This is a genomic window from Actinopolyspora xinjiangensis, assembly GCF_900104475.1.
GTDB lineage: Bacteria > Actinomycetota > Actinomycetes > Mycobacteriales > Pseudonocardiaceae > Actinopolyspora > Actinopolyspora xinjiangensis.
This window is the reverse complement of sequence record NZ_FNJR01000006.1, coordinates 54,060-168,087: the sequence shown is the minus strand read 5'-3', so window position 1 is coordinate 168,087 and position 114,028 is coordinate 54,060. Positions and strand designations below refer to the sequence as shown.

Annotated in this window: 107 protein-coding genes, 2 tRNA genes and 1 riboswitch (2 of these 110 only partly in view); of the genes, 40 read left to right on the top strand and 69 right to left on the bottom strand. The window is 68.6% G+C overall.

Features of this window, described 5'->3' with window-relative positions; translation table 11 throughout:
- The 8 genes from BLQ75_RS11245 to hemW all read right to left on the bottom strand — a co-directional run.
- Nucleotides 1-709: the 5' portion of a hemolysin family protein gene (locus BLQ75_RS11245; protein ID WP_092601388.1), read on the bottom strand. It extends 614 nt beyond the left edge of the window; the window shows 709 of its 1,323 coding nt (coding positions 1-709); its start codon is at nt 707-709; the stop codon falls past the left edge of the window.
- Nucleotides 710-723: 14 nt separating this feature from the next.
- Nucleotides 724-1,287: an rRNA maturation RNase YbeY gene (gene ybeY, locus BLQ75_RS11240; RefSeq protein ID WP_092601386.1), complete on the bottom strand. Its 564-nt coding sequence runs from the start codon at nt 1,285-1,287 to the stop codon at nt 724-726.
- Entirely contained in the window at nt 1,284-2,363 is a 1,080-nt protein-coding gene (locus tag BLQ75_RS11235) for a PhoH family protein (RefSeq protein WP_092601384.1), read from the bottom strand. Before BLQ75_RS11235 ends, ybeY begins: the two co-directional genes overlap by 4 nt.
- A gap of 141 nt (nt 2,364-2,504) precedes the next feature.
- The gene (locus BLQ75_RS11230; protein WP_092601382.1) at nt 2,505-2,855 is read right to left on the bottom strand and encodes a histidine triad nucleotide-binding protein; all 351 of its coding nucleotides are present in this window, start codon (nt 2,853-2,855) and stop codon (nt 2,505-2,507) included.
- A 55-nt stretch (nt 2,856-2,910) separates the two neighbouring features.
- Nucleotides 2,911-3,651, bottom strand: a complete 741-nt coding sequence (locus BLQ75_RS11225) for a 16S rRNA (uracil(1498)-N(3))-methyltransferase (protein WP_092601380.1) — start codon at nt 3,649-3,651, stop codon at nt 2,911-2,913.
- Between the two features lie 101 nt (nt 3,652-3,752).
- Nucleotides 3,753-4,931, bottom strand: a complete 1,179-nt coding sequence (gene dnaJ, locus BLQ75_RS11220) for a molecular chaperone DnaJ (RefSeq protein ID WP_092601378.1) — start codon at nt 4,929-4,931, stop codon at nt 3,753-3,755.
- Nucleotides 4,932-5,021: 90 nt separating this feature from the next.
- A complete protein-coding gene (gene hrcA, locus BLQ75_RS11215; protein WP_043577733.1) occupies nt 5,022-6,047 on the bottom strand; it encodes a heat-inducible transcriptional repressor HrcA in 1,026 nt (341 codons plus the stop codon).
- A gap of 312 nt (nt 6,048-6,359) precedes the next feature.
- Nucleotides 6,360-7,589, bottom strand: a complete 1,230-nt coding sequence (gene hemW, locus BLQ75_RS11210; protein WP_092601376.1) for a radical SAM family heme chaperone HemW — start codon at nt 7,587-7,589, stop codon at nt 6,360-6,362.
- Nucleotides 7,590-7,873: 284 nt separating this feature from the next.
- Here hemW and BLQ75_RS24570 point away from each other — a divergent pair, with 284 nt between their 5' ends.
- From BLQ75_RS24570 to BLQ75_RS11180, 7 genes are all read left to right on the top strand, one after another.
- Nucleotides 7,874-7,966 (top strand): putative leader peptide, encoded by a 93-nt coding sequence (locus BLQ75_RS24570; protein WP_342028299.1) that lies wholly within the window; start codon nt 7,874-7,876, stop codon nt 7,964-7,966.
- Nucleotides 7,967-8,086: 120 nt separating this feature from the next.
- The gene (locus tag BLQ75_RS11205; RefSeq protein WP_092601374.1) at nt 8,087-9,799 is read left to right on the top strand and encodes a nitrite/sulfite reductase; all 1,713 of its coding nucleotides are present in this window, start codon (nt 8,087-8,089) and stop codon (nt 9,797-9,799) included.
- Complete coding sequence (locus BLQ75_RS11200; protein WP_043577334.1) at nt 9,796-9,987, top strand: eL43 family ribosomal protein; 192 nt, start codon at nt 9,796-9,798, stop codon at nt 9,985-9,987. The genes BLQ75_RS11205 and BLQ75_RS11200 overlap by 4 nt, the downstream gene beginning before the upstream one ends.
- The gene (locus tag BLQ75_RS11195; protein ID WP_092601372.1) at nt 9,984-10,709 is read left to right on the top strand and encodes a phosphoadenylyl-sulfate reductase; all 726 of its coding nucleotides are present in this window, start codon (nt 9,984-9,986) and stop codon (nt 10,707-10,709) included. The genes BLQ75_RS11200 and BLQ75_RS11195 overlap by 4 nt, the downstream gene beginning before the upstream one ends.
- A 112-nt stretch (nt 10,710-10,821) precedes the next feature.
- Nucleotides 10,822-11,766 (top strand): sulfate adenylyltransferase subunit CysD, encoded by a 945-nt coding sequence (gene cysD, locus BLQ75_RS11190; protein WP_170837446.1) that lies wholly within the window; start codon nt 10,822-10,824, stop codon nt 11,764-11,766.
- Nucleotides 11,766-13,121 carry a sulfate adenylyltransferase subunit 1 gene (locus BLQ75_RS11185; protein ID WP_211481310.1) on the top strand — a complete coding sequence of 452 codons (1,356 nt, stop codon included), beginning with the start codon at nt 11,766-11,768 and terminating at the stop codon, nt 13,119-13,121. Before cysD ends, BLQ75_RS11185 begins: the two co-directional genes overlap by 1 nt.
- Before the next feature lie 16 nt (nt 13,122-13,137).
- On the top strand, nt 13,138-13,896 hold the full coding sequence (locus BLQ75_RS11180) for a sirohydrochlorin chelatase (protein WP_092601368.1): 759 nt from the start codon (nt 13,138-13,140) through the stop codon (nt 13,894-13,896).
- Nucleotides 13,897-14,236: 340 nt separating this feature from the next.
- Here the strand turns inward: BLQ75_RS11180 and BLQ75_RS11175 are convergent, their stop codons facing one another.
- Nucleotides 14,237-15,172 carry a DUF5818 domain-containing protein gene (locus BLQ75_RS11175; RefSeq protein ID WP_092601366.1) on the bottom strand — a complete coding sequence of 312 codons (936 nt, stop codon included), beginning with the start codon at nt 15,170-15,172 and terminating at the stop codon, nt 14,237-14,239.
- Nucleotides 15,173-15,839: 667 nt separating this feature from the next.
- Between BLQ75_RS11175 and BLQ75_RS11170 the strand changes: the two genes are divergently transcribed.
- The 3 genes from BLQ75_RS11170 to BLQ75_RS11160 all read left to right on the top strand — a co-directional run bounded on the left by BLQ75_RS11170 (nt 15,840) and on the right by BLQ75_RS11160 (nt 23,966).
- Nucleotides 15,840-20,957, top strand: a complete 5,118-nt coding sequence (locus BLQ75_RS11170) for a type VII secretion system-associated protein (protein WP_139182958.1) — start codon at nt 15,840-15,842, stop codon at nt 20,955-20,957.
- Between the two features lie 233 nt (nt 20,958-21,190).
- Nucleotides 21,191-23,602 (top strand): ADP-ribosylglycohydrolase family protein, encoded by a 2,412-nt coding sequence (locus BLQ75_RS11165; protein WP_244515464.1) that lies wholly within the window; start codon nt 21,191-21,193, stop codon nt 23,600-23,602.
- Between the two features lie 127 nt (nt 23,603-23,729).
- Entirely contained in the window at nt 23,730-23,966 is a 237-nt protein-coding gene (locus BLQ75_RS11160) for a hypothetical protein (RefSeq protein ID WP_092601364.1), read from the top strand.
- A gap of 32 nt (nt 23,967-23,998) precedes the next feature.
- Here BLQ75_RS11160 and BLQ75_RS23035 read toward each other — a convergent pair whose 3' ends face one another.
- The 4 genes from BLQ75_RS23035 to BLQ75_RS11145 all read right to left on the bottom strand — a co-directional run bounded on the left by BLQ75_RS23035 (nt 23,999) and on the right by BLQ75_RS11145 (nt 27,703).
- A complete protein-coding gene (locus tag BLQ75_RS23035; protein ID WP_139182957.1) occupies nt 23,999-24,247 on the bottom strand; it encodes a hypothetical protein in 249 nt (82 codons plus the stop codon).
- 175 nt (nt 24,248-24,422) lie between these two features.
- Nucleotides 24,423-25,760, bottom strand: a complete 1,338-nt coding sequence (locus BLQ75_RS11155; RefSeq protein WP_092601362.1) for an RHS repeat-associated core domain-containing protein — start codon at nt 25,758-25,760, stop codon at nt 24,423-24,425.
- Nucleotides 25,761-26,288: 528 nt separating this feature from the next.
- Nucleotides 26,289-27,068 (bottom strand): nucleotidyl transferase AbiEii/AbiGii toxin family protein, encoded by a 780-nt coding sequence (locus BLQ75_RS11150; protein WP_092601360.1) that lies wholly within the window; start codon nt 27,066-27,068, stop codon nt 26,289-26,291.
- A 2-nt stretch (nt 27,069-27,070) separates the two neighbouring features.
- Complete coding sequence (locus tag BLQ75_RS11145; protein ID WP_244515443.1) at nt 27,071-27,703, bottom strand: type IV toxin-antitoxin system AbiEi family antitoxin domain-containing protein; 633 nt, start codon at nt 27,701-27,703, stop codon at nt 27,071-27,073.
- A 90-nt stretch (nt 27,704-27,793) separates the two neighbouring features.
- On the opposite strand from BLQ75_RS11145, the gene BLQ75_RS23430 reads away from it, so the two are divergent.
- Nucleotides 27,794-27,967 carry a hypothetical protein gene (locus BLQ75_RS23430; protein WP_170837437.1) on the top strand — a complete coding sequence of 58 codons (174 nt, stop codon included), beginning with the start codon at nt 27,794-27,796 and terminating at the stop codon, nt 27,965-27,967.
- A 181-nt stretch (nt 27,968-28,148) separates the two neighbouring features.
- Nucleotides 28,149-28,925: an enoyl-CoA hydratase-related protein gene (locus BLQ75_RS11140; protein WP_092601358.1), complete on the top strand. Its 777-nt coding sequence runs from the start codon at nt 28,149-28,151 to the stop codon at nt 28,923-28,925.
- Between the two features lie 320 nt (nt 28,926-29,245).
- Here BLQ75_RS11140 and BLQ75_RS11135 read toward each other — a convergent pair whose 3' ends face one another.
- The 6 genes from BLQ75_RS11135 to BLQ75_RS11105 all read right to left on the bottom strand — a co-directional run bounded on the left by BLQ75_RS11135 (nt 29,246) and on the right by BLQ75_RS11105 (nt 35,391).
- A complete protein-coding gene (locus tag BLQ75_RS11135) occupies nt 29,246-29,584 on the bottom strand; it encodes a barstar family protein (protein WP_092601576.1) in 339 nt (112 codons plus the stop codon).
- Nucleotides 29,585-29,834: 250 nt separating this feature from the next.
- The gene (locus BLQ75_RS11130) at nt 29,835-30,110 is read right to left on the bottom strand and encodes a hypothetical protein (protein ID WP_092601356.1); all 276 of its coding nucleotides are present in this window, start codon (nt 30,108-30,110) and stop codon (nt 29,835-29,837) included.
- Between the two features lie 434 nt (nt 30,111-30,544).
- Nucleotides 30,545-31,432 (bottom strand): 3-hydroxyisobutyrate dehydrogenase, encoded by an 888-nt coding sequence (gene mmsB, locus BLQ75_RS11120; RefSeq protein ID WP_092601352.1) that lies wholly within the window; start codon nt 31,430-31,432, stop codon nt 30,545-30,547.
- A gap of 56 nt (nt 31,433-31,488) precedes the next feature.
- Nucleotides 31,489-32,547 (bottom strand): enoyl-CoA hydratase/isomerase family protein, encoded by a 1,059-nt coding sequence (locus BLQ75_RS11115; RefSeq protein ID WP_092601350.1) that lies wholly within the window; start codon nt 32,545-32,547, stop codon nt 31,489-31,491.
- Nucleotides 32,544-33,725: an acyl-CoA dehydrogenase family protein gene (locus BLQ75_RS11110; RefSeq protein ID WP_092601348.1), complete on the bottom strand. Its 1,182-nt coding sequence runs from the start codon at nt 33,723-33,725 to the stop codon at nt 32,544-32,546. The genes BLQ75_RS11115 and BLQ75_RS11110 overlap by 4 nt, the downstream gene beginning before the upstream one ends.
- A 166-nt stretch (nt 33,726-33,891) precedes the next feature.
- Nucleotides 33,892-35,391, bottom strand: a complete 1,500-nt coding sequence (locus BLQ75_RS11105; protein ID WP_092601346.1) for a CoA-acylating methylmalonate-semialdehyde dehydrogenase — start codon at nt 35,389-35,391, stop codon at nt 33,892-33,894.
- 408 nt (nt 35,392-35,799) lie between these two features.
- Here BLQ75_RS11105 and BLQ75_RS11100 point away from each other — a divergent pair, with 408 nt between their 5' ends.
- The gene (locus BLQ75_RS11100) at nt 35,800-36,153 is read left to right on the top strand and encodes a type II toxin-antitoxin system PemK/MazF family toxin (protein ID WP_170837435.1); all 354 of its coding nucleotides are present in this window, start codon (nt 35,800-35,802) and stop codon (nt 36,151-36,153) included.
- Nucleotides 36,154-36,174: 21 nt separating this feature from the next.
- Here BLQ75_RS11100 and BLQ75_RS11095 read toward each other — a convergent pair whose 3' ends face one another.
- A complete protein-coding gene (locus BLQ75_RS11095) occupies nt 36,175-36,792 on the bottom strand; it encodes an MOSC domain-containing protein (protein WP_092601342.1) in 618 nt (205 codons plus the stop codon).
- 416 nt (nt 36,793-37,208) lie between these two features.
- Entirely contained in the window at nt 37,209-38,531 is a 1,323-nt protein-coding gene (gene aceA / locus BLQ75_RS11090) for an isocitrate lyase (RefSeq protein WP_092601340.1), read from the bottom strand.
- Nucleotides 38,532-38,647: 116 nt separating this feature from the next.
- On the opposite strand from aceA, the gene BLQ75_RS11085 reads away from it, so the two are divergent.
- Nucleotides 38,648-40,120, top strand: coding sequence for an XRE family transcriptional regulator (locus BLQ75_RS11085; RefSeq protein ID WP_092601338.1), 1,473 nt, complete (start codon nt 38,648-38,650; stop codon nt 40,118-40,120).
- 125 nt (nt 40,121-40,245) lie between these two features.
- Here BLQ75_RS11085 and lepA read toward each other — a convergent pair whose 3' ends face one another.
- The 3 genes from lepA to BLQ75_RS11070 form a co-directional block, all read right to left on the bottom strand.
- The gene (lepA, locus tag BLQ75_RS11080) at nt 40,246-42,108 is read right to left on the bottom strand and encodes a translation elongation factor 4 (protein WP_092601336.1); all 1,863 of its coding nucleotides are present in this window, start codon (nt 42,106-42,108) and stop codon (nt 40,246-40,248) included.
- A gap of 190 nt (nt 42,109-42,298) precedes the next feature.
- The gene (locus tag BLQ75_RS11075; protein WP_092601334.1) at nt 42,299-42,682 is read right to left on the bottom strand and encodes a VOC family protein; all 384 of its coding nucleotides are present in this window, start codon (nt 42,680-42,682) and stop codon (nt 42,299-42,301) included.
- Nucleotides 42,683-42,844: 162 nt separating this feature from the next.
- Nucleotides 42,845-43,132, bottom strand: coding sequence for an EamA family transporter (locus tag BLQ75_RS11070; protein WP_211481307.1), 288 nt, complete (start codon nt 43,130-43,132; stop codon nt 42,845-42,847).
- A gap of 17 nt (nt 43,133-43,149) precedes the next feature.
- Here BLQ75_RS11070 and BLQ75_RS11065 point away from each other — a divergent pair, with 17 nt between their 5' ends.
- Both BLQ75_RS11065 and BLQ75_RS11060 read left to right on the top strand, forming a co-directional pair.
- Nucleotides 43,150-43,629: a helix-turn-helix domain-containing protein gene (locus BLQ75_RS11065; RefSeq protein WP_092601332.1), complete on the top strand. Its 480-nt coding sequence runs from the start codon at nt 43,150-43,152 to the stop codon at nt 43,627-43,629.
- Between the two features lie 8 nt (nt 43,630-43,637).
- Nucleotides 43,638-44,186, top strand: coding sequence for a PIN domain-containing protein (locus tag BLQ75_RS11060; RefSeq protein ID WP_092601330.1), 549 nt, complete (start codon nt 43,638-43,640; stop codon nt 44,184-44,186).
- 22 nt (nt 44,187-44,208) lie between these two features.
- Here BLQ75_RS11060 and BLQ75_RS11055 read toward each other — a convergent pair whose 3' ends face one another.
- The gene (locus BLQ75_RS11055; protein ID WP_092601328.1) at nt 44,209-45,075 is read right to left on the bottom strand and encodes an EamA family transporter; all 867 of its coding nucleotides are present in this window, start codon (nt 45,073-45,075) and stop codon (nt 44,209-44,211) included.
- A gap of 229 nt (nt 45,076-45,304) precedes the next feature.
- Here BLQ75_RS11055 and BLQ75_RS11050 point away from each other — a divergent pair, with 229 nt between their 5' ends.
- The 3 genes from BLQ75_RS11050 to rpsT all read left to right on the top strand — a co-directional run bounded on the left by BLQ75_RS11050 (nt 45,305) and on the right by rpsT (nt 46,914).
- Nucleotides 45,305-46,222, top strand: a complete 918-nt coding sequence (locus BLQ75_RS11050; protein ID WP_092601326.1) for an SPFH domain-containing protein — start codon at nt 45,305-45,307, stop codon at nt 46,220-46,222.
- A gap of 9 nt (nt 46,223-46,231) precedes the next feature.
- Nucleotides 46,232-46,453 carry a type II toxin-antitoxin system antitoxin gene (locus BLQ75_RS11045; RefSeq protein WP_092601324.1) on the top strand — a complete coding sequence of 74 codons (222 nt, stop codon included), beginning with the start codon at nt 46,232-46,234 and terminating at the stop codon, nt 46,451-46,453.
- Nucleotides 46,454-46,653: 200 nt separating this feature from the next.
- A complete protein-coding gene (rpsT, locus tag BLQ75_RS11040; RefSeq protein ID WP_092601322.1) occupies nt 46,654-46,914 on the top strand; it encodes a 30S ribosomal protein S20 in 261 nt (86 codons plus the stop codon).
- 156 nt (nt 46,915-47,070) lie between these two features.
- Here rpsT and holA read toward each other — a convergent pair whose 3' ends face one another.
- The gene (gene holA, locus BLQ75_RS11035; protein WP_425286448.1) at nt 47,071-48,060 is read right to left on the bottom strand and encodes a DNA polymerase III subunit delta; all 990 of its coding nucleotides are present in this window, start codon (nt 48,058-48,060) and stop codon (nt 47,071-47,073) included.
- Between the two features lie 98 nt (nt 48,061-48,158).
- Nucleotides 48,159-48,289: riboswitch (SAM riboswitch) on the top strand.
- 13 nt (nt 48,290-48,302) lie between these two features.
- Here holA and thrC point away from each other — a divergent pair.
- Nucleotides 48,303-49,574, top strand: a complete 1,272-nt coding sequence (gene thrC / locus BLQ75_RS11030; protein WP_092601318.1) for a threonine synthase — start codon at nt 48,303-48,305, stop codon at nt 49,572-49,574.
- 294 nt (nt 49,575-49,868) lie between these two features.
- On the opposite strand, the gene BLQ75_RS11025 is transcribed toward thrC, so the two are convergent.
- From BLQ75_RS11025 to BLQ75_RS10985, 9 genes are all read right to left on the bottom strand, one after another.
- Entirely contained in the window at nt 49,869-52,247 is a 2,379-nt protein-coding gene (locus BLQ75_RS11025) for a ComEC/Rec2 family competence protein (RefSeq protein ID WP_092601316.1), read from the bottom strand.
- A 6-nt stretch (nt 52,248-52,253) separates the two neighbouring features.
- Entirely contained in the window at nt 52,254-53,054 is an 801-nt protein-coding gene (locus BLQ75_RS11020; protein ID WP_170837434.1) for a ComEA family DNA-binding protein, read from the bottom strand.
- Between the two features lie 153 nt (nt 53,055-53,207).
- The gene (locus BLQ75_RS11015) at nt 53,208-54,128 is read right to left on the bottom strand and encodes a DegV family protein (RefSeq protein WP_092601572.1); all 921 of its coding nucleotides are present in this window, start codon (nt 54,126-54,128) and stop codon (nt 53,208-53,210) included.
- A gap of 88 nt (nt 54,129-54,216) precedes the next feature.
- Complete coding sequence (locus BLQ75_RS11010) at nt 54,217-54,831, bottom strand: histidine phosphatase family protein (protein WP_092601314.1); 615 nt, start codon at nt 54,829-54,831, stop codon at nt 54,217-54,219.
- Nucleotides 54,828-55,241 carry a ribosome silencing factor gene (gene rsfS / locus BLQ75_RS11005; RefSeq protein ID WP_092601312.1) on the bottom strand — a complete coding sequence of 138 codons (414 nt, stop codon included), beginning with the start codon at nt 55,239-55,241 and terminating at the stop codon, nt 54,828-54,830. Before rsfS ends, BLQ75_RS11010 begins: the two co-directional genes overlap by 4 nt.
- A 317-nt stretch (nt 55,242-55,558) precedes the next feature.
- Complete coding sequence (gene nadD, locus BLQ75_RS11000) at nt 55,559-56,182, bottom strand: nicotinate-nucleotide adenylyltransferase (RefSeq protein ID WP_092601310.1); 624 nt, start codon at nt 56,180-56,182, stop codon at nt 55,559-55,561.
- Nucleotides 56,183-56,346: 164 nt separating this feature from the next.
- Entirely contained in the window at nt 56,347-56,568 is a 222-nt protein-coding gene (locus BLQ75_RS10995; protein WP_092601570.1) for a ferredoxin, read from the bottom strand.
- A gap of 110 nt (nt 56,569-56,678) precedes the next feature.
- Nucleotides 56,679-57,878 (bottom strand): cytochrome P450, encoded by a 1,200-nt coding sequence (locus tag BLQ75_RS10990; protein WP_092601568.1) that lies wholly within the window; start codon nt 57,876-57,878, stop codon nt 56,679-56,681.
- Nucleotides 57,879-58,067: 189 nt separating this feature from the next.
- Complete coding sequence (locus BLQ75_RS10985) at nt 58,068-58,664, bottom strand: TetR/AcrR family transcriptional regulator (RefSeq protein ID WP_092601308.1); 597 nt, start codon at nt 58,662-58,664, stop codon at nt 58,068-58,070.
- Between the two features lie 512 nt (nt 58,665-59,176).
- Here BLQ75_RS10985 and BLQ75_RS10980 point away from each other — a divergent pair.
- Complete coding sequence (locus tag BLQ75_RS10980) at nt 59,177-61,291, top strand: RecQ family ATP-dependent DNA helicase (protein ID WP_244515440.1); 2,115 nt, start codon at nt 59,177-59,179, stop codon at nt 61,289-61,291.
- A gap of 343 nt (nt 61,292-61,634) precedes the next feature.
- Here BLQ75_RS10980 and proB read toward each other — a convergent pair whose 3' ends face one another.
- From proB to ndk, 12 genes are all read right to left on the bottom strand, one after another.
- Nucleotides 61,635-62,771, bottom strand: coding sequence for a glutamate 5-kinase (gene proB, locus BLQ75_RS10975; protein WP_092601304.1), 1,137 nt, complete (start codon nt 62,769-62,771; stop codon nt 61,635-61,637).
- The gene (gene obgE, locus BLQ75_RS10970; RefSeq protein ID WP_092601566.1) at nt 62,768-64,270 is read right to left on the bottom strand and encodes a GTPase ObgE; all 1,503 of its coding nucleotides are present in this window, start codon (nt 64,268-64,270) and stop codon (nt 62,768-62,770) included. The genes proB and obgE overlap by 4 nt, the downstream gene beginning before the upstream one ends.
- A 173-nt stretch (nt 64,271-64,443) precedes the next feature.
- Complete coding sequence (rpmA, locus tag BLQ75_RS10965) at nt 64,444-64,701, bottom strand: 50S ribosomal protein L27 (RefSeq protein ID WP_043577246.1); 258 nt, start codon at nt 64,699-64,701, stop codon at nt 64,444-64,446.
- Between the two features lie 14 nt (nt 64,702-64,715).
- Nucleotides 64,716-65,024, bottom strand: coding sequence for a 50S ribosomal protein L21 (gene rplU / locus BLQ75_RS10960; RefSeq protein ID WP_043577244.1), 309 nt, complete (start codon nt 65,022-65,024; stop codon nt 64,716-64,718).
- A gap of 277 nt (nt 65,025-65,301) precedes the next feature.
- Nucleotides 65,302-66,045, bottom strand: coding sequence for a hypothetical protein (locus tag BLQ75_RS23875; RefSeq protein ID WP_211481305.1), 744 nt, complete (start codon nt 66,043-66,045; stop codon nt 65,302-65,304).
- Nucleotides 66,046-66,116: 71 nt separating this feature from the next.
- Nucleotides 66,117-66,674 carry a DUF6114 domain-containing protein gene (locus BLQ75_RS10950; protein WP_092601562.1) on the bottom strand — a complete coding sequence of 186 codons (558 nt, stop codon included), beginning with the start codon at nt 66,672-66,674 and terminating at the stop codon, nt 66,117-66,119.
- 82 nt (nt 66,675-66,756) lie between these two features.
- On the bottom strand, nt 66,757-67,389 hold the full coding sequence (locus BLQ75_RS10945; protein WP_092601301.1) for a DUF6230 family protein: 633 nt from the start codon (nt 67,387-67,389) through the stop codon (nt 66,757-66,759).
- A gap of 748 nt (nt 67,390-68,137) precedes the next feature.
- Nucleotides 68,138-71,392, bottom strand: a complete 3,255-nt coding sequence (locus BLQ75_RS10940) for a translation initiation factor IF-2 N-terminal domain-containing protein (RefSeq protein ID WP_092601299.1) — start codon at nt 71,390-71,392, stop codon at nt 68,138-68,140.
- 167 nt (nt 71,393-71,559) lie between these two features.
- Complete coding sequence (locus tag BLQ75_RS10935; protein WP_092601297.1) at nt 71,560-72,372, bottom strand: TIGR03936 family radical SAM-associated protein; 813 nt, start codon at nt 72,370-72,372, stop codon at nt 71,560-71,562.
- A 97-nt stretch (nt 72,373-72,469) separates the two neighbouring features.
- On the bottom strand, nt 72,470-74,443 hold the full coding sequence (locus tag BLQ75_RS10930; protein ID WP_092601561.1) for a TIGR03960 family B12-binding radical SAM protein: 1,974 nt from the start codon (nt 74,441-74,443) through the stop codon (nt 72,470-72,472).
- Nucleotides 74,444-74,671: 228 nt separating this feature from the next.
- On the bottom strand, nt 74,672-75,208 hold the full coding sequence (locus BLQ75_RS10925; protein ID WP_092601295.1) for a GNAT family N-acetyltransferase: 537 nt from the start codon (nt 75,206-75,208) through the stop codon (nt 74,672-74,674).
- Nucleotides 75,205-75,621 (bottom strand): nucleoside-diphosphate kinase, encoded by a 417-nt coding sequence (ndk, locus tag BLQ75_RS10920; protein WP_043577233.1) that lies wholly within the window; start codon nt 75,619-75,621, stop codon nt 75,205-75,207. The genes BLQ75_RS10925 and ndk overlap by 4 nt, the downstream gene beginning before the upstream one ends.
- A gap of 209 nt (nt 75,622-75,830) precedes the next feature.
- Here ndk and BLQ75_RS10915 point away from each other — a divergent pair, with 209 nt between their 5' ends.
- On the top strand, nt 75,831-76,928 hold the full coding sequence (locus BLQ75_RS10915; protein WP_092601293.1) for a zinc-binding dehydrogenase: 1,098 nt from the start codon (nt 75,831-75,833) through the stop codon (nt 76,926-76,928).
- A gap of 165 nt (nt 76,929-77,093) precedes the next feature.
- On the opposite strand, the gene BLQ75_RS10910 is transcribed toward BLQ75_RS10915, so the two are convergent.
- The 5 genes from BLQ75_RS10910 to BLQ75_RS10890 form a co-directional block, all read right to left on the bottom strand.
- The gene (locus tag BLQ75_RS10910) at nt 77,094-77,444 is read right to left on the bottom strand and encodes a type II toxin-antitoxin system VapC family toxin (protein WP_092601291.1); all 351 of its coding nucleotides are present in this window, start codon (nt 77,442-77,444) and stop codon (nt 77,094-77,096) included.
- A gap of 59 nt (nt 77,445-77,503) precedes the next feature.
- Nucleotides 77,504-77,776, bottom strand: coding sequence for a hypothetical protein (locus tag BLQ75_RS10905; RefSeq protein WP_092601289.1), 273 nt, complete (start codon nt 77,774-77,776; stop codon nt 77,504-77,506).
- A 105-nt stretch (nt 77,777-77,881) separates the two neighbouring features.
- On the bottom strand, nt 77,882-78,346 hold the full coding sequence (locus BLQ75_RS10900; RefSeq protein ID WP_092601287.1) for a DUF4233 domain-containing protein: 465 nt from the start codon (nt 78,344-78,346) through the stop codon (nt 77,882-77,884).
- Entirely contained in the window at nt 78,343-79,710 is a 1,368-nt protein-coding gene (gene folC / locus BLQ75_RS10895; RefSeq protein ID WP_092601285.1) for a bifunctional tetrahydrofolate synthase/dihydrofolate synthase, read from the bottom strand. The genes BLQ75_RS10900 and folC overlap by 4 nt, the downstream gene beginning before the upstream one ends.
- Nucleotides 79,711-79,765: 55 nt before the next feature.
- Nucleotides 79,766-82,414, bottom strand: a complete 2,649-nt coding sequence (locus BLQ75_RS10890; RefSeq protein WP_092601283.1) for a valine--tRNA ligase — start codon at nt 82,412-82,414, stop codon at nt 79,766-79,768.
- A gap of 88 nt (nt 82,415-82,502) precedes the next feature.
- On the opposite strand from BLQ75_RS10890, the gene BLQ75_RS10885 reads away from it, so the two are divergent.
- On the top strand, nt 82,503-83,180 hold the full coding sequence (locus tag BLQ75_RS10885) for a maleylpyruvate isomerase family mycothiol-dependent enzyme (RefSeq protein ID WP_092601281.1): 678 nt from the start codon (nt 82,503-82,505) through the stop codon (nt 83,178-83,180).
- Between the two features lie 105 nt (nt 83,181-83,285).
- On the opposite strand, the gene BLQ75_RS10880 is transcribed toward BLQ75_RS10885, so the two are convergent.
- On the bottom strand, nt 83,286-83,684 hold the full coding sequence (locus BLQ75_RS10880) for a type II toxin-antitoxin system VapC family toxin (protein ID WP_092601279.1): 399 nt from the start codon (nt 83,682-83,684) through the stop codon (nt 83,286-83,288).
- Nucleotides 83,684-83,956 (bottom strand): type II toxin-antitoxin system Phd/YefM family antitoxin, encoded by a 273-nt coding sequence (locus BLQ75_RS10875; protein ID WP_092601277.1) that lies wholly within the window; start codon nt 83,954-83,956, stop codon nt 83,684-83,686. Before BLQ75_RS10875 ends, BLQ75_RS10880 begins: the two co-directional genes overlap by 1 nt.
- On the opposite strand from BLQ75_RS10875, the gene BLQ75_RS10870 reads away from it, so the two are divergent.
- The 3 genes from BLQ75_RS10870 to BLQ75_RS10860 are packed head-to-tail and all read left to right on the top strand — an operon-like array spanning nt 83,955 to nt 85,010.
- Nucleotides 83,955-84,176: a hypothetical protein gene (locus BLQ75_RS10870; protein ID WP_092601275.1), complete on the top strand. Its 222-nt coding sequence runs from the start codon at nt 83,955-83,957 to the stop codon at nt 84,174-84,176. The genes BLQ75_RS10875 and BLQ75_RS10870 overlap by 2 nt on opposite strands.
- A gap of 19 nt (nt 84,177-84,195) precedes the next feature.
- On the top strand, nt 84,196-84,657 hold the full coding sequence (locus tag BLQ75_RS10865; RefSeq protein WP_092601274.1) for a DUF6247 family protein: 462 nt from the start codon (nt 84,196-84,198) through the stop codon (nt 84,655-84,657).
- Nucleotides 84,657-85,010 carry a hypothetical protein gene (locus BLQ75_RS10860; protein ID WP_092601272.1) on the top strand — a complete coding sequence of 118 codons (354 nt, stop codon included), beginning with the start codon at nt 84,657-84,659 and terminating at the stop codon, nt 85,008-85,010. Before BLQ75_RS10865 ends, BLQ75_RS10860 begins: the two co-directional genes overlap by 1 nt.
- 270 nt (nt 85,011-85,280) lie before the next feature.
- Here BLQ75_RS10860 and BLQ75_RS10855 read toward each other — a convergent pair whose 3' ends face one another.
- Together BLQ75_RS10855 and BLQ75_RS10850 are read right to left on the bottom strand one after the other, a co-directional pair.
- Nucleotides 85,281-85,496 carry a DUF397 domain-containing protein gene (locus BLQ75_RS10855; protein WP_092601270.1) on the bottom strand — a complete coding sequence of 72 codons (216 nt, stop codon included), beginning with the start codon at nt 85,494-85,496 and terminating at the stop codon, nt 85,281-85,283.
- Between the two features lie 18 nt (nt 85,497-85,514).
- Complete coding sequence (locus BLQ75_RS10850; RefSeq protein WP_092601559.1) at nt 85,515-86,399, bottom strand: helix-turn-helix domain-containing protein; 885 nt, start codon at nt 86,397-86,399, stop codon at nt 85,515-85,517.
- 146 nt (nt 86,400-86,545) lie between these two features.
- Here BLQ75_RS10850 and BLQ75_RS23030 point away from each other — a divergent pair, with 146 nt between their 5' ends.
- Together BLQ75_RS23030 and BLQ75_RS24485 are read left to right on the top strand one after the other, a co-directional pair.
- Entirely contained in the window at nt 86,546-86,872 is a 327-nt protein-coding gene (locus BLQ75_RS23030) for a hypothetical protein (protein ID WP_139182956.1), read from the top strand.
- A gap of 418 nt (nt 86,873-87,290) precedes the next feature.
- Complete coding sequence (locus tag BLQ75_RS24485) at nt 87,291-87,620, top strand: peptidoglycan-binding domain-containing protein (RefSeq protein ID WP_139182955.1); 330 nt, start codon at nt 87,291-87,293, stop codon at nt 87,618-87,620.
- A 452-nt stretch (nt 87,621-88,072) separates the two neighbouring features.
- Here the strand turns inward: BLQ75_RS24485 and BLQ75_RS10835 are convergent, their stop codons facing one another.
- Nucleotides 88,073-88,651 (bottom strand): AMIN-like domain-containing (lipo)protein, encoded by a 579-nt coding sequence (locus BLQ75_RS10835; RefSeq protein ID WP_139182954.1) that lies wholly within the window; start codon nt 88,649-88,651, stop codon nt 88,073-88,075.
- 311 nt (nt 88,652-88,962) lie between these two features.
- On the opposite strand from BLQ75_RS10835, the gene fdhD reads away from it, so the two are divergent.
- Nucleotides 88,963-89,805, top strand: a complete 843-nt coding sequence (gene fdhD, locus BLQ75_RS10830; RefSeq protein ID WP_092601264.1) for a formate dehydrogenase accessory sulfurtransferase FdhD — start codon at nt 88,963-88,965, stop codon at nt 89,803-89,805.
- 12 nt (nt 89,806-89,817) lie between these two features.
- Here the strand turns inward: fdhD and BLQ75_RS10825 are convergent, their stop codons facing one another.
- From BLQ75_RS10825 to tig, 5 genes are all read right to left on the bottom strand, one after another.
- Nucleotides 89,818-90,447, bottom strand: a complete 630-nt coding sequence (locus BLQ75_RS10825) for an RBBP9/YdeN family alpha/beta hydrolase (protein WP_043577219.1) — start codon at nt 90,445-90,447, stop codon at nt 89,818-89,820.
- A 402-nt stretch (nt 90,448-90,849) separates the two neighbouring features.
- Complete coding sequence (clpX, locus tag BLQ75_RS10820; protein ID WP_092601262.1) at nt 90,850-92,136, bottom strand: ATP-dependent Clp protease ATP-binding subunit ClpX; 1,287 nt, start codon at nt 92,134-92,136, stop codon at nt 90,850-90,852.
- 398 nt (nt 92,137-92,534) lie between these two features.
- Entirely contained in the window at nt 92,535-93,167 is a 633-nt protein-coding gene (locus BLQ75_RS10815; protein ID WP_092601260.1) for an ATP-dependent Clp protease proteolytic subunit, read from the bottom strand.
- A 52-nt stretch (nt 93,168-93,219) separates the two neighbouring features.
- Complete coding sequence (locus BLQ75_RS10810) at nt 93,220-93,846, bottom strand: ATP-dependent Clp protease proteolytic subunit (RefSeq protein WP_084134289.1); 627 nt, start codon at nt 93,844-93,846, stop codon at nt 93,220-93,222.
- A 466-nt stretch (nt 93,847-94,312) separates the two neighbouring features.
- A complete protein-coding gene (tig, locus tag BLQ75_RS10805) occupies nt 94,313-95,719 on the bottom strand; it encodes a trigger factor (RefSeq protein WP_092601258.1) in 1,407 nt (468 codons plus the stop codon).
- 191 nt (nt 95,720-95,910) lie between these two features.
- Between tig and BLQ75_RS10800 the strand changes: the two genes are divergently transcribed.
- Nucleotides 95,911-96,843 carry a sucrase ferredoxin gene (locus tag BLQ75_RS10800; protein ID WP_092601256.1) on the top strand — a complete coding sequence of 311 codons (933 nt, stop codon included), beginning with the start codon at nt 95,911-95,913 and terminating at the stop codon, nt 96,841-96,843.
- 78 nt (nt 96,844-96,921) lie between these two features.
- Here BLQ75_RS10800 and BLQ75_RS10795 read toward each other — a convergent pair.
- Nucleotides 96,922-96,995: transfer RNA gene (locus BLQ75_RS10795), tRNA-Pro, on the bottom strand.
- 145 nt (nt 96,996-97,140) lie between these two features.
- On the opposite strand from BLQ75_RS10795, the gene BLQ75_RS10790 reads away from it, so the two are divergent.
- The 3 genes from BLQ75_RS10790 (at nt 97,141) to BLQ75_RS10780 (ending at nt 99,702) form a co-directional block, all read left to right on the top strand.
- Nucleotides 97,141-97,212 (top strand) — tRNA-Gly (locus tag BLQ75_RS10790).
- A 299-nt stretch (nt 97,213-97,511) separates the two neighbouring features.
- Complete coding sequence (locus BLQ75_RS10785; RefSeq protein ID WP_092601254.1) at nt 97,512-98,966, top strand: MDR family MFS transporter; 1,455 nt, start codon at nt 97,512-97,514, stop codon at nt 98,964-98,966.
- Between the two features lie 112 nt (nt 98,967-99,078).
- Nucleotides 99,079-99,702, top strand: coding sequence for a 2'-5' RNA ligase family protein (locus BLQ75_RS10780; protein WP_092601252.1), 624 nt, complete (start codon nt 99,079-99,081; stop codon nt 99,700-99,702).
- A 192-nt stretch (nt 99,703-99,894) separates the two neighbouring features.
- On the opposite strand, the gene BLQ75_RS10775 is transcribed toward BLQ75_RS10780, so the two are convergent.
- Both BLQ75_RS10775 and BLQ75_RS10770 read right to left on the bottom strand, forming a co-directional pair.
- A complete protein-coding gene (locus BLQ75_RS10775) occupies nt 99,895-100,701 on the bottom strand; it encodes an Fpg/Nei family DNA glycosylase (protein ID WP_092601250.1) in 807 nt (268 codons plus the stop codon).
- A gap of 121 nt (nt 100,702-100,822) precedes the next feature.
- Nucleotides 100,823-101,293, bottom strand: a complete 471-nt coding sequence (locus tag BLQ75_RS10770) for a ribose-5-phosphate isomerase (protein ID WP_092601248.1) — start codon at nt 101,291-101,293, stop codon at nt 100,823-100,825.
- Nucleotides 101,294-101,349: 56 nt separating this feature from the next.
- Here BLQ75_RS10770 and BLQ75_RS10765 point away from each other — a divergent pair, with 56 nt between their 5' ends.
- The gene (locus tag BLQ75_RS10765; protein WP_092601555.1) at nt 101,350-102,099 is read left to right on the top strand and encodes a 2-phosphosulfolactate phosphatase; all 750 of its coding nucleotides are present in this window, start codon (nt 101,350-101,352) and stop codon (nt 102,097-102,099) included.
- 104 nt (nt 102,100-102,203) lie between these two features.
- On the opposite strand, the gene BLQ75_RS10760 is transcribed toward BLQ75_RS10765, so the two are convergent.
- Nucleotides 102,204-102,827: a mycothiol-dependent nitroreductase Rv2466c family protein gene (locus BLQ75_RS10760; protein WP_092601246.1), complete on the bottom strand. Its 624-nt coding sequence runs from the start codon at nt 102,825-102,827 to the stop codon at nt 102,204-102,206.
- Nucleotides 102,828-103,190: 363 nt separating this feature from the next.
- Between BLQ75_RS10760 and pepN the strand changes: the two genes are divergently transcribed.
- Both pepN and BLQ75_RS10750 read left to right on the top strand, forming a co-directional pair.
- Nucleotides 103,191-105,764 carry an aminopeptidase N gene (gene pepN, locus BLQ75_RS10755; RefSeq protein WP_092601244.1) on the top strand — a complete coding sequence of 858 codons (2,574 nt, stop codon included), beginning with the start codon at nt 103,191-103,193 and terminating at the stop codon, nt 105,762-105,764.
- 273 nt (nt 105,765-106,037) lie between these two features.
- A complete protein-coding gene (locus BLQ75_RS10750) occupies nt 106,038-106,787 on the top strand; it encodes a response regulator (RefSeq protein ID WP_092601242.1) in 750 nt (249 codons plus the stop codon).
- A 130-nt stretch (nt 106,788-106,917) separates the two neighbouring features.
- Here the strand turns inward: BLQ75_RS10750 and BLQ75_RS10745 are convergent, their stop codons facing one another.
- The 3 genes from BLQ75_RS10745 to BLQ75_RS10730 all read right to left on the bottom strand — a co-directional run bounded on the left by BLQ75_RS10745 (nt 106,918) and on the right by BLQ75_RS10730 (nt 109,067).
- Nucleotides 106,918-107,424 (bottom strand): DUF5130 family protein, encoded by a 507-nt coding sequence (locus BLQ75_RS10745; protein ID WP_092601240.1) that lies wholly within the window; start codon nt 107,422-107,424, stop codon nt 106,918-106,920.
- Nucleotides 107,411-107,659: an aa3-type cytochrome oxidase subunit CtaJ gene (gene ctaJ, locus BLQ75_RS10740; protein ID WP_092601238.1), complete on the bottom strand. Its 249-nt coding sequence runs from the start codon at nt 107,657-107,659 to the stop codon at nt 107,411-107,413. Before ctaJ ends, BLQ75_RS10745 begins: the two co-directional genes overlap by 14 nt.
- 757 nt (nt 107,660-108,416) lie before the next feature.
- Nucleotides 108,417-109,067: an HNH endonuclease gene (locus tag BLQ75_RS10730; RefSeq protein ID WP_425286447.1), complete on the bottom strand. Its 651-nt coding sequence runs from the start codon at nt 109,065-109,067 to the stop codon at nt 108,417-108,419.
- 249 nt (nt 109,068-109,316) lie between these two features.
- Here BLQ75_RS10730 and BLQ75_RS10725 point away from each other — a divergent pair, with 249 nt between their 5' ends.
- The 4 genes from BLQ75_RS10725 to BLQ75_RS10710 form a co-directional block, all read left to right on the top strand.
- Nucleotides 109,317-111,434, top strand: coding sequence for a prolyl oligopeptidase family serine peptidase (locus tag BLQ75_RS10725; protein ID WP_244515432.1), 2,118 nt, complete (start codon nt 109,317-109,319; stop codon nt 111,432-111,434).
- A 189-nt stretch (nt 111,435-111,623) separates the two neighbouring features.
- Nucleotides 111,624-112,604, top strand: coding sequence for a mechanosensitive ion channel family protein (locus tag BLQ75_RS10720; RefSeq protein WP_092601232.1), 981 nt, complete (start codon nt 111,624-111,626; stop codon nt 112,602-112,604).
- Between the two features lie 25 nt (nt 112,605-112,629).
- Nucleotides 112,630-113,013, top strand: a complete 384-nt coding sequence (locus tag BLQ75_RS10715) for a globin (RefSeq protein WP_092601230.1) — start codon at nt 112,630-112,632, stop codon at nt 113,011-113,013.
- Between the two features lie 464 nt (nt 113,014-113,477).
- Nucleotides 113,478-114,028, top strand: the beginning of a protein-coding gene (locus tag BLQ75_RS10710) for an alpha-amylase family glycosyl hydrolase (protein ID WP_244515430.1). The gene runs 742 nt beyond the window's last position; the window shows 551 of its 1,293 coding nt (coding positions 1-551); its start codon is at nt 113,478-113,480; the stop codon falls past the right edge of the window.

Here is a 114,028-nt window from a genome sequence, read left to right as displayed (position 1 = left end):
TGCGGGAGAAGCCGGAACGCAACGCCAGAGCCAGCGCCTGTCTGGGGGACTTCACGCGTTCGATCCAGATCATCTCGGTGCGCGGGACCATCACCTCGCGTGCGGTGGTGTCGCCGAGTTCGAAGACCGAGTGGATCATCTCGCGTTCCCCCGCGGCGACCACGCCGCGCTCCCCGGCCAGGTCAACGAGCTCGCGCAACTCCACCTCCGAGGAGAACGGCCCCTCCCGGAAGCCGCGCCCCGGCGTGATGGCGTTGCCGACGAGTATCAGCAGCCGCGTGAGCGGGTTGAGCAGCCGCGCGAGCACGGCCACGGGTCCCGCGACCACGAGCCCCACCCCGTACGGGTGCTGCCGACCCACGGTGCGCGGCCCCACGCCGACCAGTACGTAGGAAACCACCAGCATGATCAGCACCGCGAACAGCACCGACCAGCCGGACGAGGAACCCACTTCGAGCACCACCACGGTGACCAGCACCGTCGCCGTCAGCTCACAGGTCAGCCGCAGCAACAACAGCAGATTGACGTGCCTGGGGCGGTCGGCCAGCACGCGGGCGAACTGCCGCGCTCCGCCGCGCCCCTGCCGCAACAGCTCCTCGACGCGGGCGCTCGAAGCCGTACCGATCGCCGCGTCGGCAGCGGCGAAGACCCCGGCGGCGAGCACCAACAGCACAGCCCACGCCAGCAGCGCGGTGGTACCGGTGAACACGATGAGAACGTCCGTTACCGCTCGGATTCGCCGTCGCCGCTCCGCTGGGAGTCGTCCAGCCCGACCACCCCGAGCACCCGTGAGTCGGCGTCGCGTTGCTGCGCGGCGCGATCGGCCTCCGTCTTGGCTTCCCGGAACTCGCTCAGCAACCGGTTCTGCAACGCGAACATCTCGCGTTCCTCCTCGGGCTCGGCGTGGTCGTACCCGAGCAGGTGCAGCACGCCGTGCACCGTGAGCAGGTAGAGCTCGTCCTCCATCCCGTGCCCGGCCTTGCGCGCCTGGTCCCTGGCGAACTCGGGACACAGCACGATGTCACCGAGCAGCCCCGGGCTGGCCTCGGTGGACTCGGGTCCGCGCGGCGCCTCGTACTCCTCCATCGGGAATGCCATCACGTCGGTCGGACCGGACAGGTCCATCCAACGTTCGTGCAGGTCGGCCATGACGTCGAGTTCCACCAGCACGATGGACAGCTCGGCCAACTGACTCACGCCCATGCGGTCCAGCGCGAAACGGGCGACGGAGACGATGGTGGTCTCCGGAACCCGGACAACGGACTCGTTGGCTATCTCGATGCTCATGCCTGCTCGTGCGCCCGCCCCTCGGGAAATCGTGTCTTTCGGGCGGGATCGCCGCCCTCACCGTCCTGGTGCGCCTGCCAGCGGTCGTAGGCGTTCACGATCTCACCGACCAGGCGGTGACGCACCACGTCCTGGCTGTCCAGGGCCGAGAAGCAGATGTCGTCGATCCCCTCCAGGATCTCGCGCACCACTTTGAGACCGCTGCGCTGCCCGCCGGGCAGGTCGATCTGGGTCACGTCGCCGGTGACCACGATCTTGGAGCCGAACCCCAGCCTGGTCAGGAACATCTTCATCTGCTCGGGGGTGGTGTTCTGCGCCTCGTCGAGGATGATGAACGCGTCGTTGAGGGTACGTCCGCGCATGTAGGCCAGCGGAGCGACCTCGATGGTCCCGGCCTGGGTCAGGCGGGGAACCGACTCGGGGTCGATCATGTCGTACAGCGCGTCGTAGAGCGGCCGCAGGTACGGATCGATCTTCTCGTAGAGGCTGCCGGGCAGATAGCCCAACCGCTCCCCCGCCTCCACGGCCGGCCGGATGAGGATGATCCGGTTGACCTCCTTGGCCTGCAGGGCCTGCACGGCCTTGGCCATGGCCAGGTAGGTCTTGCCGGTCCCGGCGGGGCCGATCCCGAAGACGACCGTGTTCTCGTCGATGGCATCGACGTAGCGCTTCTGGTTGGCGGTCTTCGGTCGGATGCTGCGCCCACGACGTGACAGCACGTCCATGGTCAGCACGTCGTTGGGCGAGTCCCCGTCGCTGGCGGAAAGCATCGTCACGCTGCGGCGCACGACGTCGGGGGTGAGCTGGTTGCCCTTGGAAACCAGTTCGATGAGCTCGTCGAACACCCGCTCGGCGAACGCCACCTCGGAGGGTTCGCCGGAGATGCTGACCTCGTTGCCCCGCACGTGCAAGTCCGCGTCGAGTACGTCCTCGGCGGTTCGAAGGTTCTCGTCCTTCGAGCCGAGCAGAGCGAGCACCGCCGTGTCGGGCACGGTACGGGTGGACTGTGCCTTCTGGGGCTGGGACGACTGATTCCCCGATCGGGCCGCTGCCCCATCCGCTGCGGTTCCGGCCACGCTGTTACCGGCCTGCTTCCTGCGCCGAAGCGCGATTTCGGTACTGGATCCTGTCACTGTCAATGGTAGAGCAACCGGCAACTGGACCGCCCCGCAGTCGGGCCCACCCGACGGCGGGCGCCCCCTTACCGCTCATGCGGGTCAGGCCAGCGGTCCCAGCTCCCGCCCGCCGAGCAGGTGCAGGTGCACGTGGAAGATGGTCTGCCCGGCGTCGGCGTTGGTGTTGAACAGCAGGCGGTAACCGGACTCGGCGACCCCCTCGCTCTCGGCGATCCGAGCCGCCACCCGGAAGAGCTCGGCCAGCAGCTCCGGATCCGCCGCGGCCAGCTCGGCGGCGTTGCGGTACCGCTCACGGGGGACGACCAGCACGTGAACCGGTGCCTGCGGGCTGATGTCGCGGATCGCGATGGTGCGCTCGTCGCTGTGCACGAAGTCGGCGGGAATCTCCCCCGCGATCATCCGTTCGAACAGGGAGGGATCGCTCTCGGTCATGCCCGTGAGACTATCCACCGCTGATCACTGCGCGACAGGTGCTCCGCCCGGCCGGTCACCGCCATCGGGGGGTCAGGACCCCCAGTGCCCCGAGGAGCACGGCGCCGGCCGTGGAGGCGCGCAGCACCTCGTGCCCCAGGCGCATCGGACGCGCCCCCATCGAGGCCAGACTCGACAACTCCCCCTCGGTGACACCGCCCTCCGGGCCGACCACCACGGCGATCTCACCGGCGGCGGGAAGCTCGACGTCGGTCAGACCGGCGTCGGCGGACTCGTGCAGCACGAACGCGGCGTCGGCGTCCGCGAGCACCTCGGCCAGCCCGGAGGTGGAGTACGGCTCGGTCACCGTGGGGGTCCATGCCCTGCGGGCCTGCTTGGCGGCCTGCAGGGCCGAGTTGCGCCACCGCGCCAGCGCCTTGGCACCGCGAGGGCCCTCCTCCCAGCGAGCCACGCAGCGTTCGGCCCGCCAAGGGGTGACCACGTCCACACCCGCCTCCGTGGCCAGCTCGACCGCGAGCTCACCGCGATCACCCTTGACCAGCGCCTGCACCAGCCTGACCCGGGGCTCGGAGGCCGGAATCCGTTCCCGCCGCAGCACCTCCAGGTCGAGAGCGTCCCTGGCGACGTCGGTCACCCGGCACTCGGCCAGACCACCGCGACCGTCGGACAGCATCAGCTGAGCGCCGGAGCGCATCCGGCGCACCGTGGCGGCGTGCTTGCCCTCGGGACCGTCGAGTCTGGCGAACCGGCCCACTGGCAGGTCGTCGACAGAGAAGACCGGCAGGGTGGATGGCATCGCGCTACCTTCTCCGGGAGACGAATCGGGACGGGGCGAACGAATCCGCCACGTCGGAAACCGTGTTCCGACCGGGCCCCGCCACCGCGGGGCCCGCGGAGTCAGCGGTGGCCGAAGCCCCGGAAGCGGGAGAAGATGCCGTTGCGGTGCCCGTTGCCGCTCGCGCTCACGCTGGGCTCGGGCTGTTCCTCCTCACGCGCCGTGGCCAGCTGGCGCAGCAGGTCGGCCTGCTCGCCGTCCAGCTTCGTCGGCACCCGCACGTCCAGGTGAACGTGCAGGTCGCCGTGGCCGCTGACCCGCCCGTTCGAACGCAGCTTGGGTAGTCCCCGACCGTTGAGCACGTACTCGGTGCCCGGCTGCGTGCCCGGTTCGACCGTCAGCTCCTCCTCGTCGTCGAGGGTCTGGATGTTGACCACGGTGCCGAGCGCGGCCGCCGTCATGGGGACCTGCACGTGGCAGTGCAGATCGGCACCGTCACGGACGAACCGCTCGTGCTGGAGCTCCTCGACCTCGACGAAGAGGTCGCCCGCGGGACCGCCGCCGGGGCCGACCTCGCCCTCACCGGCGAGGCGGACGCGCATACCGTCACCCACACCGGCGGGAATCTTGACCGTGATGGACCGCCTGGAACGCACGCGGCCGTCACCGCCGCACTGCTGACACGGATCGGTGATGACCTCACCGAAGCCACGGCACACCGGGCAGGGACGCGAGGTCATGACCTGCCCGAGGAAGGAGCGCTGCACCGACTGGATCTCGCCGCGGCCCTCGCAGGTGTCACAGGTGGCGGGAGCACTGCCCGCACTGGAGCCACCACCCTGGCAGGTGTCGCACACGACCGCCGTGTCGACGGTGACGTCGCGGTTCACGCCCTGGGCACACTCCTCGAGGGTCAGTTCCAGCCGCAGCAGGGCGTCGGAACCCTGCTGTACGCGACTGCGCGGCCCGCGCGTGGAACCGCCGCCCGCTCCACCGCCGAAGAAGGCGTCCATGATGTCGCCGAGGCCGCCGAACCCGGCGAAGGGGTCACCACCGGCACGTCCGCCCGCGGCGCCTCCCCCACTGTCCATCGGATCGCCGCCCAGGTCGACCATCTGACGCTTCTGCGGATCCGAAAGAACTTCGTAAGCAGTGCTCACCTCTCGGAAGCGCTCCTGCGCTCCCTCCTCCTTGTTGACGTCGGGGTGGAGTTCCCGCGCAAGCTTGCGGTAAGCCCGCTTGATCTGATCCTGGGTCGCGTCCTTGGATACCCCGAGGATCCCGTAGTAGTCCTTGGCCACCTTGTGCGCTCTTCCTCTGCTCGTCTAGCGGGTACATGCCGAAGAGTTCCGAAGGGCCGGTCGTGGCGCGCCACACGTGCCACACGGACGTCACCGCCCCGCCAGGATCTCTCCCACGTAGGACGCAACGGCACGAACCGCTGCCATCGTTCCCGGATAGTCCATCCGAGTGGGGCCGACCACGCCCATACCCCCCAGTACCGTCCCATGCGAACCGTAACCGGTGGAAACGACCGAGGTGGTCTGCATCTCCTCGGCCTCGTTCTCCATCCCGATACGAACCGTCACGCCCTCGGAGTCCCGTGCCGCGGCCAACAACCGCAGCACGACCACCTGTTCCTCGAGCGCTTCCAGGACCTGACGCAGTGAACCGGGGAAATCGGCCACGTTGCGGGTCAGATTGGGCGTGCCGCCGAGCACCATTCGCTCGTCGGGGTGTTCCACCAACGTCTCGATGAGCACCGCACAGACCCGGGACATGGTCTCCCGCAGTTCGGGCGGGGCCTGCTCGGGAAGTTCTGCCACCGAGGCCGAGGCGTCGGCGAGCCGCTTCTCCGCCATCGCCGAGTTGAGCACGGTGCGCAGCCGTGAGACGTCCTCCTCGCCGATGACGTCGCCCAGGTCGACCATACGCTGGTCGACACGGCCGGTATCGGTGATCAGCACCAGCATGAGGCGCGCCGGGGTGATGGTCACCACTTCGACGTGCCGCACGGTCGACTGGGTCAGCGTGGGGTACTGCACCACGGCGACCTGCTGGGTGAGCTGGGCCAGCAGCCGGACGCTCCGCCGCATCACGTCGTCGAGATCCAACGCCCCCTCCAGGAAGGCGTGAATGGCGCGACGCTCCGGCGAGGTCAGCGGCTTGATCTCGTGCAACCGGTCGACGAAGGTACGGTACCCGTGGTCGGTGGGGATCCGTCCCGCGCTGGTGTGCGGCTGCGCGATGAGTCCCTCCTCCTCGAGCACGGCCATGTCGTTGCGTACCGTGGCACTCGACACACCCAGGTTGTGCTGCTCGACGAGCGTCTTCGAACCGACCGGCTCATTGGTGGAAACGTAGTCGGCAACGATCGCGCGCAGCACCTCGAAGCGGCGCTCGTCCGCGTTCACCAGCGTCACCTCCTCGTTCGGCGCGCCCCGTGATGGACACGTCCGCCCCTGCGGGCACGTCCTGCGCCCGCGGTCCACCGTCCGAGTTTACGGTGTTTCGACCGTTGAGCCGAGGCCCACGAGGGGGGTGGCAGGTACGCGGCGGACGCGAGCACGTCCGGAGGCCGCTCCGAGCGCCGTTCCCCGAGGGGTGAGCGGCCCCGTGGACCACCGGAGCACGTGACGCGCCTCGCCCGGGCTGCGCCGTCCATCGGGGACGCCGAGGGTACTCCCGCCGAGAGAGCACCGGGCCCCGTTCCCGTAAGGGGCTCGGGTTCACGCGATGAGCCTGCGAACCACACCGTCGGCCAACAGCCTTCCCCGGTCGGTGAGCACGCAGCGACCCGCGCGCAGCGCGTCGGCCCGCAACAGACCGTCGGCGACGGCGCGCCACGCCTCCGCCACCCCGGCTTCGTCGAGCGCCTCCACCGCGAGCCCCTCGCTCAGCCGCAGCTCCAGCATGACGCGTTCGACGCGCTGGTCCTCCGCACCGAGCACCTCCCGCCCGACGGCGGGAGACAGCCCCTCGCTCAGGGCGGCCGCGTAGCGGGCCGGATATTTGAGGTTCCACCATCGCACCCCGCCGACGTGGCTGTGCGCCCCCGGCCCCGCGCCCCACCAGTCACCACCTCGCCAGTACCCGAGGTTGTGCCCGCAACGGGCCGCCTCCCCGCGGGCCCAGTTGGAGACCTCGTACCAGTCGAATCCGGCCTTCGAGAGCACGGAGTCGACCAACTCGTAGTCGGCGGCCAGCACGTCCTCGTCCGGCATCGGCAGCTCGCCGCGACGGACCCGCCGGGCCATGGCCGTACCGTCCTCGACGATCAGGGAGTAGGCCGAGACGTGGTCCACGCCCGCGTCCAGCACAGCCTCCAGCGAAGTCCGCAGATCGTCGGTGCTCTCCCCGGGAGTGCCGTAGATGAGGTCGAGGCTGACGTGCTCGAACCCCTCCGACATCGCCTCACGGGCGGCCGCCACGGCACGGCCGGGGGTGTGCCTGCGGTCCAGTACCCGCAGCACGTGCTCGGCCGCGGACTGCATACCCAGTGAGATCCGGGTGTAACCGGCCTCCAGCGCCGAGGCGAACAGCTCGGGGGAGGTGGACTCCGGGTTCGCCTCCGTGGTGACCTCGGCTCCCGGCCTCAGCCCGAAGGAGGAACGCACCGCGTCGAGTACCTCGGCGAGCCCGGACCCTCCCAGCAGCGAGGGGGTCCCGCCACCGACGAACACGGTGTCGGCCCGGGGGACCGGCCCGCCGTGCTCGCCCAGCACCCGCACCCCCAGGTCCAGTTCGGCCCTGAGGGCATCCAGCCAGCCGCGGAAACTGCCGCCACCGGCGAGTTCGTCGGCGGTGTAGGTGTTGAAGTCGCAGTAGCCGCACCTGGTCGCGCAGAACGGCACGTGCACGTATATCCCGAACGGCCGCTGTCCCACTCCCGCGAGTGCGGTGGTGGGCAGCGTCCCCCGTTCCGGTGGCTGTTCGCCGGTCGGTGGAAGTGCGCTCACGCCCCCATTCTCCCAGCGGCTCCCGATCACCTCACCGCCCGAGCGGGAAGGAACGGTCGCGGCACGGATCCACCGGGCCCGCCCCGCTCCGATGGCGGCCCGCCCGGCGGGGTGGGTGTGAGCTTCCTCCCACCGGAAGCGACCGGAGCCCCGGCGGCGGGGCCGCGAACGGCCTCACGGGAGCCGAGCGCTGGTGGACACGCGCTCCGGCGGTCCCGTGCGAGCCCGTCCCAGCATGCGGATGATCCTGGACCACCCGGTGAGCGCGTGGCACGCTGACGACCATGGACGCGACCCCCACCGAGCTGCTGCTGGTCGCCCGCCGTTACCTGGATCTACGACGGGTCTCCAGCGCGCTGTGCCGTAACACGGACTAGTTCCCGTCGCGTTTCGCGTCTTCCCGCCGATCCGGTGACTCGGCAACCGGATCGTGAGCACTCTTTCCCGGAAAAATTCTCGCGGCGTAATCACGCCACGTCATCGCGGAGGTCGGACGAATGGTCCCCCCGACGGAAGCACCGAGCCCGGCACAACGCCGCGCACCCGCACGCAAGGGCAAGGGCCGCGCGGAGGGCCAGTGGGCGCTCGGTTACCGCGAACCCCTCAACGGCAACGAGCAGTCCAAGAAGGACGACAACCCGCTCAACGTCCGCAGTCGCATCGAGAACATCTACGCGCTGCGTGGTTTCGACTCCATCGATCCCTCCGACCTGCGGGGCCGGTTCCGCTGGTGGGGCCTGTACACCCAACGCGCCCCGGGCATCCCCGGCGCGCGGACGGGAACCATCGAGCCGGAGGAGCTCGACGACTCGTACTTCATGCTGCGCATCAGGGTGGACGGCGGCGCGCTGACCACCGAGCAGCTGCGGGTGATCGGCGAGATCTCACAGACCTACGCCCGCGACACCGCCGACGTGACCGACCGGCAGAACGTCCAGCTGCACTGGATCCGGGTGGAGGACATGCCCGCCATCTGGGAGAAGCTGGAGTCGGTGGGACTGTACACCACGGAGGCCTGCGGCGACTGCCCGCGCGTCGTGCTCGGTTCCCCGGTGGCGGGCATCGCCGCCGACGAGGTCGTGGACGGCACCCCCGCCATCAGGGAGATCACCGAGCGCTACATCGGTGACAAGTCGCTTTCGAACCTGCCCCGCAAGTTCAAGACGGCCATATCGGGCTCCCCGCGCCAGGACGTGGTCCACGAGACCAACGACGTCTCGTTCATCGGGGCGCACCACCCCGAGCACGGCCCGGGTTTCGACCTCTGGGTCGGTGGTGGGCTGTCCACCAATCCCAAACTTGCGGTGCGGCTCGGCACCTGGGTGCCGGTGGAGGAGGTGGCCGAGGTCTGGAACGCCGTGGTGCAGATATTCCGCGACTACGGCTACCGGCGGCTGCGCAACCGGGCCCGGATGAAGTTCCTGGTCTCGGACTGGGGAGCCGAGAAATTCCGCGAGGTGTTGGAGAACGAGTACCTCGGCCGCGCGCTGACCGACGGCCCCGCTCCCCCGCTGCCGGACGGACCGCGTGACCACGTCGGCGTTCACGAACAGGTCGACGGCAACTACTACGTCGGAGTGACCTCGGTGGCGGGCCGCGTCAACGGGTCCAAGCTGATCGAGGTCGCCAAGGCCGCCGAACGGGTGGGCTCGCGCCGCATCCGCACCACCGTGGAGCAGAACCTGCTGGTGCTCGACGTGCCCGGCTCGGAGGTGGAGAACCTCGTCACGGACCTGGACCGGCTCGACCTGCGGGCGCGGCCGTCCTCCTGGCGACGCGGCATCATGGCCTGCACCGGGATCGAGTTCTGCAAGCTGGCGATCGTCGAGACCAAGAACCGGGCGATGGAGCTGGTCGAGGACCTGGAGCGCAGGCTCGATGACGTGCAGCGCGACCTCGAGAAACCCGTCACGATCAACCTGAACGGCTGCCCGAACGCCTGCGCGCGCACCCAGGTCGCCGACATCGGGCTCAAGGGCCAGCTGGTGCAGGACGACGAGGGCAACCAGGTGGAGGGATTCCAGGTGCACCTGGGTGGTGGCCTGGGACGGGACGCGGGGTTCGGCCGCAAGATCCGGGGGCACAAGGTGACCTCCGCGGAGGTAGGGGACTACGTGGAACGCCTGGTGCGCCGTTACGCCGACCAGCGCGGTGCGGACGAGACCTTCGCCCAGTGGGCGAACCGCGTCGGTGACGAGGAGCTAACGTGAGTGGGGGGCAATCGGCGGAGGCGGGTCCCGAGGGCAGGGCTGTTCCGTTCTACTGCCCGTACTGCGGTGACGAGGAACTCACACCGGAGGCTGAACCCGTGGGCGCGTGGAAATGCCAGGCGTGCCGCCGTGTGTTCACGGTACGACTGGCCGGGCTGGCGCTGACCGAGGAGGACGAAGAACCATGACCGTCGACAACACCTCCCACATCGGCATTCGACGTGGTGACGACGAGCTCCGTGCCCTCGCGGAGGAGGCCTCCGAGCAGCTGGCCGAGGCCGGCACCTCGGAGGTACTCGACTGGGCCGTGCGCACGTTCGGCGAGAACCTGATCGTCGCCTCCAACATGGAGGACGCTTCGCTGATAGACCTCGTCTCGAAGGTCAGGCCGGGTGTGGACGTGCTGTTCCTGGAGACCGGCTACCACTTCGCCGAGACGCTCGGCACCAGGGACGCGGTCTCGCAGACCTACGACGTCAACATCATCAACGCGACGCCCGATCAGACCGTCGAACAGCAGGACGCCACCGAGGGTCCCCGGCTCTACGAACGGGACCCGGGACGGTGCTGCCACCTGCGCAAGGTCGTTCCGCTCCGTAACACGCTGGCCCGGTACGAGGCGTGGATCACCGGGCTACGTCGGGTGGACTCCCCGAGCAGGGCCGACACTCCCCTCGTGACCTGGGACGAACGCAACAACCTCGTCAAGGTGAATCCGCTCGCTGCCTGGACCGACGAGGACATGGACAATTACATCGCCGAGCACAATGTGCTGGTGAATCCGCTGGTCCCCGCCGGGTATCCCTCGATCGGGTGCCAGCCGTGCACCGCCAAGCCGGCTCCGGGCGCCGACCGGCGCAGCGGCCGCTGGGCGGGCAGCACGAAGACGGAATGCGGACTGCACGCTTAGTCCGCACGCTGGGGAACTCCGGGGAACGCCGGGCGGGACCGACACCAGGACATCACCCGATGGGATGAACTGGTAACTGTGTAAGGGCACGCTGATGACGACGGAAGCGATCATGGATCAAAATCTCGACCTGCCGGAGGATCCGGCGACATCCGAGGCACCGCCACAAGTGGACAACCTCGATGCGCTGGAGTCCGAGGCGATCCACATCTTCCGGGAGGTCGCTGGGGAGTTCGATCGCCCGGTGATCCTGTTCTCGGGGGGCAAGGATTCCACGGTGCTGCTGCACCTGGCACTGAAGGCGTTCCGTCCCGCTCCCGTGCCGTTCCCCCTGCTGCACGTGGACACCGGCCACAACTTCGAGGAAGTCCTGCAGTTCCGCGACGAGCTGGTCAGCCGCCACGACCTGAGGCTCGTGGTGGCCAGGGTCCAGGACTGGATCGACGACGGCAGGCTCAGCGAACGCCCGGACGGCACGCGCAACCCGCTGCAGACGCAGCCCCTGCTGGAAGCGATCGAGCAGAACCGTTTCGACGCCGTCTTCGGCGGCGGCAGGCGTGACGAGGAACGCGCCCGCGCCAAGGAGCGCGTCTTCAGCCTGCGGGACTCCTTCGGTCAGTGGGACCCGCGCAGGCAGCGGCCCGAGCTGTGGAACCTGTACAACGGCAAGCACCGGGCGGGCGAGCACATGCGGGTCTTCCCGCTGTCCAACTGGACCGAGCTGGACGTGTGGCGCTACATCCAGCGCGAGAAGATCGAACTCGCCAAGCTTTACTACGCCCACCGCAGGGAGGTCTTCCACCGCGACGGGATGTGGCTCACCTCCGGCCCGTGGGGCGGGCCACGCGAGGACGAGGAGGTCCACGAGAAGACGGTTCGTTACCGCACCGTCGGGGACGGCTCGTGCACGGGCGCGGTGGAGTCCGAGGCGTACACGGTGGACGACGTGATCGCCGAGGTCGCGGCCAGCCATCTGACCGAACGAGGGGCGACCCGAGCCGACGACAGGATGTCCGAGGCAGCCATGGAGGACCGTAAGCGAGAGGGCTACTTCTGATGAGCGACGAGACCGAAACCCTCACCAGGTTCGCCCCGGACAGCGGAACGGAAGTGGCACTTCCGGTGCACACCGACCTGCTGCGACTGGCCACGGCGGGCTCGGTGGACGACGGCAAGAGCACGCTGGTGGGACGGCTGCTGCACGACACGAAGTCGGTGCTGGCCGACCAGCTGGACGCGGTGCACCGCGCCAGCGCCGACCGCGGACTCAGCACGCCGGACCTGTCGCTGCTGGTGGACGGGCTGCGCGCCGAGCGCGAGCAGGGCATCACCATCGATGTCGCCTATCGCTACTTCGCCACTGGCAAGCGCACTTTCGTGCTGGCCGACACCCCCGGTCACGTGCAGTACACCAGGAACACCGTCACCGGTGCCTCCACCGCGCAGCTCGCGGTGCTGCTGGTCGACGCCCGCAAGGGCGTGGTGGAGCAGACCAGGAGGCACGCCGCGGTGCTGGCGCTGCTGGGAGTGCCCCGCCTGGTGCTGGCGGTCAACAAGATCGACATGGTCGACTTCGACGAGTCGGTGCACACCGCCATCGCCCAGGAGTTCGCGCGGCACGCCAGGGCTCTCGGCTACTCCGACGAGGACGTGGTGACGGTCCCGGTCTCCGCGCTGCACGGTGACAACGTCGTCGAGCGTTCCGAACGCACCCCCTGGTACGAGGGACCAGCGCTGCTGGAGCACCTGGAGACCGTCCCGGTCGCTCCGGACCCGCACGACGTTCCGTTCCGGCTGCCGGTGCAGTACGTGATCCGGCCGCGCACCGCCGAGTACCCGGACTACCGTGGTTACGCGGGCCAGGTGGCCGCCGGGGTCGTCAACGAGGGTGACGAAGTGGTGGTGCTCCCCGGTGGAGCACGCAGCAGGGTTTCCATGGTGGACACTCCGGACGGACCGGCACAGAGCGCCGCGGCCGGACGTTCGATCACGGTGCTGCTCGAGGACGACCTGGACATCGCGCGGGGCGACGTCATCGTCTCCGCGGACAACCAGCCCTCGGTGACCGACGAGTTCGACGCCACGGTCTGCTGGCTCGCCGAGAAGCCACTCTCACCGCGTGCCAAGGTGCTGATCAAGCACGGCACTCGGACGGTGCAGGCGATGGCCACCGAACTGGCCACCCGGTTCGACGAGCAGGAACTGTCGAGTGTGGATGCCCCGGAGCGACTGGAGCTCAACGAGATCGGCAAGGTCCGGTTCCGGACCTCGGAGTCGTTGCCGATCGACGCGTACGCCGACAGCAGGCGCACCGGTTCGTTCATCGTGCTCGACCCCTCCGACGGTTCCACGCTCGCCGCGGGGCTGATCGGTGTTCCGCTGGACCCGCTGGCCTCGGCAGTGACTCGATGACGACCGGAGTTCGCGGATGAACGCACCGCTGGTCGCGGTGGCGCACGGCAGTCGTGACCCACGTTCGGCGGCCACGATCCGGGAGCTGCTGGACGTGGTCCGCTCCGTTCGCCCCGAACTGGACGTACGGACCGCTTTCCTGGAACTGTCCGCTCCCGGGCTCGGCGACGTGCTGGACGCCCTGCACGCCGAGGGGAGCGGGCAGGCGGTGATCGTCCCGTTGCTGCTCGGCCACGCCTACCACGCGAGCGTGGACATCCCGAACGCGGCCCGCGAGGCCGAACGCCGCAATCCACTGCTGCGGCTACGGATCGCCGAGGTGCTGGGCCCGGACCGCAGGCTACGACAGGCGGCGTGGCGGCGGTTGCTCGAGGGTGGTGCCGATCCGGGTGATCCGGAACTCGGCGTCGTGCTGGCCGGTGCCGGTTCGGCGCACGAGTCCGCCAACCGGCTGGTCTCCGAGGTGGCCGAGGTCTGGCAACGACACAGCCGTTGGGCGGGGGCCGTGGCGGCGTTCGCCGCCGCTGCCGAGCCGGACGTCCCCGCCGCACTGGAGCGACTGCGCGCGTGGGGGGCGCGGCGGTTCGCCGTCGGCTCGTGGTTCCTGGCTCCCGGCAGGCTGCCCGACCGGGTACTCGAACGGGCCGCCGAACACGTCGAGCGTCCCGTGCTGGCGGACACGATGGGAGCGGCACCGGAACTGGCCGAGCTGGTCATCGAGCGCTACGAGGCGGCGCTGGCCGCGAGGCCCGGGTTGTTGGCTCACGCCACCTAGGAGACGGTCCCACGGCACTCACCGGTTCCCGCGCGGCCGTCGTGTCTCCGGGACGGGTACGGCGCTTCTCCGTCGCACGGTGTCTCCGCTACCTCCGGGCCACGCTCCGTCGGGCGCGTTCGAACCTTCCCGACGCGCTAGCTCTTTCTCCACGCGAACAGCTCCACCAGAAGCGAGCCAGCGCGGCGAGAGATCACGGTTCGTCGCCGCCGACCTCGGACCGGGCACGTACCGAGCACCGTCGGTCCGAGATCCGGTTGACCGCCACGGCACACAACGAGAGTTCGGCCGGCCCGGAAGCCCGCGCCGGCCGAACTCCGATCACCGGTCACACACCGGTTCAGGAGGCGGAGAAGGTGATCTCGCGCTCCTCGTCACGGCAGGTGTAGTCGTAGCCACCGAGCTGGCCGCCCGCCTCGGTCGCCGAGCACTCGAAATCGTGGCTGCGGTAGTCCCGCCCGATTCGGTTCTCGGCATCGGCCGCCACGTCGCGAGCGGTGTCGCAGTCCACTCCGTTCGTCTTGATGCCGAAGGCACCGTGGTCCGAGTTCGGGGTGAAGGGCACGTCACCGCAGAAACGCGTGGGGGTGTACTCGGTGGAGACGGTGGTGTCACCGTCCAGTACCACGGTGTTGTCCCGCTGGACGACACTGCGCGGATGGATCACCTCCCTCGGCCCCACGACGCTGTTGCCCATGGCGATGCGTGCGACGACACGTTGCCCGGCGCGCAGGCCGATCGGAGCGGAGTAGACACCGTCACCGTCGTCGTCGCGCAGCGCGACCGCGCCCAGCTCCTCGATGTCGGCGACCTCGCCGCGCGGATCGGGCCCGGGCGTGCCGAACAACCCGTAGAACGTGGTACTGCCGCTGATGACACCGTCGGTGCTCACCCGAAAGTTCAGTCGCGTGGTGCCGCGCCGCGGCAACGATTCGCCGCGCGCGACCGGCTCCACCGTTCTGACGGCGAGCCGCTCGGTTTCCGAGTCCCGCCCGGGCTCGCTTCCGGTCACCTTGACCCGATCGCCCGCGTAGGGCAGCAGCATTCCCGGTGCCCCGGTGAGCCGATAGCTCGTGCCGTCGTCCGTTGCCTCCAGGGCATAGCCCTGGTCGTCACGCACCAGGATTCCGGTGGCGCTGGTGAACAGCCCCTCCTGGCTCTGGTGGCCACCCCGGGGTGACTGCGCTTCGGAGCCGGACCTCTCCACTGCGGCGGCGCTGCCCAGGCCGCCGAGCATGGTCAGCATCGCCGCCGCTATCGCGAAAGTCTTGCGCATCCTTGTCGAGCCACCTTTCGTTCGGGATCGCTCGATGATCCTTTCGCCTCGGGAGACGCCGCGGCGGAGTTCGGGTTGTCCCGAAACGGGTCACCGATTCGTATCGAGTCGTACGTCCCCGCCTGCCCGGCACGGACCAGAGCCGACGGGTCTCGAGGAGGACGAGACGGCGTCCGCCGTGCCCTGCGCGACGGAGCACCCTCGCTCGGTGGTGTAGCTACCCACCTTCGAGACCTCCCACACCACCATTTTCGAAATGAATTCACACCTGATCGGAGCACCACGACGAACTCCCCCGCGCGTTTCGGAACGATCCCGGCGATACACCCGGCTCTCGGAACGAGAAGCACGAGCCCCGCTGGAAGGCGGCTCCGACCCACTAACGAACACCGTCGTCCGTGGAACGCACGTGGGCTCCCACCCAGGGAACCGAACACCGAACAGGAACAACACATCACGGCTGGTAAACAGGAGATACCGAAATTCACTCCATGAGGTCATGAGACAGTAACGATCGTACGGAGAGACCTCGGAACCGATCGCCCGACGCGTCGCGTCCGATCGTCACAACCTGCCGAGTGCTTGTTCCGGCGGATAACCGACCACCGGGAAGCCGCAGGGCGAACCCTGTGAAACCACGAGCCGGAAACGGGGAGCAACGGGGGAGATGAACAGCCAGCAACCTAGCCGACCGGTGATCACACCCGCGATGCGGGAACAGGCCGCGCAACAGCCGAACAGCTGGCTGTACGTGGTGGACCCGATCTTCACCGACCCCAACGCGGAAGTGCCCCCGTGGGGTTTCATCGGCGGATTCCGCGTCGACGAGCACGGGGAAATCACCTCGGACTTCTCCCCGAACCCCAACTACCGCCCCTCCCCCGTGGCACTGCGGCTGCCCGCTCCCACCAACGACGTGGAACGAGCGCTGCAACTGACCACTACCGGCTACGCGCCCTCGCAAACCCTGCTCGGCGCGCTGCTGGAGGCCGAACTCATCCTGTTCGCCCAACCCCAGGGCGAAGGGCTGTTCACCTTCGAGCACCAGTCGGGGCGCAACCAGCTGCAGGTGTTCACCTCCGAGGGGCACCTACCGCACAACTGGACCAGCTGGCAGCGCATGTCCGGCAGGACCCTGGCGGAGCTGCGACCGGTCGGCACCGATCTACAGGTGAACCCGCTCAGCCCCGCCAAGGCACGCGTTCCCTGCGAGGACCTGATCCGGGCGGCCGGAATCCCGCTCCAGACCCACGCGAACGCACCGCGCAACGGTGCGGAAGCGACCACCGTGCTCACCGACGTCGGGACCCACCAGCGATCACCCCAACCGGCCCCCACTCCTCCACCCGCCACTCCGGCGAGATCGACGGCCGCACAGCCACCCTCCGAAACTTCCCCGACGCCCCCACCTCCTACTCCCGCCGGGAACACCACGGCCCAGGTGGCGGACTCCACGGGGGAGCTCACCGGGGAAGCCGAACCAGACGAGTGGGGAGGGCGCCTGCTCGGCAGCCTGCTCACCGCCGCGGCGGGTGACGCGCTCGGAGCCCCGGTGGAGTTCTACCCGGTGGAGCAGATCCGCAACCGCTACGGCGCGGCAGGGGTGACCGACTACGACCGCGACGGACAGCAGCAGGGCTCGTTCACCGACGACAGCCAGCTGATGCTGTTCGCGTTGGAAGGGTTCCTCCGCGGTCACATCGCGGTGCGCCATGGGGTCGCGGAAACACCACTGCCGGCGGTGCAGCTGGCGCTGCAACGCTGGCTGCACAGCCAGGGGTACTCCTGGGCGCGTGTAGCGGGCCCGTTCGCGACGACCCACCCCGAACCGGACGGCTGGCTCGTGGAACGGCCGGAGCTGTTCGCGGTGCGTTCGCCGGCCAGCAGCTCGATCAGCGCGCTGCGCGAGTTCGCCTCCTCGGGAGTGCCGGGCACCATCGAGCGACCGCTCTACCACTCCGGCACCCACGGTGCGGTGCTGCGCGGGGTCGGGGCGGCACTGTGGTCGGACGACGCCGACGAGGTGTTCGAACTGGCCGCCTGCGCCGCCGCGCTCACCCACGGCGAGCCGGACGGCTACCTGCCCGCCGGGACCTTCGCGGTGCTGCTGCGCGAACTGCTGCACGGGACCACGCCGTACGAGGCGCTGGCCGAGGCCAGGCGCGTGCTGTCCGAACACGTGGCCGAGTCCGCCACCGAGCAGGCGCTCGCGGCGGCGGTGAACCTCGCCGAACACGGTCGCCCCACCCCGGAGCGGATCAAGGACGCTCTGGGCGGCGGGTGGAGCGGGCCGGAGGCGTTGTCCATCGCCGTCTGCGCGCTGCTGAGCACCGAAAGCCTCGCGGACGCGGTACTGCTGGCCGTCAACCACTCCGGGGACAGCGACTCCACGGGAGCGATCTGCGGCGCTCTGGCGGGGGCCCGGTACGGCGGGAAGGCCCTGCCGGGGACCTGGCTCCGCGACCTGCGAGGGCGCGAGACGATCGAGAGCCTCGCTCGGGACGCGATGCTGGAGTTCACCGCAGAGCCACCGGACGATCCCACGTGGCGGCAGCGGTACCCGGGACGGCGGGACACCTCCGAACTGCCGTTCAGCACCGGCTTCCCCGCGGTGCTCGCGGCGAGCGCCGAGGATCACGCCGCGCCGGACGAGAAGACGGACTCCCCCGACGAACCGTCCGAAGAGACCGGAGGAGTGGACCAACCCGCCGGGACACCCCCGGAGAACGGAGCGGAGACGGAGACACCGTCCACAACGGGCAGCGAGGTGTCCGCCGGGCACGACCGCGCCACGACCGGTGCGGCACGCGAACCCGTGCTCGGCTGCCTGCTGGGCGGAGCGGTCGGTGACGCGCTGGGCTACGCGGTGGAGTTCGAGTCGATGCGCACGATCCGGGAGCGATTCGGCCCCGAGGGGATCACCGGCTTCGAGCGGACCGACGCCCCGGCCCGGATCAGCGACGACACCCAGATGACGCTGTTCACGATGGAGGGGCTCGTCCGGGCCGGTCACAGCCTCCGTCGCGGCCTCGCCACCGATCCGGTCGAGCTGGTCCAGCACGCCTACCAGCGCTGGCTGTACACGCAGGGCTTCGACGGCGAGCAGGTCACCGGCCCCGGCTGCCCCGAGCCCGACGGCTGGCTGCTCTCCCAGCAGGAACTGTTCAACAGGCGCGCTCCGGGAACCACCTGCGTGAAGGCGCTGCACGGCTTCGCGGCGGGCAGGGCTCCCGGCTCGATGGACAACCCGCTGAACGACTCCAAGGGGTGTGGCGCGGTCATGCGTGCCGCCCCCGCCGCGCTGTGGTCGGCCGACCCCGCCGAGGTCTTCCGCATCGGAGCGGAGACCGGTGTGCTGACCCACGGTCACCCCAGCGGTTACCTGCCCGCCGGAACCCTGGCCGTGCTGGTCCGAAGGCTGCTGGAGGGGGACACACTGCGGCAGGCCCTCGACACCGCGATGTCCCACCTGTCGAACTGGGACGGGCACGAGGAGACCACCGACTGCCTGTTGCGGGCGCGCGAGCTGGTCTCACTGGGCGCACCGGGCCCAGAAGTGATCGAACAGCAGCTCGGCGGCGGCTGGGTGGGTGAGGAAGCCCTGGCCATAGCGGTCTACGCGGCGCTGAGCCATCCGGATTCGTTCGCCGACGCCGTCCGGCTGGCGGCCAACCACTCCGGCGACAGCGACTCCACGGCCGCCGTCTGCGGCAACATCATGGGCAGCGCCCTGTCCGCCGAACGGATTCCGGCGGAGTGGCTGGCGGCGCTGGAACTGCGCGAAGTGATCGAACGGCTCGCGCGGGACGCCGAACTGGAGTTCGGCACCGGTACACCCCCCGAATCGGAGTGGCAGCGGCGCTACCCCGTCCCGAATCGGGGGAGCGCCTCGGCTACATCGCCGAGGTGGCCGCTGCGGGCGGGAGCGCTGGCCGAGGCGTCGGGAGACCACGACGCCGAAGAGCCGTCCGCTCTCCCCGAAGCGGGTGAGGAACAGCTCGAACCAGTCCGGGAGGGAACGGAAGAAACGAGCACGGCGGAGGCCGAGCCCGAGGCCGGGGAGACCGGGCGGTCCGAGCACCACGAGGACGAACGACGGGACACCTCCCTCGAAACCGCGCCGGACGGGAGCGAGACCCCGTCCGGGATCACCGCGCCCGAGGGGAGTTCCCGGTCGGCGACCGAGTTCGCGACGGCGGCGGACTTCGCGGCGACGGACATCTCCTCGTTCGAGGACACCGACCCCCAGACCGATGCGGACGAACCGGTCAGCACCGTGGCCGAGGAGGACCGCCGCACCACCGAGCGTTCGGCGAACACCGGCGAGGAGCGCGAAACCGGCATGAGCGAGCGGCGGGAGGAGGGGGCCACCACCGAGGAAGAGGACGGTGCCGAGACCACCCCGGCGGAAGAGGACCGCGGGGAAACCCCCTCCCCGACGGTCCCGCCGACTCGGGGAACGGACGGAGCCCCGGAGGAGTCCGAAGACGCCGACGACGCACTCCCCGAAGAGGACCTCTCCGAGGAGGAGACGCGGCTGCTCACGGCGTGGCGGAAGCTGCGGGACTCCCCCGAGGAGGTTCCGGCGGAGCTCGCCGGGGAACTGCGCGAGCTCACGGTGCGGGCCTTCGGCGCGGAACGGGCAGCACTGCTGTTCGGTGAGCGGTCCGAGGAGACCGCCGGGTCCGAGGTGCTGGTGCGGGAGACCCCGCTGCGGCTGGAGTTCGACGAGAGGCTCGCGGGCTGCGTGCTGGGAGCGGCCTGCGGTGACGCGTTCGCCGCTCCCTGGATACTCGGCCGGGCCGACCGGCTGGAACGGGCCGAATCGATCGAGCTCGCAGAGGCGTTCGGCGGCAGGGGGCGCGGCACCGCGATCACCCAGCAGCTGGCCTTCGTGCTGGCGGGAACGATCCGCGCCGAGGTGCTCGAACGGCGTCACGCGGCGGAGACCACCCACGTGGCGAGCGTGCACGAGGCGCTGCGCCACTGGCTCAGCACGCAGGGGGTGGCCGTGGAGCCACCGGCCACGACCGACTGGCTCTCACGGTGCTCCGAGCTCAACGCCCAGCGCTTTCCGGACCACGCGGGTACCGCCGCCCTGGCCGAGGCGCACACCCGGGAAAGCGTCCCGAGCCCGTCGGATCCGCCCAACGACGACGCCGGGTTCCTGGCCACGGCGCGGGCGGCTCCGCTGGGACTGTTCGCCCCCGATGTCGGAACGGCCTTCACCCTCGGCGCGGAAACGGCCGCGCTCACCCACGGCTCTCCGGACGGCTACCTGCCCGCCGGGGCGCTGGCGGCGCTGAGCAACGCGCTGCTGCGGGGCGAACCGCTGGCGGACGCGGTGGGGACGGTCCTTGCCGAGCTGGACAAGTACGCGGGCGCCGAGAACACGGGCGAGGCACTGCGCTCGGCCGTGCGACTGGCCCGGCGGGGAACGCCGACCCCGGAAACGCTGCGTTCGCTGGGAACGGGGTGGTACGGCCCCGGCGCGCTCGGCATCGGCGTGCTGGCCGCACTGTCCTACCCGGACTCATGGCGGCGCGCCGTCGTGCTGGCGGCAGGACACGCGGGCAACAGCGCAGCCACCGCCGCGATCTGCGGTGCCGTGCTCGGTGTCTCACGCGGGAGCGGCGCCCTGCCCGCGAAGTGGCTGGACCGGCTGGAGGTGCGCGAGATCCTGGACAGACTGCTCGCCGACCGGCGGAACGTTCCGGCCATCACCCCGGAGGGCAAGCTCCCCTCCTGGGCGCGCGCCTACGTCGCCGACGACGAGCGAAGCTGAGTGCCGGGCACCTCGGCCGCCCGCCGGGTTCCGGCGGTCCCGGAGAACCGCGAGAGGATGGTGTAACGATTCCGAGGTCCTCCCCGAACAGTCCCGAGAGGACTTCGGAATCGGGTTCGACTCGTGCCCGTGGTGGCCGGGCGAACCGGCTCGCGAGGATTCGAGCGCTTTCCACCCCGCTGTGGTGACCGGTCGAACGCGAGCAGACTACGATCACGGGTGCCGTGGACGATATGGAAGACGACGAGAAGCGGTTACTGACCGCTCTCCGGGAGCGCGAGGCCTCGCGCTCCCGGAGAGCCGAATCGGAGATGACGGCCGCCCCCTCGTCGTGGCTGGTGCGGCGGTGGCGGGAACTCGTGGCCGAGTCCGCGAGCACTCCTCTCTGGGCCACCGGGCTGCGCCACCGGCTCGCGGACGGCACCGCACCGACCGGGAGACCGGCTTCCGGGATGTCCGGCGGGCTGTTCGACGCGGACGGCTTCGTCGCCCGCTCCCCCGGACGACTGCTGGGGATGCTCCACGGCGCCGCGATCGGGGAGACCACCGCGCGGCACGACATGCGGGGCACGGAGCGCACCGCCGCGCTGCTGTGCGCGCTGGACGGCTTGACCGACGCCCACGCCGAGCTGCGGGTACGAGGGCGGGCCGATCCGGCGCGGGCGGTGCTGGCCGGTCAGCGGCGGTGGCTGCGCAGCCGGGGGGTTCCGGTCGATGCCCCCGTCGAGCGCTCCGGGTCCGAACCGTCCCGCGATCGGCTGCCGAACGATCCGAGGCTGGTGGGTTCCGGCGGTGGTGATCCCGTGATGCTCGCGGAACTGGCGCGGCTCGACGTGGGCAGGGCACCGGGGACTCCGGAGCACCCCGGCAACGGTGTCGAGGCGGCCGCAGCCGTGCCGCTGGGTGCGGTCGCCGCGCTCTGGGCCGAGGACGACCGGAGCGCTTTCCGGCTCGGCAGCGAGATCGCGGCCACCACGCACGGTGGGCCGAGGGGCCACCTGCCCGCCGGAGTGCTCGCCGTGCTGGTGTCCCGGCTGCTGCGCGGCGCGGGGCTGGCGGAAGCAGCGGAGCGCGCGATCGAGCAGTGCTCCCACGCGGAGATCTCGGGGGAGCTCTTCGAAGCGGTGCGACTGGCCCGCTTCCATCCTGCGAACACGCTGCCCACCGGTGGGAACCTGGTGGCGGCCGCCGACGGCGGCACCGGCAGCGGCGTGCTCGCGATCGCGCTGCGCGCGGCGCTGTCGGCCTCCGGCGACCCGGCGACGGCGATCCGCCTCGCCGCGAGCCACGACGGCGACGTCGTCACCGCCGCGACGCTGTGCGGCCAGCTGCTCGGCGCGCTGCGCGGTCCGGAGGAGGTGACCGGTTCCGCGCCCGGAACGCCGGAGATAGCTCCGCTGCTGGAACGGGTGGCCGAGGCCGCGATCGCCGAGTTCGGACCGGATCCGGTTGGGCTCCCCGCCGCCGGTGAGGAGCACTCCGCCGAGCTCTCCGGCTGGGAGGAGGACGATGCCGGTGGGAGCGGCGAGAGCGCTGCCGGTCTCGCCGGTTCGGCGTGGGCACCGCGTTTCGCGCGGGCCGTGCTGGGGTGCGCCGTCGGGGAGGCACTGGGCGGGGCCGTCACCGGGGACAGCTGGCGCGAGATCAGGGACCGCTACGGCGAGGAGGGACTGCGGGAGTACGTGCCCGCCGGGCACCCCTCCGGCCGGATCGGCAGCGACACCCAGCTGCTGCTGTTCACGCTGGAGGGAACCATCCGTGCCGGGGTCTCCCGCCGCACGCTCGGCGGGGTGCCGCGCCCCACGCGGCACGTGCAGCACGCCTACCAGCGGTGGCTGCACACCCAGCACCTGAGCTGGCCCCGCGCCGCCGGGGAGTTCCTCTCGGTGGCGCCCGAACCGGACGGCTGGCTGGTGGGGCTGCGCGGACTGTTCCAGACCCGCAGCCCCGGCAGGACCATGATGCGCACGCTGATCGCCTTCGCGAAGGGCCAGCAGGGCATGGGCTCGCCGGAGGAGCCGATCAGCGACTCGGACGGCAGCAGCGCGCTGCTGCGGGCGGTCCCGGCGATGCTCTGGACTCCCCGGGCGGACGAGACCTTCCGGGTGGCCACCGAGGCCGCGGCGCTCACCCACGGGCACGCCACCGCCCGGCTGAGCGCGGGTGCGCTGGGGGTGATCGTCTCGCGGTTGGCCCGCGGCGAGGGGCTCACCGAGGCCGTGGGCGCCGCCGAGTCCGAGTTGTCGCGGCACCCGGAGCACGATCCCGTGGCGAGCAGGATCGCTTCCGCCCGCAGACTCGCCGAGTCCGGCGTCGTCGAACCGGAGCGGCTGGAACGCACCCTCGGCACGGGCTTCAACGCGGCCGAGGCGCTGGCGATCGGGCTGTACGCTGCGCTGGTGGCCGAGGGGGACTTCGCGGCCGGGCTGCGCACCGCCGTGAACCACTCCGGCAACAGCGGGGTGTGCGGCGCGGTGACGGGCGCGCTGCTGGCGATGTCGGCGGACGAGGAGATCCCCGAGCACTGGACGCAGCAGCTCGAACTCGGCGAAACCGTCCGAACGCTCGCCGAGGAGGGCTGCCTGGAGTTCGGCCCGAACCCGCCGGAGACCCCGGAGTGGTTCGAGCGCTACCCCGCTTCCTGAACGGCGGGAATCTCCGGAGTGGACGCGGTACCGGTAGCATTGGAGTTACCATCACCGTTCACGGGAACCGGGCCGCTGTCCACGGGCGGCTCGGCGACAGGGCGACACGGCAGGAGCGCTCCGAACGATGCGGCGAACGAACCGCGGAACGAACCGGATCCACCTCTTCCTGATGATCGCCGTAGGAGCACTCTTCCCCCTGCTGGCGGAGTGGACGCTCGGTCCCGTGGACAAGGCACCCTGGTGGTCGCTCATCGCGCTGGCGACGCTGCTGTCCGGATGCATCTCCCTGATTTTCCTGGGCACCACCAAAGCGATTCAACGCAAAAACGGAAAAACTTCCCCACGAGCGATCCCCCAATAATTTCGGACGACAAAATTTGCCGAAATTTATCTTCATTTTTTATTTTTTATAATTCTCTTTATCCTTGCTGCGGAAAAACGGATCAAAACGGCGGCCACCATCGCCGTAAACACTATCGCAAACAGCCTGTACTTCGAACCTTCCTCAAAATTTATCGACCCCCACCAAAAGAAAATTGCCACCAAAAAATAGAAAGCACCACCAGACAGCAAGTAATCAACACTACCCGGGTCATCCGGTTCTTTGGCCCACTTTTTCACCGAAGAAACAAACTTTTTCACCACAGAAACCTAACACGTAAGTAAATCACATAGCGAGCATCGAGCCGTCCATGCTGATACAGCGCTCAACGACACCAGAATACTCACCAACCATGGGTCGTCAAAGCAATTGGAGCCTGCCCTGATCAAACACAAGGCAGGCAACCAGTGGGATTATTGGATCACACGAAAGAGACTAGCATGACATCACACCATTAGCAGCCCCAGAGACCGCAATAACCCTCGTGAGATATTTCGCCTTACTGCTGATCGGGTGGAATTCAGCAAGCAAGCCCAGCGACGCGAACCCCAAGGAGTAGGTTCCACAGGTAAGTTCATCCCCGTTGAGCGCCGGATTATTATAAATGGGGTCGTGCTGGCATATAAGCCCATTAGGATCGGTTTTGTTGGTCGGATTGCATTCGGCGTAGGCGTAGAGGTTCGATTCCTGCCTGCTGGGGTCGGTCTGGGTGAACCGCTTGGTGTCGGTGTCGTAGTAACGATGGCCGAACATGTAGTCACCGGTGTCGAGCTGGTACCCGCCGGTGTAGCGGAACGGGTTCTCCTTGGCGGCTTCCCCACTGACGATGGTCTCACCGTAGGTGCCGTACTCGTAACTCCCCACGATGGTGCCGTCCTCGGCCAGCAACGCCAGCACCGTGCCACGCTGATCGGTGATCGCGTTGTAGCGCGTACCGTCCGGTCCGGCCTCGGTGATCGGTTTTCCGGATGGGTCACGGAAGTAACCGGTGCGCTGCCCGTTGTCGGCGATGCTGGTGATCCCCACCGCGGTGTGGGTGAACACGTGTCGCACCGTGTCGCCGTCGGTGGTCTCGGTCAGGGAACGGGGCGTGGCCTGGTCCGTGGTGTCGTAGACCGCCTTGTCGATGCTTCCCGAGGGCAGCTGCGCGCTGGTCAGCTGATTGGTCGCGCTGTACTCGTAGCTCGCCCCGCTGCTGCTGCCGGTCAGGTTCCCGGCCCCGTCGTAGCTGTAGCTGGTGTCTCCCTTCTGGGTGAGCTGGTCGGCGGCGTTGGTGGTGTAGCTCGTTCCGCTCGGACCACTGGTGATGTTCGAGGCGGTGTCGTAACCGTACGAACCACTGCCCGATCCGCTGGAAGTGACGCGTCGCAGTGCGTCGTAGTCGTAGCTGTTGCCGGTGCCGTCGATGTTCCGGGACTGCAGCAGGGTGGTGTCCGAACCGTCCGACGCGGCGTAGGAGTAGCTCGTCTCGAACTTCGTGGCACCGTCGGTGCCGGTGACCGTGATGCCGGTCTGTCGCCCGGCGGCGTCGTAGGTCGTGATCTGCTTACCGGTGCCGGGGAACGTGACGCTGGTGCGCTGATCAGCTGCGTTGTAGCCGAATGTCGTGGTCTGACCGCTCGCGTCGGTCATGGAGATCAGCCGGTTACCGGCGTCGTAGGAGTAGCTGGTCTCCCCGTTCGGATCGGTCATCGAGACCAGGTTGCCCGCCGGGTCGTACTCGTACGAGACGGTTTCCGTCGAAGAACCGGCGGTACGCTTCTTCTCCGTCATCAACCCGGCGCGCAGATAAGTGAACGTTGTCGTGGCGTTCGGGGTTTCCCACAGTGATGCAACGCAAAAACGGAAAAGCGTCACGAGCACCGACTTGAGCCGCCGATGAGGTTGCTCGAACCCGCCCTGGTCGAGACGAGGCAGGAGTGAGCTCTGACTACCGCGGAGTTCCGTGGGCCCTTTACCTGATCGACGCCTGGACCGAGCGAAAAGTCAGCGTGGCGCGCAAGCGAACGCACCGGACAAGTATCAGTGTCCCGGATCACGATTCGCCGGCACCACCGAGGCACGAGAAAACCTTCCCACCCCGCGACAAGACCGGGCACAAGGAGCTCACCGGGCTGTTACGGCCAATACTGGCCCCACGAATGGCCGATCGGCTCGCCGACGAGAGACAAGCCGCCCGGAGAGCGGACTCCCGAACGTCACACCTCGGAAAATTTGTCCCCGGCAGGGTGGGTCGGAGAGACGAGCTGCGCACTGTCGTCCCGGGTGCGGCTGGATGGATGACGCGTTGTCCGCGAGTGGTCACCGAGCATTTCCGCCGTGGTTTTCCTGTGATGGGGCGTCGAGCCAGGCGTCGCGTACGTGGGCGAGGGCGGCGTGCGCGGTGATGTCGAGGTGGGTTTGCCCCGCGAGTTCTCGCTGCCACGTTTCCTCGTCGGGGGCGTGGGTGAAGAGCGCGTTCGACGGAGGCCTGTTGGTGGGACCGAAGCGTGTGAACAGCTCCGCCGCCTCGGTGGTGATGGCCCCGAGACGGGCGAGCAGCCAGAGATCGTAGAGATCTCGTGAGGTGGCGCGGTGCGCCCAGGCGATGGTTTTCCAGGCCGCGAAGGCGGCTGCGGTAGGCACACGCAGCACGGCGGGTCCAGCGTCGCTGTAACGCTGCACGAGCCGGCACCGCTCGGTCGGCCAGGGCGCATAACCGGTGGAGCTCAGCAGCTGCACGCGCACGGTCGGGCCTTCGGGGGCGACGAGCACGGCGGGCGTCACATCGCGGACCGAGGTGAGTGCCGGTTGCCAGCGTAGCCCCGGGAATTCGCGCCGGGTCCCGCGAATCAGGGTCGTCTCGAGCACCTCGGCTGTGCTGCTGCGACCGCTGCGAGCGATGAGGTCGATGTCTTCGGACAGCCGCCCCTCGGGGGCCAACGTGCGGGAGAGTGCGGTGCCGCCGAAGAAGACGACCTCATCGGCCAGCCGGTCACTGATGGCCGCGAGCAGGTGGGAGATGAGATGGTCCCGGCGCACCTGGGCGCGGGCCACGCCGAACTGCTCGGCGACGGCGGCTTCCTCCTGAGGATCGAGCATGGTCAGACGACTTCAAGTAGACGGGCAAGGCTGGCTTGGCGGCGCTGTCCGACTGCCAGTTCATCCAGCAGTCGACGATCACAACGGTCCAACAGATCGTGGGCGGCGGCACGGGCCTGCTCGGGCAGCCCCCCCAGATCGGGGCGGGCGACAAGATCGAGCACCGTCTGTTCGACCGTGGTGACCCACCCCTGGCCCAGCTCGCTGGTGTGGCGTTGCACGTCCAGGGCGGCTACGCGACGACGAACGAAACGCACGGTGGCCTCGCGGTCGGCCAAACGCAACGTCGGCCGGTGACGAGTGGCAGCCACGACCGCAACCCCCAGTGCCCGCGGGACAGCCCCGTGAACACGGGCGGCGGACAACCCCATCAGCGCGACCGAGTCGATACCCACGTCAGCGACCGCGATACCCAGCGCGGCCGCCTCCAGCTCGGGAATCCAGCCCCGGTCGAGCTGATCATCGGGAACCACGGCGTAATAACCGGTCGCCAACCGGTGCAACGCCCCGGCACGGGCCAGCCGCGCGAACTCAGGACGCGGGTTGACATACACACCGGCAGCGTCGCGAGGCCGCAACACCCTGGAAGACCCCCGCAGCAGCAGTGAGGGCACGCGCGCCGTGATGTGTGCCATTACCGTCACCTCCGTAGGCTAACAGCCTACTCTCATGCCACACACAAGCATAGCTGCGCCACTGGCATACTCGCGCTGGACCCAACCAGCATGCGGCTTCAGCCAAAGCTCGGTGGCGCGGTCTGGGTGGTGTTGTCGCTGCGGCGGGCGAACCACACGATCGACCGGATCCTGCGTGAGGAGCTCGATCAGGACGGTCCGGAGGATTCGGCGGAGGACACCGACCCCGTCTCCGGGGACTCGCCCTCCGCGTTCCGGACGTGACGGTAACGCCCGGCGACACCGGCGCGGTGCGGCACACCGGGATCACCGGTCGCCGCACCGCGTCCTCCGCCCGAGGGTTCGATCCCACGGCCGTGCTCCGGCTGACCCGACCGGCAGCGACCGGCTCGTTCCGACGCGCACACCGTAGTGACGCCTTCCGAGCCCGACTAGGCTGCGGCGCATGGCTGACGAACTCGTGCACCGCGAGGTGGCAGGCGGCATCGCCACGATCACCCTGGACTCACCGCACAACCGCAACGCGCTGTCCGCGCAGCTGCGCGGAGAACTGCTGGAAGCGCTGCGGAGCTCGATCGCGGACGAGGCGGTCCGCGTGATCCTGCTGACGCACACCGGCACGGTCTTCTGCGCCGGCATGGACCTCAAGGAGTCCCGCTCGGAGAGCGCCGAGAACCAGGGGATCAACGAGGTTCCCGGCCTGCTGGAGCGCATCTGGAACAGCCCGAAACCGGTGGTGGCCAAACTGGGCGGTCCCGCGCGGGCGGGCGGCATCGGGCTCGTGGCCGCCTGCGACATCGCCGTGGCGGCGGAGGGGGCCACCTTCGCGTTCAGCGAGGTCCGCATCGGGGTCGTGCCCGCGGTGATCTCGGTGACCGTGCTACCCCGGCTGCACGCCAGGCAGGCCCACGAGCTGTTCCTGACCGGCGAGACCTTCGACGCACGGCGAGCTGAGGCGATCGGCCTGCTCAACGCGGCCGTTCCGGAGGCGGAGCTGGACAGCGCCGTGGAACGCTACCTCGACATGCTGGCCAGGGGCGGCCCCAACGCCATGGCGGCCACCAAGGAGATGCTGCGCCGACCGCGCCCGGACGACCTCGACGGGAACTTCGCCGACATGCTGCGCCTGTCCGCCGAGCACTTCGCCGGTGAGGAGGGGCAGGAGGGCATGCGGGCCTTCGCCGAGAAGCGCTCCCCCAACTGGGTACCCGAGCGGGACTGAGCCCCGGCGGGGACGTCGCCCGCTCGGAAGCTCGCGGCGTCCCCGTTCTCCCGTACGTCCTGCGCAGCACCTTTCAGTCCCACTGGCTCCCACCGAGGTCCCGTTACGTGGATGAGAGCCGAGCGATGGTGTTCTTCGGCGCGCGAGCGCCGAATCACCACGCACGTAATCGGCACCGCCGCGGGTTCTCCCGTGCGGCTCTCGCGAGGACGCCGGAGACGTTGTGTAGATCGCTACCCGATGTCGCCGGACCCGCAGCGAGAGCCGTGCGAGAGGTTCCGCCACCCGCACCGCCCGGCAAACCGAGCGGCCGAGTGCGCTCAGTCCGTAGTGCAGACGGCGCGGAAAACTCGTTCACCGGACTCCTGCGCCGCGGCGACGAGCACCGAACCGATACCGCGGTACGCCTTGGGGTCGTGCTCGGCCAGCACCCGGTGGCTCGACCAGACCAGCACGTGCTCCCCTCTCGGAAGCCAGGAAAGGTCGATCAGGCAGTCGTAGAGCGCGTCGAGGTTGCGCCCGGCCCACTCGGGGAACGAGAGCTGGGCCGCGATCGCGTCCAGCATCGTGCGCTTGCTGACCAGTTCGCTCCCGTCGACGACGTGGGCGTAGGCACCCGCCGAACGGGCCTGTTCGACCGCTTGTTCGGTCGTACCCACGACGGGCAACGGGGCGGGCTCGACCACTGACGTGTCCTTCCTGGTGCGTCGCTTCAGGAAGCCTGCGGCATTCATCATGACCAACCGTGCGATTCAATCCTGCCGGATCGGTGACTGGAGTCCACGACGCTCACATCACGTCGACGTACCGAACCAGCCAGCCGAAAACCACCAACGCGAGCAGCACCACCAGGGTGCCGGTGATCCGAGCGCGCGAACTCACCCTCGCCTCCCGCCGAACGGTCCGTGGTCACGGGGCACCCTGCTGCCCCGATACGACGTGGTGGTGCCCGGAGCTCCCGTCGCCGGTACGGCGCTCGTAGCGCTCCCGGCTGCGCAGCGGGGGCTCGGCATCGCGCACCCTGCTGGCCTTGGCCGAGATCTCGTCGACGATGCGGTCGACGAGCCGCGCCACCAGCCAGCACAGCGGCACGAGCACCACGAGTACCAGCGCCACCTGGAACGGGTAGGGAAGCAGCACGAGCCACGACTCGGCTCCGTCCCACAGCGCGACCAGCTCGCCCATCACGGACCGTCAGCGTACTCCCAGGGTGGTTCCAGCGTGCGCCGGGCACCCCGGGCGACGGAACGGCCCGCAGTACCGAGACTCACTGGACCGGTCCAGCCGGGTACTCCTGGATCGGACGTGAATCGGCTGCCGTACTCGGTCGCGTCGATCCCGACCAGACGCTCGCCCCTCGCACCCGCGCCGAACTCCCACCACTCCCGCAGACCGAGCTCCGACCACCCTCGCAAGTCGCACTCCGACTACTCCCGCAGGCCGAGCTCCGACCACTCTCGCCACCGGCACCGCCGCGGGTTCTCCGGTGCGGCTCTCGCGAGGAAGGCCCGACGTTGTGTAGGTCGCTACCCGATGTCGGGCCTGCCCGCGGCGAGAGCCGTGCCGGAGGTTCCGCCAACCGACCACCCAAGCAACCGGACAGGAATGAAACTCCGAAGCTAGCTTTCGGAGTGGCGCCGGATGGACTCGATCACGGCGCTGAAGTCGTACCCACCGCCGCCCTCCGAGTTGAACCGGTCGTAGATCCGCGCCGCCAACCGCCCCACCTCGGTGTCGGTGCCACTCTGCTCGGCGGCCGAGACGGCGAGGTTGAGGTCCTTGAGCATCAGCGACGCGGCGAAGCCGGGCTCGTAGTCGTGGTTGGCCCTGCTGGTCTCCACCATGCCCGGCACGGGGCAGTTGGTGGTCAACGACCAGCTCTGCCCGGTGGACACGGAGGTGACGTCGTAGAGCGCCTGGTGCGGGAGACCGAGCTTCTCTCCCAGCACGAAGGCCTCCGCGGTGCCGAGCATGGCCGCTGCCAGCATCAGGTTGTTGCACATCTTGGTGACCTGGCCGTTGCCGTCACCCCCGCAGTGGATCACCTTCCGCGCCATGGGCTCCAGGAAGGGCTGGGCTGTCTGGAAGGCCCGTTCGGAACCGCCGACCATGAAGGTCAGCGTGCCCGCCTCGGCACCCGCCGTGCCCCCGGAGACGGGAGCGTCGATCGCGTCGAGCCCCGCCCCCGCCGCCAGCTCGTGGGCCCTACGCGAGTCGGCCACGTCCACGGTGGAGGAGTCGATCAGCAGCGTCCCCCGCCCGACCGAGGCCAGGAACTCATCGTAGCAGTCCAGCAGCTGTTTGCCCCCCGGCAGCATCGTGATCACGGCGTCGGCACCGGTGACCGCCGCCGCGGCGGATTCGACCGTGGTCACCCCCTGGTCGGCGGCACGGCCGACCACCTCCGGCGACAGGTCGAACCCCCGCACGGTGTGCCCGGCGTTGACCAAGTTCCTCGACATCGGGCCGCCCATGTGCCCCAACCCGATGAATCCGATGACCGCCATGGTCGATTACCTTTCTCGCGAGCCGACATTGTCACGAAAACCGGGGTGGAGCGGATTCAGCCGGACAGACCGAGGTCCCCGTTGGTGGGGCGCCGGAAGAACGCCGCGACGTGCTCTTCGCCCACATCCTCCAGCTGGCCCGGCGACCAGGCCGGGGAGCGGTCCTTGTCCACGAGGGTGGCGCGCACCCCCTCCAGGAAGTCACCTCGGTGCACGCAGGCCAGCGACACCCGGTACTCCTGGTCGAGCACCTCCTCCAGGGAGCCCAGCTCGGCCGCCGAGCGCAGCGCGCGCAGCGTCACCTTCAACGAGGTGGGGGACTTGGTGGCGATGGTCTCGGCCGCCTCCCCGGCCTCCGGTTCGTTCCTGGAGCGCAGCTCGGTGAGGATCCGTTCCACGGAATCGGCGGCGTAGACCTCGTCGATCCAGGGCCGGGCGGCGGCCAGGCCCGACTCCGGGGCCGAGGTGCCGTACTTGTCCAGCACGGCTGACGCCTCCCCCTCGGTGAGGGCGTTGACGAGTCCGTCGAGTTCGGAGCTGTCGACGTAGTGGTCGGCCAGCCCGCAGTGGATCGCGTCGGCACCGCTGACCGGGGCTCCGGTGAGCGCCATGTGGGTACCGAGCCGGCCCGGTGCGCGGGAGAGCAGGTAGGTACCGCCCACGTCGGGGGCGAAGCCGATCCCCACCTCGGGCATCCCGACCTTGGAGCGTTCGGTGACCACGCGGTGCGAGCCGTGTGCCGAGATCCCGACACCGCCGCCCATGCAGATGCCGTCCATGATGCCCACGACCGGCTTGGGATAGTGCGCCAGCGCGGCGTTCATCCGGTACTCGGCCGCCCAGAACCGCTCGGTGAGTTCGGGCTCGCCCGCCTTGACCGCGTCGTACATGGCTCGGATGTCCCCGCCCGCGCAGAGGCCGCGCTCTCCCGCGCCCTCGACGAGCACCGTGCGCACCCGGTCGTCCGAGCGCCACTCCTCCAGCGCGCGCAGCACCGCGGTGACCATCTCCATGGTCAGCGAGTTGAGCGCCTTCGGCCGGTTGAGCGTGATGCGCCCGAGGTGTCCCTGCACGTCGAGCAGCACCTGCTGCTGTTCGGCGGCGTGAGTTGTCATTGGTTCGACTCCAGCAGTCCGCGGGAAATGATCAGTCGCATGATCTCGTTCGTGCCTTCCAGGATCTGGTGCACCCGCAGGTCGCGAACGATCTTCTCCATGCCGTACTCGGAAAGGTAGCCGTAACCTCCGTAGAGCTGAAGGGCCTCGTTGGCCACGTTGAAGCCGCTATCGGTAGCGAGCCGTTTGGCCATGGCGCAGAGCCTGGTCGCCTCGGGGTCCTTTGCGTCCAGCGCGGCGGCGGCCCGCCACAACAGGGTGCGGGCGGCCTCCAGCTCGGTGGCCATGTCGGCCAGCTTGAACCGGAGCGCCTGGAAGTCGCCGAGCCTGCTGCCGAAGGCGGAGCGCTGCCCCACGTAGGTCAGGCTCCGTTCCAGTGCCGCGCGCGCCCCTCCCAACGAGCACGCGCCGATGTTGAGCCTGCCGCCGTCCAGCCCGGACATGGCGATGCGGAAGCCGATGCCCTCCTCCCCGAGCCGGTTGCGCACCGGAACCCGCACGTCGGAGAACACGACCTGCCTGGTCGGCTGGGCGTTCCACCCCATCTTGCTCTCCTCCGGGCCGAAGGAGATCCCCTCGCTGCGACCGTCGATGACGAGGGTGGAAATACCTCCGGAACCGGACTCCCCGGTGCGGACCATCACCACGTAGACGTCGGAGTAGCCGCTGCCCGAGATGAACTGCTTGACGCCGTTGACGACGTACTCGTCCCCGTCGAGCACCGCCCTGGTTCGCAGCGCCGCCGCGTCCGACCCCGCTTCGGGTTCGGTGAGGCAGTAACTTCCCAGGCTGCGCATGGCGCACAGCTCGGGCAACCACTGCTCGCGCTGCCGCTGGTCGCCGAACGCGTCGATCATCCAGGCGACCATGTTGTGTATCGAGATGTAGGCGGCGATGGTGGGACAGCCGGTGGCCAGTTCCTCGAAGACGAGCGCGGCGTCGAACCGGCTGAGTCCGGTGCCGCCGTACTGCTCGTCGACGTAGATGCCGCCCATGCCGAGCCGGCCCGCCTCGGCCAGCACGTCCACGGGGAAGTGCTTGTCCCGATCCCACCGCACCGCCTCGGGAGCGATGCGCTCGGCGGCGAACTCACCCGCCGTTTCCTTGAGCGCACGCTGGTCGTCGGTGAGCGCGAACGGGGATCGGGGTGGCTCGGATGCGATCACGGAAGCGGTCATGTGGGACTCCTGCTCGATCGGGGACGCCGGATCGCGGCGCCGGGGCCTCTCGCGGTGGCGGGCCCCGCCGGTGGGCCGTCCGTGGTGGTCGCGCCGCCGGTGGGATCACCACCGGTGGCGCGGACGCGGCGCGCCGTGGACGGCCACGAGCTCGTGGTGGAGCGGCTCAGTGCATGGTCGGGATGGTGAAGCTGGCCTCCTCCTTCCGGCCGGACGGCCAGCGGGAGGTGACGGTCTTGGTCCTGGTGTAGAAGCGGATGGAGTCCGGACCGTGCTGATTGAGGTCGCCGAAACCGGAACGCTTCCACCCACCGAAGGTGTGGTAGGCGATCGGGACCGGGATGGGAACGTTGACGCCGACCATCCCGGTGTCGACCCGTCCCGCGAACTCGCGGGCGGCGTCGCCGTCCCTGGTGAAGATCGCCACCCCGTTGCCGTACTGGTGCTCGCTGGGCAGTCGAAGCGCCTGTTCGTAGTCGGCGGCGCGGACCACGGACAGGACGGGGCCGAAGATCTCCTCGTTGTAGATCCGCATGTCCGGGGTGACGTTGTCGAACAGCGAGGCACCCGTGAAGAAGCCGTTCTCGTGCTCGGGCATCCGGAAGCCGCGACCGTCGACCAGCAGGTCGGCGCCCTCCTCGACCCCCAGCTCGATGTAGTCGTCGACCCGCTGCTTGGCGGCCGCGGTCACCAGCGGGCCGAAGTCGGCGGAGTCGTCGAAGCTGGTCCCGATGCGGAGCCCCTTGACCCGCTCGGTGAGCTTTTCCACCAGGGCCTCGGCCGTGGGCTCACCGACGGGCACGGCCACCGAGATGGCCATGCAGCGTTCCCCCGCGGAGCCGTACCCGGCGCCGACCAGGGCTTCCACTGCCTGGTCGAGGTCGGCGTCGGGCATGACGATCATGTGGTTCTTCGCGCCGCCGAAGCACTGGGCGCGTTTGCCGTGGGCCGTGGCGGTGGAGTAGATGTACTCGGCGATGTCGGAGGAGCCGACGAAGCCGACGGCCGCCACGTCCCGGTGGGTCAGCAGCGCGTCGACCGCCGTTTTGTCGCCGTTGACCACGTTGAGCACTCCGGGTGGCAGCCCGGCCTCGATGAACAGCTCGGCCAGCCGCAACGGTACCGAGGGGTCGCGTTCGGACGGCTTGAGCACGAAGGAGTTGCCGCAGGCTATCGCGGGGGCCGCCTTCCACAGCGGGATCATCGCCGGGAAGTTGAAGGGGGTTATCCCGGCGGTGACCCCCAGTGGCTGGCGCATCGAGTAGACGTCGATGCCGGCGCCGGCGCCCTCGGTGTACTCCCCCTTCAGCAGGTGGGGGATGCCGGTGGCGAACTCGACGACCTCCAGCCCGCGCTGCACGTCACCCCTGGCGTCGGGCACCGTCTTGCCGTGTTCGGAGGCCAGCAGCCGCGCCAGCGAGTCCATCTCGTCGCGGCACAGTTCGAGGAACCTCATCAGCACGCGCGCCCTGCGCTGGGGGTTCCAGCTCGCCCACTCGCGTTGCGCCTCGGCGGCGTTGCGCACGGCGGCGTCCACCTCTCCGGCGGAGGCCAGCGGCACCCTGGCCTGCACGCCTCCGGTGTTCGGATCGAACACGTCGTCGTGGACCCCCGAGGTCCCCGTGACGCGTTTGCCGTCGATGAAGTGCTCCAGCTCGGTGGTCATTCCGCTACGCACCCTTCCCTCGCACCGGTCGCCGACTCCCGCTATGCGCTTGGAAGCCAAACTTTTGGTAGTCCAATCATTGCTCCAATGCAACACATCACAACAGGGTGTGCTGTGTCACAACACGATTGTGTGAGGTCAGCGGTCGAGCCGGAAGGGTTCGCCGCGTCCGGCGCGGCGTAGGAGGACGCCCAGTCCAGCCCCCGCTCCCAGCACCGGGCAACGAGCGGAACGAGGTCGGCACGAACGAAGCGCCGAGGCCTTCCCACTTCGCTACACTCCCCGCGTATCGCGGGTGAGCCACGAGCCTCGCCAACGCTCGTGGGAGGCGGCTCGGGAGTGCTTCGGAGGTCCTTCCGCCCACGACACCCCAGCGGACGCACCAACAAACGACCACCAGGAGCGCACGTGACCGCCCAACCGATCCATCCCGGTGACGTCTGGATCCTCGACTCCGATCCGACGCAGGACGACGAGCGGGGCGATGAGAGCAGCGACGAGCGCCCGGTCCTCGTGGTCTCCTCGCGCTCACATCTCGAGCTGACCAACAGCGCGTTGGCCAGCGTGCTGTCGCTGACCGATGTGGAGCGCAGCGACTGCCCGCACCGGGTTCACGTTTCCGCCGCCGACAGCTGGGTCGTCACCGAACAGGTGCGAACCGTGGCGACGAGGCGCTTCCGGCGCTTCGCCCCGGAACTCGCGCCCACCGACGAGGAACTCGCCGAAGTGCGTCGGGCACTCGCGGACATGCTGATCGTCTGAACGGCACGGGCGAGCAGAGCTTCAGCGAACCTTCGCGGCCCAGGGCTCGGGGAGGTCGGGCTCGGCGGCGGCCACGTGGGCGGCCAGCTCCGGCGTGGCACGCCCCATCCGGAACGCGAACAGCTCGGCCACGGTGACACCGTGTTCGGGACGGGACAGCACCTCGCGGGAATCACCGGCGGCGAGCTCGCCGGGGCGCTCCACCGCGAAGTAAGCGCCCGGCCTGCCGTGCTCGGCGAACCGCTTGATCAGACCGGGACTCCCCCAGAACCCGGCGAACACCCTGCAGGGAGTCCGCGGTCCGGTCACGCGCAGCACGGCGGTACCGATCCGCCAACGCTCCCCGATCACCGCGTTGCTGCAGTCGCAGTCCAGCAGGGTGAGGTTCTCGCCGGTACTGCCCGGCGGCAGCTCACGCCCCGTCTCACCGGACCAGTACCGCAGGTCCGCCACGTCGTGGGCGTAGACGGCCTGGAACCAACGGCCGTGGTTGTCGGTGTCGCAGACCGTGTCCGCCGCGACTCCCGAAGCGGTGACCGACACCGGACCCTCCACCGGCCGCTTGTCGATCCCGCTGGCACCGATCCGCCCCGTCCAGTCCCCGGTGCTGGGGGCGGTGGCGATATTGACACTGTTCACACGACTCACGGGCCCAGCCTATGCGTCGCACGAGCCGCGCTCGAAGAAATTTCCGAAATCAATTCGGACACCGTGAAGAGCGGGACAGGGCGACGAGAACGGGCCGCCGGCGGACGAGGCCCCGCACAAGCATGGGCGGGAACCCGCCGATCCGGGTTCCCGCCCATTCGCACCACCGCGATCATCACACCCCGCCACAGGGCCGCTGGTGCGTCTTGGTGAGCGCCGCCGCAGGAGTACGGCGCCCACTGCCATCACCCTCCGCCGTGAGACCGGGATGGCGCCTCACCGGCTCCCGGCGGAGGGAGTCCCGTGCGCCGCGCGGCGGTTCACCACCGACCGCCGCGCGGCGGGAGCTCGAAGAACCGTCCGGCCCGTCCGGGACGGCCGGGGTTCCCCGAACCGAGGAATCCCTCTCAGAACTGCGCGGTCTCGGTGGAACCGGCCAGCGCGGTGGTCGAGGAGTCCGGGTTGACCGCCATGCTGATCTGGTCGAAGTAGCCGGTCCCGGCCTCCCGCTGGTGCTTGGTGGCCGTGTAGCCGTCCTTCTCCGCGGCGAACTCCCTGTCCTGCAGGTCCACGTAGGCCGTCATGTCCTCCGAGGCGTAGTTCTTCGCCAGGTCGAACATGCTGTAGTTCAGCGCGTGGAAACCGGCCAGCGTGATGAACTGGAACTTGTAGCCCATCTGGCCGAGCTCACGCTGGAACTTGGCGATCGTGCTGTCGTCGAGGTTCTTGCGCCAATTGAACGACGGCGAGCAGTTGTAGGCCAGCATCTTGTCGGGGTACTGGGCCTTGATCGCCTCGGCGAACCGCTTGGCCACGTCGAGGTCCGGCGTGGAGGTCTCCATCCAGATCAGGTCGGCGTAGGGCGCGTAGGCCAGGCCGCGGTCGATGCAGGGCTCGATGCCGTTGTTGACCTTGTAGAAGCCCTCGGAGGTGCGCTCACCGGTGACGTACTTCTGGTCACGCTCGTCGACGTCGCTGGTCAGCAGGGTGGCCGCCTGGGCGTCGGTGCGGGCGACCACGAGGGAGGGCACTCCCGCGACGTCGGCCGCCAGCCGGGCGGAGTTGAGGGTCTTGACGTGCTGGCTGGTGGGGATGAGCACCTTGCCGCCGAGGTGACCGCACTTCTTCTCGGAGGCGAGCTGATCCTCCCAGTGCACACCGGCCGCACCGGCCTGGATCATGCCCTTCATCAGCTCGTAGGCGTTGAGCACACCACCGAACCCGGCCTCGGCGTCGGCGACGATCGGAGCCAACCAGTGCCGGTCCTCCTGCTCGACCTCGTTTGCCTCGGCGTCCAGCGCCTCGGCCCAGGCGACCTGGTCGGCGCGCTTGAGCGCGTTGTTGATCCGACGAACCACCTGCGGGACCGAGTTGGCGGGGTACAGGCTCTGGTCCGGGTAGGTCTCCCCGGCGAGGTTGGCGTCGGCGGCGACCTGCCAGCCGGACAGGTAGATGGCCTGCAGCCCGGCGCGGACCTGCTGGACCGCCTGGTTGCCGGTCAGGGCACCGAGCGCGTGGATGTAGTCGTTTTCGTGCAGCAGGTTCCAGAGGCGTTCGGCGCCCAGCCGGGCCAGGGTGTTGTCCTCCTGCACCGAGCCGCGGAGTCGGATGACGTCACCGGCGGAGTAGGTGCGCTCGACGCCCTTCCAACGCGGGTTCGTCTCCCAGTCGTGCTGCAGGTCCTTGGCTGCCTGCAGGGCCTGTTCACGGGTGCCGGGCTGAGGGCTCATGGCTTTCACCTTCCGATCGCTTGCGGCCTGTTGATTCCCAGTGTTGGTACTTCGCCAAGAAAAAACGAGACCTCATCCGGACAAAATTTTGGCTTTTTTCTGCTAAGGTGAACTACATGTCGGAGTTTACAGCCGAGTCAACGGAAGAACGGGGCACTTTTTCCACCGAGCAGGACCTGCTCGTCTTCGGGCAGCGACTGCGCCACATGCGCAAGGCGGCGGGGCTGACCCTCTCCGAACTGGGACAACGGGTCGACCGGGCCCCCTCGCAGCTGTCCCTGCTGGAGAACGGGCACCGCGAGCCGAAGCTGTCACTGCTGCGATCGCTGGCGGTCGCGTTGAACAGCTCCGTGGACGAGCTGATGTCCAAGAAACCACCGAACCGGCGCGCCGAGCTGGAGATAGCCGTGGAGCAGGCCCAGCTGGACCCGCTCTACCAGCAGCTCGACGTGCCGCCGCTGAAGATCAGCAAACGGGTTCCCACCGAAGCGCTGGAACACGTGCTCGCGCTCTACGAGGAACTCCGGCGCAGGGAGACCAAACGGGTGGCGACCCCGGAGGAGGCACGCGCGGCCAACGCGGAGCTGCGCGGGATGATGCGCGAGCACGGCAACTACTTCCCCGAGATCGAGAAGTCCGCCGGGGACATCCTGCGGGGCGTGGGCTACCACGGGGGTCCGCTGTCCGAGGGGCTGATCCAGTCCATCGCGACCCACCTCGGCTACGGACTGCGCTTCGTCACCGACCTGCCCCGTTCGGTCCGCTCGGTCACCGACCTGCGGCACAACCGGATCTTCCTGCGACGCGAGTCGCTGGGCATGCACAGCCCCCGCACCATCCTGCTGCAGACCCTCGGCCACCTCACCCTCGGCCACCGCCAGCCGCGTGACTTCGCCGACTTCCTGCGGCAGCGGGTGGAGGCCAACTACTTCGCCGCCGCCGTGCTGATCCCGGAGAGCTCGGCCGTGAGCTACCTGCGCCAGGCCAAGGCGGACCGCGACCTGGCCGTGGAGGACCTGCGCGACGTGTTCTCGGTCTCCTACGAGATGGCGGCCCACCGGTTCACCAACCTGGCCACGCAGTACCTGGACCTGGTGTGCCACTTCGTGCGCAACGACGAGACCGGGATCATCTACAAGGCCTACGCCAACGACGGACTGGAGTTCCCTGCCGACCCCACCGGCGCCATCGAGGGGCAGCGGATGTGCCGCTACTGGGCCGGCAGACAGGTGTTCGCCTCGGCGGACCGCTACTCCACCTACTACCAGTACACCGACAAACCGGGCGCCACACACTGGTGCGTGGCGCACGTCGATCCGAGCCGGGGGCGGGACTTCGCCATCACCCTCGGCGTGCCCTACACCGAGTCACGCTGGTTCCGAGGTCGCGAGACCACGAACCATTCCAGGTCGGGCTGCCCCAACGGCGAGTGCTGCCAGCGTCCCCCCGCCGAACTGGCCAACCGCTGGCAGGGCATGGTCTGGCCCTCGGCGCGGGCGCACTCGCACGTGCTGTCCGCGCTGCCCTCTGACACGTTCCCCGGAGTGGACGAGGCCGACGTCTACTCGTTCCTGGAGACCCACCAGTAGGAACGCGGCCCCGGACGTCGATCTCCCGGACCTCCCGGGAGATCGCCGCCGGGACGGTGACTACCGGTTCGACGCCCCGAACCGCGCCCTCCGGGACGAGCCGGGACGAGTCAGGCGCTTCCCGGTCACTTCTTGCCCTTGGAGTCCCCCTTGGAGTCCTCCTTGGCCGACTCGTCCGTGGACAGCGCGGCCACGAACGCCTCCTGCGGCACCTCGACGCGGCCGACCGTCTTCATCTTCTTCTTGCCTTCCTTCTGCTTCTCCAGCAGCTTGCGCTTACGGCTGATGTCACCGCCGTAGCACTTGGCGAGCACGTCCTTGCGCATGGCGCGGATCGTCTCGCGGGCGATGATCCGCGAACCCACCGCCGCCTGGATCGGGACCTCGAACTGCTGGCGCGGGATGAGCTCGCGGAGCTTGGAGGCCATCTTGGTCCCGTAGGCGTAGGCGTTGTCCTTGTGCACGATCGCGCTGAAGGCGTCCACCGCCTCGTGCTGCAACAGGATGTCGACCTTGACCAGGTCCGAGGCCTGCGTACCCGCCTCCTCGTAGTCCATGGAGGCGTAACCGCGGGTACGCGACTTGAGGTGGTCGAAGAAGTCGAACACGATCTCGGCCAGCGGCATGGTGTAGCGCAGCTCGACACGGCTCTCGGAGAGGTAGTCCATGCTGTCGAGCCGGCCGCGCCTGCTCTGACACAGCTCCATGATCGCGCCGACGAACTCGGACGGAGCGATCACGGTGCACTTGGCGATCGGCTCGCGCACCTCCTGGATCTTGCCCTCGGGCCAGTCGGACGGGTTGGTGACCTCCAGCTCGGTGCCGTCCTGCAACGTGACGCCGTAGACCACGTTGGGGGCGGTGGAGATGAGGTTGAGGTTGTACTCGCGCTCCAGCCGCGCCCTGGTGATCTCCAGGTGGAGCAGCCCGAGGAAACCGCAGCGGAAGCCGAAGCCGAGCGCCCCCGAGGTCTCCGGCTCGTAGGTCAGCGCCGCGTCGTTGAGCAGCAGCTTGTCCAACGCGTCGCGCAGCACGGGGTAGTCCGACCCCTCGATCGGGTAGAGCCCGGAGTAGACCATCGGGATCGGGTCCCGGTAGCCGGGCAGCGGCTCATCGGCGCCGTTCTTGGCGAAGGTCACGGTGTCACCGACCCTGGACTGACGCACGTCCTTGACCCCGGTGATCAGGTAGCCGACCTCGCCGACACCGAGCCCTTCGGAGGGCTTCTGGTCCGGTGAGATGATGCCGACCTCGAGCAGCTCGTGGGTGGCGCCGGTGGACATCATCCGGATCTTCTCGCGCGGGGTGATCTTGCCGTCCACCACGCGGATGTAGGTGATCACGCCCCGGTAGGTGTCGTAGACCGAGTCGAAGATCATCGCTCGGGCGGGCGCGTCCTGCTCACCGACCGGTGCGGGGACGTTGAGCACCACGGCGTCGAGCACGTCGGCGACCCCTTCGCCGCTCTTGGCCGAGACCCGCAGCACGTCGGACTCGGAGCAGCCGATGATGTGGGCCAGCTCGGCCGCGTAGCGGTCGGGCTCGGCGGCGGGGAGGTCGATCTTGTTGAGCACGGGGATGATCTCCAGGTCGTGCTCCATGGCCAAGTAGAGGTTGGCCAGGGTCTGCGCCTCGATCCCCTGAGCGGCGTCGACCAGCAGGATCGCGCCCTCGCAGGCCGCGAGGGAACGGCTGACCTCGTAGGTGAAGTCGACGTGGCCGGGAGTGTCGATCAGGTGCAGCACGTAGTCCTCACCGTCGATCTGCCACGGCAGTCGCACGTTCTGGGACTTGATCGTGATGCCGCGCTCGCGCTCCAGGTCCATCCGGTCGAGGTACTGGTCCCGGTACGCGCGCTCGTCGAGCACCTCGGTGAGCTGCAGAACCCGGTCGGCCAGCGTCGACTTGCCGTGGTCGATGTGGGCGATGATGCAGAAGTTCCTGATGCGTTCAGGAGACGTGAAGGTCGTGTCTGCGAAGGTGCTCACTGAAGTCTTCCTCGCGGGATGTCGACTCGCGTACGGGCAGGGCTTGCGCCCATGGTCCCACGAAAGTGCGGAATGCCCGACCCCAACCTGGGGATGCGGTCACACGGCCTCCGCTCCCGCCACGCGTGGTGGCCGAGCTGTGGGCAGCCGGGAGACCCGTCCTCCCCACCGGGATCGCGGGGACGAGGCCTCAGCGATGCTGGCGAACGTCACCGCGCAGCGGATGTTCGGCAGGCACCTCGACCAGCACGAGCCGCGTCCCGTCGGGATCGGCCACGGTGCCCTCGATCAGCCCCCACGGCCGGTGCTCGGGTTCGGCGAGCACCTCCACACCGCGCTCGCGCAGCTGACGAACGCTCTCGGCGACGTCGCGCACCTGCAGCCAGAGCATCTGGTCCTGGCTGGGGCCGCTGCTGCCGGTGCCGGAGACCTCCAGCAGCCCTTGTCCGAGAAAGAACACGGTGCCGCCGGGAAACTCGCGGTGGATCGCCAGCCCGAGCGTGTCGCGGTAGAACCGGACGGAACGGTCGTGGTCACGGGGGCGCAGAATCATCCTGCTACTGAGAACCTCCATGCCCCCGTCCTACCCGATCGCGTCCGGAATCGCCGAGCACGCGTCCCCCGGCGGTGTCGATCTCCCACGAAATCACCAGGACAGCGCCACCTCACCCACGTGTCCCGGACGTAGATTCCCCGTGAGATTGGCGGGAGCCGGGGCCTCCGGAACGCGGGTCGCTCAGGTGATCCCCAGCAGCACCACGCCGCTGACCACCACCGCCGACCCCGCGATCCGCCGCCCGGGATCGCCCTCCCGCAACAACCACCACCCCAGCAGAGCCGCCAACACGATGCTCAACTCCCGAGCGGGAGCCACGAGACTGACCGGAGCCAACCGCATCGCGAACAACACCAGCAGATAAGCCAACGGGGACAATTCCGCCAGATCCAGAAGTTTCGAGTTTTTCGAACAGGTGTGTAGACTGGCGTCCACCAGGGAACGAGTGGCCTTCGCGGGCCTGTGCATCGAGGGAGGGTCGACCCGTGACCGCGACGATGCAGGAACAGACCGTGTTGCCTCCGGACGCGGACGAGGAGCAGAACCTGCTTGGCGTGTTGGCCAAGCAACTCGCCACCGAGCAGCAAGGCGGGCACGCGGTGCTGCTGGGGCCGGACGGCAGCGAGCTGGAGTTGCCCGGCCCCGTGTTCCAGGCTCTGCGCGATGTCGTCAGCGCGATGTCGCAAGGACTGGCCATCACGGTGGCTCCGCACAACACGATGCTCACCACCCAGGAGGCGGCCGACCTGCTGGGGATCTCACGACCGACGCTGATCAAACGGCTCGAGGCGGGCGAGATCCCCTACGTGCGCCACGGTCGTCACCGGAAGATGCGTCTGAAAGACGTCGTGGCCTACCAGCACCGCACGTGGCAAGAGCGGGAGGAAGCGCTCGACGAGATGGCCGCGGCCGGTCAGGAAACCGGTTTCTACGAAGACACCCTGCGCCCGCTACCACAGGAATAGGAGCCTCGGTGTCCTTCCCCGCCTTCCTGGACACGTGCGTACTCGTTCCCGGGTATCTCAACGACACCCTGTTGCGGCTGGCCTCGGCGGAGATATATCGTCCACTGTGGTCAGCCGACGTACTCGAGGAGCTGCACCGCAATCTGGCCAGGATGACGTCGACGGCACAAGCCGACCACCGGCTGCGCAACATGCGTCAGCACTTCACCGACGCCGAGGTCACCGGGTACGAGTCCTTGCTCCCCAGCATGACCAACGACGCGGACGATCGCCACGTGCTGGCGGCCGCCGTACGGGGAAACGCCGCTGTGATCGTCACCGCGAACCTGCGTCACTTCCCCGAGCACGCGCTGAAACCGTACGAGATCGAGGCGGTACACCCCGACGAGTTCCTGCTCGACCAGCTCGATCTCCATCCGGCACGGGTCATGGCCAGCTTGAACAGACAGGTCAGCGCGTACACCAGGGAACCCACCACGATCGCGGGCCTGATGAACCGCCTCGAACGGACCGGCCTGCCGAAGTTCGCCGCCGAGGTCCCGCGCCACCAACGGTGACCCCACACGGGCGAATCTCCGCTCAGGCGATCCCCAGCAGCACCACGCCGCTGACCACCACCGCCGACCCCGCGATCCGCCGCCCGGGATCGCCCTCCCGCAACAACCACCACCCCAGCAGAGCCGCCAACACGATGCTCAACTCCCGAGCGGGAGCCACGAGACTGACCGGAGCCAACCGCATCGCGAACAACACCAGCAGATAAGCCAACGGGGACAACAACCCCACCAGCACCACCTCCCGCCGGTTCTTCGCCCAGACACCGGCGATCCGATCCCTCCTCCCCCAGGCGTACGGCGCGAACAGCACCACCCGGGCCAGCTGGTTGGCCCAGTCGAACAGCAGCGGTGACAGCGCCAGCGCTGTGACCGCGTAGGCGTCCCAGACGGTGTACAGCGCGATCATGCCGCCGGTGAGCAAGCCGAACCCGATCCCGGCCAGCTGTCCGGCACGGGGTCGGGTGTCGCCTCCTCCGGAGGTGATCACCAGCACTCCGAGCACCACCAGCAGCCCTCCAGCCACTCCGGTGACGCCGGGGCGCTCGTCCAGCAGCAGCACCGCGATCAGGAGGGCGAGCAGCGGGCCGGTCCCCCGCGCGAGCGGGTAGACCACGGACATGTCCCCGACCGCGTAGCCCCGCTGCAGCAGTACGAAGTACGCGAGGTGCAGAGCGGCGCTGACGACGACCCCCAGCAAGCCGACGTGCAACGGCGGCAGTCCGGCGCGCAGCACCACGAGTGCCGCCAGGGGCAGGTACAGCACGGTGGAGCAGGCGGCGGTCAGCCACACGAACGCGGCTCCGCCCGAGGCGACCCGCTTGGCGAAGTAGTTCCAACCCGCGTGAGCGGCCGCCGCGACGACGACGAGCAGTAAGGCTGTCGGCCCCATCCGAACTCCCCTCCGACGAATCGCGGTCCGTCACGCGCCACGACGCGAAGCCCTCGACGCTGTGCTCGGCCCATCGCGGGCGGAGGAAGCTTAACCGCGTGTTCCTCCGCGGGTCCCCCACGAGTAACCGAGATCATCCGGCGCTCGACGAATTGAAACCCCGACCAAAAATTGATATCACTAAGATGTCACTGAGAAATCAGTGGTAAGCGACCGCGAAAGGAAGCGGATGAGCACCGAGAACACTGGCGAGGAAGCGGCCATGCCGGAGCCGGAGATCCGCGAACGCGCCGCGAACCGGGCGCCGGGGCTGCCGATGCTCGGGCTCGGCATCCTGTTGCTGCTCGCGGCGGCCGCGCTGACCGCCCTCGGTGGCGCGAGCTCCACCTGGTGGCTGCTCGCGCTCGGGATCGCACTGGGGATCGTCACCCTGGTCGGCCTGGCCGGGCTGGTGACGGTCTCACCCGGCGAGGCACGGGTACTGCAGTTCCTCGGGCGCTACACCGGAACCCTGCGCCGACAGGGACTGCACTGGGTCAATCCGCTGACCACCGACCGGACACGCGTCTCCACCCGGATCCGCAACCACGAGACCAGCGTCATGAAGGTCAACGACGCCGAGGGCAACCCCATCGAGATCGCCGCCGTGGTGGTCTGGCAGGTGGACGACACCGCGCAGGCATCCTTCAGCGTCGACGACTTCGTGGAATTCGTCGAGACCCAGGCGGAGACGGCGGTGCGCCACATCGCGACCAACTACGCCTACGACAGCCGGGGCGGCCGGGAACTGTCGCTGCGCGAGAACGCAGAGGAGATCACCGCCAAGCTGTCCAAGGAGATCGCCGAGCGCGTGCACTCCGCGGGCGTGAAGGTCATCGAGTCCAGGCTCACCCACCTCGCGTATGCTCCCGAGATCGCGCAGTCGATGCTGCAGCGCCAGCAGGCCGACGCGGTCGTGGCAGCACGGCAACGCATCGTCGAGGGCGCGGTGGGCATGGTCGAGTCGGCGCTCGGGCAACTCGCCGAGGACCAGATCGTCGAGCTGGACGAGGAGCGCAGGGCGTCGATGGTCAGCAACCTGCTCGTCGTGCTGTGTGGCGACAAGGCGACCCAACCCGTGGTCAACACCGGCTCGCTGTACCAGTGAGGAAGGCACGTGGCATCCCGCAAGAGCTTCCTGCTCCGGCTGGACCCGGCGGTGCACGACGCGCTCGCGCGCTGGGCCGGTGACGAACTGCGCAGCACGAACGCGCAGATCGAGTTCCTGCTGCGCGAGGCGCTGCGCGACGCGGGCAGACTGCCGGGCGGGACCGCACGGCAACGCGGCAGGGGAAGACCCCGCAAGGACGAGGACGGTGCCGCCGGGGAAAACTCCTGACCAGCGGAACCGCTCGCGGGCGCGCGGCGGGGCGTTGCTAGGATGGCCCACCGCACCGCGCGGCATTTCCGACGTGGAGGAAGGCTGCCCGCGAACCGTCGTGCCGGAACACCCGGTGAGCCGAAGCGCTCCGCGACGGAGGCAGCGCCGTTCGAGCGCGGTAGCGACACTCCGGTCGATCAGTGAAGAGAGGCGCAACAGTGGCCAACATCAAATCCTCCAAGAAGCGAGTCCTGATCAACGAGCGCAACCGTCGTCGCAACAAGGCGGTCAAGACGTCGATGAAGACCGCGATGCGCCGGTTCCGCGAGGCCGCTGCCACCGGCGACAAGGCAAAGGCCGCCGAGATGGAGCGCGCCGCCACCCGTCTGGTCGACAAGGCCGTCAAGAAGGGCGTCATCCACCGCAACCAGGGGGCGAACAAGAAGTCCTCGATGGCCAGGCAGCTCAACCAGCTCTGAGCGGAAGCTCCGGCTCCGGCGACGGCAGCGCACCGCGCAGGCCGTGGCCGAGAACCCCGGCACGGGCCTCTTCGCACGCGGTGAACACCCGACGGAGAGGCCCGTGCTTGTCTGCGGTCCCCAGGGCCACCTCCGACCGGAGAACCCTGGAACCCCTCAGCCCGAGTTCCGGGAACCACGGGTGGCGACCAGCCCCAGCACGGCGCGCTCCAGCGCGTAATCGGCATCGGCCGCCTGCCCCTTGACCTCCCCGTTCAGCGCCGCGACCAGCCGCATCGCCTCGGCGATCCCGGCAGCGTTCCAACCACGGGCCTGCGAGAGGGCCTTCTTCACCTTCCACGCGGGCATGCCGAGCTCACGCGCGAGACGGTACTGGTCACCACCCCCGGCACTGGCCACCCTCCCGATGGTTCTAACGGCGTCGGCCAGCGCATCCGCGATCAGCACGTGCGGCACGCCCAGCTGCAACGCCCAGCGCAGCGCCTCCAGTGCCCCGGCCCGATCACCCATCACCGCCTTCTCGGCCACGACGAAGCCGGTGACCTCGGCCTTCCCCTGGTGGTAACGCCGCACCGCCGCCTCGTCGACCTTGCCGTCGGTGTCGGCCACCAGCTGGGAGACGGAGGAGGACAGCTCGCGCAGGTCGTTGCCGACCGTTTCCACCAGGGCGCTCACGGCGGCCGAGTCGATCCGCCCGCCCGCCCGCGTGGCCTCGGCACGCACGAAGCTCTCGCGCTCCGAGGGACGGGTGATCCGGTTGCACTCGGTGACGACCGCCCCCAAGCCGCGCAGCTCACCGGGAAGTTCCTTGGCGTGCTTGGCCCTGCCACCACCGTTGTGCAGCACCACGAGAACCACTCCCTCCGCGGGGGCACGGGCGTGCCGAAGCACCGCCTCGGCGATCTCCTTGCTCGCGTCCTGCGCGCTGTCCAACGCGACCACGCGCCCCTCCGCGAACAACGAGGGGCTCAGCATCTCGTCGAGTTCGGGAGGAGTGAGGTCACTCACCTTCGCGCGGCGGAGCTCGGCCTCGGGATCGGCATGCCTGGCGGCGGCGAGGGACTCGGAGACGGCGCGCTCCACCAGCAGTTCTTCGTCACCGACAACGAGATGCAGCGGGGCGGGAGCCGAGTTCATGCCCCGCATTCTCCCACCCGGCGGTGAAGGTCGACCCCGTCCCGGATGCTGGATCACAGTGGTCGGATGACGGGTTCATGCCGTAGCGTTGCCGCCACGACTTGGATAGCTCATCCAGAGGGGCAGAGGGACCGGCCCGACGAAGCCCCGGCAACCAGCGTCGAAACCGCGATCGCGTTCGTGGCGCGGGACGACGAAAACGGTGCCAATTCCGACCCGCCAGCGGGACAGATGAGGGGAAGGACCTCGCGATGACAGCTGCCGCCCGAACACAGTCCGAGACGACCGACCGGAAGCTCGACCTCGGCCCAGCCGCCGAGCTCGTCTCCAAGGAAGAGGGACATCGGCAACCTCTGGCTCCGGAGTTCGTCTGCCTGGAGGACTTCTCACCGCTGGAAGTGGCCTACGAATTCGGCCGTGTGCGCAGGGAGGACATCGAATCCGGCCCGCGTTCGATCTGGCGCTACAAGAGTCTGCTGCCGGTTCCGTCCGATGTGGAGCGGCACCCGAACACCGATCCCGGCTGTACCAGGCTCGTCCGGGCCGACGCGCTCGCCGACGCACTGGGCGTCAGGCGCGTCTGGATCAAGGACGACACGGGCAACCCCACTCACTCCTTCAAGGACCGCGTGGTGGCGGTCGCGTTGGCCGCCGCGCGCGAGTTCGGCTTCAAGGTGTTGGCCTGCCCGTCCACCGGTAACCTCGCCAACGCCGTGGGCGCGGCCGCCGCACGGGCGGGATGGGACTCCGTGGTGCTCGTCCCGTCCTCACTGGAACGCGCCAAGGTGCTGATGACCGCCGTCTACGACGGCTCGCTGCTCGCCGTCGACGGCAACTACGACGACGTGAATCGGCTGGCGACCGAGCTGGCGGGCGAGCACGAGGACTGGGCCTTCGTCAACGTCAACGTGCGACCCTACTACTCCGAGGGCTCCAAGACCCTGGCCTTCGAGGTGGCCGAGCAGCTCGGCTGGCGCATTCCGGAACAGGTCGTGGTCCCCATCGCCTCGGGGTCGCAGCTCACCAAGGTCGACAAGGGTTTCCGCGAGCTCGGTGAGGTCGGGCTGGTGGAGCAGAGTCCGTACCGGATCTTCGGTGCGCAGGCCTCCGGCTGCTCTCCGGTGGCCAGTGCCTTCAAGCAGAACCACGACGTGGTGCAGCCGGTACGACCGGACACCATCGCGCGTTCGCTGGCCATCGGTGCCCCCGCCGACGGTCCGTACGTGCTCGACACCGTGCGCCGCACCAACGGCGCGATCGAGGACGTCAGCGACGAGGAGGTCGTCGAGGGCATCCGGCTGTTGGCGCGCACGGAGGGCATATTCGCCGAGACGGCGGGCGGGGTCACCGTCGCCACCACGAAGAAGCTCATCGAGTCCGGACAACTGGATCCCGACGCCGAGACGGTACTGATGATCACCGGTGACGGGCTCAAGACGATGGACTCGTTGCAGGAGCACCTCGGGCCGAAGGCTACCGTGGCGCCGAGCACCGAAGCCGTGGACGAGGTGCTGGACCTCTGAGGCACTGATCTGAGGCGCTGAACCGTGCCTCCTCGGCCCGCGCAGGTGCCCGCGTGGCGTAACCTCTCGCCCCGCTCTCGCCCCGGGGAGGTCCGACATCGGGTAGCGACCCGCACCACGTCGGGCCTTCCTCCCGGGAACGCACGCGGCAGAACCCGCTGCGGTGCGGGCCGCGTAGGTGGTGGTCTCGGCGCTGCCGCGCCGACTCGAACGCGCAACGATGACCACACCGAAAAACCGGTGGTCATGCGGTTGTTCCGGCCACCAGGGATGTTTCGGTCCGACTGAAATCGCTCAGTCGCCGGGGCGGAACGGGTCCCCGGTGCTGGCGGTGCGCATTCCGGTCCTCCCCTCGAGCACGGCGATGTCGCCGCGGCGGTCGGTGCGGCGCACCGAGGCCCCGAGCCCGCGCAGGGTCTCGATGATCTCGGTGCTCGGATGGCCGTGGTCGTTGTCGTGGCCCACGCTGATCAACGCCAGTCGCGGGGAGACCGCCCGGAGGAACTCGACACTGGTGTAGCGGGAACCGTGGTGCGGCACCTTCAGCACCTCCGCGTCCAGCCGAGCTCCGGAGGAGAGCAACCGGCGCTGCCCGGACAGCTCGATGTCCCCGGTCAGCAGTACCCGCCCCACCGGGGTTCTGGCCCGCAGCACCACCGAGGCGTCGTTGACCCGCTCCGCGGGAGGTTCGGAACCCGACCCCTCCGGCGGGGCCAGAACCTCGATCGCCAGTTCCGGCCACCGCATCCGCTGCCCGGCCGAGAGCCGCACCAGCCGCGCGCCGCCCTCGCGTGTCCGTCGTTCGATCCCGGTATCCGCCCAACGGGAGGGGGTGGTCACGCCCGTGGCCACCGTGTTCACCTCGCGTCCCACCAGCACCCCGGCCAGCCCGGCGAAGTGGTCCGCGTGGGGGTGGGTCAGCACCAACAGCGGGACACGCCGTATCCCGAGCCGGTCCAGGCATCCGTCGACCAGCGCCGCGCTGGGACCGGTGTCCACCACGACGGCGCTGCCGCTGGTCCCGGTGGCCAGCACCAGGCTGTCGCCCTGCCCCACATCGCACGCCACGACGCTCCACTCGGCGACCGGCCATCCGCCCGGCCGCACCCCGATGGTCGCCACCAGCAGCAGCACCGCCAGCAACGAACCTCCCAGCAGCACTCGGCCACCGCGGAACCACAACAGGAGCAGGACGGTGAGCACGAGCATCACACCCAACGAGGCCCCCACCATCCCGGAAGGCAACGGGAGGGTCGCCAGGGGCACCCTCACCGCACAGCGGGCCACGAACAACACCCACTCCAGCTCGGGGGCCGCCCCCAGTACGAGGAGCTCTCCCAGCGGAGCGGCCCAGGGTGTGAGCAACGTCGCGGCGAAGCCGAGCACCGTGGCGGGAGCGATCACCGGTTCGACCAGCAGGTTCGCCAGGATGCCGACCAGGCTGAACTCCCCGGACAGCGCCACCACGAGCGGAGCCGTGGCGAGTTGCGCGGCTGCCGGTGCCACCAGGGCTTGCGCGAGTCGGAAGGGAATGCCACGTCGCCGCAGCCACTCCGACCAGGGCGGGGCGAGCAGTACCAGGGCGGCCGTGGCCGCCACCGACAGCGCGAAACCGGCACTCACGGCCAGCTCCGGCCGCCACGACACCAGTAGAATCACGCAGCCCGCCAGTGCGGGCAGGGTCGTTTTGTTCCGCCCCAACACGAGCGCGAGCAGTCCCAGCGCCCCCATGACGGCCGCCCGCAGCACGCTCGGTTCGCCTCCCGCGAGGACCACGAAGCCCGCCAGAGCCACCCCGGCGGCGCAGGCGGCGAGTACCGGCGGAGCGCGCACCGCGCGGAACAGCAGCAGCACCGCACCGCACACGATAGCCAGGTTGGCCCCGGAAACCGCCGTCAGATGGGTGAGTCCGGCTTTCCCGAAGTCGCGGCGCACCGTGTCGAGCAACCCGCTGGTGTCTCCCACCACCAGTCCCGGCAGCAGTCCCTCGGCGCGTGGGGAGAGCACGGACTCCGAGGCCGTGCGCAACCCGTCGCGCAGCCGCTCGGCGAATCGCTGTGCCGGGGGCGGGCGGGTCACGTCCTCCGGTGGCTGGTGAACCGCGAGTACGACGACCAGCAGACCGGCTCCGCTGGGAGGAAGCGCCGCACCGGTGGTGGTGACTCGTTGTCCCCGCAGCAGGCCGCTCCAGGACTCGGCGGGCACCAGCAGCAGCACGGCACCCGAGGTGGGGTGCCATCGCCGGTTCTGCCGCACCGCGGTGAGCCGGGCACGCAGCACCGCTCGCTCACCGAGCGCACCGTGCGCACCGGCACCGTTCGTCGGAGTGGGGCGTTCGGTGAGCTCGACGCGTACGCGCAGGCTCTCCCCGCGGGAGGTCGGCTCGCGGAGCGGATGGTTCTCGACCGGCCACAGCCGAACCGCGACCCCGAAGCTCACCGTGGCCACCAGCACCGAGCACATGACCATCCCTGCCGCCCACCTCCGACGCACGAGAACCAGTCCCGCCCCGGCGGTGGCGACGCCGCAGCACGACAGCGCGACGGCGGTGCCCCACCCGCAGTACAGCCCGAGCAGGGTGGCCCCCCATACACCGAGCGCGGCGGGTACCAGTCGGAGGTCCAGCGGCCGCGCCGTCGACTCCTCGGCCACCGCTCCGGATCGGTCGGTCATCACCTCTCACACCCGCACCAGCTCGCGCAGCCGGTCGAACCGCACGGGTCCTATCCCGTCGACCTCCCGCAACTGCGCCACCGACTCGAACCCGCCGTTCTCGGAACGCCAGCGCAGAATCGCATCGGCGGTGACGGGACCGATGCCGGGCAGTTCCCGCAGCCGCTGTTCGTCGGCCCGGTTGAGGTCGACCTTCGAGGAGGTGGTGGGGGTTGTCTCCCCAGGACCCGACGCCGAGGCGCGTTCGGGAACCGGAACACCGACGTAGAGCTGCTCCCCGTCGGAGAGCTCACGAGCCAGGTTCAACGCCATGGTGTCGGTGTCCGGCAGCGGGCCGCCCGCCGCTCGCAGCGCGTCCGCGACCCGCGCACCGGCCGACAGGGTGACCAGCCCCGGTTCGCGTACCCTGCCCACCACGCTGACCACCAGCTCCGAGACCCGCGAGGTGGTCGCGCTCGTGGGGGTCGGCGCGGGGAGCGGTCGCGAGGGAACAGCCCTGGTCTCACCGCTGGGATCACGGGTGACCAGCAGGACCGCGCAACCGATCACCGCCACGAGCACGACACCGAGACATCCCGCACGACCGGGATCCAACAGCACATCGCGCGGTGTTCGCGGCAACCACCGTCGCACTCGCTCCACGAGGCTCGCGGCAGATTCCTCGTCCTTGGCATCCACCTCGGTCGCCCGAGACTCGGAAGACATCAGCTCCCGCAACCGCCGACGAGCAGGCGACCGCTCGTCGTCGGCTTCCGAGACGGTCCGCCCCGGGGTGTCCCCGTTCCAGGAGCGGAAAAGATCGGTCATACCGGCGAAGCTAGCCGTGTGACCTCCTCACGGGAACACCGGAAAGCACCTTTTGTGGAGAGGTGGAGACGTTGTGGACGAACCGCATGCGCGATCCCGTAGCGACGGCCGTTCTCACCACGCGTTCCCAGCACACCGGTGAGGGCGACGGCCCTACCACTCGTCATGCGGTGCGCCAGCGGTGGCGCTCCAACCACCGGGCAGCACGACCACGCCCACCGACCCCGGCCCGATGTGGGCCCCGATGGTGGCCCCGACCTCGGAGACCACGCAGTCGGAGTGCCCGGGGAGGCGCTCGCGGACACGCCGGGCCAGGGCCTCGGCCCGCTCCGGGGCCGCCAGGTGGTGCACCGCCAGCGCGGGCGGACGCGGAGTGTCCACCTCGGAGGGGGTTCCCGAAGGTGCGGGGCCCGTGGCCGCGTCAACGGCCAGCTGTTCCAGTCGCCGAACCACAGCGCCGGTGGTTCGCACCTTCTCCAGGGGCTCGATCACCCCGTCACGCAGGTGCAACAGCGGTTTGATCGCCAGAGCGGTGCCCAACAACGCCGAGGCGGTGCCGATACGTCCACCACGGCGCAGGTATTCGAGTGTCTGCACCGAGAACAGGATGGTGCCGCGCGCGGCTACCCGCCGGGCCGCTTCGGTGACCTCGGCCAGCTCAGCGCCGGTGGCGGCCAACTCAGCCGCCGCCAGCACCGCGAATCCCAGCCCCATCGCGACCGAGCGGGAATCGACCACGCTGATGGCCGAGGGGGCCACTTGGCGCGCCGCGGTCCGGGCGGCGTCCAACGTGCCGGAGAGCTCGCCGGACAGGTGGACCGAGAGCACCCCGTCGGCGCCCGACTCCAGCGCCGCACGGTAGGTGTCGGCGAATTCGGCCACACCGGCTCCCGCCGTGGTGACCCGACTGCCCGCTCGCAACCGCTCGGTCAGCAGCTCCGGGTCGAACGAGGTCTCGGCGAGGGAGTGTTCGGGACCGGTGCTCACGTGCAGCGGAACCACGCGCACGCCGTAGTGCTCGACCCGACGCGCCGGCAGGTATGCGGTGGAGTCGGTCACCACGGCGACGCTCAACGTGGCACCGACCGGCCGGGCGAACCGAACGGGCAACGGCCACTTCGGCGGTGCCGTGGCGGCCGACGACCTCCGAGGAGGAGAGGAGTCATTCGACGAGCCCGCCGTTGTAGGTCACCAGTCGCCACCCCTGCCTGCCGACGGCGTTGCGGGAGAGCACGGCCCAACCGCAGTTGCTCACCCCGCCGAGGCTGGACCAGGTCTCGGTCGGCCACTCCAACAACCTGGCGGTCAGTGCGGTTATCAGGCCACCGTGCGCGCACAACAGAGCCGTGCCCTCCACGGTCTCGTCGAGTTCGCGCACCACCTCGTGGGCACGTTCGGCCACCTCGACCCTGGTCTCACCGTCCGGGGGCGCCCAGGTCGGCTGGGCGCGCCAAGTCGCCATCGCACCGGGCCAGCCCTGCTCGACCTCGGCCCCGCTGAGCCCCTGCCACTGCCCCAGCTGGGTCTCGCGCAACCGCTCGTCCAGCCGGACCTCCAGGCCGGTCACCTCGGCCAGGGCCGCGGCCGTGGTGCTGGCGCGGCGCAGGTCCGAACTGACCAGCACCTCGGGGCGGAACCCGGCGACCAGCGGTGCCGTGCGTTTGGCCTGCTCCAGGCCCAGCTCGGTGAGCTCGCAGTCGAGGTGGCCCTGGATGCGTCCCGCGAGGTTGAAGTCGGTCTCGCCGTGCCGCCAGAGCACCAGCCGTTGCAGGGTCACGCCTGACTGCCCTCTTCACTGTGTCGCTCGGCGGACTCCTCGATACCGGTGCCCTCGTGGTCGAACTCGATGACCGGGCAGTCCTTCCACAAGCGTTCCAGCTCGTAGAAGGCCCGCTCATCGGAGTGCTGGACGTGCACGATGACGTCCACGAAGTCGAGCAGCACCCAACGTCCCTCCCGGGTGCCTTCCCTGCGGACCGGTTTCGTCCCGGCGGCCCGCATCTTCTCCTCGACGGCCTCGACGATCGCCCCGACCTGCCGCTCGTTGGAGGCGGAGGCGATCACGAAACAGTCGGTGATGATGAGTCGGTCGGACACGTCCAGCAGAAGCAGTTCTTCGGCCTTCTTGTCCGCCGCCGCCCGCGCGGCCACCAACGCGAGCCCACGGGCGTCTTCACTGGCTGCCACATCGCTCCTCTCGGTGGTCACGGTCTACCACCCCACTCGGATGAGGATAACCGCCCGCCACACGGCAGACGGAATCCGCCGGATCGTACCGAGCCACCCACCTTCGGAACCGGAGCGGGCCGATCGGGACCGGCGCTGAGCGGACGGCCGAGAGTGGCGGCACCATCGCCGCCCCACCGAGCGACGTCACGAGAAAATCGCCGTCGGCGCATCTCGCACGATCTCCGATCACCGGCCGATTCGACGTCGGGCTCGACTCCCGAGGGCGGAGCGAACGGGTGAAGTGATCCGAGTCGTACCCGTGTTGCACCGGATGATCATGGCCCCCACTCCGGTGCTGGTGACTGCCCGAATCGGCGGTAGAGGCCGCGTTTGCTGATGTACTGCACGATCCCGTCCGGGACCAGGTACCAGACCGGCATGCCGGAGGCGACGCGCTGGCGGCACCCGGTGGAGGAGATGGCCATGGCCGGAATCTCGACCAGGCTGACCGAACCACGCGGCAGGTGCTCGTCGTCCAACGCATACCCCGGCCGTGTGACGCCGATGAAGTGGGCCAGGTCGAACAGGTCCTCCACGCGGTGCCAGGAGAGGATCTGCTCCAACGCGTCCGCGCCGGTTATGAAGTACAGCTCCGCGTCCGGGTACTGCCGGTGCAGATCGGAGAGCGTGTCGATGGTGTAGGTGGGACCGCCCCGGTCGATGTCGACCCTGCTGACCGAGAAGCGCGGGTTGGAGGCGGTGGCGATCACCGTCATCAGGTAGCGGTCCTCCGCCAGGCTCACATCCTCGTGCCCCTTCTGCCAGGGCTGGCCGGTCGGCACGAACAGAACCTGCTCCATGCCGAACTGGGCCTGTACCTCACTCGCTGCGACGAGGTGGCCGTGATGGACGGGGTCGAAGGTGCCCCCCATGACGCCGATTCGGCGAGGACGCGACATGGTGCCCCAGCATAACCGCTCCTGGCGGCAGAGATCCCGAACCTGGGGCGGAGCAGTGATCGACCCCACCGAGAACGCCGAGAACGCCGGGAACACCGGGGATGCACCGGGCGGGAAAGCGCACCCCTGGCTGCCTCACCCCGCCGGTGCGGACCATCCGGGCGTCACGGCTCGGGTGCGAGGGTGCGCCCCGACTGCGCGTCACGCACGAGAATAGCCTCCACCGGGCAGGACTCCGCGGCGTCCACCACGTCGTCATCGGGGTCGATGTCCGTTCGTAACGGCCGTGAGACACCGTCGACCAGTTCGAAGTGCTCCTCGGCTATGGCCGAGCACATCCCCGAACCGATGCACGTGTCGCCGTCGACCTCGATCTGCCAGCTCATCCAGCCACCTTCCACGATCCGGACCCGATGACCGGGCCCGGGGGTTCGTTCCACTCCACGGGCGCTCCGCCGTTCACGCGCCCAGAAAACCGCGGGCGGTGTTCCACCGCCTACCACGTCACCGGGAGGTGTTGCGGCCCGCGCACCAACATTCCTGTCTTCCAGGTAACGTCCTGCTCGTTCACCGCGAACCGGAGATCCTCGAAGTCCCGCAGCAGCGTGCCCAGCGCCACCTGCAGTTCCATCCGCGCCAGCTGAGCCCCCAGGCAGTGGTGCGGCCCGTGCCCGAAACCGATGTGGGAGCCGGAATCGCGTCGCAGGTCGAGCTGGTCGGGTTCATCGAAGACCGACTCGTCCCGGTTCGCCGAGGCCAGGCTGGCCAGCACTGGTTCCCCCTTCCGGATCAGCACACCGCCGAGTTCGACGTCCTCCAGGGCGTAGCGGGGGAAGGCCGCGTTGACCCCCAGCGGGACGAACCGCATCAGCTCCTCGACCGCCCCGGGGATCCGCTCCGGATCCGCGCGCAGCCACTCGAGCTCTTCGGGGTGCGTCAGCAGCACGTAGACGAAGTTGGGGATCTGGGTAGCCGTGGTCTCGTGCCCGGCGACGAGCAACCCCACCGACAGGTCCAGCAGCTCGGTCTCGGAGAGCTTGTCCTGTTCGTCCCTGGCCTGGATGAGCGCGCTGAGCAGGTCGTCGGCGGGTTGATCACGTCGTCGCTCGATGAGACCGGCCATGTAGGCGCGCATTTGTTCGATGTAGTCGTTGACCTGCTGTTCGGAGAGCTTGCTCGTGGACAGGAAGGCGTCCGACCAGACCCGGAAATCGGTCCTGTCCGCATAGGGGACCCCGAGCAGTTCGCAGATCACGGTGATCGGCAGCGGCAACGCGAACTCCTCCACCAGGTCCAGCGGAGGCCCCTTGCGGAGCATGGCGCGACTCAGGTCGTCGGCGATCCGCTGCGCACGCGGGCGCAGCTGTTCCACCCTGCGCGCGGTGAACGCCTTGGCCACCAGCTTGCGCAGCCTGGTGTGCTCAGGTGGATCCATGGTCAGGATACCGGTCTGCTGCGAGTTCGGACGCGCGCGCGGCTCGTCACGGCCCACGGTGGCGGCACGGCTGAACCGCGGGTCGGCGAACACCGTCCGCACGTCGGAGTACTTGGTGGCCAGCCACGCCGCTTCGCCGTAGGGAAGCTGCACCCGCGACACCGGTTCCTGCTTGCGCAACTCCGCGTAGAACGGATCCAACCGAAGTCGGTCGGGCTCACTGAACGGATAGGTCCGCGGCGTCGGGTCGATGGTGGTCATGCTCGGCTCCCGCACACGAGACGACAAGTAAGCAGCTGCTTACTACTCGCATAATAAGCGCGCGTCACCGAGGACGCATTCCGCCGAACAGGTGGAGATCAAGCCCGTGCCACCCGCACCCCGCTTCCCGAACCACTCGGGGCCAGGACCGCGAGCAGTGACGGGGCCTTCCGCATGGCGAACGGGAGGTCAATCCTCGTCTCCCCCAGTAGGCGAGTTCTTCTCCAACAGCAGGGACACGGCGCGCATCAGGTGGTCGACGACCACCTCGGTCGGCGCCTCGGCCAACGGGCTCTTCCGCAGCACCGAACGCATCATGCCCACGCCGAAGAACCAGGCGAGCACGAGATCCGCACGGAGCTCGGCGTCGGGCGCATCGGTGAACCGGGCCAGCCGCTCCGCGTAGGCGCCCCCCAGTTCGTCGCGCAGCAACCGGGCCGCCCGCTCGTCGCTGAACGAACGCAACAACGCCACCAGCGTGTGCTCGGTCCCGGCCCCCACGTGCTCGGACAGCACACTCTCCAGGATGCGGCGCGGCAACTCCTCCGGCGACCCGCCGTCGAGCAATGCCTCGCTGTTGTGGCTGAGCACCTCGGCGAACAGCTCCTGCTTGGAACCGAAGTAGCGGAAGAGCAACGCCTGGTTGACCTCGGCACGGGACGCGACCTCGCGAACCGTGGTCTGGTCGAAACCGCGTTCGGCGAACAACTCACCGGCGGCCCGCAGCAACGCCGTTCTGGTCGCCGCGGGATCACGCCTGCGTCGTGACTGCCGGTCCTCGCACACACCCGCCTCCCGAGACGGTGCCGACACGGTATCCGATCGCCGGAAATGCCCCACGAACGGCGAAAATCCCGATTCGGGCCACCGCGGCACCGGCACCCCGGTCGCACTTCCGCCGTGTCCGTTTCGTGGTCGCCTTCACACGGTCAGCCGCACTCCCCAGCACCCTATCGCCCCGCTCGGGTCTCCGCCGCACACTCACCACGGGTGTGCGCCGAGCTCCTCGAACGGATGCGACAGCGCCGCGCGGTACGCGAACCCTCCCCTGAACGGTGCGAGAGGGAGTCGTGCCGGGTGTGGTCGCGACGGACCGCACCTCTCCCCGATGCCGACCGGCCGTCAGGAACGTTCGTCCCGATCACCGTTCGGCCGGAATCACTGGAACGGGCACTGGTGCGGTTCTGATCCGCGTTCGCTCCGCACCGCTACCCCGTTCCGCGCCCCGGAGCCGCTCTCACCGCCGGGCGGCACCACCCGTTGTCCCGCCCGCGACCCGCTGCGGTAAGAATCGGCGCGTGGATGAACAGGCGCTTCGTGAAATGGCCGAGGAACACCTCCGCGCGCTGGCGGGGCCCACCGCCACGTTGCGCGAGGACCAGTGGAGCGCCATCCGCGCACTGGTGCTGGAGCGGCGTCGGGCGCTGGTGGTACAGCGGACCGGCTGGGGAAAGTCAGCGGTGTACTTCGTGGCCACGGCCCTGCTGCGCGATCTCGGCGAAGGCCCGACGGTCATCGTCTCCCCGTTGCTGGCGCTGATGCGCAACCAGGTCGAGGCCGCCTCGGCGGCCGGCGTGCAGGCCGCCACCATAAACTCCGCCAATCCGGACGAGTGGGCCTCGATCGAGGAAGAGGTCGCCGTTGGCGACGTGGACGTGCTGCTGGTCAGTCCGGAACGGTTGAACAACCCGGACTTCAGGGAGAACGTGCTTCCGGAGCTCACCCGCAACACCGGCCTGGTCGTGGTCGACGAGGCCCACTGCATCTCCGACTGGGGACACGACTTCCGCCCCGACTACCGCAGGCTGCGCACCCTGCTGACCGAACTGCCCGAGGGCGTACCCGTGCTGGCCACGACCGCCACCGCCAACGACCGAGTGGTGCGGGACGTCTCGGACCAGCTCGGGGTCACCGATGACTCGAACGCCCCGAGCACCCCACTGGTACTGCGCGGCTCGCTGGACCGCGAGAGCCTGCGCCTCGGTGTGGTTCCGCTGCACTCCACGCGGGAGAGGCTGGGCTGGCTGGCCGACCACCTCGAAGGACTTCCCGGTTCCGGGATCATCTACACCCTGACAGTGGCCACCGCCGAGGAGGTCGCCGAGTTCCTCGCCGAGCGGGGCTTCGCGGTCAGCTCGTACTCGGGCCGCACCGAGGCGAACGAGCGGGCCGCCGCCGAGTCCGCCCTGCTGAACAACGAGGTCAAGGCCCTGGTGGCCACCTCGGCACTGGGGATGGGATTCGACAAGCCCGACCTCGGATTCGTGATCCACCTCGGTGCTCCGGCCTCCCCCATCGCCTACTACCAGCAGATCGGCCGCGCCGGGCGAGGTGTCGAACGCGCCGAGGTGGTGCTGCTGCCCGGTGAGGAGGACCAGCGGATCTGGGACTACTTCACCTCGTTGACCTTTCCGGACGAAGCGACCGTGCGCGCGGTGCTGCGCACCCTCGACAACGCCGACAAACCGCTCTCCACCGCCGCGCTGGAACCACACGTGGAACTGAGCAGGTCCCGCCTGGAGATGGTGCTCAAGGTGCTCGATGTGGACGGTGCGGTGAAGCGGGTGAAGGGCGGTTGGACCGCCACGGGCCAGCCCTGGTCGTACGAGGGAGAGCGCTACGAGCGGATCGCCCGGCAACGCCGGGCCGAGCAGCGGTCGATGCTGGACTACCAGCGAACCGCGAAATGCCGCATGGAGTTCCTCCGCTCCGAACTGGACGACCCCGACGCCGAGCCGTGCGGGCGCTGCGACAACTGCACCGGGGTGGTGTACTCCACCGAGGTGGACTCGGCGACCTCGGAATCCGCCCGGCAGCGGTTGGAGCGCGCGGGAGTCACGCTGGCCCCCCGCAAGATGTGGCCGAACGGCATGCGGGCGGTCGACATCCCGGTGTCCGGCAAGATCCCTCCGTCGGAACAGCACGAGCCGGGGCGGGCGCTCGGCAGGTTCAGCGACATCGGCTGGGGCGGCAAGCTGCGCGAACTGCTGGGGTCGGAGTCCCCCGACAGCGAAGTGCCGGAAGAACTGGTTCAGGCGTGTGTGCGCGTGCTCGCCGAGTGGGACTGGGCACGGCGACCCGCCGGGGTCGTCGCGATGGGATCGTCGACGCGGCCGACGCTGGTAGCAGGCCTGGCGACGCGGATCGCGGCCATCGGCAGGCTCCCACTGCTGGGACACGTGGCGCACGATCCGGCCAGGAGACCGCAGCGCAGCCACAACAGCGCACGGCGGTTGGCCGGGCTGTGGTCACGGTTCAGCCTGCCGGAGGAACTCCCCCTCACCGAGCTGGGCGGACCGGTACTGCTGGTGGACGACTACGCCGACACCGGCTGGACCCTGGCGGTGGTGGCCCGGATGCTGCGCCGGGCCGGTGCCTCCGGAGTGCTGCCCCTGACCCTCGCCAGCACGTGAGGGGATTTTGGTCGGGCTCATCGCCAGAGGTGGTCGGGTAGCCGGCACGTGAGGCGGCGCCTTGCTGCGTTGGGCCAGCTCTTGAGTAGCGGCCTACGCGGCGAGCGGCCCGGCCTCGCAATGCATCCGCCTCACGCACCGGGGCCTCGCGCGCTGCGACGCGCACGGTCCCGCGACCGAGACCCAGACCGGACCGAAAGACCGAACCACGCCAAGCGGCTCCAGCCGCTTATCACCGAGCACGCAGTCGGAGTCGGCACCGCTGCGGGTTCTCCCGTGCGGCTCTCGCGAGAAGTTTCGCCGCCCAGCCAGCCACGCAAAGCGAGAGGACGGCATACGCACCTCAGGTGAGAGGGGCGAGATCGTCGGCGTGGACGACCTCACGCCGCTGCTCGACGGGCAGCTCGTGGCTGGAGCGGCCGATCAGTCCGGGCAGCTCGGCGGCGTCGAAGCAGACCACTCCCCTGGCCACCACGGCACCGGACGGTCCCGCCAGTTCGACCACGTCGCCTCCCTCGAACACTCCCTCGACACCGGTGATGCCCGCCGCGAGCAGGGAGCGCCGCCGCCGTACCACGGCGTCGACGGCCCCCTCGTCGAGGTGGAGCCTGCCGTGCGCCCCGGCGGCGTGCGCCAGCCAGAACCGCCGGGCCGACAACCGCGGCCCGGTCGCTGCGAACACGGTACCCACCTCGGCCCGATCGAGTGCCTCGCGCGCCAGGTCCGCCGAGGTGAGCAGGGCGGGGATACCCGCCGAACACGCCACTCTGGCCGCCTGCACCTTGGAGGCCATCCCACCGGTCCCCAGCCCCGAGGAACCGGTGCTGCCCACCGCGATCCCCTCCAGGTCGTGTGCGGCCGAGACCTCGCGGACCGCGCTGGCCCCACCGTCACGCGGGTCACCGTCGTAGAGCGCGTCCACGTCCGAGAGCAGCACCAGGGCATCGGCACCGACCAGGTGTGCCACCAGCGCGGCCAGCCTGTCGTTGTCGCCGAACCTGATCTCGGCGGTGGCGACCGTGTCGTTCTCATTGACCACGGGGACCGCACCGAGGTTGATCAGCCGGTGCAACGTGCGGTGCGCGTTGCGGTAGTGCGACCTGCGGACGACGTCGTCGGCGGTCAGCAGTACCTGCCCCACGGTCAACCCGAACCGGGCGAAGGACGCGGCGTAGGCGTGTGCCAGCGCCTGCTGCCCCACGCTGGCGGCCGCCTGCTGAGTGGCCAGGTCCCTGGGCCTGCCGCCCAGGGCCAGCGGTGCGATCCCCGCGGCGATGGCCCCGGAGGAGACCAGCACGAGCTGACCGCCCTCCGCCATCCGTCCGGCGACGGTTTCCACCAGGGCGGCCAGACGGCGATCGTCGAGCCCCCCCTCGGCCGTGGTCAGCGAGGAGGAGCCGATCTTGACCACGACACGGCGCGCCGTCGAGATCGCTCTCCTCGTCGGAGAGCTCACACCCACGAGTTCACCGGAACTCATAGCGAGTCTTCCTCGTCGTCCTCGATCGCGTCGTCCTCGACCACGGGGTGCCCGGACTCGTCGGTGGTGCCGGTGCGTCGGGCACGCTTGGCCGCCTTGCGCTGCTCGGCCGACACACGTCCCGTGCCCGGTGCACCGCCGCCACGCACGGCGGCGTTGCCCTCCGGCGTGGTGGGCTCCCAGTCGAAGGTGACCGAACCGATCGTGACCTGGCTACCCGGTTGGGCCCCCTGACGGGCCAGTTCCTCCTCGACCCCGAGCTTCGCGAGCCTGTCGGACAGGAAGTCCACGGCCTCCTCGTTGTCGAAGCTGGTCTGCTTCACCCACCTCTCGGGCTTGTCCCCCCGCACCACGTAGGCGTCCGGCACCTCCGGGTCGGGTTCCACGGTGAACCCACCGTCATCGACCGCCTTCGGTCGCACCTTCACCCGGGAGGGCTCGGAGGTGGGCAAACTGGCCCGGAACCGCTCGACCTCCTCCGCCAGGGCGAAGCGCAGCTCCCGGAGCCCGTCGTGGGTCGCGGTGGAGACCTCGAACACCGGCCAGCCGCGCTCGCGCACCTGTTCGTGCACCAGATCGGCCATGGCCCTGGCGTCCGGGATGTCCATCTTGTTCAACACGATCAGCCGCGGTCGCCGCGCCAGGTCCACCGCACCGTGCTGCTCGCTGAGGGCGGGAGTGTAGCGTGCGAGCTCCTGTTCCAGGGCGTCGATGTCGGACATCGGGTCCCGCTCAGGTTCGAAGGTCGCACAGTCGACCACGTGGACCAGCACGGCGCAGCGTTCGATGTGGCGCAGGAACTCCAGCCCCAGTCCACGGCCCTCGCTGGCTCCGGGTATCAGGCCGGGAACGTCGGCGACGGTGAACACCTTGTCGTCAGCGGTGACCACCCCGAGGTTGGGGGCCAACGTGGTGAACGGGTACTCGGCGATGCGGGGTTTGGCGGCGGAGAGCACCGACACCAGTGAGGACTTTCCGGCCGAGGGGAAACCCACGAGTCCCACGTCGGCGACCGACTTCAGCTCCAGCACCACGTCCCCGCGCTCGCCGGGTTCGCCCAGCAGGGCGAACCCGGGGGCCTTCCGAGCCTTGGAGACCAGAGCGGCGTTGCCCAACCCGCCACGGCCACCACGCGCGACCACGAACCTGGTGCCCTCGCCGACCAGGTCGGCCAGCACTTCTCCGTCAGGGGTGGAGACCACCGTTCCCTCGGGCACCGGCAGCTCCAGGTCCGCACCGGCGGCACCGTTGCGCATACTGCCCCGACCCTGGGTTCCCCGGGTCGCGGTGAGGTGCGGGCGGTAGTGGAAGTCCAGCAGGGTGTGCACCCCCGGGTCCACCACGAGCGTGACGTCACCGCCCCTGCCACCGTTGCCGCCGTCCGGCCCCCCCAGCGGTTTGAACTTCTCCCGGTGGATCGATGCGCAACCATTACCTCCGTCGCCTGCGGCGACATGAATCGTCACACGATCGACGAAGCGCGACACGGAAACCTCCAGGGCCGGAGCGAAAAACCAAGCGAGGGGCGGGTCTCGGCGCAAAGACCGGACCCGCCCCTCGCGGAAAACAAGTGTGCGCCCGAAGTCCGAACCGCCCGAGCGGAGTCGATCACCTCGTATGAGGGAGCTCGAACACGGACGATCCCACTCTCCGGCCGCTGAGCGAAGCCGGTTCAGGCCTCGCTCGGTACGACGTTGACAAACTTCCGGCCGCGCTTGCGCGCGAACTCCACCGAACCGGCGGAGAGGGCGAACAGCGTGTCGTCACCGCCACGCCCCACGTTGCCGCCGGGGTGGAACTTGGTGCCGCGCTGCCGCACCAGGATCTCGCCTGCGTTTACCTTCTGGCCGCCGAAACGCTTGACTCCCAGGAACTTGGGATTCGAGTCACGGCCGTTCCGAGAGTTGGACGCGCCCTTCTTGGTTGACATGTGTTCTCACGCCCTCACTTGGTGATGCCGGTGACTTCGACGCGGGTCAGCTTCTGCCGATGCCCCAGCCGCTTGTGGTAGCCGGTCTTGTTCTTGAACTTGTGGATTCGGATCTTGGGACCTTTGGTCTGCTCGACCAGCTTGCCGGTCACCGAGACCTTCCGCAGCGCTTCGGCGTCGGCGGTGACTTCGGAGCCGTCGACGACCATCAGCGCCGGGAGGGTGACCTCGGAACCCAGCTCGCCCTCGAGCTTCTCAACCTCGACGACGTCCCCGACGGCCACCTTGTACTGTTTGCCGCCGGTCTTGACGATCGCGTACATGAGTCGGAAGTCTCCTGCTGCTCGGTTTCGCTAGTTCACCAGTCTGCGACGGACGCCCTCCCCGGCTGTCCGGAGATCCCAGTACGCCGACCAGGCGGCGTCACAGGGGGTTCCCGCCCCAGCGACGAGTGCCGACCCTACCGGGTTGACCTCGCCGTACGGGCGTCGAACCCCTACCGCCCGTCCGGCGGCGAGAAATTCCCGCCCATCGTACAGTCCGACCTCCGGTGCCGTTCCGGCAGGGGCCACGGCGTACCGAGGACACCGGGACGGTTACTCACTCCAGGGCTATCTCAGCACCCGGTATGAACAGTTTACCGCCACTGAGCTCGGCATTGCGCACCACCGCGTCGCTGAACGTCAGCTCGGGCAACTCGAGGAAACCGAGGTCCACGTCGGGAAGCAGAAACGCCTCCGGGGACAGCTCCACCGGCACCAGCGGGTAGCCGACGACGTTGAGCGTGCCGGTCAGCTTGCGGGTGTAGAGCTCGATGGGCCCCTCGGTGACCGTGGAGACGCTCCCCGGGTCGGCCGCCACCCGGGCCACCTTGCCGTTGCCCAGGTCACCACGCTGCACGAGGTCGCGGATCAGCAGCTCGTCGACGGTGAAATGCATCGTCCGCACCTGCTCGCCTGCGACCTCCCGCATCGCGAAACCCTGGTAGCGCACTCCCCGCAGCGTCAGCGAGCTGGAGGTGAGCGTCCAGGTGCGTCCCGGACCGGGCCGCACGTCCGAAGATCGCCCCGAGGCGAGCGGAAGCTCGGACTCCCCGGTTTCGGAGGTGGGGGTGGTCCGTTCGCCGGTTTCCGGAGAGCTCGAGGAAGCTGGCCGCTCCGGCGGGGTCGAGCTCGGTTCGGCCGACTCCTCGGGTGCCGCGGACTGAGAGGCGGGTTCAGGTGAGCTGGCCCCGGCCGGTGTCGGTTCCCGCGACGGCTCCGGCTGTTGGGCCGCCACGAGGGCGGGGTCCGTCAGACCGACCGCGCTGCCCAGCACGGCCAGCCCGGCGAGCAGGGCAGCCACGGTGCTCGTACGCGGTGAGCGAGCCCGCCGGCCCCTCGCGGTGGCGGCCGGCCGACGTCGGTGTTCCTCCCTCACGTGTCTCCTTCGCCGATTCGCGTGCCCTCTGCCACGGCGGTGGCTCCGTCGTCCTCCGAGCCTCGCTCCCTGGGGACCGGGGAAGGCTTTCGCCCGGACGGGTACTCCCAGTGCGGTGCGGTGCCGCCGGGCCGCTGCTGCCCTGCGGCACCGCTCCTCGATCCACGGCGGGGTGACCAGGCGATCGCGAGCGAGGAACCGATCACCCCCAGTGTCGTGCCGACCAGAAAGGAGCCGAGGTTGACGACCACCAACGCCACCAGCGACAGCAGCAGGGCGACGATGCCCGCGGACAACCTCCACTCGGGGCGGACCCAGAAGGAGAGAGCACAGGCGATCATCACCACCCCGATCACCAGGGCCGAGATCCCGGCTGTCGTGCGCAGCGACACCTCGACGTCGCCCAACTTCAGCGAGGCGTAGGGGGGATACAGCAGCAGAAGCGCCGCGAGCAGGGTGAAAAGCCCGCCCCAGAAGGGTCTCGTCCTGCGCCAGTTTCGGAATCCGGCCAACACCGCCGAGAGGCCGCGGCGTTCGTCCGCACTACCCTTCATGTTTCCCCCCTCCCGTGCCGCCGCCCCGCCGGCGCGCGGATCGTGTTTCCGGTCGATCGGACGCGAGGTCATCTACCCGTGATCAGAAGCAGGGGTGATGACCGGGCTTGGTGGTGATCTCCACGTCCCGGAGGTTGAGCGTGGAGGCCGTGGTCGACCACGCCTGCTGCCGCAAACCGTCGATCTCGGCACCGGTGGCCTGGATGCCGAAGCCGCCCTCGGCGCCGCTCACGCCCTCTGGACCGAGGTCCAGCTGGGAGGCGTCTCTGCCGATCTGGACGTTCTTGAGGGTGAGGTCACCGCTGACCTTCTCCACGCCGAGGACGAGGCGCTGGGCCTCCATCCCGCCAGGTGCCTCGATGCGGACGGTGGCGTCCCCGATGCCGGGGAGGTCCGGGATCACGAAGGACTGGCAGAAATCGCTCAACTCGGCGTGTTTGAACGCGTTGACCAACACCGGGTGGTTTTTCTCCCCCGAGCCCTCGTCGTAGGCCCCGAATTGAGCGACCCCCTCGGCGACGAGTTTGTCGGCCGACGCCTTGTAGGTAACCCCCGAGACGGCGAAGTTGGCGGCCATCGCCCCCTTGGAGAGCCCGGTCAACATCAATGCGATCACGGAAAAACTTCCGAGCAGCATCAGCGCGAAGACACGCCACCGGGTGCGCCCGTTGGGCGCGTTGCCGTCATCGGTTTCGAGTTCGCGATTCGCCGCCATGGAACCACCTCGGTGTGCGGTGCTCGATCACCCCAGTTCTCGCCCGCTCGATGGGACGTAAAACACAGTGAGTGATCTCAATTACTCTTACCGAGGAGTAACCATAGACGGAAATCACAGCGAACACCATACCGTGACGATAAACACGAATAATTTTCGTGAAATTAGTCACTCTGTGATACTATACGTGTTCGGCTTGACCGGTAGAGCGACCACACCTGCCCCGGAACCACGACAGGCCGCACTACGAGAATCTCTCGCGAAAGAAGAAACCGGTCGGACACTTCGTGTCCCACGATCAAGTGAAGATCAACGGCGACCGGAACAGCTCACAAGTCGGCGACCGCCCGCGAAAGAATTCGTCGGAACGAGCCCTTCCCGTGCCACGCGGGAGAAAAGCGAAACCACCGGCCACCCTGAGAAGTCACGAACTCGGCACGGCACATCGTCGGCCGGGATCGCCCAGCCGATTTCCCAACGCGGTCAACGACCGCCGCACGAAAGCGGACCCGTGAAAACTACGTTGTGTCCGGTTTTTCCGAATCCAACCCCCGGGGAGGGACCGACCGCGAGGGCTCCGGCGGCCGAGCAGGACGACTCGACCGCCGGAGCGGCTCCGCGGGGGCCGCCCCCGCCTCGGTGCACACCCCCGAAACGACTCACCCCAACGGCGGGCCAACGCCGATCGCCAGTCGCACGTGCGAGGTGCGGCGGCACGACTCCCGGAGGAGTCGCACCGCGAAGAGGCTCACTCCTCCTCGGAACCGGCGGGAGGACCCGCCGCACGTCCGGCGGCCCTGCGGCCCGAACGCCTCACCGGTCCCACGGAAACCTCGAAAGAACTCGTGTTCGCGGCCTCGGCCGATCCGGAGACGCTCTCGGCGGTCCGCTCGGTGGAGTCGAGCACGACCGGCTGCGGATCGGAACCGACGATCCCGGTGGGCCTGCTGGCCTTCCGCCTGCCCCGCGTCTCCGGCACGGCACCGTTGCGCGCGGTTCCGTTCTCGGCGGCTGGAGCCACTTCCTCGGGCTGCTCCACGGTGGCCACCGGTGCGGAAGGCACCTCCGGCTCCACCGGCCGGTCGGAAGTGCCGTTGGAGGCCGACCGTTCACCGACGCCGCTCTCGCTCGTGTCGGTGCTCGGGCGGTCGTTCCGCTCCGCGGCGGAGGAGCCCGTCTGCCGCCGCTGGCGCCGCCTCGAACGGGAATTGGAACCGGATCCACCGTCCCCCTCGGTGCGGGCCGCTCCGCCATCCGACTCGGCGGCACTCGCGGTGGCCGCCGCGACCGCGGCCTCGTCCGTCTCGGCCGCGCTCTCAGCCTGCTGACTCGGCTTGCTCCGTTGCTTGCCACGCCGCGAACCGCCGGCCGCGGGGATGTGCTGACTGTGGTCGATCGGCTCGGTGGAGACGAGAACCCCCCGGCCGCGGCAGTGCTCACAGGTGCTGCTGTATGCCTCCAGGAGCCCGGTACCGACCCGCTTGCGGGTCATCTGCACCAATCCGAGCGAGGTCACCTCGGCCACCTGGTGTCGGGTGCGGTCCCTGCCGAGGCACTCGGTCAACCGCCGCAGCACCAGATCACGGTTGGACTCCAGCACCATGTCGATGAAGTCGATGACGATGATGCCACCGATGTCGCGCAACCTGAGCTGGCGCACGATCTCCTCGGCCGCCTCCAGGTTGTTGCGGGTCACCGTCTCCTCGAGGTTTCCCCCCGAGCCGGTGAACTTGCCGGTGTTGACGTCGATGACCGTCATCGCTTCGGTGCGATCGACGACGAGATAACCACCGGAAGGCAACCAGACCTTGCGGTCGAGTGCCTTGGAGATCTGCTCGTCGACCCGGTACTCGGTGAAGACGTCCTTGGTACCGACGTGCTTGCTCAACCGGCTCAGCAGGTCCGGAGCCACGTGCTGAACGTAGGCCTCGATCGTCTCCCACGCCTGGCCACCCTGCACCGTCAGCGAGGAGAAGTCCTCGGTGAACAGGTCCCTGACCACCTTGATCAGCAGATCCGGTTCGGCGTAGAGCAACTGCGGCGCCTGCGCACCCGAGGCCTCGGACCTCTCCCTGATGACCTCCCACTGCGCCTGCAGCCGACGCACGTCACGCTCCAGCGCCTCCTCGCTGGTCCCCTCGGAGGCAGTGCGGATGATGACGCCGGAGTCCTCCGGGACGATCCGCTTGAGGATCTCCTTGAGCCGTTTGCGCTCGTTGTCGGGCAACTTGCGGCTGATGCCGGTGGCGCCGCCTCCCGGCACGTACACCAGGAAACGTCCGGGCAGGCTGATCTGGGTGGTCAGCCTGGCGCCCTTGTGCCCCAGCGGGTCCTTGGTGACCTGCACCAGCACGCTGTCACCCGTGGAGAGGGCCTGCTCGATCCTGCGGGACTTACCGGCCAGACCGGCGGCCTCCCAGTCGACCTCCCCCGCGTAGAGCACGGCGTTGCGGCCCCTGCCGATGTCGACGAACGCCGCTTCCATGCTGGGCAGCACGTTCTGCACCCTGCCCAGATAGACGTTGCCGACGAGCGAGTCGCTGCCCGAGGAGGTCACGAAGTTCTCGACCAGGATGTCGTCCTCGAGCACGGCGACCTGGGTCTGCCCCTCGTTCTCGCGCACGACCATCTTGCGGTCGACCGACTCCCGACGAGCCAGGAACTCCGACTCGGACAGCACCGGAGCACGCTTGCGGCCCGCTTCCCTGCCGTCCCTGCGGCGCTGCCGCTTGGCTTCCAGACGCGTGGAGCCCTTGATCGCGCGCACCTCGTCCTCGGCCTCCTGCCTGCCGTTGTCGGACGAGGTCTCCCGCACGTGCACGACCGTGTTCGGCGGGTCGTCCTCCCGCGTGGGGGCGTTGTTGTCGGAGTCACCCGTGCTCTTGCGGCGCCTGCGGCGCCTGCGCCTGCTCGTGCCCCCCGCACCGCTGTCGGTGGTCTCCTCCTCGGTGGCCTCGCCGAGCTCGGCACCGCCTCCGACGGTCTCACCGGAATCCTCGGTTCCGGAGTCTCGGCCCCCCTCGCCTCGGTGAGCGGATCGTTTCGCATCCACTTCGCCGGACTTGTCCTTCTTGTCCTTCTTGTTTTTCTTGTCCTTCTTCTGGTCCCGACCGGACTTGTCGGAACCCTTGGTCCGCTCGGCGGCCTCCCCGTCCTCGGCGGATTCGGCCGTGGTCTCCCCTGAGCTCACAACGGCCGAGGAATCGGCGTACTCGCCCTCACCACCACGGCCTCGACCGCGACCCCGCCTGCCACGACGGCGACGACGACGCGCGGAGCCGCTCTCGGGCTGTTCCTGCTCGGCGTCCTCGGCCGAGGTGGAGGCTTCGGACCGCTCGGAGTCGGACCGCTCGGGCTCCTCCTCGGAGGCCTTCGGCCGCGCTGCCCGACTCGGCTCGGACGGAGGCAGGAACATGGCCTGCGGAGCGGCGAAGGTCGGGGCCAGCGCACTGTTGTCCGAAGCACCGTCACCCGTTGTGGTCGCGCCGTCGGTTCGCGTTTCCGCCGTCGCGGAGACCTCACCGGTGGCGGCGTTGTCGCCCGTCACTGCCGCACCCTCGCCGTCGTCAGTAGTAGCTGTACTCGTGTCCGCGACAGCGGTGCTCACGGACTCCGCCGCGACACCCGCCCGGTTCGCGCCGGATTCCTCGGCCGCGCCGCCCCCGGCGGAGCCCGCCTCGGAGGAGCTTTCCTCCGAGGTGGGCCGTTCGGACTCCCCGGACGACTCCGGCTGGATGCGGTCCGGCCGCAACGAGCGCACCACGTCGAGCGCGACCTCCCGGGTGATGTTGGACTGCGCACTGCGCACGGCCTCACCGAGTTCACCCAGTGTGGCGATGACCTCACGACTGGTGACCCCCAGCATCTTGGCCAGCGCGTGCACCCGCAGCTTGGCGGGCATCTCGAAGGTCCGTTGAGCGGATTGGGCCTGTGCCCGCTCATCCTGCCCGGATGTAGCCGAGGATCCGCCGGCTTCACCAGCGGACGTCTCCCTGTTCAACATTCAGCTCCTTCACCCCCGGGCGCGTCCGGCGCGGACGCGGCCACACGGGGGTCTGCATACGTTCTCTGCCCTCCGCCACTGGTGGCGGTAATTCTGTTCGTTCCCCTGCATTCCTGGCCAACATCCAGGAACCACACGGTGGGTCGACGGCGCCCCCGCCGAATCCGTCACCCGAGGGTGGAGCCCACCTGTCGAGATCCGGCCGCCGCCCTGTCCTGGGCCAACGGATCGGCGATCGCGCCTCCTTCGTCGAGCCGACCCTGCGCCAACCGTGTGGCTCGCGCAACCCCCGGCACGGGCAGGTCGGCGACGACGCGAAGGGCGTTGAGTACGTCGTCGGGTCGCACGACCGGAGTAGTGTGCCGTACGACCATTACGATTATCCCATATTGTCTTGCACGATCCGGGCAATCGTCCGTATGTGGGGCGTCGACCGAGTGACGGTCACGCACCGCATCCAGGTGGACACCGTACTCGGTGGGATCCACCGAGTCGGCACTCACCACCGCCGCCCGGACGTCGAGGACACGACGCCCCTTCCGGGTGACCCGCTCGACCTCGACGGAGTCCCGAGACAGCAGGCGACACAGCGCCTCGCTCGTTTCACCGGGCGCCACGCCGTCGAGCTCCAACCACCAGCGGCTGGCCAGCAACCGCTCCTCCAGCGACCCGGCACCCGCCGGGACCGCCTCGGCGACGTCCAGCCCCTCGGGAAGTGCCGCGCGGAGCTCGTTCCGCAGCGTTTCGACCGGCACCTCACGCTCCAAGCGTAACTCCGCGTACTCCGCCTCACTGGCGACACCGGTCGGCGCCGTTCCCGCCCAGGAGATCCTGGGGTGAGGGCTGTAGCCCCGCGAGTACGCCAGCGGCACCCCGGCCCTGCGTAACGCGCGTTCGAAAACACGCGTCAGATCACGATGCGAGGCGAACCGCAACCGATCCCGCTTGGTGTACCGGAGACGGACCTTCCACCCCGTCACGGTCGCGGGCTGGTACTGACTCAGCGTTTCCTCCGTAGTCGATCGACGTGGCCGGCCAACCGGACGAAGTCCCGGGTACACCCGGCACCCTACAGCGTCAACGGTCTCCGGACGGAGTGTCGAAGGCCGTGTTCGGCACGGGAGAACCGTCGCGGACGGGAGTGATCGGCAGCAACGGCCGCCCGGAGGGCCCCATCTCGATGTCGGTTCCCGTGGTCGGGCAGACCCCGCAGTCGAAGCACGGTGTCCAACGACAGTCCTCCTGCTCCCGGGCTTGGAGAGCATCCTGCCAGTCGTTCCACAGCCACTCCCGGTCCAGTCCGGAGTCCAGATGGTCCCAGGGCAGCACCTCGTCACGGGTGCGCTCCCGCGTGGTGAACCAATCCATGTCCACCCCCAGCGGCGGCAGCACCTCGGCGGCCGCCCGCACCCAGCGCTCGTAGGAGAAGTACTCGTTCCAGCCGTCGAAACGACCGCCCTCGCGCCAGACCCGCTCGATGACGCGGCCGACCCTGCGATCCCCCCTGGACAGCAGTCCTTCGATCAACGAGGGCTTCCCGTCGTGGTAACGCACCCCGATCCGCCGGCCCAGCTCCCGGTCGGATCCGATCTCCTCCCGCAGGGCGCGCATCCGCGCGTCGACGGTGTCGGGATCGGCCTGCGCGGCCCACTGGAACGGGGTGTGGGGCTTCGGTACGAACCCCCCGATCGAGACGGTACAGCGGATGTCCCGGCGCCCAGAGGCGGAACGCCCGGCCCGGACGACCTCTTTGGCCATGGTCGCGATCCGCAGCACGTCCTCGTCCGTCTCGGTCGGCAGCCCGCACATGAAGTACAGCTTGACCTGCCGCCAACCGCTCGCGTAAGCGGTGGAGACGGTGCGGATGAGGTCCCGCTCGGAAACCGTCTTGTTGATAACGCGCCTGATTCGCTCACTTCCCCCTTCGGGGGCGAAGGTCAGCCCGGATCGTCTTCCGTTCCTGGCCAGCTCGTTGGCCAGGTCCACGTTGAAGGCGTCCACCCTGGTCGAGGGCAACGACAAGCCGGTGTTGGTTCCCTCGTAGCGGTCGGCGAGCCCTTTCGTGATCTCACCGATCTCGGAGTGGTCCGCCGAGCTCAGCGAGAGCAGGCCGACCTCCTCGAAACCGGTGGCCTCCAGGCCACGGCGGACCATGTCCTCGACCCCGCGCTTGGAACGTTCGCGCACCGGACGCGTGATCATGCCCGCCTGGCAGAACCGACAGCCGCGGGTGCAGCCGCGGAATATCTCCACGCTCATGCGCTCGTGCACGCTCTCGGCCACCGGCACCAGGGGCTGCTTGGGGTAGGGCCACTCGTCGAGATCGGTGGTGGTGCGTTTGAACACGCGGTGCGGAACTCCTTCACGGGTTGGGCGCACCCGCTCGATGTGTCCGTCCGGGCGGTAGGTGACCTCGTGGAAGCCGGGAACGTAAACCCCGTGCTCGGCGAGGCGCCGCAGCAGCCGCTCGCGCCCGCCCGGGCGTCCCTCCGCCTTGAAGCGACGGACCAGCTCGGTTATCTCCAGCACGGCCCGCTCGCCGTCACCCAGCACCACGGCGTCCACGAAGTCGGCCACCGGCTCCGGGTTGAAGGCCGCGTGCCCGCCCGCCAGCACGACCGGGTGCTCGTCGGTGCGCTCCCGCGAGCGCAGCGGGACGCCGGCGAGGTCCAGCGCCGTGAGCAGATTCGTGTAGCCGAGCTCGGTGGCGAAACTGACCCCCAGCACGTCGAAGGCCGCCACGGGTCGGTGGGCGTCCACGGTGAACTGCGGCACCCCGTGCCGCCGCATGAGCTCCTCCATGTCCGGCCACACCGCGTAGGTGCGCTCGGCGAGCACACCGGGCTGCTCGTTGAGGATCTCGTAGAGGATCATCACGCCCTGGTTGGGCAACCCGACCTCGTAGGCGTCCGGGTACATCAGGCACCAGCGAACGGTGGTCTCGTCCCAGTCCTTGACCGTGGCGTTGGGCTCACCACCCACGTACTGCACGGGTTTGGAGACGTGGGGAAGCAGCGGCTCCAACCGGGGGTACACGGATTCCACAGGCACGTGCCACAGGGTAGCCACCGGGTGACGCACCGGAACAACGGTACCGCGCCGCACACCACTGTTGAGCCACGATCCAGTGACCACGAAAGAGTGAACGAATTCCGGATCCGGGGGAGGGCGACCGCGTGGCACGAGAACCAAGGGACGCCCACACCCCGGACGGCCGGGCCACGCGGGAATCGGTACCCCGCCCGGCCCGGCCACCGCGGCACGAGAGCACGCGGCCGGTCAGAGCTCCCTGGTCAACCAGACCTCGTCGCGCTGCTCACCCTCGCCCACCAACAGCGAGGCGGGCCAGCGTCCGCGCTCGACCCAGCCGCGCCCGGTGTAGAAGGCCTCCGCGTCCGGCTCCGAACGCATCCGCAGCTCCAGCCGAGTGAGCCCCAGCGCGCGGGCATGGGACTCGGCCGCGTCCAGCAGCTGTGCCCCGATGCCCCGCTCGACCACCTGCGGATCGACGAGCAACCACTCCAGCTCGCCGCGGTGCTGTTCCACCGGGAACTCCCCCGGACGCAGTACCACCGCACCGGCCAGGGTGTGCTGCTTGCCCGCCGTGAGCACGTGACGGCGCTTCGGCCTGGTGGAGGTGTCGTCGACGATCGCCCGCGCGGTGGCGGTCAACGTCTCCAGCTCGGTGTCGGCGGTGAAACCGGTCGCACCGCCCGAGACGGTCACCCGCCCGAGCAGATCCGCCAGCGCCTGCGAGAGTTCGGGGTGTGGCTGGTCCACCCGATGGGGACCGCTGATGAATTCCGCTTCGGTCATGCTTGCAGGTCCGGGAACCACAGCTTGAGTTCGCGTTCGGCCGACTCGGGGGAGTCGGAGCCGTGCACCAGGTTGTACTGCACTTCCAGTCCGTAGTCGCCACGCAGGCTGCCCGCCTCGGCCTTCTCCACCGGGTCGGTCCCGCCGGCGATCTGCCGGAAAGCGGCGACGGCCTTGGGGCCCTCGACCACGGCGGCGACCACGGGGCCCGAGGTGATGAACTCCAGCAACGAGCCGAAGAAGGGCTTGCCGTCGTGCTCGGCGTAGTGCTGCTCGGCGAGCTGCTGGTCGACCTGGCGCATCTCGAGCGCCACCAGCTTGAGCCCCTTGCGCTCGATTCGGCTGATCACCTCACCGACCAGGCCTCGCTCGACGCCATCGGGTTTGACGAGGACGAGAGTGCGCTCGCTCAACGGGTGTTCTCCTTGGATCGCTGGGCCGTCACGGGCCCGGTCGACAACGGTCGGTACTTCGAGGTCAAGGGTATTCGTCACCGGTCCGCCCCGGCGGGGTGGGTCTTTTCGACCGCTGTCAAGTCTGGTCCGCGCCCGATCGGCGCGATAGCTTCCGGGGGGAACATACCGACTGGCTGGTCTGCCGCCGAAGTGGTGAGGAGCCCCGCATGCGTGCCGCCGTACACACCGCAGCGAACGAGCCGTTGCGGATCGAGGAGATCGAAGTCGAGCGCCCCGCCGAGGGTGAGGTGGCCATCGACGTCACCTCCTGCGGCGCGTGCCACTCGGACCTGCACGTGCTCAAGGGGGAGCTGCCCTTCCCCACCCCCGCCGTGCTGGGACACGAGGTGGCCGGAGTGATCGGGGAACTGGGCAGCTCGGTCAGCGGGTTGGAGGTCGGTGACCGCGTGGTCACCAGCTTCATCATGCCGTGCGGCAGGTGCTCGCAGTGCGCGGCGGGCAACGAGGAGATCTGTCTGGAGTTCTTCGCCTACAACCGAGCCAAGGGTCAGCTCTACGACGGGAAGACCAGGCTGTCCCGCGACGGCGAGCCGGTGTGGATGTACTCGATGGGCGGGTTGGCTCAGCGCGCGGTCACCCCCGCGACCTCGGTGTACCGGGTTCCGGACGGGGTGGAGCTAGCCGATGTGGCGGCCCTGGGCTGTTCGACCATGACCGCCTACGGGGCGCTACGTCACGCCGCCGACGTGCGGGTGGGCGACACGGTGGCCGTGATCGCGGCCGGAGGCGTCGGATCGGCGCTGATCCAGCTGGCGCGCGTCTTCGGGGCGGCGGAGATCATCGCGGTGGACGTCGCGGCGGACAAGCTGGAGGCCGCACGGGTGCTCGGCGCCACCAGCACGGTCAACTCGGCCGAGACCGATCCGGCCTCGGCCGTCCGGGAGCTCACCGACGGGCGCGGGGTGGACGTGGCCTTCGAGGCGCTGGGCTCGTCACGGACCTTCGAGGTGGCGCGGGACTCGGTGGTCGAGGGCGGCCAGGTGATCGTGGTCGGCATCGCGCCGCCGGGCGATACCGGCGAGCTGAACCTGGGCACCATCGCCAGGCGCAAGCTGCAGGTCAAGGGCTCCTACGGCGCCAAACCGCGCAGGGACATGCCCGTGCTGCTGGACCTCGTGGCCCGGGGGCTGCTGCGACCGCAGGACGCGATCAGCCGGCACTACCCGCTGGAGGAGGCCGCCGAGGCGTTCGCGGCGCTGGACCGGGGCGAGATCCGCGGGAGGGCCGTGATCGACGTAGCGTAATCGGAGCTTCTGGTTTCGACCTGTCAAGGTGCTTGAAGTGGCGGAACCTCTCGGACGGCTCGCGCTCCGGCGAGACCCGACGTCGAGTAGCGGCCATCGCGAGCGCCGAAGAACACCTGCAGGAGGGGTTTCCATCGGGGATCCGCGACACTCGCAAGGAGAGCTTCAGTCCAGCGGGTGGCGCCAGCGGAGTCCAGGGTAGCGGGCGAACCCGCGATCGGCGGTAATCCATTCACAGCCGTGCTCGATGGCGATGGCCGCGAGGTAGGCGTCCGGAACGAGATTCCCCTTGGCTTCGGCCTTGCGACACAGCTCGGTGAAGATCTCCCAGTGGCGTGGGCCGGGGGCTGCGGGGACGAAAGCGGGCTCGGAGCGGATGGTGGCGACCATGTCGAGCGCCGACTCGACCGACAGCGGGCGATCGAAGATCTTCTTGTTCGTCACGATCCGCACGTACCCACTGAACACGAGTGAAGGTATGCCCAGCGGCACCGGACCGTTCAACGCATCCTGCAATCAACGATAGTACTCGGGTTGCTCGGCGAATGAGACGTTCTGCGAGTTGACCAGAACGTTCACGTCACAAATGATGAATCCTGGTTCTCCATCATGTCGAGCAGCGCGGCGTTGTCGTTCAGATCGACGCCGGGACGCACTCCGCCGAGGTCACAGCTCGGCAGCGTGAATTCCGAACCGCTTTCACTGCTCATGCGAGCGTGCTGCAGCTCGGCGAAACGAAGATCCTGTTCGATCAGCGCGCTGACCGTGGTCTGCTGCTCGAGAGCACGTGATTCGAGTTGACCGAGTAACCGCTCGTCTATCGTGATCGTCGTCCTCGTAGTGGCCATACATCCAAGCATGGTCACCACGCGCAGTGGTGCGCATCGCTCGGACAGGCGAGAAACCTGAAAGAGCCCGAACGAAGCTCCTGGGCAGGACGACCGCGAACGGCCTCACTGCCCCGGCGGGTGGCCGGGAGGGTGGCCGAGCTGGTCGGCCAGCCTCCCCTCCCGCATCCGCTTGGCCACGTCGTGGCGCACGTACAGGATGTAGCCCCAGATGGCGGCGAAGATCACTCCCATGATCCCCACCGCCGGGTGCACGAAGTAGCAGGCGATCAGGCACAGCTGCAGCGCCAGCGCCACTCCGAGTCCCCAGCGGCGGCCCTGCACCCCGCTGGCCGCCAGCAGCAGCACGGTCAGGACCGCCACGACGACGAACCCGACGCTGCTCACGCCGGAACCGAGCTGCCAGACCACCGGCAGCGCCAACCCGAAAACGATGAACTCCAGCACCAACGTGCCCGCCATGATGCCGCGCAGCCCCTTCCAGGGATCGCGCACGTCGGGCGGGGCCTCGGGAAGTCCCCGCTTCCGCTGTTCCGACTCCGCCTCGTGGGAGTCCCGCTCGCCGCTCACGTGGGCTCCTTGCCGAACAGGGCGCGGGCCTCGCCCGCCGTGACCACCGAACCGGTGATCACGATTCCCGCGCCCGAGATGGACTCGCTCGGATCGGTGGTGTGCTCGGCGAGGCTGATCGCCGAGGCGACCGCGTCGTCCAGTCTCGGCTCGGTGTGAACCCGGTCCCTGCCGAAGAGCTCCTCGGCGAGCGCGGCCAGATCGTCCGGTTCCATGGCGCGTGGCGCCGAGTTGCGGGTGACGACCAGCTCCTCGACCACCGGCTCCAGTTCGGCGAGGATACCCCTGGCGTCCTTGTCGGCCATGACGCCGACCACCCCGATCAACCGCCGGAACGAGAACTCGGAACTGACGGCGTCGGCCAGCGCCCGCGCGCCGTGCGGGTTGTGCGCGGCGTCGACCAGCACCGTCGGAGCCGAACGCACCCGCTCCAAGCGGCCCGGAGTGATCGCTTCCGCGAAGGCGTCCCTGACCTGCTCGACGTCGAGCTGGCGCTCGGACCCGGCACCGAAGAACGCCTCCACCGAGGCCAGCGCCAGCGCGGCGTTGTGCGCCTGGTGCTCACCGTGCACGGGCAGGAACACGTCCTCGTAGACGCCGCCCAGCCCCTGCAGCCGCAGCATCTGTCCGCCGACGGCCACGGAGCGCTCCAGCACGCCGAACTCGTGCCCGGCACGGGCGACGGTGGCGTCGACCTCGGCCACCCGCCGCAGGATGGGTTCCTGCGCTTCGGAGGTCTGCGAGGCCAGCACCACCACCGAGCCCTCTTTGATGATGCCCGCCTTCTCCTCGGCGATGCCCGCGATGTCGTTGCCGAGGTATTCCGCGTGATCCAGCGAGATCGGGCACAGCACAGCGACCTGGGCGTCGGCGACGTTGGTGGCGTCCCAGCCACCCCCGAGCCCGACCTCCAGCACAGCTGCCTCCACCGGGGCCTCGGCGAACGCGGCGAAGGCCATCCCGGTCAGCACTTCGAACTTGCTCATCGGGACCTCGCTGTTGGAGTCCACGATGGACACGTAGGGCGCGATGTCGCGGTAGGCCTCGACGTAGCCCGCCGGACTGATCGGAGCGCCGTCGATGCTGATGCGCTCGGTGACCAGCTGCAGGTGCGGGCTGCTGTAGCGGCCGACCCGCAGACCGATGCGGCTCAGCAGCGCGTCGATCATGCGGGCGGTGGAGGACTTGCCGTTGGTCCCCCCCACGTGCAGGACCGGGTAGCCACGCTGCGGCTCGGCGAGCAGATCGGTCAGCGCCCTGATCCGGTCCAACGTGGGCTCGATCTTGGTCTCCGGCCAGCGCTCGTTGAGCTCGGACTCGACGACCCGCAGCTCCTGCAGGTTGCCGGGCTCGGAGTCGGCCACGAATTCACTCTCCTCCCAGGTGCGGCCGCCGCCTCGGTGGCCGCACCGGACACGGTCACGCCCCCGGAAGTGACTCCAGCCGGGTGTTGATGCGTTCGATCTCGGCGAGCGCGTTGGCACGCCGCGTACGGATCTTGTCCACGACCTCGTCGGGTGCCTTCTCGGTGAACGAGGGGTTGTTCAGCTTCTGCTCGGTGCCGGCCAGTTCCTTCCGGGCCGCCTCCAGGTCCTTGTTCAGGCGCTTGCGCTCCGCCGCGACGTCCACGGCTCCGGACAGGTCCAGCCGCACGGTCACGTCGCCGCCGGAAAGCCCGACCCGCAACTCCGAGGAGCTGTCGAACTCCTCCCCCGGCTCGGTGAGCTTGACCAGCGTGCGGACCGCCGCCTCGTGCTCGGCGATGCCGACCTCGGACAGGCCCGCCAGTTCGGCGGCGACCTTCTGGTTGGGCTTGAGCCCCTGGTCCGCGCGGAACCTGCGGATCTCGGTGACCAGCGAGCGGACCGCGTCGATCCGCTCGGCCGCGGCGGTGTCGGCCTGATGCCGCGTCGCTGTGGGCCAGTCGGCGATGACGACGGACTCCCTGCCGGTCAGCGCGGTCCACAGCGCTTCGGTGACGAACGGGACCGTGGGGTGCAGCAGCCGCAGCAGGACGTCGAGCACGTGCCCGAGCACCGACCGGGTGGTCTCGGCGCGCTGCCCGCCCTCGTCGAGCTGGACCTTGGACAGCTCCACGTACCAGTCGCAGAACTCGTCCCAGGTGAAGTGGTAGAGCGCCTCGACCGACTTGGCGAACTGGAAGTCCTCCAGCAGCTCGTCCACCTCGGTGATCAACGCGTCCGCCCGGTCCACGATCCAGCGGTCGGCATCGGTGAGCTCGGCGCGCTCCGGCAGCCGCTCGGGCACGTGGGCGTCCTTGCCGAGGGCGAACTTGGTGGCGTTGAACAGCTTGGTCACGAAGCTGCGCGCCCCCGCGACCCACTCATCGCTCATCGGGGCGTCGGCGCCCGGGTTGGCCCCCCTGGCGAGCGTGAACCGCACGGCGTCGGTGCCGTAGGTCTCGATCCACTGCAACGGGTCCACGGTGTTGCCGGAGGACTTCGACATCTTCTTGCCGTGCTTGTCGCGCACGATGCCGTGCAGCGCGATCCGGCGGAAGGGCACGGCCTGCTCGGGCTCACGGTCGGACATGCCGTAGAGACCGAGCATCATCATCCGCGCCACCCAGAAGAACAGGATGTCGTAGCCGGTCACCAGCACGCTGGTGGGGTAGAACTTGCGCAGGTCGGCGGTGTCGTCCGGCCAGCCCAGGGTGGAGAACGGCCACAGCCCGGAGGAGAACCAGGTGTCGAGCACGTCCTCGTCCTGGCGCCACCCCTCACCGGTGGGCGGCTGCTCGTCCGGTCCGACGCAGACGACCTCGCCCTCCGGGCCGTACCAGATGGGGATGCGGTGGCCCCACCACATCTGCCTGGAGATCGCCCAGTCGTGCAGGTTGTCGATCCAGTCGAAATAGCGCTTGGCCAGCTCGGGCGGGTGCACCTCGACACGGCCGTCGCGCACCGCGTCCCCGGCCATCTTGGCGAGCGGGCCGACCTTGACGAACCACTGCATGGACAGCCGCGGCTCGATCGGCTCCTTGGAGCGCGAGCTGTGCCCCACGCTGTGCGTGTAGGGCCGCTTCTCCGCGACGATGCGGCCCTGCTCACGCAGCGCCTCCCGCACGGCGACGCGCGCCTCGAACCGGTCCATGCCGTCGAACCGCGTACCGGTCGCGGTGATGCGCCCGCGCTCGTCCATGATCGTCGGCATCGGCAGGTCGTGCCTGCGACCGATCTCGAAGTCGTTGGGGTCGTGGGCCGGGGTCACCTTGACCGCACCGCTGCCGAACTCCGGATCGACGTGCTCGTCGGCCACGACCGGGATCTTGCGCCCGGCCAGCGGGAGCTCGATCTCGGTGCCGACCAGGTGGCGGTAGCGCTCGTCCTCGGGGTGCACCGCGATGGCCGTGTCGCCGAGCATGGTCTCCACGCGGGTGGTGGCCACCTCCAGCGCCGAGTCCCCGTCGCCGTAGCGCATGGTGACGAGCTCGCCCTCGACCTCGCGGTGCTCGACCTCGATGTCGGAGATGGCGGTGCGCATCTCCGGCGACCAGTTGACCAGCTGTTCGGCGCGGTAGATCAGCCCGTCGTCGTAGAGCCGCTTGAACATCGTGTTGACCGCGCGGGAGAGCCCGGCGTCCATGGTGAACCGCTCGCGGGTCCAGTCCACCCCGTCACCGAGGTGACGCATCTGGGACAGGATCGCCCCGCCGTGCTGTTCCTTCCACTGCCAGACCCGTTCCAGGAAGCCCTCCCGGCCGAGCTCGCGGTGGTCGATGCCCTCCTGCTGCAGCTGGCGCTCGACCAGCGCCTGCACCGCGATGCTGGCGTGGTCCATACCGGGGAGCCAGAGGGCCTCGTAACCCTGCATCCTGCGACGGCGCGTGAGCAGGTCCATCAGGGTGTGCTCGAACGCGTGACCGATGTGCAGGCTGCCGGTGACGTTCGGCGGGGGGATGACGATCGAGAACGGCGGGCGGTCGCTGTTCGCGTCGGCCGTGAAGTATCCGGCGTCTACCCAGCGCTGATACAGCTCGGCCTCTACGTCGGCCGGGTTCCAGGTCGACGGAAGTTCACGGGGCTGTGCTGGGCTGGTCTGTGTCACACCGGGATTCTACGAACCGCTTCGGGCATGCTTGTACGGTGCTAGGCTTCAACGGCGGAACCGAGCGTGGGAAGGCGGCCTGCGAACCATGGACGAAGCCGTGCTGGACCGGGTCCGCGAGGACCACCACAGACTGTTGGACCTGGTCAGCGAGCTGGAAACCAGTGATCTCCGCGAACCCTCCAGGCTGCCCGGGTGGTCACGTGCCCACGTGGTGGCGCATCTCGCCCACAACGCGATCGCGCTGGCGAACATGACCAGTGCCGCCGGACGCGGCGAGCTGGTCGAGCCCTATCCGGACGGTGACCGCGACGAGGCGATCGAGCGCGACGCCGCCCAGGACGCGATCGGGTTGGTGCAGCAGACCGCCACCGCGCACGCACAACTGGAGATCGTCTGGGACTCGGTGGCCGAGCGGGACTGGCAGCGACCGGTGCTGTTCCGCGACGGCACGGTGGCCGACCTGGTGTCGTGCCGGTGGCGCGAGCTGGAGCTGCACACCCTGGACCTGGACCTGGGCCACACCGAGGTGGAGTGGTCGCCGGAGTTCTGCGAGCACACCATCGACTTTCTGCTTCCGCGGCTGGAGGGCGGCGAGGTCGTGCTGGTCCCCCGCGACCTGGAGCGCACCTGGGAAGTCGGGGACTCCCCACAGCGGAAGGTCGAGGGTTCCGGCGCCTCGCTGGCGTGCTGGCTGGCGGGGCGGACCCCGCAACAGCTCCCGAGCGGTGACGGCCCGCTGCCCGAGCTGGGGCCCTGGCCGTGATCGATCAGCTGGCCGTGACCAACTTCCCGGCCGTGAACTGCTGAGCGCGCACTCCTGACCGTGAGCCGCGCGGCGATTTCGCGAGAAGTTCACGTCCGGTCACGGTCAGCTACCCGGACACGCGGTAGGCAACTCCAAAGCGTCCGCCGCGGCGAGTAGCCGCTTGTCATAGGTGACGAAGGCGCTGAGCCGCTCTTGGAAGATCGCGGCGGCGGTGGCCAGATGGATCGCGTCGAGCGATCTCAGGTTCGGATCCTGGTAGGAAGCGGCTGTGGCCCGCACCAACTCGTCGATCTCGTAGGTGGCGATGCGTCCGAGAACAGCGGGCACGGAATCGAGTGATTCGGGCGCGTTGCGATGAAGTGCTCTGGAAACCTCGACCTCCAACAGCACCGAGGACACGATCGGGGAATCGTGCCGCGCGTCGAGCCAGCTGAGCAGCTCGTCGGTCTCCCTTTCACGCCGGACCAGCTTGAGCACAGCCGAGGTGTCGACGTAGAGCATCAGTAACGTTCCTCGTCACGCATCTCGCTGACGAGCTGACCACTGTCCTGGTCCTCTCGAATCGGCCCACGAGGACGCGGCATGGGCCCTTCGACCGTGGGCAGCCTGAGCTTGCCGCTCTCAGCGATCTCGGAAAGTGGATTCGAGGTAGCGGGCACCAATCGAGCAACGATCGAACCACGCTCGGTGATGTCGATCTCCTCACCGCGCTTCACGCGAGCCAATACTTGCGCGGTCTCCTGATTGAGAACACGGATGGGCACTTCACTCATGACCGAAGCGTACTACAGCTTTGACAGACACAGCCAGTTCGAGACCGACCAAGCCCAACGCGACGAGGCGAACCACCTGATCGACGACTGCGCCCAAGCAGCGGACCGCTTCGGCGCGCGGCGATTTCCCGCGAAATCGACGCCCGTGCCGACCATCGCACAACTCCCCGCCGCGGGCTCTCACCACTCGGCCGTGATCCCGAATTGCCATGAGTTCTGAATTAGTTCATAATTCGGGCGTGACTACCGAAGTTCAGTGGAGCGAACTGCAACGCGATCCGCGTTCCGTGGCGGAACGTGCCGAGCAGGGGGCCGTTCGAGTCCGCAGAAGAGGCCGGGCACCGTTACTGCTGTTGCAGGAGGAGGAGGTGGCGGTGGCCAGCGAGGGCGCGGTCACGGCGGCGCGGGCGATGCGCAACATGCTGCACCACCTGGACTCCACCGGGATCGCCGAGATGCTCGCCGAGACCTTCCCCTGGACCGATGTACTGCCGGAAGAGGATCGTCACCGGTTCGCCACCGAGTTCACCAGGGCATTCGAGACGGCTGCCGAACTCGAACGCTGGAACGTGCTCGCCCAGACCATCCGCGAGTGGCGCGCCACGGCGGCAGTGCACGCCGACCCCGAACTGCACCGAGCCCTCTCCGAACCCCTGGAGGAGGACCACGGCGCTGTTCCGCCTCCAGGGACGGAACACTGATGCCCGCCAAACGAAACGACCGAGTCGCACCGCCGGGCAGGCCGGGAGGCTGGGAACCTCGATTCGCGACCACTGACGCCGCGAAAGGCTGGGAAGAGCTGTGTCGCCAGGCCCGATCCAACACCTGGGAAGCCTGGGTAGTTCCGACCGAACTTCCGACCGAACCGGAGAACCCGACACGCCAGCACAGACTGCGGGGATCACTGGGATACCGCAAGATCGGACAACGAGAGCTGGAGCAGTGGCAGTACGAGGTCACCGCGAGCGGCAGAATCTGGTACTGCCCCGATCCGGAGACCCGGATCGTATGGGTCGTCCACGCGGGAACCGGGCATCCGAACATCACCGACTGAACCCAGTCGTGCCACCGGACAACTCCACCTCGTCCCCCGAGCCCAACCGAGAAGTGCCGCCCAGGCCAGTCATCGCACTTCGCACAGCCACGCCAGCTGAGCAGCCGGAGTCGGGACCGTTCCTCGTCGCGCACGGAGCGGACGAGCTGCCCACTGTCGCAGCGCTGTCGCAGCGGCCCATGCGGCCGTGGGAACAGCTTCTCGACAGTCGGCACCTCGAACTCGGCTCGCTCCGTCGATTCCGGACAGGATTCCGGATGACCAGTGCGATTACACTCGCGCTCCGGCACGGACGCTCGCCAGGAAGGATCGCCACTGGGCGGTGGGGACCGCGAGCACACCCGTCTCGGGCGACTTCGAGTCCCGCACAGCGGTGAAACCATCGCCGAAGGCGACCTCGACGCAGTTGCCACCGCCAGGTCCACCGCTACCGGAACGGCTGCTCTTCCGCCAGGCGCTTATCAGTGGAAAAGTATTACTGATCATGTCGCACTCCTTACAGCTCTACGAGTAACTCTTCGCTGCCTGCTCGAACAAATCCATCGAAGTAGCTTGGGAGTAGGAACGTTCCGTGAGTATTCCGAACTTGAGTGTGCAGCTGCGCACCGAAGAACGGTCCTCAATGTAGACACCACCGCCATGACCTTCGGTGTACCCAAAATCGGGTATGGGGTCGGGCAACGTAAGCAGCGAAAACGGACCGTCCAGCGCTGGTGTCGCTCCGGCCGACTTGGGAAGCACCTGGATCGTCACGTGCTCACCGGAAGCTTCATCGATCAAACGACGAAGCTGATTGCGCATGACACGGCTGCCTCCAACAGGACGCTCCAACACAGCTTCATCCAGAATCACATGGTATTGCAATGGTTCCGAACGGTTAAGCACCTGTTGCCTCGCCATCCGAGCGGTAACGCGCCGTTCGACCACGTCTTCCGCCAAGCCTGGATCGGCTCCGTTGATGAGCGCACGGGTGAAGTCAGGGATCTGCAGCAGCCCCGGGATCACCATCGTCTCGAACTGGCGTAGCGCGATCAGCGAACTTTCCACACCGAGGAACGAGTGAAAGTCCTCAGGAAGATCCTTGCGAAGGGCAAGCCAGTAGCCACGTTCATGGGCGGTCTCAGCCAGCTCGAGGACCCATTCCCGTAGTGCCACGTCGCCTACTTCGTAAGTGTCGAGGAGCTGCATGACCTCACGAGAACGTACTCCCTGGTCACGTGTCTCGATTCGAGACAGCTTGGAGCTGGACCACTTACCGGAGCTGGCTTTGAGCCGGGAGACCGCCTGATCGATAGTGAGTCCGGCCTCTTCACGCAACCGCCGAAGCGTCTCGGTGAGCTGCCACCTACGTACGGTCGCATTGACCGCTTCGCCGTTTCCTTGGGACATCATTCGCCTCCTTGGGTGAACACCGCCGCACGATGTGCCTCCCTTCGAGTGAAGTAACTGGGATACCACTTTTTTATATGCAATCCCACCATCATCGTTGATGTTGCACATCGTAGTCAGCAAGCTACATCTTGCGGGAGGCAACCATGCCGGGAGGATCAACCAACGGGCTCACTTCTGAACCGGAGCGGCTCACCACACAGTCGAACAGCGGCGTGGAAAACTTCGAGAGCCATGTTGCTCTAAACGACTCAGCCCCACGTGTGTTCGCCCTGCTGGAGAGAACCGACCCCGAGTCCGGCGAGCTGGAGCTGTACGCCTGGGGTGTGGAGGTGGGCGGGAGCGCCAACGTGTTCCAGTCCGACGGTCACGTGCTGGCCCACTGCGGCTCGGCCGAAGGGGCGCGACGCATGTTCGGCATCATCCGCGACGTCGTACTGGTCTGGCCCGGGGAAACCAACCGGATCGAGTGAAACCAGGCGTGAGCGCCTTACGCACCGAGAGCCCGGCCCCTACGAATGAAGACGGACCACCCGGCGGTTCCGAAACAACGGAGGCCGCCGGGCTGGTCCACCGACGACGACCGCTGGACCAACCGGGACTGCTCGGCGGTCGGAGGCTGACCCCGAAGAACGTTTGGTCACGCACGATCCAGTGTGCTCCCACCGCTTCGCCCCGGCGCCGGACAGGCGGCCGAGCGCAGAACCGCCGAGGACCGGGAGAACGAGTCAGCACTGGACAACCAGCCCAGCGACGCCTCGGAACGATCCGCCCCTGCCCAAGCCTCGAATCGCCGAACGGCGGATCCGCTCCGCCCCCGCTCGCTAGAGTTCCGGTCCGCTCGACTGATCCTCAGTTCCGAGCGAGACTTCGACTTCACTGGGAGAACCGATGAGACGCATCCTGTCGTTGGCGGTCATGCTGCCGCTGCTGATCCTCGCCCCGGCAACCGCCACCGCCGCCGCGCAGGGCTCCCAGACCACCCAGCAGAGTACTGCTCGACTGGCAGTAGCGGCGCAGTGTCCAGACACCCTCTCTCGCGGTGACTACGGCGAGATGGTCGTGGCGCTGCAGAACACGCTGAACAACTATCCGTACGAGGTCACCGGCCCGGACCTGGTCGCGGACGGCATCTACGGCCCGAAGACCGAAGCGGCGTTGATCAACTTCCAGCACCGGTACGGGCTGCGGGTCGACGGAATCACCGGCCCCGAGACCTGAGGCGAGTTCGGCTTCTGCACCTGGTGACCAGTGCGCCGGGGGCGTTCCACGCGAACGCCCCCGGCGACCTCCCCCGCGGCGTCCGCCCGGCCTGCTCGAACACGCCGGACGAACGGCGGGGGGAACCGTCGCGAAAACAGCGAGCACGGTTCCGGGACCCCAGTGGCACTGGAAACCCGCGCCCCGCGTCGGGAGAAATCAGCACCTGACCCCCGGGAAACATCATGGTTCCACTGATTTCCGGAAACCGACAGAAAGCGATTCGCGGGATCGGACGCATCCAGCTCAAGGCAGCGAGAAGCACCCGTCACAAACATCGGAGTCGCCCGAATCGGCCATACGGAAACGCGTTTCAACTCCGATGAATCAGTCCGCCACCGAGACCCTCGGAAAAATCAACCGTATGACGGATCTACCCGCCGAAAACTCGCGGGATTTCACGAACGCGACGCTCAGGAGGAGCAGTCGGAGGACTTCACGTCCACGACGATGTCGGTGTCGAGCACCTTGACGTCATAGGAAGGCTCGGCCGAATCGCCTTGGCAACCGTTCACCCCGATCGCGGCTTCCTGCACCTGCTCGAAACCACCCAGGTAGCGCACCTCGGAGACAACGGGGAGGTCCTTGTCCACGACCTCGCGCACACTTCCGTCGGTGGTGGCGTGGGTGAAGGTCACCCCGAGGACGCTCTGTCCCTCCATCTCCACCTGCTTGCCCGAACCCGGCTTCTTCGGGGAGCCGTCCAGGTGCTTCACCTCGTACTGGGGAAGCGAATCGTTCTGCTTCGGGTCACTGAAGTGGAACACCACGCGGTCGGAGTCCTCGTCCCCGGCCTTGAGCTCGATGCTCTTCAGCTCGGCGGGATTCTTCCCGGTAGCCGGATCCACTCCCCGGCTCGGCTTTCCGGAGCCGTCCGGAGTGGTGTCCTCCGAATCCTGGGAAAGAGCGGTTCCCGCTCCCCATCCGGCGAGCGGTAACACCAATACCGCGGCCGCACCGGAAAGAAGAGCTCGTTTGGAACGGAGTCGCACAGTCGATCAGCCTTTCTTATGTCTCGGCTGTTTGCTCCTTGCACCCCGTGAGACGCGCGGAACCGACATTGGTTGAGCATCGGAGCGAATTCTTTTTATCGAATTTCTCCGTCCTCGGCGGCTGGGTGCACGGTTGACCGCTTCTCCGCTCGCTCCTCTGCGGAGAGCTCCCGCACGGAGACCGATACCCGCGCCGCCACCGGTAAACCCACGATCGTGTCGGCGCACGGATCGCGCACCCGCCCGGAGGCGTATCCTGACCACTCCCGACGCACGGGGCACCGATCGGAAGAGACGGGAGGCCCACCCGGATGGGACGGATCACGGTACGCAGGCCGGTGCGACGCATCGGCCCGAACGGCGAGACCACCCGCCCCGACACGCTGGCCGCCGAGGAGCCGCTGGAGATCCGGCTGGACGGCAAACCACTGACCGTCACCATGCGTACCCCCGGCCACGACGTGGAGCTCACCCACGGCTTCCTACTGACCGAGAGCGTCATCACCGCACGGGACGACGTCGCGGCGGCGCGCTACTGCGACAGTCCGGGCCCCGACGGGCGCAACACCTACAACGTGCTAGACGTCCACCTCGCTGCCCACGTCCCCCGTCCGGACAACTCGGTGGAGCGCAACTTCTACACGACCTCCTCCTGCGGGGTCTGCGGCAAAGCGGCCCTGGACGCCGTGCGGCTGCGCAGCGCACACCCCCCGGAGTCGGACGAGACCCGGATCGGTACGGAGACGCTGGTCGGGCTGCCGGAGAAACTGCGCGCCGCGCAGCGCGTGTTCGACACCACGGGAGGACTGCACGGCTCGGGCCTGTTCGACGCGACGGGCGAACTGCTGGCGGCCCGGGAGGACGTGGGCAGGCACAACGCCGTGGACAAGGTACTCGGCTGGGCGCTGCTGGACGGTCGGACACCACTGCGCAGCAGCGTGCTGATGCTGTCGGGGCGGGCCTCGTTCGAGCTGGTGCAGAAGGCCGCGATGGCGGGCGTCCCACTGATCGCGGCCGTGTCCGCCCCCTCGTCACTGGCCGTCGAGCTGGCCGAGGAGCAGGGCATCACCCTGATCGGGTTCCTGCGCGGCTGCTCGATGAACGTCTACAGCCGGGCGGAAAGACTGGTGGTGACCGAAACACCCGGCTCGTGAGCGACGAGTGACTCACACCAACCGGAACGTGCTGGGCGCGGCCCCTCCCGTCTGGGGCTGCGTCTCGAACCTGTCCGCCACCGGAGTCGTGCCGTGCGAGACCCAGCGCAGCACCGCCGGCCAGGGACCGTAGCCCGCGTCGGTGTTGAGGTGCTCGCCGTCCGGGATCACGTCCAACGCCACCCGCATGTTCTCGGCCAGGTAATGGCCGTCCTGCACGGACAGGTAGGGATCACCGGAGCCGATCACCAGCCGGGTCGAGCCCGCCGCCCTGCGCAAGGCGTGCGCATCAACCGGGTAGGGGACGATGCCCTGCACGTCCGGATGACGCCAGTCCGGCCCCGGCGGGGCCACCAACAGCACGCGATCGGCACGACGCGCGGTACCGTGGATCGTCGCGGCGTGGTGCAGCCACAGCGCCGCCCCGCAGGAGTGCGCGGCCACGACCAGTTCGGACTCCGCCGGAACGTCCTCCAACCGCGCGCGGAGCACCGCCAGCCACTCCTGCAGCACCGGCTGGTCCTGCTTGGGCAGCCGAGGCATCTCGCAGGTCACGCCCAGTTCGTCCAGCCGACCACTGAGCCACTGCTGCCAGTGCCACGGTCCGGAACCACCGAAACCGTGCACCAGCAAGACGTGCATCTCACTCACCGTGTTCCCCTCCCCGAAACGGCAATCACGATGGTCACGACACCCATGATTGCCCATCGGGGGATGCTACGCCCGCAGTACACGCGGGCAGGCCACCATCCGGTTAACCGGGACTCTCTACGCTCCGGTGGCCTGGCGGATTCAGTGACGGAACCTCTCGCGGGCTCTCACTGCGGGTCCGGAGACCTCGGGTAGTCAACAACGCCTCCGGCGTCCTCGCGAGAGCACCACGAGAGAACCCGCAGCGGTACCGATCGCGTAAGCGGTGGGGATTCGGCCTCGGAGAGCCGAAGGCGCGTCGACTTCTCGGGAAACCGCCGCGCCGACAGACCACGGTGGCTCGGGCTGTGACGGATTTCGTGGGAAATCGACACAGTACCCGGGCGAGCGAACTCAGGCGGACTTCTCCCTGCGCTCGTGACGACTGCCCTGCCTGGCGACGATCGTGGGATTGACGTTCTCGTCGACCGTCTTCTCGGTGATGACCACCTTGGCGACGTCGGAACGGCTGGGAATGTCGTACATCACCGGCAGCAGCACCTCCTCCAGGATCGCCCGCAGTCCACGGGCTCCGGTGCCGCGCACGATCGCCAGGTCCGCGATGGACTCCAGCGCGGCCTGGGTGAACTCCAGTTCCACACCGTCCAGGTCGAACAGGCGGGTGTACTGCTTGATGAGCGCGTTGCGCGGTTCGGTCAGGATCTTGACCAGCGCGTCCTTGTCCAGGTTCGTCACGCTGGCGACGGTGGGGAGCCTGCCGATGAACTCGGGAATGAGCCCGTACTTGATCAGGTCCTCCGGCAGCACCTCGGCGAAGTGGTCCGCCGAGTCGATCTCGGCCTTGGAGCGCAGATCAGCTCCGAAGCCCACGCTGTGCTTGCCGATCCGGTCCTCGACGATGTCCTCCAGACCGCCGAAGGCACCCGCGACGATGAACAGCACGTTCGTGGTGTCGATCTGGATGAACTCCTGGTGCGGGTGCTTGCGCCCACCCTGCGGCGGAACGCTGGCCGTGGTGCCCTCCAGGATCTTCAGCAGCGCCTGCTGCACGCCCTCACCGGAGACATCCCTGGTGATCGAGGGGTTCTCGCTCTTGCGGGCGATCTTGTCGACCTCGTCGATGTAGACGATGCCCTTCTCGGCCTGCTTGACATCGTAGTCGGCGGCCTGGATCAGCTTGAGCAGGATGTTCTCGACGTCCTCGCCCACGTAACCGGCCTCGGTCAGCGCGGTGGCGTCGGCGATGGCGAAGGGCACGTTGAGCATCTTGGCCAACGTCTGCGCCAGGTAGGTCTTGCCGCACCCCGTGGGGCCGAGCATGAGGATGTTGGACTTGGCCAGCTCGACCTTCTCGTCCCTGCCTTCGCGGCCTCCCTGCTGCTCACCGGCCTGGATGCGCTTGTAGTGGTTGTAAACGGCCACCGAGAGATTGCGCTTGGCGCTGGACTGCCCGATCACGTACTGGTCGAGGAAGTCGTGTATCTCACCCGGTTTGGGAAGCTCGTCGAGCTTCACCTCGCCGGACTCGGCGAGCTCCTCCTCGATGATCTCGTTGCAGAGGTCGATGCACTCGTCACAGATGTACACGCCGGGGCCGGCGATGAGTTTTTTCACCTGCTTCTGGCTCTTCCCGCAGAAGGAGCACTTCAGCAGGTCGCCGCCGTCACCGATACGTGCCATGCCGCTGACCTCGTCCCCTCCGACACGCAGCCGAGTGCGTGCCTAAGCCGTTTTCGCCGTCGGTTCTGCATTCGACGGTACCCGCCGTTCCGCCCCAACGGGGACGAGCACGGAGCCGAATCCGTTCACCGGGTTCCGGTCCGTCCCGTCCCTGGAGCGAAGTACCGCCTGATCGGCACCTTGCCTGGCCGCTGCCGAGTACGTCGAAAACATCGACCAGCTCGGCGTGTCGGCGGCTCGGCCGGAGCCCGGACCGGATCGGGGGCCCGCCGCGGGAAGAGCGAGCGGCCCTACGGCCACTCCACGTGCCCCGCACCGCGACGCGTCACCCGGCCACCGGAAGCCCCGGGCCGTCCGGCGCCTCACCACCGCCCCGAAGAACAGGATCCGCCGGTTCCTCAGGACTTCTTCTGCGAGAGCTTGCGGTACGGCATGACCTCGTCGATCAAGCCGTAGTCCTTGGCCTGCTCGGCGGTCAGGATCAGATCGCGCTCGACGTCCTTGTGGATCTGCTCCTGATCGCGCCCGGTGTGCTTGGACAGCGTCGCCTCCATCTGGTTGCGCATGCGCTGCACCTCGTTGGACTGGATCTCCAGGTCGGAGACCTGCCCGTAGATGCCCTCGGTGGCGGGCTGGTGGATCAGCGCACGGGAGTTCGGCAGCGCCATCCGCTTGCCGGGAGTACCGGCGGCGAGCAGCACGGCCGCGGCCGAGGCGGCCTGTCCGAGGCAGGCGGTGCGGATGTCGGGCCGCACGTACTGCATCGTGTCGTAGATGGCCATCAGCGCGGTGAACGATCCGCCCGGCGAGTTGATGTAGAGCTGGATCTCGCGGTCCGGATCATCGGACTCCAGGTACAGCAGCTGAGCCATGATGTCGTTGGCCGATACGTCGTCGACCTGCACCCCGAGGAACACGATCCGTTCCTCGAACAGCTTCTGGTACGGGTTCGACTCCTTGACGCCGTACGTGGTGCGTTCCACGAAGGACGGCACCATGTACCGGGACTGGGGGAGCTGGAATGAGCTCACTGGGGTGACTCCTCGTGACTGTGATGCCGGCAGGGCTCGGTGGTTCGTAGGATCAGCTGCTCGGCAGGTTTGCACGGTTGGCGATGTGGTCCACGAAGCCGTACTCGAGCGCCTCGTCCGCGGTGAACCAGCGGTCCCGGTCGGAATCTTCGGTGATCTTCTCGACCGTCTGACCGGTCTGCTCCGCGATCAGCTCGGCCATCTCCCGCTTCTGCCGGGAGAACACATCGGCCTGGATCGCGATGTCCGAGGCCGTTCCGCCCAGTCCCGCCGAGGGCTGATGCATCAGCACCCGGGCGTGCGGAAGAGCGAAACGCTTGCCCTTGGCGCCCGCCGAGAGCAGGAACTGCCCCATCGAGGCCGCGAAGCCCATCGCCACCGTGGCCACGTCGGGCTTGATGAGCTGCATCGTGTCGTAGATGGCCATCCCGGAGGGGACCGAGCCACCCGGCGAGTTGATGTAGAGGGCGATGTCGCGTTCCGGGTCCTCCGCCGCCAACAGCAGCATCTGCGAGCAGATCTGGTTGGCGATGGTGTCCTCCACCTGGGACCCGAGGACGATGATGCGTTCCCGCAGCAGCCGCTCGTAGACCGAGTCGTTGAGTGAAAGCCCGTTGCTACCGGTCCGCATCTGCGGTGACTGCGCGTCGAACGCCGGAACAGTCTGTTGCTGGGTCACGTCTCCCTGCCTTCTTCCACAATGGACCCGGTAAGCACGTCGTCGAACCGGGCCCGCCTGAAGTATTGCCCGTTACCGGGATGCCGGAGTCCGGGTGATCCGTTACAACCGACCCTAACGAACGTGGGCGGCACCAGCTTCCCGGTGCCGCCCACGTTCGCTGAGAGCTTGTTAAGTCTCCGCCCGGAACGGTTCGCCAAGTGGGTCGGGTACCGGCGAGGCGAACTCAGAACTCATCGCGGAGTGACGTGCTCACCCGCTCGGGGCGGCACGCGATCCACCACCTCGCCGCGTGGCATCGGGCACGTCAAGTGGCGCCCCAACGTTCCCCGCCTTCCCGCGCGCCGGAAAGACCCGACCGCCCGGGCCGAGCCGGAGCAGCACTCCGAAACGACCTGTTGAGTTGTGAATCCCCGACCGGGGCGGAACCGTCAACGGAGCCGACCGGCGCCCCGCCACGCGTCGTTCACTGCGCGGAGGAACGCTCCTGCTCCTCGTCGGCCACCGAGCCCTCGACCTGCTCCGGCTGCTCCTCCTGCTCCTGGCCCTCGTCCTGGGTACCCAGCAGCTTGTCCATGTCCAACGGCTCTCCCGCCGAGTCGGTGACGGAAGCCTGCCGGACAACGGAGAACAGCGCCTTGCTGCGCCGGATGTCGGAGTAGATACGCCCCAGCTGTCCGGACTGCTGGATCTGCTGGACGTACTGGTCCGGGCTGATGCCGGACTGCTGCGCCTGGTAGATGATGCGCTCGGTGAGCTCGTTGTCCGAGACCGAGAGCTCCTCGCGGTCGGCGATGGTGTCCAACACCAACTGGGTCTTGACCGCCTGCTCGGCCTCCTGGCGCGTCTCGGCGTCGAAGTCCTCGCGGGTCTTGCCCTGCTCACGCAGCGACTCGGCGAAACGCTCCTCGTCGTGGTCGTAGGGGTGAACCGCGTCGTGCTCGCGGATCTCGACCTCGGACTGGACGACGCTCTCCGGCAGCGGGACCTCGACCTTCTCCAGCAGTGCCTCCAGGACCTTGTCCCTGGCCTGCATGCCCTGCTGCATCCGCTTGACCCGGCCGAGGCGCTCACGCAGATCGGCGGTCAGCTCGTCGATGGTGTCGAACTCGCTGGCCATCTGGGCGAACTCGTCGTCGGCCTCCGGGAGCTGGCGCTCCTTGACCGAGTTCAGCGTGACCTCGACCTCCGCCTCGCGGTTGGCGTACTCACCCGCCACCAGGGTGGTGGTGAAACGCTTGGTCTCGCCCTCGCTCGCGCCGATCAACGCCTCGTCGATGCCCTCGACGAGCTCACCCGAACCGATCTCGTAGGACAGGCCGCTGGTCTGAGCGTCCTCGACCTGCTCACCGTCGACGGTGGCGGAGAGGTCGATGCTGACGTAGTCACCGTTGGCCGCGGGCCGATCCACTCCGGTCAGCGTCCCGAAACGGGCGCGCAGCTCGTCCAGCTGTTCCTGGACGTCCTGCTCGGTGACCTCCTGGTCGTCCACGCTGACCTGGATGTCGTCGTAGGCGGGAACGGTCAGTTCCGGCCGTACGTCGACCTCGGCGGAGAACTCGATCTGCTCGCCGTCGGCGATGTTGGTGACCTCGATCTCCGGACGCCCCAGGGTCTGGACCTCGTTGCTGGTGACGGCCTCCGTGTACTTGGAGGGAACGGCCTCGTTGACGACCTCGTCGAGCACGGGTCCACGGCCGATCCGGCTCTCCAGCACCTTGGCCGGAACCTTGCCGGGACGGAAGCCGGGGATCCGGACCTGCTTGGCCAGTTCCTTGTACGCGCGGTCGAAGTTCGGCTTGAGCTCGTCGAACGGCACCTCGACGTTGAGCCGTACGCGCGTCGGGCTCAGGTGCTCGACGGTGCTCTTCACGTGGTCTCCTCGTGCGAACGTGCTTGAAAGACTCCCGGACCTCCCAGCGACTTCCCACGGCTGTCACCACGGGAAACGCCTTCCGTGCCGGGCTGACCTCCGATTCTATGGCCTGAGTTCACGGAAGGCCGTTCCGGGTACCGACCCGCCCGAGCGGGCGAATTCCGACACCCTCGTGCTTCAGTGGAAACGTGCAGGATCCACAGGAGGGAGCCGGTGCGGTACCGGACACGTGCACCGCCTGGTCCGAGACCCTTTCGGAATCGATGGCGGGCACGGCGGCCGTAGCCGCGAGCTGGTTGTGCCTGGAGCAGCCGGGCCCCTGGGGAAGGGACGCACTGCTGGAGAGCCACCTGGATCCCGGCATCGGAGCCCGGCTGGCCGAACGCGCCGCGACCAGCGGGGTACGCGTCCAACTCATCCGCAGACCGGGCAGACACCCCGACACCGGCGCGGACGTCCCGCGCACGGTCTACCTCGCCCACACCCGGCCGGGAGCGAGCTGGCTGCGCCGCGCGGAACTGACCGATCCGGCACGACTGCTCGACCTCGACTTCGAAGCATTCGCCCGAGGCGAACACGGCGGGTGGGGACTCCCCGCCACCGAGCCGGTGCTGCTGGTGTGCACGAACGGGCGACGCGACCAGTGCTGCGCGCTGCGCGGCATCTCCCTGCTCCGAGAAGTCGGCCGGCGCCACGAAGGAAAACTGTGGGAAACCACACACACCGGCGGACACAGGTTCGCGCCGACGGCCGTGACGCTCCCCTCCGGGTACAACTACGGCCGCCTCACGCCGCACGGGGTGGACGCGGTGCTGTCCGCCGCGACGGCGGGCAAGATGACCACGGCGCACTGCCGGGGGCGCTCAGCCTTCTCGCAGCCCGCGCAGGCCGCCGAGCTGGTACTGCGCGAGAACCTCGGCGAGCACGCCGGGGAGGCGCTGAACGTCGTCTCGGAGACGGACGGAGAGGTGGTGCTGCGGCACCGCGACGGTCGACGCTGGAACATCCTGGTACGCGGGAGCACATCCCCGCCACCCCGCCCGAACAGCTGCGGCAAGGCCGCCGTCGAGGCGAACACCTGGACGGTGGAACGGATCCGACGGGCGCCGGACCCCGAGTGACGAGTCCCTGCCGACTTCTGCCCCGGCACGCCCGGAACGAAACGGGCCGGGCGCCCCACGGGACACCCGGCCGAGACGTCGGGGTGGCGGGATTTGAACCCACGGCCCCTCGCACCCAAAGCGAGTGCGCTACCAAGCTGCGCCACACCCCGTGACCCCCGAGAGAGATTCCGCCGCAGGGGTCTTCGCATGCACTCTATCGCTGTTGGCTAGAATACGGCACGCACGGTCACCGAGATCGGTGGGACCCCGGGGATCATCCATCGGGATCGACTGTTGTAGCATAGGTGGCGCACTGCGGGTGTAGCTCAATGGTTAGAGCCCCAGCCTTCCAAGCTGGTTATGCGGGTTCGATTCCCGTCACCCGCTCTGTCGGCCGAGTCGGTGGTCATCCGTATCGCGGGTGACCACCGATTTTCGTGTCCGACGCAGACAGCCCCGCCCCCGCTCGCCTTCTGGCACGGCCTGCGGCTCCTCGTACGGCCCGCGAGCTCCACGGGGCGCCGACTCACCGCACGAGCGTGCCGCGAGCAGCGGATCGACGAAACCGGTTGGCCCTCCTCGCGCGGCACCCGCATCCTGAACGTTCGTCCCCGCGCCCCGGCCGAGACCGTTGCCGCCGGGGACGCTTCGCGGTTCACTCGAGACCTTACGGAGGCGATGCGCCGTTGCGACGGCTCGAATACAAGTGGCTCGTCGGGATAACCTTCGTGCTGGCACTGGTCATGCAGATCCTGGACATGACCATCCTGAACGTCGCGCTGGCGACGCTGGGAAAGCAGTTCGGCGTGGGCGCAGGCACGCTGCAGTGGGTCCTGACGGCGTACATGATCAGCCTGGCCGTGTTCATACCCTCCTCGGGCTGGTTCTCCGACCGATTCGGCAGCAAACGAACCTTCCAGTTCGCCGTACTGATGTTCACCGGAGCCTCCGTGATCTGCGGTGCGGCTCCGGGGATCAAGACGCTGATAGCGGCGAGATTCCTGCAGGGGATCGGCGGGGGCATGCTGGTCCCGGTCGGCCAGGCGATGCTGTTCCGGGCGTTCCCCGCGCAGGAACGCGCCAAGGCCTCCGCGATCCTGGCCATACCGATCACCGCCGCACCGGCGCTGGGCCCGTTGCTCGGTGGGACCTTGATCGAGGTGGCCAACTGGCGGTGGATCTTCTTCATCAACGTACCGGTGGGGGCCCTGGCCCTGCTCTGCTCGATCCTGTTCCTCGTCGAGGAACGGGGGCAACGTCCCGGGCGTTTCGACCTCCCCGGATTCGTGCTCGCCGGAGGTGGGTTGGCCGTGCTGCTGCTCGGCCTCGACCGTGCCGCCCAGGACGGTTGGTCCGCTCTCCCCGTGTGGGGCTGCCTGCTGCTGGCCGCGGTGCTGATCGGCGGGCTCGTCTGGCGGGAGCTCCGCGCGGCCGAGCCGATGCTGGACCTGCGGCTGCTCGGCAACCGGATCTTCGGAGCCGGTAACGTACTGCTGCTGTGTCAGACGGGTGCGATGTTCGGGGTGCTGTTCCTCATCCCGCTGTACTTACAGAACCTGCGCGGCACCTCCGCGTTACAGGCGGGAGCGATCCTGATGCCCCAGGCGCTTTCCATGCTGCTGGTCACCCAGGTGATCAGCCGGATCTACGGCCGGGTCGGGCCGCGTCGACTGATAGCGGGAGGATTCGCGATGCTGCTCGTCAGCGCGGGCACGCTGCAGTTGCTGAGCCTGTCGATCTCGCTCTGGGCCCTGGTGGGATCACTGGTGCTGCTCGGCGCGTCGATGGGTATGCTGATGACTCCCCTGCAGACGGCGGCGTTCGCCCAGATGAGCGGGGCTTCCATGGGGCAGGCGACCTCGCTGTTCAACGTGAGTCGCCAGGTGGCCACGGCGCTGGCCACGGCCGTGGTCGCCAGCGCGCTGGTCATGTTCACCCAGGCGGCCACGAGCGGACTGGAGGCCGCGAGCCCCGAAGCGATGGCACAGGCCCGGATGAGCGGGTTCCACGGCGCCTTCCTGGTACCGGTGGTCTTCGGGGTGCTCGGGCTGCTGCTGACGTTCCGGGTCCGCGACTCGGACGCGGTGGCCACGCTCGACCGGCGAGCGGAGGCGCAGCGGGAGAGCTCCTCGATCAACTGACACGGCCCCTACCCGTCCGCACCCAGGGAGGCAGACTTGCCCCCAGAGAACCGAACGCCGTCAGAGCCGCCCCGCACCGTCGCGGACGGTGCGCCGTCCTGGAGTGACCCACATGCCACACGCAGACCAGGTCCGCAAACACGCACGCTGGCGCCAGGGATGGTCCTCCGGCCGTAGCAGCCTGGCCTGGTTGCTACCGCTCGGTGATCAGCCGGAGCTGCGCAGGCTGGCCAACCAGTACCAGTATTCGCTACGTGACCTGCCCGGTTTCGACCCCGTCCCGCTGGAGTGGATGCACATCCTGCTGCAGGAGAACGGATTCCACGACGAGGCTCCGCAGGGACGGGTGGAAGCACTGCTGGAGGCCGCCCGACGGCACCTGTCCTCCTTCGCACCGCTGTCGTTGACGTTCCACGGGGGACTGGTGCTACCCGAAGCACTGGCACTGCCCGCCGAACCGCAGGCCACGCTGACGGACCTGCGGGCACGACTGCGCGAAGCCGCCGGAGCGGTGGTGGGAGCGGAACTGCCCGGCGACCCCGAGGAGATCGACCAGCACGTGAGCCTGGCCTTCTCCACAGCCGACGGCCCCGCCGTCTTCGCGAAGGCGACACTGGAGGCGACCAGCGCGGAACCGGCGACGGTGCGGATGCCGAGCATCTCGCTGGTACGACTGAACCGGGATCACGCCTGCGACGAGTGGGAGGTCCTGGGCGAGGTCGAGCTCTCGGGCTGACGGGTGCGGCCGTGCGGTCCGAACCGCACGGCCGCGTCGGCGGGTCGGCCGGAACCCGTGGAAGGGGGCTTCTCCCTCAGTAAGGGCACCGCTGGGGCCGCTCGGCCCGTGCCTGTCGGGGGACGCCGATCCGACGCCCCCGGAGGTGGGGCTCGGGAACCGACGCGGCGAACGAGTCGAGTGTCGGACGGCTCACTCCCGCTGGCACCGGGGGCACCAGTAGAGCTTGCGGCCGAGCAGCTCGGCGGTGGCGACCGGTGTGGAACAAACCAGGCACGCGGCACCGGCACGCCGGTAGACGTAGACCTCACCGCCGTGGCGGTCGTTTCTGGGCTCCCGTCCGGTCACCTCGGGGGAGTGCTCCTCGCGCACGGTGTCGATGCGTCCGGTACGGACCCCCTCCGACATCAGTGCGACCAGATCGTCCCAGATCGCGTCCCAGTGCCGCCGGGGTAACGAGTGCCCCGGTAGGCGGGGCGGAACTCCCCACCGGAACAGCACTTCCGCCCGGTAGGCGTTGCCGACGCCGGAAAGCACGGACTGGTCCATCAACAGCGCCGCGACGGCGGAGCGCGAGCGAGTCACCCGCTGCCACGCGGCCTCCGGATCGGCGTCGGAGCGCAGCGGGTCGGGGCCCAACCGGGCGCGCAGCCGCGCCAGCTCCTCCTCGGTCAGCAGCTCACAGGCGGCGGGACCACGCAGGTCGGTCCCGTGCGTGGGTCCCACCAGGCGCATGCGGACCTTGCCACGTGGTTGCCCGAGCGGCACGGGCGCTTCGGTGAACTTGCCGTACAGCCCCAGGTGGACGTGCACCACGCGGTCGGTGCCGTAGCGGTGCCACAGGTGCTTGCCGTGGGCCTGGGCGTCACGAAACACGGCGCCGTCGAGTTCCACGGCGGCGGTGAACCGTCCTTGCGGGCTCCCCACCCGGACCGGCTCACCCGCGAAACGACGCCGATGCAGCTCGGCGAGCCGATGCACGATGTGTCCTTCCGGCACCGAACCTCCCCTCACAACCACCGGACCGGCCCCGGCGGCACGAACGCTTCCCGTTCGACCGCCGACACCGAGCACCCACCCCCACGATCGGCGGTCGCTGGAACCGGGGCGGGCGACGCGGTCACCGCTCGGGCAGTGCCGGGGGCTCTCCGGTCCGCTCGTAGTCGGCCAGCATGTCGATCCGGCGCTGGTGCCTGCCTCCCTCGAACTCGGTGGTCAGGAAGGTGTCGACGATTCCGTCGATCTCGTCGAGGCTGTGCATCCGGGCGCCGATCCCCGCGAGCAGAGCGTTGTTGTGCTGCCGGGAGAGCTTCGCAGTGTCCTGGTTCCAGACCAGAGCCGCCCGCGCCCCGGGAACCTTGTTGGCCGCGATCTGCTCCCCGTTGCCGGAACCCCCGAGAACCAGGCCCAGACTGCCCGCGTCGGCCACCACACGGCGGGCGGCCTCCACGCAGAACGGGGGGTAGTCGTCCTCGGCGTCGTAGACGGCGGGGCCCACGTCGACCACCTCGTAACCGAGACGGCCGAGGCGTTCGACCAGATGTGTTTTCACTTCGAGACCGGCGTGATCGGAACCAAGATAGACGCGCACACGTGTAGTCTGCCAAATCGCTTCGCGTACATTGCTCACCCGGTCAAGGGATGGACATGCCACACGAACAAGTGATGTCACCGGCCGCGCAATCCGATCACGCGGTGAGGTTCGAATGGGGGCTGGAGGGCCTTCGCTCTCTCGGGGAGCAGTGCGCCGTGCTGGTGGTGGTGGACGTGCTCTCCTTCGCCACGGCAGTGGACGTGACGACGGCCGCGGGCGCCCACGTGCTTCCGCTCCCCTACCGGGACGACCGGGCCGGTGATGCCGCGTCGGCGGCCGGTGCGGTGCTCGCGGGTGACCGGGGCAGCGGAGGGTATTCGTTGAGTCCGGCTTCGTTGGCGAACGCGCCCACCGGCACGCTCATCGGTCTTCCCTCCCCCAACGGGGCGACGCTGTGCTCGGAGGCGGCCGGATTGGGCGCGGTGGTGTTCACCGGCTGCCTGCGCAATGCCGCCGCGGTCGCGGCGGCAGCGGGTTCGGCGGCCCACAACGGCCCGGTCGGCGTGATCGCGGCTGGTGAGCGTCGCGCCGACGGGTCGCTACGCCTCGCGGCGGAGGACCTGATCGGGGCCGGAGCGATAATCTCGGCGCTGCCCGTGCCGGTTTCCGCTCGTTCGGTCGAGGCGGGGATGGCCGCGCGCGCCTACGAGGCGTCCGACGACTTCGCGCGCGAGGTACGGGAGTGCGTATCCGGCCGCGAACTCACCGACCAGGGGTACCAGAGGGATGTCGAGCTGGCGCTCGCGTGGAACGCCAGTTCGACGGCCCCCCGGCTGCACGCGGGAGTGTTCAGCCATCGCTGACCGTTCCGGCCGACCGGATCGGAACGGGTGCCCGGCAGGAACTCACGAGCGAGGTCACGCGTAGGGACGCGAACGTCGGGACGTTCGCGTCACGGAAACCGCGATCAGTCGAAGCGAGGGGCCTCCGTACGGGTCCGCTTGAGCTCGAAGAAGTACGGATAACCCGCCAGCGTGCGCGCGGCGTCGAACAACTCGCCCGCCTGCTCCCCACGCGGGATGCGGGTCGTGATCGGGCCGAAGAACGCCACACCGTCGACGTGGATGGTCGGCGTCCCCACCTCGTCCCCCACCGGGTCCATACCCGCGTGGTGACTGGCACGCAGCCGCTCGTCGTACTCGTCGCTGTTCGCCGCCTTGGCGAGCGAATCGGGCAGCCCGACCTCCTCCAGGGACTCCGCGATCACCCGATCGAAGTCCTTGTCCCCGTTGTCGTGGAACCGGGTCCCCATCGCGGTGTAGAGCGGTGACAGCACCTCGTCGCCGTGCTGCTCGGCCGCCGCTATCGCGACACGCACCGGCTTCCAGGCCCGCTGCATCATCTCGTCGTACTGCTCGCCGAGTTCGCGCCCGGAGTTGAGCACGGCCAGGCTCATGACGCGAAACCGCAGGTCGATGTCGCGAACCTGCTCGACCTCGAGCATCCAACGGGACGAGACCCAGGCGAAGGGGCAGATGGGGTCGAAGTAGAAGTAGACTTCCGGCTTCCTCTGCTGGCTGTCGGTGCTCATCAACACGCCTTCCGTCGTCACGTGTGGTCACGGTTCCGATGGGTCAACCACCCGAGGAGGGCGCTGTGTTCCCGGCAGCCGTCGATTTCCCGGTCCGGGAGCGTGAACCGGACGCCCTCCGGCGGAGGGATTCACTCACCCGATCGGTCAGCTGCGCGCGGCTCGGGACACCGCGACCGGCGGTTCCGAACACAGCTCCCGACGCCGTACCCCTGGGGCGCAACGTCCCCATCCACCGGCGGGGGACGTACGTGCCCACGCGCGGAGCAGTACCGCAGCGTGATTTCATTCCGGCATGATTGATTCCGGGCGCCGCACGGGCACGACCCGGTCCCTACCCGACGACGATCAACGAGGTGATCCGTGGCTCCGCCGAACCTGACCCGCCAGCAGGCAGAGCAGCGCGCCGAACTGCTGCGCGTTCACTCCTACGCGGTCGAGCTCGACCTCTCCGACGGCGCGAACGGGGAGGACGTGGAGGTCTTCGGCTCGAAGACCACAGTACGGTTCGGCGCCGCTCCGGGCACCTCCACGTGGATCGACCTGATGGCCACGCGGGTGCACCACGCCACACTCAACGGCGTCGAGCTGGACCTGTCCGACTACGACGAGGAGAAAGGGCTCGCGCTCCCCGACCTGGCCGAGCAGAACGAACTGGTGGTCCGCGCCGACTGCGCCTACACCAACACCGGTGAGGGACTGCACCGCTTCGTCGACCCGGTGGACGGCGGGGTCTACCTCTACAGCCAGTTCGAAACGGCCGACGCCAAGCGCATGTTCGCCTGCTTCGACCAGCCCGACCTCAAAGCGAGCTTCCAGTTGACGGTGACCGCCCCGAAGAGCTGGCGGGTCGTCTCGAACTCGCCCGGTGAGGTCACCGCCTCCAGCGAAACCCTCGACACGCACACCTTCGAGGCGACTCCCCCCATCTCCACCTACCTGGTGGCACTGGTCGCCGGACCCTACGCGGAGTGGCGTGACGTCTACAGCGGCCCGGAGGGCGACATCCCGCTGGGGCTCTACTGCCGGGCCTCACTGGCCGAGTACCTGGATCCCGAACGCCTGTTCACCGAGACCAAGCAGGGATTCGAGTTCTACCAACGGGCGTTCGACGTCGCGTACCCCTTCGCCAAGTACGACCAGTGCTTCGTACCCGAGTTCAACGCGGGCGCCATGGAGAACGCCGGGTGCGTGACGTTCCTCGAGGACTACGTGTTCCGGTCCAGGGTGACCAGTTACTTCTACGAGCGTCGCGCCGAGACGGTGCTGCACGAGATGGCGCACATGTGGTTCGGCGACCTGGTCACCATGCGCTGGTGGGACGACCTCTGGCTCAACGAGTCCTTCGCGACCTGGGCGAGCGTGCTCGCGCAGGCCTCGGCCACCGAGTACACGCACGCCTGGACCACCTTCGCCAACGTGGAGAAGTCCTGGGCGTACCGGCAGGACCAGCTGCCCTCCACTCACCCGGTGGCGGCGGACATCGAGGACCTGCAAGCCGTCGAGGTCAACTTCGACGGGATCACCTACGCCAAGGGCGCCTCGGTGCTCAAGCAGTTGGTCTCCTACGTCGGCCTGGAGAACTTCCTGAGCGGACTCAAGATCTACTTCGACAGGCACGCCTGGGGCAACGCACGGCTCTCCGATCTGCTCACGGCGCTGGAGGAGGCCTCCGGGCGAGATCTGTCCTGGTGGAGCGCACAGTGGTTGGAGACCACCGGGCTGAACACGGTGCGTCCGGAGTTCGAGACCGACGAGCAGGGGCGGTTCACCGGGTTCACCGTGGTGCAGGGACCGGCCAGTCCCGGCGAGGGTGAGTACCGCACGCACCGCATAGCGGTGGGGATCTACGACGACGACCCCGGGACGGGCAAACTCGTCCGGATCCACCGGACGGAGCTCGACATCTCCGGTGAGCGCACCGAGGCCCCCGAGCTGGTAGGGGTGCGGCGCGGCAAGCTCGTACTCGTCAACGACGACGACCTGAGCTACTGCGCGATGCGGCTGGACTCCGAGTCACTGGCCACCCTGGTGGAGCGGATGGCCGACATCGACCAGTCGCTGCCGCGCGCGCTGTGCTGGTCCACCGCCTGGGAGATGACCAGGGACGCGGAGATGCGGGCGCGCGACTTCGTGAGCCTCGTGCTCGGCCAGGACAGCGACGGTGGCATCGGGGGCGAACCCGAGATCGGCGTGGTGCAGCGGGTACTGCTGCAGGCACGCACGGCGCTGGGATCCTATGCCGATCCGGACTGGCAGCCGCAAGGGTGGCAGCGCTACACCGACCGGCTGGTGGAACTGGCGCGCGCCGCCCGGCCGGGTTCGGATCACCAACTCGTCTTCGTCACCGCGCTGACGGCCGCGAAGCTCGACGCGGACAAGCTCGCGCTGCTGCGCGGCTGGCTCGACGGTTCGGAGGTACTGGAAGGGCTGGTGGTCGACACCGATCTGCGCTGGCAGCTACTGCAGGCCCTGATCGCCCACGGCGCGGCCGAGGAAAGCGAGATCGACGCCGAGCTGGCCGCCGACTCCACCGCCACCGGTAGGCGGCGAGCGGAGCGTGCTCGGGCGCTGATTCCCACCGCCGAGGCCAAGGAACGGGCCTGGCAGCGGGCGGTGCACGACGACGAACTGCCGAACGCCATCAACGAGGCGATCATCTCCGGCTTCCAGCATCCAGCGCAGCACCAACTGCTCACCCCTTATGTCCGGCGTTATTTCGACGAGATCGACGGGGTGTGGCAGCGGCGCTCCAGTGAGCGGTCCCAACCGACGGTGATCGGGCTGTTCCCCTCATGGTCGGTGGACCGGGAAACAGTCCGGACTGCCGATTCGTGGCTGGAGGAGGAACACCCTCCGGCGCTGCGCAGACTGGTCTCCGAGGGACGAGCCGGGGTGGTGCGCGCCCTGGCCGCCCGCGAGTTCGACCGCTCCTGACAGCGGTTCCGATTCCCTGCGGGTGGGGCCCGCCCGGCGGGCTCCACCCTCCTGTTCCCTCCCGGCGGGAGTCGTTACCGGGTGAACAGCACATCCGTCGGCCCCATCCTCCGGCGGGATCTCGACGGTTCGAGTGACCGGTGCTCGTGCACATACCCCGAGCCGGGGAGATCCCGCCCGTGCGAGTGACTCGCGGAGCATTGCCCCTCACCCTGTCGGACACCGCGCGTAGTCTTGTGATCGCGCACCGTCCAGCGAGTCGTGGAGCGGCCGATGCCCGAGCTGATTACCGCCATCGCCACACTGCTGTGGCCGTTGATCACCCTGCTGGTGCTGCTGCTGTTCCGACAGGCGATCGGCCGGGTGCTGCGCACCGCGGAGAAGCGGGAGCTGGAGTTCGAGGTGGGCGGCCAGCGCCTCACCTTCCACGAGCTCAACGACCAGCAGAACGAGATGATCCAGGATCTGCAGCGTCAGCTGAGCGTGCTGAATCAGCGGCTCGACGAGCGCGAGGCGGGTTCCACCCCCACGGACGTTCCCGAACGGGAGGTGGAAACCCCGGACACGTTCGAACCACCGTCGGGCCGTGAGCTGGAAGGGGACCCCGATTCCGAGGCACTCCCGCCGGTGCAGGCACCGGTGGGGCCGGAACCGTTCGCGGTGCTGTGGGTGACCGACCGGGCTCAGAGCCACGCACTGCTCGTGGAGCAGCTCCGGAACAACGGGGTGCGAGTGACGATAACCGCCACGACCTGGGACGCGGTGGCCGAGGTTTCCAAGCGACCGTATCGCCTGGTGGTCTCGGACATGGCCCGCAAGGAGGACGGACGTTGGACGACGGACGCCGGTCTGGCGCTGTTGCGCGAGTTGCGTGATCTCGGTGTGGAGATCCCGGTGATCATCTTCGGGACGCAGCACGGCCAATTGCAGCACGCCAACCAGGCTCGGCAGCTCGGGGCCGTGGCCACGACTTCCTCCGCTTACGAGATGTTCCGGCACTTCCAGAACTTCGGGCTGCTGTGAGGGGAGGTCGGGAGCCCTGGCTCCGGTGGGGTCCTCGAGGGGCGAGCTCGTGGGAGTGTCGCGGACACCGCCGCCGGGCGTGAGGCCCGCCCGAAGCGAACCCCACGTCCGGGGCGGCGAGAAAGCTCCGTCAGTGGTGCTCGGCGGCCGCCTCGAAGTCCGTTCCCGCCTCCTCGGAGAGCATGCGCAACGCGTTGATGAGCCCCTCGATCAGGTCACCTTCCTTGAAGGAGGCGACCATGCCCATGACAGCCAGGTTGCACGTACGATCCGGTATCCGCCGGTGCGCCTGCTCGCCCGTGACGACCTCCAGGCAGCGCTGGGCGGGCGACACGGCGATGAGCACACCGCGCGGGGCCCGCTCTCCCAGTCCGGCGTGGATCTGCTCGGCACGTTCACGGGTTCGCTCCCCGAGGTCGCCGAGATAGATCGCGAACTCCAACCCGGTCGTGCGGGTGGACAGGGTCAGCGCCTCGTCCAGCCGGGCCAACTGGCCGGGCGAGAAGGGCAGCTTGGGGCGCTCCGGTTCGATGCGCCGCGCGATCGACAGCCGCCCTCCGGCCGTCAACGCGTGGCCGGCTTCGAGTTCGGCCGGGTTCACGTCCGCCGCTGTTCGAGCCATCTCACCAGTTGCCACGAGCGCCTCCCCTCGCGGTGCCGGTCTCCGACTCGGAGCCCGCGTGTTCGGTCGACGGACTGCTGGGACTCACTCCCACCGGGTTGGCGACCCACAACACCGGCGGGAAGTTCCACTCCCCGTTCGGTTGGTAGCGAGCGCGGAACAGCCTCGGCCACAGCACCATCAACATGACGAGGCCGTAGACAGCAGCCGGTATCACGGCCAAGACGAGTACGGTCTGCACGACAGTCACACCAGCACGGTATCCGATTCGCCCCGGCGACGGTCCACTACCTGTACCCACAGCACGACCTCCCGGAAAACGCGTCTTCCTCCCAGCACACCGCCCGCTTTTTCCCGTAGCGTGTTCGCTCGGACACGAAATTCGCACCGAAAACGAACACCGCACCGTGATCCGAATCACCAGCGGTGCTGCTTTCGACGCATTCGGAACCGCCATTCGGAGCCGAACCGGACGGCCGCTCGGAGGGGGCGAGTTGGCGGCTTGTACCGGACAGTTTCCGATTCTAAATTTCACCTGTATGGATCTTGCGTATTTGATCGCATCCATGCGAAGAGCGGCTCCGAGCACGTGAGGCAACAATGATGACCACCGAAACCGGGAACATCAACACGAATTTGATCTTTTCGAGTGACGCATTTGCCCCGAATAAACACGCTGCGTACTCGAACCGAACTGAACGAAACGGAGGGGGCCACGGAAAAGCCACGGACGACGATCAGCTCCGCACCGGCGTCCGGATCAGCGGCGAGAAAGGTGTGCGGATCAGCGGGTGCACTGGTGTGCGGATCAGCTCGCGGAGCGGGGTGCGCATCAGCGGGCGGGCACGCGGAGTACGCATCAGCCGTGCCCTCGCCTCCCACCGCGCCGACACCCCGGCGAGGGACGAGGAACGGAGCGACGTCCCTCCGCTACCGCGAGAACCGCGCTACGAAGCTTCCGGCGCCAGTGCGCGCGCACCCCACCGGCGATGAACGAGAATCACCACTCAGTGTGATGAGACTTCACCGAGATAAGGCAACCACAACGGGTCCGGGTCGGTGGCGCCCGCCAGCAGTCGCCAGTGTCTGCCGCGCGGCGCCCTGGGCGTCTCGGGAAGGCGCCACCCCAACTCCCGAAGCGTCCGATCGGCCTTCCTGTGATTGCACCTGGTGCAGCAGGCCACACAGTTCTCCCAGCTGTGCGAACCACCTCTGCTCCGGGGAACCACGTGATCGATGGTCTCGGCGCGCACCCCGCAGTAAACGCAGCGGTGGTTGTCACGCAGCATCAACGCCGAGCGGGAAAGCGGAACCCGCCCCCGGTACGGCACGTGAACGAACCTGCTCAACCTGATGACCGAGGGAATCTCGATGCTGTGGGTCGCCGAATGCAACGTCGAGCCGGCGGAATCACCGTGCACCACTTCGGCCTTGCCGCAGACGATCAACACGATCGCCCTGCGCACCGGCAAAGCTGTCAACGGTTCGAACGTCGTGTTCAACAGCAGTACCCGTCGCTTCGGCCAAGCGCCCACGCCCTCCGGCCGGTCGGCGGAAGCCGACTGGCGATGGCCCCGCTTGCGTCCGGCCGGACGCGCGGGGGCGCGGGGCGGCGTCGTCCTGGGTGCGCCGCACGGGATCGGTTTTCGGTCGGGCACTCGACCACCTCCACCGTGTACGTGCAACAGTCGAACACAGAACCCGCCCGGAACGCACGTGTGATCCGCGCCGCACCGGTGATCGAACACCGAAAAATCGGCCAAGACAAGACCACGATAAGGGCAACAACCGGTTAACGGCGGCAGTCGCCGGAGTACCGGCCATTCGGTTCTCCTCGATTCCCCGATCAACGCCGATGAACATCATGTGAACGAACGAACGACTCGTCGCCACGTATCGTGCGAGGAGTGAACGAGGTTCAACCATTGCCCGAGTCATATCCGAACGCGCATCGCGCGGACACCGTCGAAACGCTGCACGGACACGAGGTGCACGATCCCTACCGGTGGTTGGAGGATCCCTCCGACCCGGCCTGCGCGGCGTGGTCACGCGAACAGGACCACCTCGCCGAGTCGTGGCTGCGCGGCCTGCCCCGGCGCGAGGAGATCGCCGACCGGTTGGACGCCCTGCTGCGAACCGGCTCGGTGTCGGCGCCGGTGTGGCGCGGCGGTCGTTCGTTCTTCACCAGAAGGGAGAGCGACCAGGAGTTCCCGGTGCTCTTCGTCCGGGAGCCCACGGGAGTCGTGCGACGGCTGCTCGACGTGACCGAACTCGACCCTTCCGGACTGACGACGCTGGACCGTTGGAGCCCCAGTCTGGAGGGGGACCGCCTCGCCTACCAGATATCCAGCGGCGGGGACGAGGAGTCGCTGCTGCACGTGCTCGACGTGAGCACCGGTGAGCTGCTGGAGGGCCCGATCGACCGGTGCCGTTACTCCTCCGTGGCCTGGCTTCCCGGCGGGGAGGAGTTCTACTACGTCCGCAGGATCTCCCCGGAGCGGGTTCCCGAGGACGAACGCCAGTTCCACCGCCGGGTATGGCGGCACCGCGTGGACAGCGACCCGGACGAGGACGTGCTGATCCACGGCGAGCGGCTGCACCACACCTACTTCTACTCCGTGAGTCTGTCCCCGGACAGCAGGTGGCTGCTGGTGCACGGCAGCCCGGGAACGGCACGCCGCGACTCGCTGTGGATCGCGGACCTGGAGCGCGAGGAGGACGTCCCCGAACTGCGCCGGGTGCTGGACGACGAGCAGGGAGCGCAGGCCACCGCCCGGGTGGAACCGGACGGTCGAATGTACGTCCGCACCACACTGGGGGCGCCGCGGGGCAGGCTGTGCGTGGCCGACCCGGCCCGCCCGGAGCCCGCCGACTGGACGGAGCTGGTCCCGGAGGACGCCGACTCGGTACTGGAGTCCGCCCGGTGGGTCGACGAGCCGGGCGCGGGGCCACGGCTGGCCGTGCTGCACACCGCTCACGCGGTCTCCGAGCTGTCGTTGCACGACGCGGACACCGGCCGTTGCATCGGCGAAGTACCACTGCCGGGAACCGGGCAGGTCACGGCGCTGAACACGGTGGACGAGCTGACCGAGGGCCCGCGCGACCGGCTCTGGCTCGGCTGGACGGACTTCGCCACCCCGCCGTGCGTGTACTCGTACTCGGTGGGCACCGGCGAACTCGAACTGGTCGAGCACGCTCCCGGACGGGAAGCGGTGCCGGAGATAACCAGCACCCAGGTGAGCTATGAGTCCGCCGACGGAACGACGGTGCGGATGTTCCTGCTCGCCCCCTCCACCCCGCCACGACGGCCACTGCCCACGCTGCTCACCGGATACGGCGGCTTCGCGCTCTCCAGGGAACCCGCCTACACCCCCAGCGCGCTGGCATGGGTCTCGGCCGGTGGGGTGTGGGCACTGCCCTCGCTCCGCGGTGGTGCCGAGGAGGGGGAGCAGTGGCACCGGGCCGGCATGCGGGAGAACAAGCAACGTGTCTTCGACGACTTCCACGCTGCGGCCGAATACCTCGTCGATCGGGGCTGGACCACCCCGGAACAACTCGCCATCAGCGGCGGCTCCAACGGCGGGTTGCTCGTCGGCGCGGCGCTGACACAGCGACCGGAACTGTACCGGGCCGTGGTGTGCTCCGCTCCGCTGCTGGACATGGTCCGATACGAGAAGTTCCTGCTCGGAAGGCTGTGGAGCGAGGAGTACGGCAGCGCCGACTGCCCCGAGGAACTCGAATGGCTGCTGTCCTACTCCCCCTACCACCACGTCGGTGAGGGAACCGAATACCCGGCCGTGCTGTTCTCGGTGTTCGAGTCCGACAGCAGGGTGGACCCGATGCACGCCCGCAAGATGTGCGCGGCCCTGCAGTACGCGACCAGCGCACCCCCGGACAAGAGCCCGGTGCTGCTCCGACGCGAAACCGAGGTGGGGCATTCCGCACGTTCGGTCTCCCGTACCGTGGGGATGGCGACCGACCACCTCGCGTTTCTCGCGGAGGCCACCGGACTGCTCCGGAAGTAGCAGGGCAGCGACGGGCGCTTTCCCACGCGCCCGCGCTCGCGTCGTGGACGGCGGGGCGTTCACGAAGCTCGCTCGACGGCATCGGGCGTACCGGCCTGCCAGTCGGGTCGCCGAAACGCACGTGTGGGAAAGCACTCCCGTGCGCGAACCGTGAAGAACCTCCCGACATCCGCGTGGAGCCCCGAAACCATGACGACCACGTTGCCCCTGGCGCAGTCCCAGTGCTCGGACGGGTCCAGCCGGTGGTGCGAGACCCTGCTCGACTGGACCAACAACGCGTGGCTGGCCAACTACTCGGAGATGCTGATCGTCACGCCGCTGAGGGTCCTGCTGATCGTCGTGCTGGCGTTCGTGGTGCGCCACGTGCTGCACCGGATCATCACCAGGCTCAGCCGCACCAACGGCGAGGCACCGAAGCTGCTGCAACCACTGCGGGAGCGACGGGGCGAATCGGTCTCGGGCGAGACCTTGGCCGAACAGCGGAGCCAACGCGCGCGGACGCTGGGCTCGGTGCTGAAGTCGGTGATCAGTTTCGTGATCTTCGTGTTCGCCGGTTTCTACGTCCTGCAGCAGTTCGGCGTGGACCTGGCACCGCTGATCGCCTCGGCCGGAATCGTGGGTGTCGCGCTGGGCTTCGGTGCGCAGAACCTGGTGCGGGACTTCCTGTCCGGCATGTTCATGATGATCGAGGACCAGTACGGGGTCGGCGACTGGGTGGACCTCGGCGAGGCCAGCGGTACCGTGGAGACGGTGGGACTGCGGGTGACCACGCTGCGGGACATCAACGGCACCGTCTGGTACGTGCGCAACGGCGAGATCATGCGGGTCGGCAACTCCAGCCAGGGATACGCGGTCGCCGTGGTGGACCTGCCCGTGGCCCACAGCAGTGACGTGGGCCGCGCCCAGGAGGTGGCGCAGTCGGTCGCGGCGACGGCGGCGCAGCGGGAACCCCTCTCCAAGGACGTGTTGGAGAAGCCGGAGATGCTCGGCATCAACCAGATCACCTCGGATACGATCACGTTGCGGTTGACCGCCAAGGTGCGTCCGGGACAGCAGTGGGCCGTGCAGCGCCTGCTCCGCGCCGAGATCAAACGGGCCTACGACGACGCGGACATCAAGCCGCCCTACCCGGCCGGCCGGATGATGCCGGAACCGGGCGAACAGCAGTGACGTCGAAGTCTCGCGAGGAGAGCGTGTGAGCACTCCGGAAACCTTCTACGACCAGGTCGGCGGCGAAGCCACCTTCCGCGCCATCGTGGCTCGCTTCTACGAGGAGGTCGCCAAGGACGAGCTGCTTCGACCGCTGTATCCGGAGGAGGACCTCAGCGGCGCCGAACAACGGCTTCGCCTGTTCCTCATGCAGTACTGGGGCGGACCGCAGACCTACTCCGAGCAACGGGGCCACCCCCGATTGCGGATGCGGCACGCCCCTTTCAAGATCGGGCTCGCCGAGCGCGACGCCTGGTTGCGCTGCATGCGAATCGCCCTGGACGAAGTGGAGCTGACGCGGCAACAACGCGACCGGCTCTGGCAGTACTTCGAGATGGCCGCGCACAGCATGGTCAACTCGTGGTTCTGACCGGAATCCACCATCAGCCCCGCCCCGGCTGAGCCGACCACCGGATTCCACACCGCGCAACCGGGAAATGCGGCGGCCACACCTCCACCGGCCCTCCCGTGCCGGACCAGGACCGGACACACTCGGTACCGCGCCAACCGGTTCGAGTGACGGACCGTGTCAGGACCGTCGAACACCTCACAGTACGGCTGCGTATCCTGATCGAGCGTGCTCGCCCCCGACACCGGGAACGCACTTCCGGAACCGGTCCACACCGGATCACCGGTTCACGGTCGGCTCCCCGCTGCCACGAGCGAGGCCGGCGGGCCGGAACGTCGGACAGGACACCGGGGGCGAGTGCGCGGTAGGACGGTTATCGACAAACATCGACACCGGAAACGGCGTCGCAGCCAGCGTCCGAGCACATCGGCCCCGTCGCCGAACACTCGGCTCCGGTTGCCGGACGCGGTTAAGGGGTGACCACTGTGCGCCGCTGGACAGAGCAAGACGCCCCCGACCGGGAGCGGCTCCCCTGGTGGTGGGACGCGACCCACTACGCCATCGACATACGCCTGTTCGCCGACTCCGACGGCGACGGCATCGGAGACCTGGACGGTCTGCGCAACCGGCTGGGATACCTCGAACTGCTCGGCATCGACGCGTTGTGGCTCACCGGAGTCGCCATGACCGGAGTGGGGCCCAACGTCGGTGATCCGCGACAGGCCGCCGCGATCCTGGAATCCTTCGAACTACTCACCGCCGCCGCACACGACTGCGGCCTGCGAGTGACCCTCGACATCGGTGCGGACATCTCGGATCTGCGGCAGCCCCGCGCACAGCAGGAGCTGGTCCGTACGCTGCGGTTCTGGACCGACCGGGGAGTGGACGGTTTCCGCCTCGCCCTGTCGCGACGGGGCGGGGTCACCAGGGAGCACGCCCCGAACGGACTCGATCTGGAAACCTCCCGCGCCATCCGGGCCGCGCTGGCCGACGAGTCGGACAGGCTGATCGGGTCGCTGGTGGAGGAGCAGCAGTC

Excerpts from the sequence above, each read along its gene's own strand:
- BLQ75_RS24485 (WP_139182955.1), top strand. The coding sequence starts at position 87,291 with ATGAGACGCATCCTGTCGTTGGCGGTCATGCTGCCGCTGCTGATCCTC.
- BLQ75_RS11130 (WP_092601356.1), bottom strand. The coding sequence starts at position 30,110 with ATGGGCGAGCTGGTCGCGCTGTGGGACGGAGCCGAGTCGTGGCTCGTG.
- BLQ75_RS10850 (WP_092601559.1), bottom strand. The coding sequence starts at position 86,399 with ATGTCCCAAGGAAACGGCGAAGCGGTCAATGCGACCGTACGTAGGTGG.
- rpmA (WP_043577246.1), bottom strand. The coding sequence starts at position 64,701 with ATGTCAACCAAGAAGGGCGCGTCCAACTCTCGGAACGGCCGTGACTCG.
- thrC (WP_092601318.1), top strand. The coding sequence starts at position 48,303 with ATGACAGCTGCCGCCCGAACACAGTCCGAGACGACCGACCGGAAGCTC.
- proB (WP_092601304.1), bottom strand. The coding sequence starts at position 62,771 with ATGAGTTCCGGTGAACTCGTGGGTGTGAGCTCTCCGACGAGGAGAGCG.
- BLQ75_RS11025 (WP_092601316.1), bottom strand. The coding sequence starts at position 52,247 with ATGACCGACCGATCCGGAGCGGTGGCCGAGGAGTCGACGGCGCGGCCG.
- nadD (WP_092601310.1), bottom strand. The coding sequence starts at position 56,182 with ATGTCGCGTCCTCGCCGAATCGGCGTCATGGGGGGCACCTTCGACCCC.
- BLQ75_RS11115 (WP_092601350.1), bottom strand. The coding sequence starts at position 32,547 with ATGACAACTCACGCCGCCGAACAGCAGCAGGTGCTGCTCGACGTGCAG.
- mmsB (WP_092601352.1), bottom strand. The coding sequence starts at position 31,432 with ATGGCGGTCATCGGATTCATCGGGTTGGGGCACATGGGCGGCCCGATG.
- BLQ75_RS11230 (WP_092601382.1), bottom strand. The coding sequence starts at position 2,855 with ATGACCGAGAGCGATCCCTCCCTGTTCGAACGGATGATCGCGGGGGAG.
- rplU (WP_043577244.1), bottom strand. The coding sequence starts at position 65,024 with ATGTACGCGATCGTCAAGACCGGCGGCAAACAGTACAAGGTGGCCGTC.
- BLQ75_RS10945 (WP_092601301.1), bottom strand. The coding sequence starts at position 67,389 with ATGGCGGCGAATCGCGAACTCGAAACCGATGACGGCAACGCGCCCAAC.
- BLQ75_RS11185 (WP_211481310.1), top strand. The coding sequence starts at position 11,766 with ATGAGCGACGAGACCGAAACCCTCACCAGGTTCGCCCCGGACAGCGGA.
- BLQ75_RS10780 (WP_092601252.1), top strand. The coding sequence starts at position 99,079 with ATGCCACACGCAGACCAGGTCCGCAAACACGCACGCTGGCGCCAGGGA.
- BLQ75_RS11150 (WP_092601360.1), bottom strand. The coding sequence starts at position 27,068 with ATGCTCGATCCTCAGGAGGAAGCCGCCGTCGCCGAGCAGTTCGGCGTG.
- BLQ75_RS11075 (WP_092601334.1), bottom strand. The coding sequence starts at position 42,682 with ATGGAGGTTCTCAGTAGCAGGATGATTCTGCGCCCCCGTGACCACGAC.
- BLQ75_RS11225 (WP_092601380.1), bottom strand. The coding sequence starts at position 3,651 with ATGCCATCCACCCTGCCGGTCTTCTCTGTCGACGACCTGCCAGTGGGC.
- BLQ75_RS10860 (WP_092601272.1), top strand. The coding sequence starts at position 84,657 with ATGCCCGCCAAACGAAACGACCGAGTCGCACCGCCGGGCAGGCCGGGA.
- cysD (WP_170837446.1), top strand. The coding sequence starts at position 10,822 with ATGGATCAAAATCTCGACCTGCCGGAGGATCCGGCGACATCCGAGGCA.
- BLQ75_RS23430 (WP_170837437.1), top strand. The coding sequence starts at position 27,794 with ATGCGGCTTCAGCCAAAGCTCGGTGGCGCGGTCTGGGTGGTGTTGTCG.
- BLQ75_RS11180 (WP_092601368.1), top strand. The coding sequence starts at position 13,138 with ATGAACGCACCGCTGGTCGCGGTGGCGCACGGCAGTCGTGACCCACGT.
- BLQ75_RS10905 (WP_092601289.1), bottom strand. The coding sequence starts at position 77,776 with ATGGCCACTACGAGGACGACGATCACGATAGACGAGCGGTTACTCGGT.
- BLQ75_RS11020 (WP_170837434.1), bottom strand. The coding sequence starts at position 53,054 with ATGACCGATCTTTTCCGCTCCTGGAACGGGGACACCCCGGGGCGGACC.
- BLQ75_RS11165 (WP_244515464.1), top strand. The coding sequence starts at position 21,191 with ATGGAAGACGACGAGAAGCGGTTACTGACCGCTCTCCGGGAGCGCGAG.
- BLQ75_RS11205 (WP_092601374.1), top strand. The coding sequence starts at position 8,087 with ATGGTCCCCCCGACGGAAGCACCGAGCCCGGCACAACGCCGCGCACCC.
- BLQ75_RS11085 (WP_092601338.1), top strand. The coding sequence starts at position 38,648 with ATGTCGGAGTTTACAGCCGAGTCAACGGAAGAACGGGGCACTTTTTCC.
- BLQ75_RS11195 (WP_092601372.1), top strand. The coding sequence starts at position 9,984 with ATGACCGTCGACAACACCTCCCACATCGGCATTCGACGTGGTGACGAC.
- BLQ75_RS10885 (WP_092601281.1), top strand. The coding sequence starts at position 82,503 with ATGGACGAAGCCGTGCTGGACCGGGTCCGCGAGGACCACCACAGACTG.
- BLQ75_RS10855 (WP_092601270.1), bottom strand. The coding sequence starts at position 85,496 with ATGATCAGTAATACTTTTCCACTGATAAGCGCCTGGCGGAAGAGCAGC.
- BLQ75_RS10925 (WP_092601295.1), bottom strand. The coding sequence starts at position 75,208 with ATGACCGAAGCGGAATTCATCAGCGGTCCCCATCGGGTGGACCAGCCA.
- fdhD (WP_092601264.1), top strand. The coding sequence starts at position 88,963 with ATGGGACGGATCACGGTACGCAGGCCGGTGCGACGCATCGGCCCGAAC.
- BLQ75_RS11145 (WP_244515443.1), bottom strand. The coding sequence starts at position 27,703 with ATGGCACACATCACGGCGCGCGTGCCCTCACTGCTGCTGCGGGGGTCT.
- BLQ75_RS10760 (WP_092601246.1), bottom strand. The coding sequence starts at position 102,827 with ATGAGCACCGACAGCCAGCAGAGGAAGCCGGAAGTCTACTTCTACTTC.
- BLQ75_RS10720 (WP_092601232.1), top strand. The coding sequence starts at position 111,624 with ATGACGACCACGTTGCCCCTGGCGCAGTCCCAGTGCTCGGACGGGTCC.
- BLQ75_RS11170 (WP_139182958.1), top strand. The coding sequence starts at position 15,840 with ATGAACAGCCAGCAACCTAGCCGACCGGTGATCACACCCGCGATGCGG.
- BLQ75_RS11140 (WP_092601358.1), top strand. The coding sequence starts at position 28,149 with ATGGCTGACGAACTCGTGCACCGCGAGGTGGCAGGCGGCATCGCCACG.
- BLQ75_RS11105 (WP_092601346.1), bottom strand. The coding sequence starts at position 35,391 with ATGACCACCGAGCTGGAGCACTTCATCGACGGCAAACGCGTCACGGGG.
- BLQ75_RS10990 (WP_092601568.1), bottom strand. The coding sequence starts at position 57,878 with ATGACCACCATCGACCCGACGCCGCGGACCTATCCGTTCAGTGAGCCC.
- BLQ75_RS10750 (WP_092601242.1), top strand. The coding sequence starts at position 106,038 with ATGCCCGAGCTGATTACCGCCATCGCCACACTGCTGTGGCCGTTGATC.
- BLQ75_RS11070 (WP_211481307.1), bottom strand. The coding sequence starts at position 43,132 with ATGCACAGGCCCGCGAAGGCCACTCGTTCCCTGGTGGACGCCAGTCTA.
- BLQ75_RS10875 (WP_092601277.1), bottom strand. The coding sequence starts at position 83,956 with ATGAGTGAAGTGCCCATCCGTGTTCTCAATCAGGAGACCGCGCAAGTA.
- BLQ75_RS24570 (WP_342028299.1), top strand. The coding sequence starts at position 7,874 with ATGGACGCGACCCCCACCGAGCTGCTGCTGGTCGCCCGCCGTTACCTG.
- BLQ75_RS10825 (WP_043577219.1), bottom strand. The coding sequence starts at position 90,447 with ATGCACGTCTTGCTGGTGCACGGTTTCGGTGGTTCCGGACCGTGGCAC.
- BLQ75_RS10880 (WP_092601279.1), bottom strand. The coding sequence starts at position 83,684 with ATGCTCTACGTCGACACCTCGGCTGTGCTCAAGCTGGTCCGGCGTGAA.
- holA (WP_425286448.1), bottom strand. The coding sequence starts at position 48,060 with ATGCGGGGCATGAACTCGGCTCCCGCCCCGCTGCATCTCGTTGTCGGT.
- ybeY (WP_092601386.1), bottom strand. The coding sequence starts at position 1,287 with ATGAGCATCGAGATAGCCAACGAGTCCGTTGTCCGGGTTCCGGAGACC.
- BLQ75_RS10765 (WP_092601555.1), top strand. The coding sequence starts at position 101,350 with ATGCCACACGAACAAGTGATGTCACCGGCCGCGCAATCCGATCACGCG.
- BLQ75_RS11110 (WP_092601348.1), bottom strand. The coding sequence starts at position 33,725 with ATGACCGCTTCCGTGATCGCATCCGAGCCACCCCGATCCCCGTTCGCG.
- BLQ75_RS11055 (WP_092601328.1), bottom strand. The coding sequence starts at position 45,075 with ATGGGGCCGACAGCCTTACTGCTCGTCGTCGTCGCGGCGGCCGCTCAC.
- BLQ75_RS11155 (WP_092601362.1), bottom strand. The coding sequence starts at position 25,760 with ATGACGGAGAAGAAGCGTACCGCCGGTTCTTCGACGGAAACCGTCTCG.
- BLQ75_RS10950 (WP_092601562.1), bottom strand. The coding sequence starts at position 66,674 with ATGAAGGGTAGTGCGGACGAACGCCGCGGCCTCTCGGCGGTGTTGGCC.
- BLQ75_RS10870 (WP_092601275.1), top strand. The coding sequence starts at position 83,955 with ATGACCGAAGCGTACTACAGCTTTGACAGACACAGCCAGTTCGAGACC.
- BLQ75_RS10995 (WP_092601570.1), bottom strand. The coding sequence starts at position 56,568 with ATGAGCTGGCAGATCGAGGTCGACGGCGACACGTGCATCGGTTCGGGG.
- BLQ75_RS11050 (WP_092601326.1), top strand. The coding sequence starts at position 45,305 with ATGAGCACCGAGAACACTGGCGAGGAAGCGGCCATGCCGGAGCCGGAG.
- BLQ75_RS11175 (WP_092601366.1), bottom strand. The coding sequence starts at position 15,172 with ATGCGCAAGACTTTCGCGATAGCGGCGGCGATGCTGACCATGCTCGGC.
- aceA (WP_092601340.1), bottom strand. The coding sequence starts at position 38,531 with ATGAGCCCTCAGCCCGGCACCCGTGAACAGGCCCTGCAGGCAGCCAAG.
- BLQ75_RS11160 (WP_092601364.1), top strand. The coding sequence starts at position 23,730 with ATGCGGCGAACGAACCGCGGAACGAACCGGATCCACCTCTTCCTGATG.
- BLQ75_RS23030 (WP_139182956.1), top strand. The coding sequence starts at position 86,546 with ATGCCGGGAGGATCAACCAACGGGCTCACTTCTGAACCGGAGCGGCTC.
- BLQ75_RS10940 (WP_092601299.1), bottom strand. The coding sequence starts at position 71,392 with ATGTTGAACAGGGAGACGTCCGCTGGTGAAGCCGGCGGATCCTCGGCT.
- BLQ75_RS10915 (WP_092601293.1), top strand. The coding sequence starts at position 75,831 with ATGCGTGCCGCCGTACACACCGCAGCGAACGAGCCGTTGCGGATCGAG.
- clpX (WP_092601262.1), bottom strand. The coding sequence starts at position 92,136 with ATGGCACGTATCGGTGACGGCGGCGACCTGCTGAAGTGCTCCTTCTGC.